The organism is Streptomyces sp. NPDC057307 (genome assembly GCF_042667665.1).
Lineage (GTDB): Bacteria > Actinomycetota > Actinomycetes > Streptomycetales > Streptomycetaceae > Streptomyces.
The window spans coordinates 1-97,472 of the sequence record NZ_JBHUZM010000014.1; the positions used below are offsets into that span (position 1 = coordinate 1).

General features: G+C 71.4%; 88 protein-coding genes and 1 pseudogene. 52 read left to right on the forward strand and 37 right to left on the reverse strand.

Going from position 1 to position 97,472, the window contains the following annotated elements; translation table 11 throughout:
• Positions 1-98: 98 nt before the first annotated feature.
• From ACFUN8_RS08385 to ACFUN8_RS08410, 6 genes are all read right to left on the reverse strand, one after another.
• Positions 99-1,115, reverse strand: coding sequence for a TIGR04222 domain-containing membrane protein (locus ACFUN8_RS08385; protein WP_383633402.1), 1,017 nt, complete (start codon positions 1,113-1,115; stop codon positions 99-101).
• 191 nt (positions 1,116-1,306) lie between these two features.
• Positions 1,307-2,260, reverse strand: a complete 954-nt coding sequence (locus ACFUN8_RS08390) for an SRPBCC family protein (RefSeq protein ID WP_383633405.1) — start codon at positions 2,258-2,260, stop codon at positions 1,307-1,309.
• On the reverse strand, positions 2,257-2,574 hold the full coding sequence (locus ACFUN8_RS08395; protein WP_363241460.1) for a metalloregulator ArsR/SmtB family transcription factor: 318 nt from the start codon (positions 2,572-2,574) through the stop codon (positions 2,257-2,259). The genes ACFUN8_RS08390 and ACFUN8_RS08395 overlap by 4 nt, the downstream gene beginning before the upstream one ends.
• A 125-nt stretch (positions 2,575-2,699) precedes the next feature.
• The gene (locus ACFUN8_RS08400) at positions 2,700-3,554 is read right to left on the reverse strand and encodes an alpha/beta fold hydrolase (RefSeq protein WP_383633410.1); all 855 of its coding nucleotides are present in this window, start codon (positions 3,552-3,554) and stop codon (positions 2,700-2,702) included.
• A gap of 33 nt (positions 3,555-3,587) precedes the next feature.
• Complete coding sequence (locus ACFUN8_RS08405; RefSeq protein ID WP_383633413.1) at positions 3,588-4,865, reverse strand: YeeE/YedE family protein; 1,278 nt, start codon at positions 4,863-4,865, stop codon at positions 3,588-3,590.
• A 337-nt stretch (positions 4,866-5,202) separates the two neighbouring features.
• Entirely contained in the window at positions 5,203-6,381 is a 1,179-nt protein-coding gene (locus ACFUN8_RS08410; RefSeq protein ID WP_383633416.1) for a hypothetical protein, read from the reverse strand.
• 176 nt (positions 6,382-6,557) lie between these two features.
• Between ACFUN8_RS08410 and ACFUN8_RS08415 the strand changes: the two genes are divergently transcribed.
• Positions 6,558-7,304, forward strand: a complete 747-nt coding sequence (locus ACFUN8_RS08415) for a phosphotransferase family protein (RefSeq protein WP_383633419.1) — start codon at positions 6,558-6,560, stop codon at positions 7,302-7,304.
• Between the two features lie 113 nt (positions 7,305-7,417).
• Here the strand turns inward: ACFUN8_RS08415 and ACFUN8_RS08420 are convergent, their stop codons facing one another.
• Together ACFUN8_RS08420 and ACFUN8_RS08425 are read right to left on the reverse strand one after the other, a co-directional pair.
• Positions 7,418-7,801 (reverse strand): VOC family protein, encoded by a 384-nt coding sequence (locus ACFUN8_RS08420; RefSeq protein WP_383633421.1) that lies wholly within the window; start codon positions 7,799-7,801, stop codon positions 7,418-7,420.
• Positions 7,802-7,865: 64 nt separating this feature from the next.
• On the reverse strand, positions 7,866-8,837 hold the full coding sequence (locus ACFUN8_RS08425) for a phosphotransferase (RefSeq protein WP_383633424.1): 972 nt from the start codon (positions 8,835-8,837) through the stop codon (positions 7,866-7,868).
• Positions 8,838-9,056: 219 nt separating this feature from the next.
• On the opposite strand from ACFUN8_RS08425, the gene ACFUN8_RS08430 reads away from it, so the two are divergent.
• Positions 9,057-9,584, forward strand: coding sequence for a hypothetical protein (locus ACFUN8_RS08430; RefSeq protein WP_383633427.1), 528 nt, complete (start codon positions 9,057-9,059; stop codon positions 9,582-9,584).
• Between the two features lie 67 nt (positions 9,585-9,651).
• Here ACFUN8_RS08430 and ACFUN8_RS08435 read toward each other — a convergent pair whose 3' ends face one another.
• Together ACFUN8_RS08435 and ACFUN8_RS08440 are read right to left on the reverse strand one after the other, a co-directional pair.
• Entirely contained in the window at positions 9,652-9,891 is a 240-nt protein-coding gene (locus ACFUN8_RS08435) for a DUF397 domain-containing protein (RefSeq protein WP_383633430.1), read from the reverse strand.
• Positions 9,891-10,742: a helix-turn-helix domain-containing protein gene (locus ACFUN8_RS08440; RefSeq protein WP_383633433.1), complete on the reverse strand. Its 852-nt coding sequence runs from the start codon at positions 10,740-10,742 to the stop codon at positions 9,891-9,893. Before ACFUN8_RS08440 ends, ACFUN8_RS08435 begins: the two co-directional genes overlap by 1 nt.
• A 167-nt stretch (positions 10,743-10,909) precedes the next feature.
• Here ACFUN8_RS08440 and ACFUN8_RS08445 point away from each other — a divergent pair, with 167 nt between their 5' ends.
• Complete coding sequence (locus ACFUN8_RS08445; RefSeq protein WP_383633436.1) at positions 10,910-11,359, forward strand: ATP-binding protein; 450 nt, start codon at positions 10,910-10,912, stop codon at positions 11,357-11,359.
• A 12-nt stretch (positions 11,360-11,371) separates the two neighbouring features.
• Here ACFUN8_RS08445 and ACFUN8_RS08450 read toward each other — a convergent pair whose 3' ends face one another.
• Positions 11,372-11,980 (reverse strand): TetR/AcrR family transcriptional regulator, encoded by a 609-nt coding sequence (locus ACFUN8_RS08450; RefSeq protein WP_383633439.1) that lies wholly within the window; start codon positions 11,978-11,980, stop codon positions 11,372-11,374.
• 185 nt (positions 11,981-12,165) lie between these two features.
• Between ACFUN8_RS08450 and ACFUN8_RS08455 the strand changes: the two genes are divergently transcribed.
• The 9 genes from ACFUN8_RS08455 (at position 12,166) to ACFUN8_RS08495 (ending at position 23,993) form a co-directional block, all read left to right on the forward strand.
• Positions 12,166-13,098 (forward strand): SDR family NAD(P)-dependent oxidoreductase, encoded by a 933-nt coding sequence (locus ACFUN8_RS08455; RefSeq protein ID WP_383633442.1) that lies wholly within the window; start codon positions 12,166-12,168, stop codon positions 13,096-13,098.
• A 140-nt stretch (positions 13,099-13,238) separates the two neighbouring features.
• A complete protein-coding gene (locus ACFUN8_RS08460; RefSeq protein WP_383633446.1) occupies positions 13,239-15,680 on the forward strand; it encodes an ATP-binding cassette domain-containing protein in 2,442 nt (813 codons plus the stop codon).
• Between the two features lie 114 nt (positions 15,681-15,794).
• Positions 15,795-16,199 (forward strand): cell division protein SepF, encoded by a 405-nt coding sequence (locus ACFUN8_RS08465; RefSeq protein WP_382563056.1) that lies wholly within the window; start codon positions 15,795-15,797, stop codon positions 16,197-16,199.
• Between the two features lie 63 nt (positions 16,200-16,262).
• Positions 16,263-16,658, forward strand: coding sequence for a nucleotide pyrophosphohydrolase (locus ACFUN8_RS08470; RefSeq protein ID WP_383633450.1), 396 nt, complete (start codon positions 16,263-16,265; stop codon positions 16,656-16,658).
• A 177-nt stretch (positions 16,659-16,835) separates the two neighbouring features.
• Positions 16,836-17,327, forward strand: coding sequence for a DUF6099 family protein (locus tag ACFUN8_RS08475; RefSeq protein WP_383633452.1), 492 nt, complete (start codon positions 16,836-16,838; stop codon positions 17,325-17,327).
• Positions 17,328-17,504: 177 nt separating this feature from the next.
• Entirely contained in the window at positions 17,505-18,455 is a 951-nt protein-coding gene (locus ACFUN8_RS08480; protein WP_383633455.1) for an LLM class F420-dependent oxidoreductase, read from the forward strand.
• Positions 18,456-18,492: 37 nt separating this feature from the next.
• Positions 18,493-19,434 (forward strand): homocysteine S-methyltransferase, encoded by a 942-nt coding sequence (mmuM, locus tag ACFUN8_RS08485; RefSeq protein ID WP_383633458.1) that lies wholly within the window; start codon positions 18,493-18,495, stop codon positions 19,432-19,434.
• A 387-nt stretch (positions 19,435-19,821) separates the two neighbouring features.
• On the forward strand, positions 19,822-21,342 hold the full coding sequence (locus tag ACFUN8_RS08490; protein WP_383633461.1) for a 3' terminal RNA ribose 2'-O-methyltransferase Hen1: 1,521 nt from the start codon (positions 19,822-19,824) through the stop codon (positions 21,340-21,342).
• The gene (locus ACFUN8_RS08495) at positions 21,339-23,993 is read left to right on the forward strand and encodes a polynucleotide kinase-phosphatase (RefSeq protein ID WP_383633464.1); all 2,655 of its coding nucleotides are present in this window, start codon (positions 21,339-21,341) and stop codon (positions 23,991-23,993) included. Before ACFUN8_RS08490 ends, ACFUN8_RS08495 begins: the two co-directional genes overlap by 4 nt.
• Before the next feature lie 146 nt (positions 23,994-24,139).
• Here the strand turns inward: ACFUN8_RS08495 and ACFUN8_RS08500 are convergent, their stop codons facing one another.
• The gene (locus ACFUN8_RS08500; RefSeq protein ID WP_383633467.1) at positions 24,140-25,282 is read right to left on the reverse strand and encodes a glycoside hydrolase family 88 protein; all 1,143 of its coding nucleotides are present in this window, start codon (positions 25,280-25,282) and stop codon (positions 24,140-24,142) included.
• A gap of 196 nt (positions 25,283-25,478) precedes the next feature.
• Between ACFUN8_RS08500 and ACFUN8_RS08505 the strand changes: the two genes are divergently transcribed.
• Together ACFUN8_RS08505 and argF are read left to right on the forward strand one after the other, a co-directional pair.
• Positions 25,479-26,711 carry an arginine deiminase gene (locus ACFUN8_RS08505; protein ID WP_383633470.1) on the forward strand — a complete coding sequence of 411 codons (1,233 nt, stop codon included), beginning with the start codon at positions 25,479-25,481 and terminating at the stop codon, positions 26,709-26,711.
• Positions 26,712-26,843: 132 nt separating this feature from the next.
• Positions 26,844-27,875, forward strand: coding sequence for an ornithine carbamoyltransferase (argF, locus tag ACFUN8_RS08510; RefSeq protein WP_383633473.1), 1,032 nt, complete (start codon positions 26,844-26,846; stop codon positions 27,873-27,875).
• Between the two features lie 59 nt (positions 27,876-27,934).
• Here the strand turns inward: argF and ACFUN8_RS08515 are convergent, their stop codons facing one another.
• Complete coding sequence (locus ACFUN8_RS08515; RefSeq protein WP_383633475.1) at positions 27,935-28,354, reverse strand: ATP-binding protein; 420 nt, start codon at positions 28,352-28,354, stop codon at positions 27,935-27,937.
• 378 nt (positions 28,355-28,732) lie between these two features.
• Between ACFUN8_RS08515 and ACFUN8_RS08520 the strand changes: the two genes are divergently transcribed.
• Positions 28,733-29,560 (forward strand): enoyl-CoA hydratase family protein, encoded by an 828-nt coding sequence (locus tag ACFUN8_RS08520; RefSeq protein WP_383633478.1) that lies wholly within the window; start codon positions 28,733-28,735, stop codon positions 29,558-29,560.
• A gap of 62 nt (positions 29,561-29,622) precedes the next feature.
• Positions 29,623-31,959: a bifunctional salicylyl-CoA 5-hydroxylase/oxidoreductase gene (locus ACFUN8_RS08525; protein ID WP_383633634.1), complete on the forward strand. Its 2,337-nt coding sequence runs from the start codon at positions 29,623-29,625 to the stop codon at positions 31,957-31,959.
• Between the two features lie 12 nt (positions 31,960-31,971).
• Here the strand turns inward: ACFUN8_RS08525 and ACFUN8_RS08530 are convergent, their stop codons facing one another.
• Genes ACFUN8_RS08530 through ACFUN8_RS08540 form a run of 3 tightly spaced genes read right to left on the reverse strand, consistent with a single transcriptional unit; the run spans position 31,972 to position 33,669 of the window.
• The gene (locus tag ACFUN8_RS08530; RefSeq protein WP_383633481.1) at positions 31,972-32,406 is read right to left on the reverse strand and encodes a hypothetical protein; all 435 of its coding nucleotides are present in this window, start codon (positions 32,404-32,406) and stop codon (positions 31,972-31,974) included.
• Positions 32,407-32,449: 43 nt separating this feature from the next.
• A complete protein-coding gene (locus ACFUN8_RS08535) occupies positions 32,450-33,268 on the reverse strand; it encodes a PaaX family transcriptional regulator C-terminal domain-containing protein (RefSeq protein WP_383633484.1) in 819 nt (272 codons plus the stop codon).
• A gap of 29 nt (positions 33,269-33,297) precedes the next feature.
• Entirely contained in the window at positions 33,298-33,669 is a 372-nt protein-coding gene (locus tag ACFUN8_RS08540; RefSeq protein ID WP_383633487.1) for an ArsR/SmtB family transcription factor, read from the reverse strand.
• Between the two features lie 102 nt (positions 33,670-33,771).
• Between ACFUN8_RS08540 and ACFUN8_RS08545 the strand changes: the two genes are divergently transcribed.
• Positions 33,772-34,635: an SDR family NAD(P)-dependent oxidoreductase gene (locus tag ACFUN8_RS08545; protein ID WP_383633490.1), complete on the forward strand. Its 864-nt coding sequence runs from the start codon at positions 33,772-33,774 to the stop codon at positions 34,633-34,635.
• Positions 34,636-34,677: 42 nt separating this feature from the next.
• Here ACFUN8_RS08545 and ACFUN8_RS08550 read toward each other — a convergent pair whose 3' ends face one another.
• A complete protein-coding gene (locus ACFUN8_RS08550) occupies positions 34,678-36,333 on the reverse strand; it encodes an AMP-binding protein (protein ID WP_383633493.1) in 1,656 nt (551 codons plus the stop codon).
• Between the two features lie 106 nt (positions 36,334-36,439).
• Here ACFUN8_RS08550 and ACFUN8_RS08555 point away from each other — a divergent pair, with 106 nt between their 5' ends.
• The 4 genes from ACFUN8_RS08555 (at position 36,440) to ACFUN8_RS08570 (ending at position 40,963) form a co-directional block, all read left to right on the forward strand.
• Positions 36,440-37,558: an acyl-CoA dehydrogenase family protein gene (locus ACFUN8_RS08555; protein WP_383633496.1), complete on the forward strand. Its 1,119-nt coding sequence runs from the start codon at positions 36,440-36,442 to the stop codon at positions 37,556-37,558.
• Positions 37,555-37,959 carry a RidA family protein gene (locus ACFUN8_RS08560; RefSeq protein WP_383633499.1) on the forward strand — a complete coding sequence of 135 codons (405 nt, stop codon included), beginning with the start codon at positions 37,555-37,557 and terminating at the stop codon, positions 37,957-37,959. Before ACFUN8_RS08555 ends, ACFUN8_RS08560 begins: the two co-directional genes overlap by 4 nt.
• Positions 37,960-38,029: 70 nt before the next feature.
• Complete coding sequence (locus tag ACFUN8_RS08565; protein ID WP_383633502.1) at positions 38,030-40,453, forward strand: glycoside hydrolase family 2 protein; 2,424 nt, start codon at positions 38,030-38,032, stop codon at positions 40,451-40,453.
• A 99-nt stretch (positions 40,454-40,552) separates the two neighbouring features.
• Positions 40,553-40,963: a YybH family protein gene (locus tag ACFUN8_RS08570; protein ID WP_383633505.1), complete on the forward strand. Its 411-nt coding sequence runs from the start codon at positions 40,553-40,555 to the stop codon at positions 40,961-40,963.
• A gap of 19 nt (positions 40,964-40,982) precedes the next feature.
• Here the strand turns inward: ACFUN8_RS08570 and ACFUN8_RS08575 are convergent, their stop codons facing one another.
• The gene (locus tag ACFUN8_RS08575) at positions 40,983-41,378 is read right to left on the reverse strand and encodes a nitroreductase/quinone reductase family protein (RefSeq protein WP_383633507.1); all 396 of its coding nucleotides are present in this window, start codon (positions 41,376-41,378) and stop codon (positions 40,983-40,985) included.
• A 91-nt stretch (positions 41,379-41,469) separates the two neighbouring features.
• Here ACFUN8_RS08575 and ACFUN8_RS08580 point away from each other — a divergent pair, with 91 nt between their 5' ends.
• The 4 genes from ACFUN8_RS08580 (at position 41,470) to ACFUN8_RS08595 (ending at position 47,093) form a co-directional block, all read left to right on the forward strand.
• Positions 41,470-42,930, forward strand: coding sequence for an ABC transporter permease (locus tag ACFUN8_RS08580; RefSeq protein ID WP_383633510.1), 1,461 nt, complete (start codon positions 41,470-41,472; stop codon positions 42,928-42,930).
• Between the two features lie 53 nt (positions 42,931-42,983).
• Positions 42,984-43,664: an ABC transporter ATP-binding protein gene (locus ACFUN8_RS08585; RefSeq protein WP_383633513.1), complete on the forward strand. Its 681-nt coding sequence runs from the start codon at positions 42,984-42,986 to the stop codon at positions 43,662-43,664.
• 373 nt (positions 43,665-44,037) lie between these two features.
• On the forward strand, positions 44,038-45,519 hold the full coding sequence (locus ACFUN8_RS08590) for an MFS transporter (protein ID WP_383633516.1): 1,482 nt from the start codon (positions 44,038-44,040) through the stop codon (positions 45,517-45,519).
• 104 nt (positions 45,520-45,623) lie between these two features.
• On the forward strand, positions 45,624-47,093 hold the full coding sequence (locus ACFUN8_RS08595) for a DUF2252 domain-containing protein (RefSeq protein WP_383633519.1): 1,470 nt from the start codon (positions 45,624-45,626) through the stop codon (positions 47,091-47,093).
• Positions 47,094-47,193: 100 nt separating this feature from the next.
• Here ACFUN8_RS08595 and ACFUN8_RS08600 read toward each other — a convergent pair whose 3' ends face one another.
• Together ACFUN8_RS08600 and ACFUN8_RS08605 are read right to left on the reverse strand one after the other, a co-directional pair.
• Complete coding sequence (locus ACFUN8_RS08600) at positions 47,194-47,373, reverse strand: hypothetical protein (protein ID WP_383633522.1); 180 nt, start codon at positions 47,371-47,373, stop codon at positions 47,194-47,196.
• Between the two features lie 413 nt (positions 47,374-47,786).
• The gene (locus ACFUN8_RS08605) at positions 47,787-48,671 is read right to left on the reverse strand and encodes a hypothetical protein (RefSeq protein ID WP_383633525.1); all 885 of its coding nucleotides are present in this window, start codon (positions 48,669-48,671) and stop codon (positions 47,787-47,789) included.
• Between the two features lie 597 nt (positions 48,672-49,268).
• Between ACFUN8_RS08605 and ACFUN8_RS08610 the strand changes: the two genes are divergently transcribed.
• Entirely contained in the window at positions 49,269-49,850 is a 582-nt protein-coding gene (locus ACFUN8_RS08610; protein WP_383633528.1) for a TMEM165/GDT1 family protein, read from the forward strand.
• Positions 49,851-49,911: 61 nt separating this feature from the next.
• Here the strand turns inward: ACFUN8_RS08610 and ACFUN8_RS08615 are convergent, their stop codons facing one another.
• Positions 49,912-50,823: an aminoglycoside phosphotransferase family protein gene (locus ACFUN8_RS08615; protein WP_383633531.1), complete on the reverse strand. Its 912-nt coding sequence runs from the start codon at positions 50,821-50,823 to the stop codon at positions 49,912-49,914.
• Positions 50,824-50,992: 169 nt separating this feature from the next.
• On the opposite strand from ACFUN8_RS08615, the gene ACFUN8_RS08620 reads away from it, so the two are divergent.
• A complete protein-coding gene (locus ACFUN8_RS08620; protein WP_383633534.1) occupies positions 50,993-51,535 on the forward strand; it encodes a DUF1707 domain-containing protein in 543 nt (180 codons plus the stop codon).
• Positions 51,536-51,562: 27 nt separating this feature from the next.
• On the opposite strand, the gene ACFUN8_RS08625 is transcribed toward ACFUN8_RS08620, so the two are convergent.
• Both ACFUN8_RS08625 and ACFUN8_RS08630 read right to left on the reverse strand, forming a co-directional pair.
• Positions 51,563-55,069 (reverse strand): NB-ARC domain-containing protein, encoded by a 3,507-nt coding sequence (locus tag ACFUN8_RS08625; protein ID WP_383633536.1) that lies wholly within the window; start codon positions 55,067-55,069, stop codon positions 51,563-51,565.
• A 138-nt stretch (positions 55,070-55,207) separates the two neighbouring features.
• Positions 55,208-55,603 carry a GNAT family N-acetyltransferase gene (locus ACFUN8_RS08630; protein ID WP_383633539.1) on the reverse strand — a complete coding sequence of 132 codons (396 nt, stop codon included), beginning with the start codon at positions 55,601-55,603 and terminating at the stop codon, positions 55,208-55,210.
• 119 nt (positions 55,604-55,722) lie between these two features.
• Here ACFUN8_RS08630 and ACFUN8_RS08635 point away from each other — a divergent pair, with 119 nt between their 5' ends.
• Together ACFUN8_RS08635 and ACFUN8_RS08640 are read left to right on the forward strand one after the other, a co-directional pair.
• Positions 55,723-56,355: an ATP-binding cassette domain-containing protein gene (locus tag ACFUN8_RS08635; protein WP_383633542.1), complete on the forward strand. Its 633-nt coding sequence runs from the start codon at positions 55,723-55,725 to the stop codon at positions 56,353-56,355.
• Positions 56,352-57,908, forward strand: coding sequence for a hypothetical protein (locus tag ACFUN8_RS08640; protein ID WP_383633545.1), 1,557 nt, complete (start codon positions 56,352-56,354; stop codon positions 57,906-57,908). The genes ACFUN8_RS08635 and ACFUN8_RS08640 overlap by 4 nt, the downstream gene beginning before the upstream one ends.
• A gap of 21 nt (positions 57,909-57,929) precedes the next feature.
• Here the strand turns inward: ACFUN8_RS08640 and ACFUN8_RS08645 are convergent.
• Positions 57,930-58,178 (reverse strand): annotated as a pseudogene (locus tag ACFUN8_RS08645) (substrate-binding domain-containing protein); the annotation flags it as partial.
• 132 nt (positions 58,179-58,310) lie between these two features.
• On the opposite strand from ACFUN8_RS08645, the gene ACFUN8_RS08650 reads away from it, so the two are divergent.
• Entirely contained in the window at positions 58,311-59,531 is a 1,221-nt protein-coding gene (locus ACFUN8_RS08650) for an esterase-like activity of phytase family protein (protein ID WP_383633548.1), read from the forward strand.
• A gap of 69 nt (positions 59,532-59,600) precedes the next feature.
• Here ACFUN8_RS08650 and ACFUN8_RS08655 read toward each other — a convergent pair whose 3' ends face one another.
• Both ACFUN8_RS08655 and ACFUN8_RS08660 read right to left on the reverse strand, forming a co-directional pair.
• Positions 59,601-60,134, reverse strand: coding sequence for a GNAT family N-acetyltransferase (locus ACFUN8_RS08655; protein WP_383633551.1), 534 nt, complete (start codon positions 60,132-60,134; stop codon positions 59,601-59,603).
• Between the two features lie 43 nt (positions 60,135-60,177).
• Positions 60,178-61,107, reverse strand: a complete 930-nt coding sequence (locus tag ACFUN8_RS08660; protein ID WP_383633554.1) for an alpha/beta hydrolase — start codon at positions 61,105-61,107, stop codon at positions 60,178-60,180.
• Between the two features lie 159 nt (positions 61,108-61,266).
• On the opposite strand from ACFUN8_RS08660, the gene ACFUN8_RS08665 reads away from it, so the two are divergent.
• From ACFUN8_RS08665 to ACFUN8_RS08680, 4 genes are all read left to right on the forward strand, one after another.
• Complete coding sequence (locus tag ACFUN8_RS08665) at positions 61,267-62,118, forward strand: helix-turn-helix domain-containing protein (RefSeq protein WP_383633557.1); 852 nt, start codon at positions 61,267-61,269, stop codon at positions 62,116-62,118.
• A gap of 170 nt (positions 62,119-62,288) precedes the next feature.
• Positions 62,289-62,630, forward strand: a complete 342-nt coding sequence (locus ACFUN8_RS08670; protein WP_383633560.1) for a chaplin family protein — start codon at positions 62,289-62,291, stop codon at positions 62,628-62,630.
• Between the two features lie 36 nt (positions 62,631-62,666).
• Positions 62,667-63,950, forward strand: a complete 1,284-nt coding sequence (locus ACFUN8_RS08675; protein ID WP_383633562.1) for a hypothetical protein — start codon at positions 62,667-62,669, stop codon at positions 63,948-63,950.
• Positions 63,951-64,022: 72 nt separating this feature from the next.
• A complete protein-coding gene (locus ACFUN8_RS08680) occupies positions 64,023-64,964 on the forward strand; it encodes a hypothetical protein (RefSeq protein ID WP_383633564.1) in 942 nt (313 codons plus the stop codon).
• A gap of 13 nt (positions 64,965-64,977) precedes the next feature.
• On the opposite strand, the gene ACFUN8_RS08685 is transcribed toward ACFUN8_RS08680, so the two are convergent.
• Positions 64,978-66,726 (reverse strand): serine/threonine-protein kinase, encoded by a 1,749-nt coding sequence (locus tag ACFUN8_RS08685; protein WP_383633566.1) that lies wholly within the window; start codon positions 66,724-66,726, stop codon positions 64,978-64,980.
• Positions 66,727-66,989: 263 nt separating this feature from the next.
• Between ACFUN8_RS08685 and ACFUN8_RS08690 the strand changes: the two genes are divergently transcribed.
• The 6 genes from ACFUN8_RS08690 to ACFUN8_RS08715 all read left to right on the forward strand — a co-directional run bounded on the left by ACFUN8_RS08690 (position 66,990) and on the right by ACFUN8_RS08715 (position 72,438).
• Positions 66,990-67,931: an endo-beta-N-acetylglucosaminidase H gene (locus ACFUN8_RS08690; protein ID WP_383633569.1), complete on the forward strand. Its 942-nt coding sequence runs from the start codon at positions 66,990-66,992 to the stop codon at positions 67,929-67,931.
• 265 nt (positions 67,932-68,196) lie between these two features.
• Positions 68,197-68,583, forward strand: coding sequence for a helix-turn-helix domain-containing protein (locus ACFUN8_RS08695; protein ID WP_383633572.1), 387 nt, complete (start codon positions 68,197-68,199; stop codon positions 68,581-68,583).
• Complete coding sequence (locus tag ACFUN8_RS08700) at positions 68,493-69,542, forward strand: hypothetical protein (protein WP_383633649.1); 1,050 nt, start codon at positions 68,493-68,495, stop codon at positions 69,540-69,542. The genes ACFUN8_RS08695 and ACFUN8_RS08700 overlap by 91 nt, the downstream gene beginning before the upstream one ends.
• Before the next feature lie 638 nt (positions 69,543-70,180).
• On the forward strand, positions 70,181-71,008 hold the full coding sequence (locus tag ACFUN8_RS08705; RefSeq protein ID WP_383633637.1) for a class I SAM-dependent methyltransferase: 828 nt from the start codon (positions 70,181-70,183) through the stop codon (positions 71,006-71,008).
• Positions 71,009-71,047: 39 nt separating this feature from the next.
• Complete coding sequence (locus ACFUN8_RS08710; RefSeq protein ID WP_383633640.1) at positions 71,048-71,212, forward strand: tRNA-dependent cyclodipeptide synthase; 165 nt, start codon at positions 71,048-71,050, stop codon at positions 71,210-71,212.
• Positions 71,209-72,438, forward strand: a complete 1,230-nt coding sequence (locus ACFUN8_RS08715) for a cytochrome P450 (protein ID WP_383633575.1) — start codon at positions 71,209-71,211, stop codon at positions 72,436-72,438. The genes ACFUN8_RS08710 and ACFUN8_RS08715 overlap by 4 nt, the downstream gene beginning before the upstream one ends.
• A 115-nt stretch (positions 72,439-72,553) precedes the next feature.
• Here ACFUN8_RS08715 and ACFUN8_RS08720 read toward each other — a convergent pair whose 3' ends face one another.
• The gene (locus tag ACFUN8_RS08720; RefSeq protein ID WP_383633579.1) at positions 72,554-73,234 is read right to left on the reverse strand and encodes a GntR family transcriptional regulator; all 681 of its coding nucleotides are present in this window, start codon (positions 73,232-73,234) and stop codon (positions 72,554-72,556) included.
• A gap of 169 nt (positions 73,235-73,403) precedes the next feature.
• On the opposite strand from ACFUN8_RS08720, the gene ACFUN8_RS08725 reads away from it, so the two are divergent.
• The 8 genes from ACFUN8_RS08725 (at position 73,404) to ACFUN8_RS08760 (ending at position 80,435) form a co-directional block, all read left to right on the forward strand.
• Entirely contained in the window at positions 73,404-74,423 is a 1,020-nt protein-coding gene (locus tag ACFUN8_RS08725) for a phosphoglycerate dehydrogenase (RefSeq protein ID WP_383633582.1), read from the forward strand.
• On the forward strand, positions 74,423-75,250 hold the full coding sequence (locus ACFUN8_RS08730) for a hydroxypyruvate isomerase family protein (protein ID WP_383633585.1): 828 nt from the start codon (positions 74,423-74,425) through the stop codon (positions 75,248-75,250). The genes ACFUN8_RS08725 and ACFUN8_RS08730 overlap by 1 nt, the downstream gene beginning before the upstream one ends.
• A complete protein-coding gene (locus ACFUN8_RS08735; RefSeq protein WP_383633588.1) occupies positions 75,247-75,939 on the forward strand; it encodes an aspartate/glutamate racemase family protein in 693 nt (230 codons plus the stop codon). The genes ACFUN8_RS08730 and ACFUN8_RS08735 overlap by 4 nt, the downstream gene beginning before the upstream one ends.
• Positions 75,936-77,312 carry a 3-oxo-tetronate kinase gene (otnK, locus tag ACFUN8_RS08740; protein WP_383633591.1) on the forward strand — a complete coding sequence of 459 codons (1,377 nt, stop codon included), beginning with the start codon at positions 75,936-75,938 and terminating at the stop codon, positions 77,310-77,312. Before ACFUN8_RS08735 ends, otnK begins: the two co-directional genes overlap by 4 nt.
• The gene (locus tag ACFUN8_RS08745; RefSeq protein WP_383633594.1) at positions 77,309-77,947 is read left to right on the forward strand and encodes a class II aldolase/adducin family protein; all 639 of its coding nucleotides are present in this window, start codon (positions 77,309-77,311) and stop codon (positions 77,945-77,947) included. The genes otnK and ACFUN8_RS08745 overlap by 4 nt, the downstream gene beginning before the upstream one ends.
• 116 nt (positions 77,948-78,063) lie before the next feature.
• Positions 78,064-78,777, forward strand: a complete 714-nt coding sequence (locus ACFUN8_RS08750) for a substrate-binding domain-containing protein (RefSeq protein ID WP_383633597.1) — start codon at positions 78,064-78,066, stop codon at positions 78,775-78,777.
• 57 nt (positions 78,778-78,834) lie between these two features.
• Entirely contained in the window at positions 78,835-80,184 is a 1,350-nt protein-coding gene (locus ACFUN8_RS08755; RefSeq protein WP_383633601.1) for a TRAP transporter large permease subunit, read from the forward strand.
• An 11-nt stretch (positions 80,185-80,195) separates the two neighbouring features.
• Positions 80,196-80,435, forward strand: coding sequence for a hypothetical protein (locus ACFUN8_RS08760; RefSeq protein ID WP_383633604.1), 240 nt, complete (start codon positions 80,196-80,198; stop codon positions 80,433-80,435).
• 60 nt (positions 80,436-80,495) lie between these two features.
• Here the strand turns inward: ACFUN8_RS08760 and ACFUN8_RS08765 are convergent, their stop codons facing one another.
• From ACFUN8_RS08765 to ACFUN8_RS08790, 6 genes are all read right to left on the reverse strand, one after another.
• Positions 80,496-83,252 (reverse strand): AAA family ATPase, encoded by a 2,757-nt coding sequence (locus ACFUN8_RS08765; RefSeq protein WP_383633607.1) that lies wholly within the window; start codon positions 83,250-83,252, stop codon positions 80,496-80,498.
• Positions 83,253-83,356: 104 nt separating this feature from the next.
• Complete coding sequence (locus ACFUN8_RS08770) at positions 83,357-84,073, reverse strand: SRPBCC family protein (RefSeq protein WP_383633610.1); 717 nt, start codon at positions 84,071-84,073, stop codon at positions 83,357-83,359.
• A 39-nt stretch (positions 84,074-84,112) separates the two neighbouring features.
• Complete coding sequence (locus ACFUN8_RS08775) at positions 84,113-85,615, reverse strand: multicopper oxidase family protein (protein WP_383633613.1); 1,503 nt, start codon at positions 85,613-85,615, stop codon at positions 84,113-84,115.
• Positions 85,616-85,869: 254 nt separating this feature from the next.
• On the reverse strand, positions 85,870-87,399 hold the full coding sequence (locus ACFUN8_RS08780) for a helix-turn-helix domain-containing protein (RefSeq protein ID WP_382570719.1): 1,530 nt from the start codon (positions 87,397-87,399) through the stop codon (positions 85,870-85,872).
• 187 nt (positions 87,400-87,586) lie between these two features.
• Positions 87,587-87,787, reverse strand: coding sequence for a DUF4236 domain-containing protein (locus tag ACFUN8_RS08785; protein ID WP_383633616.1), 201 nt, complete (start codon positions 87,785-87,787; stop codon positions 87,587-87,589).
• A 126-nt stretch (positions 87,788-87,913) separates the two neighbouring features.
• Positions 87,914-88,708 carry an SDR family oxidoreductase gene (locus tag ACFUN8_RS08790; RefSeq protein WP_383633643.1) on the reverse strand — a complete coding sequence of 265 codons (795 nt, stop codon included), beginning with the start codon at positions 88,706-88,708 and terminating at the stop codon, positions 87,914-87,916.
• 180 nt (positions 88,709-88,888) lie between these two features.
• Here ACFUN8_RS08790 and ACFUN8_RS08795 point away from each other — a divergent pair, with 180 nt between their 5' ends.
• Both ACFUN8_RS08795 and ACFUN8_RS08800 read left to right on the forward strand, forming a co-directional pair.
• Positions 88,889-89,722, forward strand: a complete 834-nt coding sequence (locus ACFUN8_RS08795) for a helix-turn-helix domain-containing protein (protein ID WP_383633618.1) — start codon at positions 88,889-88,891, stop codon at positions 89,720-89,722.
• Positions 89,723-89,837: 115 nt separating this feature from the next.
• A complete protein-coding gene (locus ACFUN8_RS08800) occupies positions 89,838-90,458 on the forward strand; it encodes a dihydrofolate reductase family protein (RefSeq protein ID WP_383633620.1) in 621 nt (206 codons plus the stop codon).
• On the opposite strand, the gene ACFUN8_RS08805 is transcribed toward ACFUN8_RS08800, so the two are convergent.
• The gene (locus tag ACFUN8_RS08805) at positions 90,451-91,359 is read right to left on the reverse strand and encodes a helix-turn-helix transcriptional regulator (RefSeq protein ID WP_383633622.1); all 909 of its coding nucleotides are present in this window, start codon (positions 91,357-91,359) and stop codon (positions 90,451-90,453) included. The two genes, ACFUN8_RS08800 and ACFUN8_RS08805, sit on opposite strands and share 8 nt — an antisense overlap.
• Before the next feature lie 102 nt (positions 91,360-91,461).
• On the opposite strand from ACFUN8_RS08805, the gene ACFUN8_RS08810 reads away from it, so the two are divergent.
• On the forward strand, positions 91,462-92,109 hold the full coding sequence (locus ACFUN8_RS08810) for a short chain dehydrogenase (RefSeq protein WP_383633625.1): 648 nt from the start codon (positions 91,462-91,464) through the stop codon (positions 92,107-92,109).
• Here the strand turns inward: ACFUN8_RS08810 and ACFUN8_RS08815 are convergent.
• Positions 92,064-92,624 carry a hypothetical protein gene (locus tag ACFUN8_RS08815; RefSeq protein WP_383633628.1) on the reverse strand — a complete coding sequence of 187 codons (561 nt, stop codon included), beginning with the start codon at positions 92,622-92,624 and terminating at the stop codon, positions 92,064-92,066. The two genes, ACFUN8_RS08810 and ACFUN8_RS08815, sit on opposite strands and share 46 nt — an antisense overlap.
• Positions 92,625-92,880: 256 nt before the next feature.
• Positions 92,881-94,329, reverse strand: coding sequence for a glycerophosphodiester phosphodiesterase family protein (locus ACFUN8_RS08820; protein ID WP_383633631.1), 1,449 nt, complete (start codon positions 94,327-94,329; stop codon positions 92,881-92,883).
• Positions 94,330-94,695: 366 nt separating this feature from the next.
• Between ACFUN8_RS08820 and acnA the strand changes: the two genes are divergently transcribed.
• Positions 94,696-97,410: an aconitate hydratase AcnA gene (gene acnA, locus ACFUN8_RS08825; protein ID WP_383633646.1), complete on the forward strand. Its 2,715-nt coding sequence runs from the start codon at positions 94,696-94,698 to the stop codon at positions 97,408-97,410.
• The last annotated feature ends 62 nt before the right edge of the window (positions 97,411-97,472 follow it).

Below are 97,472 nucleotides of genomic sequence, written 5' to 3' on the forward strand. Positions count from 1 at the left end.
CCGCACCCGCGGCCCGGCCGGCGATCGGCCGTTGCCTGTCCGGCTCCGCCTGCCCGTCGGCTCAGAGGCTCCCGGCACCGACCGCGCGGGCACGCGCCCTAACCCCCGCCCCCGCCCCCGCCGTCGGCCCCCGCCACCGCCCCGGCAGCGCTCAGCGCCTCCGCGTACGCGGACATGAACGTGGTGAGCTTCCGGAGGTCGTCCCCGGCGCCGCCGCGCGTCGCGGACGATCCCCGCGGTGACTCGAACCGCTCCAACGCGCCCAGCCCGTGCGAAGCGACGTACCGCAGCAGCGCGTCCCTAGATCCGCTCGGGGGACGAGCGGCCCGTGCGCCCGGTGTCCCGCGCGCCTCCCGCGCGAGCGAGGCGGTGCCACCGGGTGTCGCCGGCCTCAGTTGGCCGCCCGTCGCCTTCGAGAAGACCACCGTCACCAGGATCAGCTGCCCGAGCAGCCCCAGCACCGACAGGACCACGTCCCTGTCGAGCCCTCCCTCGGCGCCCTCCGGCCGGCCACCCATCGACGCGATCGTCAGACACACCACGCAGACGATGAGGCACAGGCTCACGACGATCGCGTAGTAGCCCACCGCGCGCTCGCGAATGCGGCAGATCCGGGCGTCCGCGTCGTCCAGCAGCCCGAGCGAGACCAGCCGTCGGTGCTCCGTGCCCATGCCGGCCCCGTGCGCGCCCTCCCACAGCACGTCCATGAGCCGAGAGCGCTGACGCCGGGCCCGGACAAGGGAGTTGAGCATGGTCCGCCGTACGTCGAGCGGCCCGGCGTCCGCGTCGCCCGCCTCCGGCGCGTCCCGTGTCTCCCGTACGGCGCCCGGCGAGGGCGAGACCCAGCCGCCGGTCTCCAGGACCACGTCCCGGGTCAAGTACATCCGCAGCAGCCCGACTTCGGCCATCCGCCGGGCGCCGCCGGACAGCAGGCCCAGCTCCTCCGGGGTGAGGTCGGGCGCCGATGTGCCGGGGGGACCGCCGGTCCCCGCGGCCCGGCGGCGTACGGCCGCCCGATGCCGGACACCCGTCACCACCATCGTCACGGCGTACGCGAACTCGACCGCCACCAAGGCGCCGAGCGCGGCCACGAGATACGGCGCGTCCCACTCCATGCACGTCCCCCTCAGAGCCTGGGGTGCGTGGTCCCACGGCAGCCACGACCCGACGCGGCCCCGGGCGTCACCCCGTTGACGTGTCGAATGATGGCCGACTTCCGGGGAGAAGGGGAGGGCTCGCGGGAGGGAGAGTGCGGGCGAGGAGGGGGAGGCGTGCGGGATGGCCGGATCGTCGCGCGGGTCGAAGCTCAGGCGTCGAGCAGCCCCGCCGCCAGCTCCTCCACCCGTACCCGCCGCGCCGCCAGCGCGCCGTCCGTGCCGAAGTCGCGCGGCCCGGTCTGGGTGAGCACCAGGCGGGGCCCGTGGCCGGTCCCGGCGCGCAGTTCCCAGCGGACCTCACCCTCGGGATGCCAGGTGTACGCGAGGAGTTCCGGCGCCCGTACGTCCGTCACCGGGCCCGCCGGAACCTTCTCCGCGGTGAAGCCGGCAGGTACCGGTGAGCCCGCCAACGGCTCCACTCCGCCCGTCAGTCGGGCCCAGACCGTCTCGGCGGGCCGTACGAGCTGACGATCGAGGCGGACGCGTCGCCCGCCGTCGGCCGTCTCCTCGACCCGGCCCCGCGTCAGCTCGTCGAACCGCGCCAGATACGCCTCGTGCAGCGTGCCGCCCGTGTCCCGCTCGACATCGACGGGGCCGCCGGCCAGCAGCCGCCCCAGCGCGGTGACGCAGATCTGCCAGCCGGACGCGAAGCTCGCCGCCCCGAACCGGTCGCCGAAGGTGTGTACGAGGGTGAGCCGCGAACCGCCCTCCCCGTCCGGTGTGATCTCCCAGCTCAGATGGTCCTCGCCCCAGGTGAAGGCGAAGAGGCGCGGCTCGTCGGCGTCCGTCACCTTCCCGGTCATGCCGGGGCCGGGGCCGGGGTCACCGGGAAAGTGGAAGCCGATCTCGCCGCCCGGCCGCAGGTCCACGCTCACCTCGGAGGGGAACCACCGCGCGAGATGCGCGGGCTGCGTGATCGCGTCCCAGACCCGCTGCGGCGGATGCGCGAGCCGGCGCTCCATGCGCAGCTTCGTCCGTCCGCCGCTCTCGGAGGAGAGGGACGAGGAGAAGCCGTCGAAGTCGGTGTCGGGGCCAGGTTCGGGGTCGGGGCCGGAGTCAGGGCCGGGAACGGAGTGCGGGTGCGGGTGCGGGTTCGGAGTCATGAGGAGTCGTCCTCCATCGCGTCGAGATGCCGTTCGAGCGCGTCGAGACTGCCGGTCCACAGATGCCGGTAGTGCGCGAGCCAGGCGTCGAGTTCGGCGAGCGGTTCCGGGTCAAGTTCGTACCAGCGGCGCTGGGCGTCCTGCCGGACCCGGACCAGTCCGGCGTCCCTCAGCACCCGCAGATGCTTGGAGGTGCCGGGCTGGCTCAGGCCGAGCCGGTCGGTCAGCTCTCCGACCAGATGCGGACGCTCCAGGAGCAGATCGAGGATTTTGCGCCTGCTCGGCTCCGCGAGCACGTCGAACGGTATGGGCATACCCCGACCATACTCGCTCGGTTATATAACCGCCAAGCTATGTAAGAGTCCCGCCCCGCGTCCCGCCCTACGTCCCGCCCCGCCTCTCACCCTTGCCTCTCACTCCTGGCTCTCACCCCTGGCGCTCACTCCTGCGTCTCGCCGCGCGTCTCGTCCCGAGCCATGAGCCAGTCCATCGCCGACGGACACACGTCGAGCACCGAGATGTGCCCGTCCTCGGGCCGTACCCACAGCTCCGCGCGGGGGAGCGCGGCGAGCGTCCAGCCGGCGTGCGCGGGTGGTACGACCCGGTCGAGACTGCCCTGCGCGAGCAGTACGGGCGCGGTCACCTCCGCCAGGTCGAAGCCCCACGCGGTGGCGAAGGCGACGTCGTCGTCGATCAGCCCGTCCGGCCCGGCCTGCCCCGCCTTCCCCGCGTCGGCCCCCAGCGACGACCACTCGCCGTCCAGCGCCGCGAAGTCGGCGGAGGTGAAGCACGAGGAGTCGAACTCGTCCGTGGCCGCGAACAGTTCGCGTGCCTCGCGCCCGTCGGCGGCGGCGCGCAGGCCCCCGGGTGAGGTCATCCCCTCGTACCAGTCGAAGTCCTCCGTGTACGGCGCGATGCCCGCCAGGCAGACCACACCCGTCACCCGCTCCGGCAGCAGCGCGGCGCACGCCAGCGCGTGCGGCCCGCCCCCGGACGCCCCCATCACCGCGAACGACCCGACGCCGAGAGCGTCGGCGACCTGGGCCACATCGTCCGCCGCCGACGCCACGTTCCGGCCCGGCAGCGGGCTCGAACCCCCGTAGCTGGGGCGGCCGTACGACACCAGCCGGATACCGCGCGCCGCCGCCGCGGTGAGCAGCGGCTCCAGCGGGGCACCGGTCTGCGGCGAGCCGTGATGCCAGACGACGGTCAGCCCGTCCCGGTCGCCGCCACCGCTGTCGTACGTCCGCAGCGTGCGCCCGTCGTTCAGCTTCACGTTCTGTTCGATGACCATCGCCTCAGCGTACGGCGCGCCGGCCCTCCCGGTTCAGCAGATCCCGTCCCCCGGCTTGGGGTTGCCCAGCGCGAACAGCGGGCGCAGCCGTATCCCCGCCCATGTCCCGAGCAGCGCGGTCGCGCCCCAGATCCAGCCGTGCAGACTGCCCGACGCGATGCCCGCGAGGTACGCGCCGATGTTGCAGCCGCCCGCCAGCCGCGCGCCGATCCCCATCAGTACGCCGCCGAGCACGGCGGCCACGGCGGTACGGCCGGGGATGCCCCGGTGCAGCGCCCAGGTCCCGCCGAGCGAGGCGGCGACCGCCGCGCCGATCATGATGCCGATGTCGGTCAGGCTGTTCTTGTCCTTCAGTACGGGCCCCGCGAACATCTCCGCGTTGCCCGGCTGCTGCCAGAACGACCAGTTCGCGGGGTTGCCGCCGAGCGCGTCGACGACCCGCGAGCCCCACAGGCTGAACGCGCTCGTGACACCCCACGGCCCGCCGGACACCAGCAGCACACCGGCGCCGAGCACGGCCAGCGCCAGCGCGCCGGCGACGAGCGGCCAGGAGCCGCGCAGCACACGGGCCGCGCCCCCGGCGCTGGGCGGGGTGCTGATGGGCGGCGGGTTACGGCGTGCCTGTACGCGGCGGCTCACCAGCACGATCAGTCCCAGTACGGCGATGGTCACCGCCCAGGAACCGAACCAGCCGACGTGGTCGGACAGCAGGACCGGGTCGAGCGCCGGCAGGTCCTTCCAGAGGTCGAACTGCCAGGCGGCGACGGTCGATCCGACGATGAAGCCGCCGAGCGTCAGCACGATGGACGACTGCCCGGACCCGACGGCGAACAGCGTGCCCGACGCACAGGCGCCACCGAGCTGCATGCCGACGGCGAAGACGAACGCCCCGACGAGCAGCCCGACTCCGAGCGGCCCCGCCGACGGCGCGGGCACGGAGCCGAACAGTCCCGTGCCGCTGCCGATGATCAGCGCGAAGAGCGTGGCGGTGGTGCCGAGGAGCAGGGCGTGGGCGCGTAGCCCCTGCCCGTTGCCGACCGCCACCAACTGCCGCCAGGCGGAGGTGAATCCGAACCGCGAGTGGAAGAGCGCGACACCGAGCCCGAGCCCGAGCAGCAGGAGCGAGCCGGGCTTGGCGCCGTGCGTCGACCACACGTACGCGGTCAGCGCGACGGCCAGCAGCCCGGATATCACGAGCGGCACCCGCCGCACCGGAGGCGCCGGTTCTGCCTGAGGGGCGGGCGAGGAGGTCGGGGAGGGGACGAGCAGCGCGGCGGGGATCGTCCGGCGCGGGGGAGCGGTGGTGGTCACGACTGTTCTCCGGAGTCGGTGGTCGGTCGGTGGTCGCTGATCTGCGGTCGGCGGTCGGTACTCGCCGGACTCGCCGGGAGGCGATCAGCGGTCGGTACTTGCCGGGCGGCGATCAACGGCGATCAGCGGCGGGGCGCGGGGTCTCGACTCACGGACAACAGAGGTTGTCGTCGACGCACCACACCGAGTTCGCGAAGCACGCGAGGCAGAGGAGGCGGGCAGGTGCGGACATGGCGGCGAGAATAGCGCCCACATTCGATTCCACACACACGTATCTCACGGACCGGACACCGAGTCCATATGTGACCGGGCGGCCGCCCGGGCGCCGCCCACGCGTTCAACTGGTCCGGTCGGGCTCCGCCAGATACGCCGCCAGCCGGATGCCGTACTCGCGATGGCCCGCTTCGGCGCGGCTCCGCAGCTCGTCGATCCGGCCGTACTCGACGAGCAGGTCGGCCTGGGCGCCGGCCAACCTGTCCATGACGAACCGGTGTTCGTGGTCCTGCATGGCGCGGTCGAAGACCCGGACGGCTTCGTCGACACGGCCCTGCGCGGCCAGCAGAGCGGCGAGTTGGTCGACGGCGGGCCCGCGGGCCCGCAGGATTCTGATCGCGTCTTCGGGGCGGCCGTGTTCGTCCAGGAGCCGCGCTACCTTGACAGAGGCCGTGGAGACCACGTCGTACGGGTTGTGCGACCTGGACTCCAGGGTGGTCAGTGCCTGATCGACGCGCCCGTGCTTCACCAGCAGATCGATCAGGAAGTCGTAGGCGTGCGGCTCGTCGGCGTCGAGGCATTCCCGCATCACGGCGATCGCCTCGTCGACGCGCCCCAGCCCGACCAGCGCGCGGGACACCTCGAACCCATGGGCGTCGAGTGCCCGCAGCTCCTCGATCCGGCCCTGCTCGACGAAGACGCCCGTCACCAGATCGCGGGCGTAGCGACGCGTGCTGTCGGCGGCCATCGTCCGTACGTCCTCGATACGGCCCTGGAGGAGAAGCAGATGGACCAGCAGGTGCCATCCGGTGTAGTCGGTCTCCTGCGGGCGCGCCTGGAGGAGGGCGATGGTTTCCCCGATCCGGTCCTGCGCGACGAGCAGTTCGATCAGCTCCTCGCGGGCGTCCTTCTCAAGCCTGTCCAGGCGCACCTTCAGCACGGCGGCGGCCGCTTCCAGGCCGTCCTTCCCGGCCGTGGTGCCGGCCGGTGCGCCGGCCAGTGTGTCGGTGAGCAGGAGTTCCAGCTTGGTGTTCCTGTTCTCGGTGCGGACAAGTGCCCGCACTGCCTCGATGTCGCCCCGCTCGGCGTAGAGCTCCATCAGCCGAATCCTGGCCAGGCCCGTACCGGTACGGGCCGCCGACCGCAGCTCCTCGATCCGGCCCTCGTCAAGCATCTCCTGGACCCACTGACGGGCCCACTCGTGATAGCCCGGCTTCTCGGGGAACCAGCGGTCCCAATCGATACTGGCCCGCCCACCCCGCGCCCGCCCGGCCGACCCGTGGCCCACCCCCAACGCCTTCATCCTCGAAGTCTCCGCCCGCCAACTCCTTTCCACCAGACCGTCATCAGGACAGAACGAACAGAACGGACAGGCGTCGGGCAATCCCCGGTGACTCCGACGCTGATCCCGGTCGCCGCGCCCTCGCACGCGATAAACCCGGCGACGCGGACGGCCGTCCCCCGGAATACTCGGCGCCCATGGATGAGGTCGAAGTTGTCGTCGCCCATTCCGAGCGCGCGACCCTGCGCGTCGGCGACGTGTTCCTGAAGGTGGACGCCGATCAGGCGCGTATCGACATCGAGGTCGAGGCGATGGCCCTGGCGCCGGTCCCGACCCCGGAGGTCCTGTGGCGCAAGCCGCCCGTGCTCGCGATCGCCGCCGTCCCGGGGACGGCACTCGGCCGCCTCGGCGCGCCGTCGACCGCGTCCCCGGCGGCGTGGGCCGCGGCGGGCGCCGCCATCCGGAAGTTGCACGACGCGCCGCTGCCGCCCTGGCCCGGCCGGCGCCGCCGGGATCCCGGCGAGTTGGCGGCGGAGGTCGACGGCGAGTGCGAGCTGCTCGTGGCGAACGGCGTTCTGCCCGCCGACCTGGTCACCCGCAACCGCCAGGTCGCCGAGGCCGCGCTCCGGCCGTGGACCCCGGTGTTCACACACGGCGACCTGCAGATCGATCACGTGTTCGTCGACGGTGACGAGATCACCGGCATCATCGACTGGTCCGAGGCTGGCCGGGGTGACGCGCTGTTCGACCTCGCCACCGTGACGCTCGGACACGAGGAGCGCCTCGGTGACCTGGTCGCCGGTTACGGCCCCGGCGTCGACCTCGACGTGGTCCGCGCGTGGTGGTCGGTGCGAAGCCTGCTGGGGGTTCGCTGGCTGGTCGAGCACGGCTTCGACCCGTTCGCGGCGGGCTGTGAGGTCGACGTGCTGAGGGCCCGGATGTGAGGCTGCACGGGCCCGGAGTTCGCCCGGCCGCCATCCAGAAGACCGTCTACGAGAGCGGGCCCGTCCCCGTTCCACAGGGGCGGGCCCGCCCGGAGTCTCCGCACGGCCGGCAGTCAGGAGGACATCGCGGCACGGTCCGACTCGCTGCGCAGCACACAGAACTCGTTGCCTTCCGGGTCGGCGAGAACGGCCCACCCCGCGCCGTCGGCCTCCCGGAGGTCGGCGACCAGAGTGGCGCCCAGGCCCAGCAGCCGATCGACCTCCTCCTCACGGGAGGTCTCCGGACGCAGACACAGATGAATCCTGTTCTTGACCGTCTTCGGCTCGGGCACCTGATTGAAGTACAGGATCGGACCGGCCGGCAGCATCACCGCGGTCTCCTCGGCGCCCGGCCCGTCCTCCGGATGGAGCGGGCTGCCGGTCACCCCGCTCCAGAAGCGCGCCAGCGCATAGGCATCCGCACAATCGATCGCCACGTTCTGCAACACCGAGACCATGCGGCCCACCCTGCCCGAGCGACCCCGCGCCCGCCAACCGATTCCCCCGGCCACGACCGCACAGTCACCGCTCCGGCCCACGGTGCGGCCGCAGCGACAGCCACCGCAGCGAGGCGAGGCCGAGCGCCTTCATCGCGCACTCCAGCCTCGGATCCGTACCGGGGTCCGAGACATCCATCGAGCACGCCGCAGCCAGCAGAAACCCCGCCTGCGCCGAGATGAGCACATCCACCATCACCGGATCGACACCCCGCAGGAGCGGATGCCGGGCGGCGTACGGCTCCGGGTCGATCCCGTCGAGCGCCACACTCCCCAGCAGCATCACCACATCCGCGTACGCGGGCCCCGTCCACGCGTGCGGCCAGTCCACGACCACGACGCGCTCCTCGGTGAGCAGGACGTTGAACGGATACAGATCCCCGTGCGCCAACGTCTCCCCGACGACGGCCTCCGGCAGCCGCTCCTCCAACGCGAGATGCCGGTCCAACCCAGCCGCGGCATCCGGCGCGACCACGGCCAGTCTGGCGAGCGACCGGGGACTGTCCACCAGCCGACCCCAGCCCCCCAACCGGGGCGACGTGACAGCCGAGTTGAGGCGCGGCGCCGGCGTCAGCCGCTCGGAGAGATCCGTCATCGCGTCGAGCACCCGCACCAACTCGCCCTCACGCCAAGGCTGTACGGGCAGAGCCCCGTCCACGTCCTCGAAGACGAGCGCCACCCAGCCGTTCGCGTCGTACGACCCCAGAAGCCTCGGTACGGGAGCCCCGAGCGGCAGCCCGCCGTTCACCACGACCTCACGCCGGTGGAACGCCGCCACGCCCGGCGCGGCCTCCGCGTCCACCGCCTTGGCGAACGCCCGTCGCCCATCGGCCAGTCGCAGCCGCGCCGCGAGCCCGTCGGAGAACCCGCCCCGCTGACTCGTGGCCGCCGCCACCGCCCCTCCGAGCACCTCCTCGATGCCCGTCCGTACGGACGACGGGAGTTCGTGCCACGGCCGTCGCCGGCTGTCGGTGAACGCGTCGTTGTCGGTCGTCATGTCTCTCCAGAGATCGAAAAAGGAGCCGAGGCAGGAATTCCGTTTACCTGCCCGAAATTAAACTCGTGAAGTCGTGCAACCCTCGGGGAAGATCCCGTGTCTGCCTATGTGTTCGGATGAAATTCCAGCAGACAGCATCGGGCCCAATAGCCGAGCGGTAGCCGCCTTTGGCGGGCCCGTGGGTTTACTGCGCCCTTGTGCTCGGAGAAAGGTGTTCCTATGCGCTACACCAAGCGTGCGGTCGTGGCCACGGCCTGCGCATTCGCTCTGATCCCGGCGAGCGCGGCGTTCGCGGGCGACGGCCCGGCACCGGCCCCCTCGAAGTCCTCGAAGGCGCCCAAGTCGACCGCACCGACCGAGGCGGGAAACCCGTCGAGCGCGAAAGCGCGAGTGGCGGGAGTCTGTGCCGACGCGTACCAGGTCGGAAAGACAGCGTACATCGACAGGGCCGGCGCGCACATCGCCTCGGTCAAGCAGTTCTACTCGAAGACGTGCGACGAGAATTACGGGTATCTCTGGGTCTGGGATTCATTCCGTAACACCAACAAGGATTACGACGTGAGCGTCGCCGTCTACAGCTACAGCCAGGACGACTTCTTCGGCGGGGTGGCGTGGACCGACCACAACGGCCAGGAGTTCTGGTCGGAGGGCGCGAACACGGTGAAGGACTGCACGTCGGCGGTCGGCGCACTGCGCAGGGCGGGCGACCCGCTCGGGGGCGAGGCGGCCAGCCAGAAGATGTGCTGACGCGGAACTGACGCGGGTGGGGTGGTCCGAGGGGGCTCGGGCCACCCCGTCAGCGCGTCAGCGTTTTTCAGCGCGCTGCGAGATGGGTGGTGAAGGCGGCCCAGGCGGCGGGGGTGAGGGTGAGCCGGCCGATGTGGGGGTCTTTGGAGTCCCGTACGAGCACGGCGTGGGGCTGGGCGGCGACCTCGACGCAGTTGTCGCCGTCACCCCCGCTGTAGGTGCTCTTCGACCAGGCGACTTCGATGCAGTTGTCGCCGCCGCCGCCGCTGTAACTGCTCTTGAACCAGGTCAGTTCAGTGGTGCTCATTACGCTCCTCGCATCTGCTCCAGCAGGTTCGCGGTGGCCTGACAGCTCAGGGCCTCCGATCGCATCTTGCCATAGCGCTGAAGCATGGAACTTGCCAGTTTTGGGTCGGTCAGCAGGATGCTGCTGTCGTGGCCTTCGAAGTATCCGATCCATTGGTTGTCGGGTGTCTCTGCCGCGTACATCGGCCCCTCGAATCCGGAGTGGTCCTCCTGGCGCAACGGGATGAGCTGGACTTCCACGTTGCGTTGGACGCCCGCCTCCAACAGTCGTTCGACGACTGCTTGGGTCACGACCGGCCCGCCCAACCCTCTTTCCAGGAGTGCCTGTTCGATGATGAAACTGAACGAGGTGTTGGGTCGCTCCGTCAGGAGCCGCTGACGTGCCAGGCGGGCAGCCACTTGCTGTTCGATTTGGTCTTCGGTCAGGGGAGGCAATCGGCGGTCGAAGATCGCCCGGATGTACGGCTCCGGCTGCAACAACCCCGGAATCGCCCGACACTCGTACGCGTACAAGGAGATCGCCACCTCCTCGATCGCTGCCCACTTCTTGAACCACGACGCCAGCCCCGCCCCCTTCGTGAGACTCCTCGCCCCCGCCGTCAGCACCCTCTCCGCGACCGGACCCAGCACCGCCCCCGCCCGCCCCGGCAGATCCTTCGGCGGGAACCGCTTCCCCTGCTCGATCTTGGCGATGTAGTGCACCGAGTACTGAACGCGTGGTGCGAACTCCTCCTGGGTGAGGCCCGCTTCCTCCCGCAGCGCCTTCAGGACCGCCCCGAAGGTCTTGAGACTGTCCGACGTCTCGGGTTCACTGCTCGTACTGCCGCCGCCACCACTGCCGTCCGCCGTCATACCCGTTCGCCTCTCCGTGGCCCTGCTCCGCTCGATGCGTAACCCGCACAACTGGTTAAGCATCACTGGTAGTTACTCACCCAGTCCAGAGGGTGAACCAGTACAGCGGCCAGGTGTACTGGCGTTGGCCCTGGTGACGCCCACAATCCGGCCCGGACGCTGGGCATATGCCATCCCCTCAGGCCCAAGCGGCCGTCACCGTACGTGTGTTCACTCAGCGGTTCTCCGCCACCCGGCGCGGCGCGCGGCTCGCGCGGATGCTCGCCACTCAGCAGCTCGACGCGTGGGGCATTCCGTACGGCTCCGAGCCGTCCGACGGGGCCGCCCTCGTGGTCGCCGAACTGGCCGCGAACGCCGTGCTCCACGGCCGGGTTCCCGGGCGGGACTTCGCGTTGCGGCTCGCGTACAACACCGGCAAGAACCTCGTACGGATCGAGGTGACCGACACCCACAACGCGCTGCCCGCGCGTGCGCCGCGCGGCGCTGCCGCTGATGGTGAGACGGGGCGCGGGCTGGTGCTGGTGGACGCTATCGCCGTGCGGTGGGGGGTCAGCGGGCGGTCGGGGCCGGGGAAGACCGTGTGGGCGTACGTGCCGACGTCGCGCGAAGGGGTCTGAGGCCCCTCGGGGTCAGTGCTGGTAGCGCAGGCCGTCCAGCAGGAGATCGAGTGCGCGGCCCGCCTGCTCGCGCATGTCCGTCTCGCCGGCCGCGAGGGCCACGCCGCTGACGGCGATCAGGACGTCGTCGGCGTCGGCATCCTTACGGAAGGCGCCGTCCGCGGCTCCGGCGTCGAGCAGCAGCTTGATCGCGGAGCCGAGCAGGTCGCGGCTCTGCGCGTAGGGGTTTCTTCCCGAGGCGATGACCGCGCGGAGTGCGTCGGCCATGCCGTACTTGGCGATCATGAAGTCTATGTAGCGGTCCATCCACGCCCGTGTCGCCTCGGCGGGGGCCAGTTCGGCGAGGAGTGCGGGCGCGGCGTCACAGACGGCGGCGAGTTCGTTGCGGTAGACGGCCTCGACCAGAGCCTCTCGCGTGGGGAAGTGGCGGTAGAGCGTGCCGATGCCGACCCCGGCGGCCTTGGCGATGGCGTCGAGGGTCGCGCTCCCGCCGCCGCTCCCGCCGCCCGTTCCGCCGCCGGTTCCGTCGCCCTCGGAGAGCAGCCGCATCGCGGCGGCGAGGACGAGGTCGCGGTTGCGCCGCGCGTCCGCACGCAGTGGCCGGTCGCCGTTCGCTGCCACGCGCTCCTCCGTTCGCTGGGGCTCGTCGTCTTCATACTCCCGGCCAGAACGTAGCCCACGGCGGGACGTGCTTGCTAAGCGGAGCCTCCTCCGATTAGCGTGGAGGCTGAACGGAGGATCCTCCGTTTAAGTGTACGGCGGGGCCCGGCCTCGCCTCCTACGGAGCCGTACGGAAGAGGAACGTCATGAGCAGTCACGACCGCATCACCACCCCGTTCACCGCCGAATCCACCGCCGCCGAGGTCATCGACGGCATCGACCTGACCGGCAGGCGCGCCGTCGTCACCGGCGGCGCCTCCGGCATCGGCGTCGAGACCGCCCGCGCGCTGGCGTCCGCGGGGGCCGAGGTCACGCTCGCCGTACGCGACATCGGGGCCGGGGAGCGTACGGCCGCCGACATCACCGCCACGACCGGCAACCCCCGTGTCTCGGTCGCCCCGATCGAACTGGCCGACCGCGCGTCGGTCGCGGCGTTCGCCACGGCGTGGCAGGGGCCGCTGCACATCCTGGTCAACAACGCCGGTGTCATGGCGGAGCCGCTGAACCGTACGCCGGAGGGCTGGGAGCACCAGTTCGCCACGAACCACGTCGGTCACTTCGGGCTGGCGCTCGGCCTGCACGACGCGCTGGCCGAGGCGGGCAACGCGCGCGTCGTGTCGGTGAGTTCGAGCGCGCACCTGCGCTCGCCCGTCGTCTTCGACGACATCCACTTCGAGAACCGGGAGTACGAGCCGTGGGCGGCGTACGGCCAGTCCAAGACGGCCAACGTCCTGTTCGCCGTCGAGGCGACCAAGCGGTGGGCAGCCGACGGGATCACCGCCAACGCGCTCATGCCGGGCGGTATCCGCACGAATCTGCAGCGCCACCAGAATGAGAACCCCGAGTTCCAGAAACTGGTCGAGGGCGCCGCCTGGAAGACCACCGAGCAGGGCGCGGCCACCTCGATCCTCGTCGCGGTCTCACCGCTGCTGGAGGGCATCGGCGGCCGGTACTTCGAGGACGCCACGGAAGCTGGACCGAACGTACCGCCGGCCGGCACCGGCGTCGCCGACTACGCGCTCGACCCCGAGGCGGCGGCCCGGCTGTGGGACGTGTCACTGGACATGCTCGCCCGGTGACACGGCGGCCGCCCCGCGGGCTGTCCAGGCCGATCAGGATCGGAGAAGCGTTGGCCACCCGGCCGCACTAGCGTGGCGGCCATGGACAGCAGCGCCGGTCGGTCCGGACCGGGCGACCCGGCCGCACAGATGGAGACACGATGAGCAAGCCCACGAGAACGGGTACGAGGGCGGGGGCGGGTACGGGGGCGGGCTCGCGGGAGGGCTCGCCGGCGCCGGACGGCGCCGGCATCCATGGGGTGATCCGGGTGCACGGCGCGCGCGTGAACAACCTCAAGGACGTCAGCGTCGAGATCCCCAAACGCCGGCTGACGGTCTTCACCGGCGTGTCCGGCTCGGGAAAAAGCTCACTCGTGTTCGGCACGGTCGCCGCCGAGTCGCAGCGCCTGATCAACGAGACGTACAGCACCTTCGTACAAGGCTTCATGCCGACGCTCGCGCGGCCCGAGGTCGACGTACTCGAAGGACTGACCACCGCGATCATCGTCGACCAGCAGCGGATGGGCGCCGACCCCCGCTCCACGGTCGGGACCGCCACCGACGCCAACGCGATGCTCCGCATCCTCTTCAGCCGACTCGGCAAGCCGCACATCGGCTCGCCCGGCGCCTTCGCCTTCAACGTCGCGTCGGTGCGGGCCAGCGGTGCGATCACCGTCGAACGCGGCAACCGCAAGGCCGTGAAGGCGACCTTCAGCCGTACCGGCGGCATGTGCACCCGCTGCGAGGGCCGGGGCACGGTCTCCGACATCGATCTCACGCAGCTGTACGACGACTCCAAGTCGCTCGCCGACGGTGCTTTCACCATCCCCGGCTGGAAGTCGGACAGCTTCTTCACCGTGCGCGTCTACGCCGAGTCGGGCCTCCTCGACCCGCACAAGCCGATCCGCAGGTTCACGAAGAAGGAGATGGAGGCATTCCTCCACAGCGAGCCGACGAAGGTGAAGGTCGAGGGGGTGAACCTCACCTTCGAGGGACTGATCCCCAAGATCCAGAAGTCGTTCCTCTCCAAGGACCGGGAGGCGATGCAGCCCCACATCCGGGAGTTCGTGGACCGGGCGGTCACCTTCACCACCTGCCCCGAGTGTGACGGCACGCGGCTCAGTGAGGAGGCCAGATCCTCGAAGATCGGGGGGATCAGCATCGCCGACGCCTGCGCGATGCAGATCAGCGACCTCGCCGACTGGGTACGCGCCCTGGACGAACCGTCGGTCGCGCCGCTGCTCGAAGCGCTCGGCGGGACCCTCGACTCGTTCGTGGAGATCGGACTCGGCTACCTCGGCCTCGACCGCGCGTCGGGCACGCTGTCCGGCGGCGAGGCGCAGCGCGTCAAGATGATCCGCCACCTCGGCTCCTCCCTCACCGACGTCACGTACGTCTTCGACGAGCCGACGATCGGCCTGCACCCCCACGACATCAGCCGCATGAACGACCTGCTGCTGCGGCTGCGCGACAAGGGCAACACGGTCCTCGTCGTGGAGCACAAGCCGGAGACGATCGCGATCGCCGACCATGTCGTGGATCTCGGCCCCGGCGCCGGTACGGCGGGCGGCACCGTCTGCTTCGAGGGCACCGTCGAGGGGCTGCGCACCGCCGGCACCGTCACCGGGCGGCACTTCGACGACAGGGCCGTTCTCAAGGAGACGGTGCGCGAACGCACCGGCACGCTGCAGATCCGCGGCGCGGCGACGCACAACCTGCGCGATGTCGACGTCGACATCCCGCTGGGCGTGCTCGCCGTTGTCACCGGGGTCGCGGGCTCCGGCAAGAGTTCGCTCGTACACGGGTCGCTGGGCAAGAGCGCGGGGGGCGCCGGAGCGGATGTGGTGGCGATCGGGCAGGGTGCGATCCGCGGTTCGCGACGCAGCAACCCGGCGACGTACACCGGACTCCTCGACCCGATCCGTAAGGCTTTCGCGAAGGCCAACGGCGTCAAGCCGGCGCTGTTCAGCTCCAACTCGGAGGGCGCCTGCCCCAACTGCAACGGCGCCGGCGTCATCTACACCGACCTGGCGATGATGGCCGGGGTCGCGACCGTCTGCGAGGAGTGCGAGGGGAAGCGGTTCCAGGCGTCGGTGCTGGACCACCACCTCGGCGGGCGCGACATCAGCGAGGTGCTCGCGATGTCGGTGGCCGAGGCCGAGGAGTTCTTCGGCGCCGGCGAGGCGCACACACCGGCCGCGCACCGCATCCTGGACCGGCTCGCCGATGTCGGGCTCGGCTACCTCACCATCGGCCAGCCCCTCACCACCCTGTCCGGCGGCGAGCGGCAACGGCTCAAGCTGGCGACCCACATGGGGGAGAAGGGCGGTGTCTACGTCCTCGACGAGCCGACCGCCGGTCTGCACCTCGCCGACGTCGAGCAACTGCTCGGCCTGCTCGACCGGCTCGTCGACTCCGGCAAGTCGGTCATCGTGGTCGAGCACCACCAGGCGGTGATGGCGCACGCCGACTGGATCATCGACCTCGGCCCCGGCGCGGGACATGACGGCGGCCGGATCGTCTTCGAGGGGACACCCGCCGATCTCGTCGCGGACCGGTCCACGCTCACCGGCGAGCACCTCGCGAGGTACGTGGGCGCCTGATGGGCGGCGCCCCGACGAGTTCGGTCCGGACTGGCCCGTGTCGCTGTTGGGCCGAACGGGTGAGGGGCGGGAGGATGGCCGCATGCAGACACAGTGCGCGGGCGGGGTGATCCGGTGAGCAGGTACGGCGGTTACGACAGATACGACGCCACCGACGAGCAGTGGGAGGGCCTGGCTCAGGTCGTCCCACTGCGGGGCCGCAACGAGTGGCCCTCGCGGGTCGACCACCGGGCGATCCCGGAGGACTACGCCGCCGAGCAGCGGCGATTCGTGGTCCTGCGGGTGCAGGTCTTCGCCGACGCGCGTGATGTCGCGGAGCATCTGATCGCGCAGATCCCGGTGCTCCTCGACCTGACCGGCGCCGACACGGACGTGGCCAAACGCATCCTGGACTTCAGCAGCGGCGTCGTCTTCGGGCTCGGCAGCGGCATGCACCGGGTCGACCGCAACGTCTTCCTCCTCGCGCCGGCCGGCACCGAGGTCGAGGGGATCGCGGCGGCGGCCGTCCAGCAGCCGTGACCTGGTGTCGCCGGTACAGCCGGCACGCGCGACACCTCCGACGCAACTGATACATCTGGGTCCGTGACTGAACTTGATGTACAGGGATTGCAGCGCAGACTGGTGGAGTTCGCGGCGGCGCGGGAGTGGGAGCCGTACCACACACCGAAGAACCTGGCCGCGGCGCTGAGCGTCGAGGCGTCCGAACTGCTGGAAATCTTCCAGTGGTTGACGCCCGAGCAGTCGGCGCGGGTGATGGAGACCCCCGGGTCGGCGCACCGTGTGCGGGACGAGGTCGCGGACGTGCTGGCGTATCTGCTGCAGTTCTGCGACGTGTTGGGGATCGACGCGCTGACCGCGCTGTCGGAGAAGATCGACCGGAACGAGCTGCGCTTCCCGCCGAGTGACGACCGCTCCCAATCCCGGTCCCAGTCCCAACCCCAGCAACCGCCGGCGCCGACGGCGTCCACATCCGACTGATTCGTCACTCTGCGGAGTGAGCGAGTTATTCACAACCGGCTTCCTGTCCACAGATTTCCGAATTCCTCTGGTCTTTCTGTTGCCAACCCCTCACTCTGGGTAATGAAGTAAGTGGGCAGGGTGTTCGACAGACGGGGACAGCCGGACAGATCGGACAGACGGAGACGGGGATGGCGAATGGACGCGGAAAGGCTCATCGGAGCCGGCCGGGTTGCCTTGGCCCGGAGCGGAGCACCGCTGGAAATAGTGGCGGAAGCCTGGCAGGCGCAGGCGCTCGCCCAGGCGATCGGGGACCAACTGGCCCTGCACGGACCGCAGGAGCTGAGGACGGAGGCAAGAGGTCTCGCTGAAACGGGCGCGCGGGGCGGCGCGTCACCTGATCACCCTTCGCTTCGCGCCGGAGGGATACGGGCGGCACGGCTCTCGACGGTGATGGACCCGCGCAGTGCGTTGACCGGGCTCGGTGTGCTCCTCGGCGAGGTGGGGATCGCGCTGGTCTCGGTGGCCTGCGGGACGGACGAGGAGGGGTTGTACTGGCAGTGCATCGAGGCGATCGACGCGGCCGACGAGTCGAACGACCGGGTGCTGGGCATGCTGCGCAAACTCACCGCGCAGGACGAGGTGCGGGAGCGGGACCGGGTGCGCGAGACGGAGAAGGAGAGGGGATGAGGAAGCGGGCATGGACGGACTGAGGACCGACCCGAGGAGCGGACCGAGGCTCGGGCCGAGGAGCGGCCCGGCATACGGTCCGACGAACGGGCGAGGGTGTGAAGGGCCGAGAGGGGAATGGGTGGGGCCCGGCGAGGAGGCGCGGCCGACGGGCGCTCGAAGGTGCAGGATGGATGCATGGATCTTCGAATCTTCACCGAGCCCCAGCAAGGGGCGAGCTACGAGACGCTGCTGATCGTCGCCAAGGCGACGGAAGACCTCGGCTTCGACGCCTTCTTCCGCTCCGACCACTATCTGCGGATGGGCTCCGCCGACGGCCTTCCCGGCCCCACCGACGCCTGGATCACACTGGCCGGTCTCGCGCGCGAGACCAAGCGGATCCGACTCGGCACCCTGATGACGGCAGGCACCTTCCGGCTGCCGGGCGTGCTCGCCATCCAGGTCGCGCAGGTCGACCAGATGTCGGGCGGCCGGGTCGAACTGGGCCTGGGCGCGGGCTGGTTCGAGGAGGAGCACAAGGCGTACGGAATCCCGTTCCCCAAGGAGAAGTTCGCCCGCCTTGAGGAACAACTGGCCATCGTCACAGGGCTGTGGAGCACGCCGCCCGGCGAGACGTTCTCGTACGACGGGACGCACTACCAACTGGCCGACTCACCCGCGCTGCCCAAGCCGGCCCAGTCCAAGGTCCCCGTACTGATCGGCGGACACGGCGCGACGCGCACCCCGCGCCTCGCCGCGCAGTACGCGGACGAGTTCAACATCCCGTTCGCCTCCGTCGAGGACAGCGAGAAGCAGTTCGGCCGCGTGCGGGACGCGGCGGTCAAGGCCGGACGGAAGGCCGACGACCTGGTGTATTCGACCGCGCTGGTCGCCTGCGTGGGCAGGACCGACGCGGAAGTGGCCCGCCGGGCCGCATCCATCGGACGGGAGGTCGAGGAACTGAAGGCGAACGGACTCGCGGGCTCGCCCGCCGAGGTCGTCGACAAGATCGGTCGGTACGGAGCCATCGGCGCGTCCCGTATCTACTGCCAGATGCTGGACCTGGACGACCTCGACCACCTGGAACTGCTGTCCTCCCAGGTCCAGTCCCAGCTCGGCGCCGACCTGGTCGAGCAGTCCCCGCACTGAGCCGAGCTGTCCGCCGATCGAGGACAGGGAGGTGTCCGTGAAGCCCGTCCGCACACTCGCCGCCGCGCTCGCCGAGGGCAGCCTTGTCCTCGACGGCGGTCTCTCCGACCAACTGCGGGCGCAGGGCTGTGATCTGTCCGACGACCTGTGGTCGGCGCGGCTCCTGGACGACGGCCCGGAGCAGATCGAGGCGGCCCACGCCGCCTACGTACGGGCCGGCGCCCAGGTGCTGATCACCGCCAGCTACCAGGCGACGTACGCGGGCTTCGCCCGCCGGGGCGTCGGGCGGGACCGGGCGTCCGAACTGCTGGCCGACAGCGTGGCGCTGGCCCGGCGGGCCGGGGCCGGGGTGGGGCGGGAGATCTGGGTCGCCGCGTCGGTCGGGCCGTACGGGGCGATGCTCGCGGACGGCGCCGAGTACCGGGGACGGTACGGGCTGTCGGTGCGGGAGTTGGAACGGTTCCATCGGCCGAGGATCGAGACGCTGGCCGCTGCCGGGCCGGACGTCCTGGCGCTGGAGACGGTGCCGGACACCGACGAGGCCGAGGCGCTGCTCAGGGCGGCCGAGGGATGCGGAGTGCCGCTCTGGCTCTCGTACACGATCGCGGGCGACCGTACGCGCGCCGGCCAGCCGCTGGCCGAGGCGTTCGCCCTGGCGGCGGACGTGGACGACGTGATCGCGGTGGGTATCAACTGCTGCGACCCGTCCGACGCGGACCGAGCCGTGCCACTGGCGGCCTCGACCACGCGCAAACCGGTCGTGGTCTACCCGAACAGCGGCGAGACGTGGAACGCGACAACGAGGGGGTGGGTGGGGGAGGGGAGGGGGGAGGGGCCCCTCCCCTCGCTGTTCTCGGCCGACCGCCTCCGCGCCTGGCGGCGCGCCGGCGCCCGGCTCCTCGGCGGCTGCTGCCGCGTCGGCCCCACCCGGATCGCCGAGGTGGCGACCCTGCTGGACGCGGGGAGCGCAGGTCACTGACCGCCGGTGCTCGGGGGGCTTCCCCGTTCCCTCGGCGCCGGCTGTGGGATGGCGGCCCGAACCTCGCGGTCGTCCCGGTCCTGTCCGATCCGCCGGACAGGACCTGGGTGTGCCCGCTGAGTACGCAGGATGCGTAGCCACACTCCACAAGAACGGCCGTCGGCCGGGACCGCCCCGAGCACGGCGTGACTGGCGTGACATATGGGAGTCGCGAGTGCGGGTGTGACCTGCGATCCCGACCCCACGCCCGCCCACCCCACCCACGCCCGCCCTTCCCCCACACCCGGACTAGGTGCACCCCAGCGGACGCCGAGCGGTCCGCTGTGACATCGCGTGTCGTCGTAATCCGCTACCGGTACGGGTCGTCCGGCACACATACTCGGTCAGGTGTTCCTTACGATCAGTACGACCGGCACCCCTGAACGCCCCGCGACCGACCTCGGGTTTCTGCTGCACAAGCATCCCGACAAGGCGCAGACGTTCTCCACCTCCCACGGCACCGCGCACGTCCTCTACCCCGAGGCGTCCGTCGAGCGCTGTACGGCGGCGCTCCTGCTGGAGGTCGATCCGGTGGCCCTCGTCAGGCGCGGCAAGAAGAAGGGGCGGGGTGGCGCGCCCGACGCGGCGCTCGCGCAGTACGTCAACGACCGTCCGTACGCCGCGTCCTCGCTGCTCGCCGTCGCCCTGAGCACCGTCTTCAAGAGCGCCCTGCGCGGCGTGTGCAACGCGCTGCCCGAGCGCGCGGCCGCGCCCCTGCCCCTGCGGATCGAGGTGCCCGCCGTGCCCGCGCGCGGTGGCGCCGAGCTGGTCCGCGGTCTCTTCGGGCCGCTGGGCTGGACAACGGTCGACGTGCGGCCGGTCGCGCTGGACGAGACGTTCCCCGTGTGGGGCGAGTCCCGCTACGTACAGCTCGTACTGGAGGGGGAGCTGCGACTCGCGGACGCGCTGCGGCAGTTGTACGTGCTCCTGCCGGTGCTCGACGACACCAAGCACTACTGGGTCGCGCCCGACGAGGTGGAGAAACTGCTGCGGGCCGGTGAGGGCTGGCTGGCCGACCACCCGGAGCGGCAGCTCATCACCAGCCGTTATCTGAACCGCCGTTGGGGCCTGACCAGGGAGGCCACCGAGCGGCTCGAACTGGTCCGGCTCGCCGAGGCCGACGACATCGGCGTCGAGGCGATCGACAACGCCGTCGAGGACCCGGCGCCGGAGGCCGACGACACTCCGACGGAGAATGCCCACGACACCCCGACGGAGAACGTCGAGAAGGCCGTCTCCCTCGCCGAGCAGCGCCGCGAGGCGATCCTCACCGCCCTGCGCGACGCGGGCGCCGGCAGTGTGCTCGACCTCGGCTGCGGCCAGGGTCAGCTCGTACAGGCCCTGTTGAAGGATGTGCGCTTCACGAAGGTGGTGGGTGTCGACGTGTCGGTACGCGCGCTCACCGTGGCAGCGCGCCGGCTCAAGGTGGAGCGGATGAGCGAGCGCCAGGCCGAGCGCGTCGCGCTGATGCAGAGCTCGCTCACGTACACGGACAAGCGGCTCAAGGGGTACGACGCCGCCGTGCTCAGCGAGGTGATCGAGCACCTTGACCTGCCGAGGCTGCCCGCCCTGGAGTACGCGGTGTTCGGTACGGCGCGGCCCGCGACCGTCGTCGTGACCACGCCGAACGTCGAGTACAACGTCCGCTGGGAGACGCTGCCCGCCGGACATGTGCGCCACCGGGACCACCGCTTCGAGTGGACCCGCGCGCAGTTCCGCGCCTGGGCGGACCAGGTGGCGCTGCGGCACGGGTACGCCGTGCGGTACGTACCGGTGGGACCGGACGACCCCGAGGTGGGGCCGCCCACGCAGATGGCCGTGTTCACCGTCGCCGCGACGGAGACGAAGAAGGAGGAGAAGGCCGCATGAGCAGCAACGAGACGGCGGACGAAGCAGCGGACAAGACGGCGGACCAGGCGGCGGACAAGACCGCGGACCAGGCAGTGCGCGAGACAGTGCACGAGACCACTCCCGCCCGTGTCCTCCCCGTCACCGACCTCTCCCTCGTCGTCCTGATCGGCGCCACCGGCTCCGGCAAGTCGACCTTCGCGCACTCCCACTTCAAGCCCACCGAGGTCATCTCCTCGGACTTCTGCCGCGGCCTCGTCGCCGACGACGAGAACGACCAGAGCGCCAGCGGCGACGCCTTCGACGTGCTCCACTACATCGCGGGCAAGCGCCTCGCCGCCGGTCGGCGCACGGTCGTCGACGCCACCAACGTCCAGCCGGAGAGCCGCAAGCAGCTCGTGCGGCTCGCCAGGGAGCACGACGTGCTGCCCATCGCGATCGTCCTCGACCTGCCCGAGGCGGTCTGCGCCGAACGCAACGCCGTCCGCCCCGACCGGGCCGGCCTGCCCCGCCATGTCATCAAGCGCCACCAGCGGGAACTGCGCCGTTCGCTGCGCGGCCTCGAACGCGAGGGCTTCCGCAAGGTCCACGTCCTGCGAAGCGTCGAGGAGGTCGAGCGCGCGCAGGTCGTCACCGAGCGCCGCTACAACGACCTCACCCACCTCACCGGCCCCTTCGACATCATCGGCGATGTCCACGGCTGTCGCTCCGAGCTGGACACACTGCTGGCCGATCTGGGTTACGCGGACGGCGACGGCGCCCACCCCGAGGGCCGCACGGCGGTCTTCGTCGGCGACCTCGTCGACCGCGGCCCCGACAGCCCCGGTGTGCTGCGCCGCGTGATGCGGATGGTCGGCGCGGGCAACGCGCTGTGCGTCCCGGGCAACCACGAGAACAAGCTCGGCCGCTGGCTCAAGGGCAGAAACGTTCAGGTCACGCACGGACTCGCCGAGACCGTCGAGCAGTTGGCGAAGGAGGACGACGCCTTCCGCGCGGAGGTGGGGGCCTTCATCGACGGCCTCGTCAGCCACTACGTCCTGGACGGCGGCAAGCTGGTCGTCTGCCACGCCGGGCTGCCGGAGAAGTACCACGGCCGTACGTCGGGCCGGGTCCGTGCGCACGCGCTGTACGGCGACACGACGGGTGAGACCGACGAGTTCGGTCTGCCCGTCCGCTATCCGTGGGCCGAGGACTACCGGGGCCGGGCGGCCGTCGTGTACGGCCACACCCCCGTACCGAACACCTCCTGGATCAACAACACCATCTGCCTCGACACCGGTGCCGTCTTCGGAGGCAGGATGACGGCGCTGCGCTGGCCCGAGCGCGAGCTGGTCGACGTACCGGCGGAGCGCGTCTGGTACGAGCCGGCCAAGCCGCTCGACACGCAGGCGCCCGGCAGCCGCGAGGGCCGGCCGCTCGACCTCGCCGACGTGCACGGTCGGCGTGTCGTGGAGACCCGTCACATGGGCCGGCTCGCGGTGCGCGAGGAGAACGCGGCGGCGGCCCTGGAGGTCATGAGCCGCTTCGCGGTCGACCCGCGGCTCCTCGCCTATCTGCCGCCGACCATGGCACCGACCGCGACCTCCCGCGAGGAGGGCTATCTGGAGCACCCGGCCGAGGCGTTCGCGCAGTACCGCGACGACGGCGTGGCGCGGGTCGTGTGCGAGGAGAAGCACATGGGCTCGCGCGCGGTGGCGCTGGTGTGCCGCGACGCGTCCGTGGCGCGCGAGCGCTTCGGCATCGGCGACCCCGACGACGACGGCGCACCGACCGGCGCGCTGCACACCCGCACGGGCCGCCCCTTCTTCGACGACCCGGCGGTCACCGAGGAGATCCTGAGCCGCCTCCGTACGGCGATCGGCGCCGCCGGTCTCTGGGACGAACTCGACACGGACTGGCTGCTGCTCGACGCCGAGCTGATGCCCTGGTCGCTGAAGGCCACCGGCCTCCTGCGCACCCAGTACGCGGCGGTCGGCGCGGCGGCGGGCGCCGTCTTCCCGGCCGTGACGGGCGCGCTCGAAGCGGCCGTCGGCAGGGGTGTCGACGTGGGCGCGCTGCTGGCCGTCCAGCGTGAACGGGCCACCGACGCGGCCGCGTTCACGGAGGCGTACCGCCGCTACTGCTGGGAGACGGACGGCCTGACGGGCGTACGGCTCGCGCCGTTCCAGCTCCTCGCCGCGCGGGGCCGCAGCCTGGCCGCCGAACCGCACGACCGGCAGCTGGCCTGGATCGACCGGCTGACCGAGCACGACCCGACCGGTCTGCTCCAGGTCACCCGCCGTCTCGTCGTGGAGACGGGCGACGAGGAGTCGGTACGGGCCGGGGTCGACTGGTGGCTGGAGATGACGGGGCGCGGCGGCGAGGGCATGGTCGTCAAGCCGCTCCAGGCGCTCGTACGGGACGGCAGGAAGCGGCTGGTCCAGCCGGGCATCAAGGTGCGCGGGCGTGAGTACCTGCGGATCATCTACGGCCCCGAGTACACGCGCCCGGAGAATCTGGATCGGCTGCGTGGCCGGTTCCTCGGTCACAAGCGGTCGTTGGCGCTGCGGGAGTACGCGCTGGGGCTCGAAGCGCTGGACCGGCTGGCGGACGACGAGCCGCTGTGGCGCGTCCACGAGGCGGTGTTCGCGGTGCTGGCGTTGGAGTCGGAGCCGGTGGATCCCCGGCTGTAGCCGCATGGATGCCGTCAGCTTCATGGGTGTTGTCTCGGATCCGTGTCCGGTGCCTCGACGGGCGGTCGGTGGCCGCGCGCCGAGGCACCGAACGGGGCACCGGAGGATCCGCCGGACAGGGCCCGGCCCGATCGGCAGGACACTCCCTAGCGGGCCAGGCCGGCCAGCTCCGTTCCCGCCAGGAGGAACGCCCCCACCCCGAAGTCCGCTGTCGAGTTGTAGGTGATCGGCTGGCTCGACTCGGGCCGGTCGCCGACGTTCTGGACGTATCCGAGGAAACCGTCGGCGTGCACGGCCGTCGCCACCATCCCGTTCCAGGCGCGGGCGGCGACGGGCAGGTATGTCGCGGACGGCACGAGCTGTGCGCCGATGGCGTACGCGGCGCCGTAGGCGAAGAAGGACGTACCGCTGGTCTCCGGGCCGGGCAGATGCGCCGGGTCGCCGAGGTTGACGTTCCAGAAGCCGTCGGTGCGTTGGAGAGGCCCGAGTGTGGTGACGAGCCGGGTGAGGGTGTCGCGGTACTCGGGAACGTTGGGCGCCCCCGCGGGCAGTGCCTTGAGGACCTTGACATGGCCGGCCGCCACCCAGCCGTTGCCGCGCGACCACAGGACGGGCTTGCCGCTGGGGGAGAGGATCCTGCCGGGCAGGAAGCGGTCGTCGCGGTACCAGAGGCCACCCAGATCGGGGGCCCACAGTCCGGGCCCACCTTGCACGCGCTTGGTGTGGTTGTAGAGGCGCTGGAGCTTGGTGGAAAAGGCGCTGTCGTTGCGCAACTGGCCGAAACGGGCGAACGGCGGCATCGCCATGTGCAGCGCGTCGTCCCACCACCAGTCGTCGTTCTTGTTGGGCTGGTTGGTGATCATGCGGCGCAGCGTGTCCTCGGCCGCGGTGAGCTTGCGCGCCTCGGGCTCGATCTCGTGGAGGTCGAGATAGGTCTGGATGGCGTTGTGGTTGTCCGCGTGCCGGGTGGTGACGCCGCCGAGGATGCCGTAGTTGTGCTTCTCGGCCCAGGCGCGGGCGTAGTTGAGGTAGCGGGCGTCGCGGGTGAGCCGGTGGACGGCCATGAGCCCGCTGAAGAAGGTGGCGCGGGCCCAGCCGTTGTTCCCCGAGTCGCCGTGCGTGCTGATCCAGTGGTCGGTCACGCGGCGCAGCACGGCGATGATCTCGGCGCGGGAAGGCAACTGGGCGGAGGGCGGGGCGGCGTGCGCCGCGGGGGCGAGCAGGAGGGGCAGGGCGGGGGCGGTCAGTGCCAGGGCGGCCCCCCGAACGATCAGTTGTCGTCTATCCATGTGAACAACCTCTCTCGTCTTGGACTGAATATCGTGCAGGTCTAGACCTTGGCATGTCCATGGTGCGTAGTTGACTTTCCGAACGCGGACCCGCATTCATATCCATACGAATCGTTCATCGACATGACTCGCCGCCGACGGAGAGGGACTTCCTCATTCCCCGCGTGAACGGCACCCGATCCGCCAGGATGGGGTCATGGGATTCCATGTCGACTCCGAGACCGGGCGGCTGCGCCGCGTCATACTGCACCGCCCCGACCTGGAGCTGAAGCGGCTCACCCCCGGCAACAAGGACGCGTTGCTCTTCGACGACGTGCTGTGGGTGCGCCGCGCGCGTGAGGAGCACGACGGCTTCGCCGACGTCCTGCGCGACCGGGGCGTCAAGGTCCATCTCTTCGGCGACCTGCTGCGGGAGTCCCTGGACATCCCGACGGCCCGCGCGCTCGTCCTGGACCGTGTCTTCGACGAGAAGGAGTACGGCCCGCTCGCCACCGATCACCTCAGATCGGTCTTCGACCAGCTTCCGACCGGCGAACTGGTGGAGGCGCTGGTCGGCGGTATGACCAAGCGGGAGTTCCTGGACAGCCACGCCGAACCGACCTCCGTCCGCTTCCATGTCATGGACCTGGACGACTTCCTGCTCGACCCGCTGCCCAACCACCTCTTCACCCGCGACACCTCCGCCTGGATCTACGACGGCGTGTCCATCAACGCGATGCGCTGGCCGGCCCGGCAGCGCGAGACCGTCCACTTCGAGGCGATCTACAAGCACCACCCGCTCTTCACCGGCCCGGACGCGGGGCCCTTCCACCACTGGTCCGAGGGGCAGGACGACTACCCCTCCACCATCGAGGGCGGGGACGTCCTGGTCATCGGTGAGGGTGCCGTGCTGATCGGGATGAGCGAGCGCACCACACCGCAGGCCGTCGAGATGCTGGCGCGCGGGATGTTCGAGGCGGGCTCCGCCCGGACGATCGTGGCGCTCGACATGCCCAAGCGGCGTGCCTTCATGCACCTCGACACCGTCATGACCATGGTCGACCGCGACATCTTCACGCAGTACGCGGGCCTCGGCATGCTCCGCTCGTACACCATCGAGCCGGGCGCGGGCGGGAACGAACTCAAGGTGACCGACCATCCGCCGGAGCACATGCACCGCGCGATCGCCGCCGCCCTGGGGCTCGACGAGATCCGTGTCCTGACGGCGACCCAGGACGTGCACGCGGCCGCGCGTGAGCAGTGGGACGACGGCTGCAACGTGCTGGCCGTCGAGCCGGGGGTGGTCGTGGCGTACGAGCGCAACGTCACCACCAACACGTATCTGCGCAAGCAGGGGATCGAGGTGATCGAGATCCGGGGCAGTGAGCTGGGCCGGGGGCGGGGCGGCCCCCGCTGTATGAGCTGTCCGATCGAACGGGACGCGGTCTGACGGGGCGCGGGGTTCTCCTGGGCCGGGCCATCCACGCCCCCTGTATATCAATACGGAAGGTCGTATATAGTTCCAAGGTCTCTGTATCGGTCCCCGTACAGGTCTCCGTATTCGCGACGCAGGAGCAGCCACATGGCGATACAACTCGCAGGCCGCCACTTCCTCAAGGAGCTCGACTTCACCGCCGAGGAGTTCCGGGGGCTGGTCGAGCTGGCCGCCGGGCTCAAGGCCGCGAAGAGGTCGGGCAACGAGGTGCAGCTCCTGCGCGGCAAGAACATCGCCCTCATCTTCGAGAAGGCGTCGACGCGTACGCGCTGCGCGTTCGAGGTGGCCGCCGCCGACCAGGGCGCCTCGACCACGTACATCGACCCGACCGGCTCGCACATCGGCAAGAAGGAGTCCGCCAAGGACACCGCGCGCGTGCTCGGCCGGATGTTCGACGGCATCGAGTTCCGCGGCGACGCGCAGGCGACCGTCGAGGAGCTGGCCGCCTACGCCGGGGTGCCCGTTTTCAACGGGCTCACCGCCGACTGGCACCCCACGCAGATGCTCGCGGACGTGCTCACGATGACCGAGCACACCGACAAGCAGTTGGAGCGGATCGCCTTCGCCTATCTCGGCGACGCCCGCTACAACATGGGCAACTCCTACCTCGTCACCGGCGCGCTGCTGGGCATGGACGTAAGGATCGTCGCGCCCCGCGCCTACTGGCCCGCCGACGACGTCGTCGCCCTCGCCCGTAAGTCCGCCGAGGTCAGCGGCGCCCGGATCACGCTCACCGAGTCGATCGCGGAGGGTGTCGGCGGCGCCGACTTCGTGGCCACCGACGTGTGGGTGTCGATGGGGGAGCCGCAGGAGATCTGGGACGAGCGCATCGCGGCCCTCGGGCCGTACAGCGTGACGATGGACGTGCTGAGCGCCACCGGGAATCCGGACGTGAAGTTCATGCACTGCCTCCCGGCCTTCCACGACCTGGGGACGGTCGTCGGGTGGGAGATCCACGAGCGCCACGGGCTCACGGAACTCGAAGTGACCGACGAGGTGTTCGAGTCCGCGCACTCCGTGGTCTTCGACGAGGCGGAGAACCGGCTGCACACGATCAAGGCCGTGCTCGTCGCGACGCTGGCACCGGACCCGGTCACGCCGCGGGGTGCGGCGCGCTGACCTTCACGGTGTCGGGCGCGCTCGCGTCCACGGTGTCGGGCGCGCCTACGGCCACGGTGTCAGCGCGCCGACAGGGTGAACCAGACCGCCTTGCCCTGATCCGTCGGACGGTGACCGCAGTCGGCGCTCAGCGTACGGATCAGCAGCAGGCCCCTGCCGTGCTCCTGCCAGGGGTCGGGTACGCGGCCGGGCACCGGCGTCGACAGGTCGCCCGGCGGGCCCGGGTCGCCGTCGTGGACCTCGATCTGGCAGCCCGAGGGCAGTAGCTCGACCACCAGCTCGATGGGGATGTCCGGACTGGTGTGCTCGACGGCGTTGGCGACCAGCTCCGCCGTCAGCAGCTCCGCCGTGTCACTGTCCGCCGTCGGTCCGATGTCGGCCAGCGCCGTACGGATCAGGGCACGCGCCATCGGCACCGCTGCCGCGCTGTGCGGCAGGGTGATGCGCCAGGAGGCGGTGTCCGATGCTTCGTCGAGCAAGGCGGGGAATCCGTTCGGGACTGTGCGGGGGGCCGTGAGGTCGTGAGGCGTAACACGGGGAGTCTCCCGACACACGTGGGCTTGAGCCCAACCTTACGGAGCGTGAGCGGCATAACAAGAGGCAGCGGACCGCCGGATATGGGACCTCCGCCACTTATGGCCCGGGACCTTCGGCGGCGCCGGGCGGGATCCGGAGGGTGTGGCGCGGCCCGCTCACGGCCTGGCGCACGGTATCGCCCACGGCGTGGCGTGCGGCTTCGCGCACCACGGGCGTGCGGCTTCGCGCACCGTATCGCGCACTCGTGACGGCGGTCACAGACGAGTGATACCTTTCTTGCGAAGGTCCGCCCAGCATCGAGCTGAAGGAGGCCGCACCCCATGAGCCCGTTCTCCGGTTCCACCCCCCGCACCGAGGAGTGGCGCCATCTGCGGCTGACGCGCGAGGACGGTGTCGCGACCGTCACCCTCGCCCGTCCCGACAAGCTCAACGCCCTCACCTTCGGCGCCTACGCCGACCTGCGCGATCTGCTCGCCGAGCTGTCCAGGGAGCGGTCCGTACGCGCCCTCGTCCTGGCGGGCGAGGGGCGTGGTTTCTGCTCGGGCGGCGACGTGGACGAGATCATCGGTGCCACGCTCTCCATGGACACCGCCCAGCTCCTGGACTTCAACCGGATGACCGGGCAGGTCGTCAGGGCCGTACGTGAATGCCCGTTCCCGGTGATCGCCGCCGTGCACGGGGTCGCCGCCGGTGCCGGCGCCGTCCTCGCGCTGGCCGCCGACTTCCGTATCGCCGACCCCACCGCGCGCTTCGCGTTCCTCTTCACCCGCGTCGGTCTCTCCGGCGGCGACATGGGCGCGGCGTATCTGCTGCCGCGCGTCGTCGGCCTCGGACACGCCACCCGGCTGCTGATGCTCGGCGAACCGGTGCGCGCGCCCGAGGCGACACGCATCGGTCTCATCAGCGAGTTGACCGACGAGGGCGCCGCCGACACCCGCGCCGCCGAACTCGCCCGCCGCCTCGCCGACGGCCCGGCCCTCGCGTACGCGCAGACGAAGGCGCTGCTCACCGCCGAGCTGGACATGCCGCTCGCCGCGTCCGTCGAACTGGACGCCGCCACACAGGCGTTGCTCATGAACGGCGAGGACTACGCCGAGTTCCACGCCGCCTTCACCGAGAAGCGGCCCCCCAAGTGGCAGGGCCGCTAGCCGTGTCGGGCGCGGGGACAGCCGCCGAGGCCCTGCCCGCCGAGCCCCCGGCCGCTCAGCCCCTGAAGGTCGCCGAGCCTCTGCCCGCCGAGCCTCTGAAGGTCGCCGTCATCGGCGGCGGACCGGGCGGGCTGTACGCCGCCGTGCTGCTCAAGCGGCTCGACCCCCGACGCGAGATAACCGTCTGGGAACGCAACGCCCCCGACGACACCTTCGGCTTCGGGGTCGTACTCTCCGACGAGACCCTGGGCGGCATCGAGCACGCCGACCCCACCGTCCACGGCGCCCTGCGGGGCGAGTTCGTGCGCTGGGACGACATCGACATCGTCCACCGGGGCCGCACCCTGACCTCCGGCGGCCACGGCTTCGCCGCCCTCGGCCGCCGCCGGCTCCTGGAGATCCTGCACGAGCGCTGCGCGTCCCTGGGCGTACGGCTCCGCTTCCGCACCCAGGCACCGCCCGCCGCCGAACTCGCCGCCACCCACGACCTGGTGATCGCCGCCGACGGGGTGAACAGCCGCACCCGCGAGAGCCACGCCGATGTCTTCCGGCCCACCGTCACCACCGAGCGCTGCCGCTACATCTGGCTCGCCGCCGACTTCGCCTTCGACGCGTTCCGCTTCGAGATCGCCGAGACCGAACACGGTGTGATGCAGCTCCACGGCTACCCGTTCTCGGCCGACGCGAGCACCGTCATCGTCGAGATGCGCGAAGAGGTCTGGCGCGCGGCGGGGTTCGACGCGCTCGACGAGCGGCAGTCCACCGAGCGGTGCGCCAAGATCTTCGCCGACACGCTCGGCGGGCGGGCGCTGCGGGCCAACAAGTCGTCCTGGACGGCGTTCCGCACGGTCGTCAACGAACACTGGAGCCACGGCAACACGGTCCTCATCGGCGACGCCGCCCACACCGCGCACTTCTCCATCGGCTCCGGCACGAAGCTCGCCGTCGAGGACGCCCTGGCGCTCGCGGCGTGTATCGAGGAGCGGCCCGATCTGCCGGCCGCGCTCGCGGCGTACGAGACCGAGCGGCGCCCCGTCGTGGAGTCGACGCAGCGCGCGGCGGCGGCGAGTCTGCGCTGGTTCGAGGAGCTGGCCACCTATGTCGACCAGCCCGCCCGGCAGTTCGCGTTCGGCCTGCTCACCCGCAGCCGCCGCGTCACCCACGACAATCTGCGGCTGCGCGACGCCCGTTTCACGGGGGCGGTGGAGGCGGACTTCGGCTGCGCGCCCGGTACGCCCCCGATGTTCACCCCCTTCCGGCTGCGCGGACTGACCCTGCGCAACCGGGTCGTGGTCTCGGCCATGGACATGTACGTCGCCGAGGACGGCGTTCCCGGCGACTTCCACCTCGTGCATCTCGGGGCGCGCGCGCTCGGCGGGGCGGGGCTCGTGATGACGGAGATGGTGTGCGTCAGCCCGGAGGGCCGGATCACACCGGGCTGCAGCGGGCTCTGGACGGACGAACAGGGCGCGGCCTGGCGGCGGGTGACGGACTTCGTGCACAACGGCGCCCCCACGGAGGCCGGTTCGGCGGAGGCCGGGGCCGGGGCCGGCGCCGCCATCGGCATCCAGCTCGGCCACTCGGGACGCAAGGGCTCCACCCGCCTCATGTGGGAGGGCATGGACCGGCCGCTGCCGGACGCCAACTGGCCGCTGTCCGCCGCCTCGGCGCTGCCGTACCTACCGGGCATCAGCCAGGTCCCGCAGGCGCTCGACCGGGCCGGACTCACCTCGATACGCGAGCAGTTCGCCGCCGCGGCCCGCCGGGCCGCCGACGCGGGGTTCGACCTGCTCGAACTCCACTGCGCCCACGGCTACCTGCTCTCCGGTTTCCTCTCCCCCCTGACCAACACCCGGACCGACGCCTACGGCGGCGACCTCACGGGAAGGCTCCGCTACCCGCTCGAAGTCTTCGACGCCGTACGGGAGTTGTGGCCCGCCGACCGGCCGATGACCGTCCGGATCTCCGCCACCGACTGGACCCCGGGCGGCAACACCGCCGAGGATGCGGTCGAGATGGCGCGCGCGTTCGTCGCGCACGGGGCCGACGCGATCGACGTGTCGACCGGGCAGGTGGTCCCCGAGGAACGCCCCGAGTTCGGCCGCTCCTACCAGACACCGTTCGCCGACCGCATCCGCAACACCCTCGGGGTCCCGGTGATGGCCGTCGGCGCCATCTCGTCCTGGGACGACGTCAACTCGCTCCTGCTGGCGGGCCGCACGGACCTCTGCGCCCTGGCCCGCCCCCACCTCTACGACCCGCACTGGACCCTTCACGCGGCGGCCGACCAGGGCTACAGCGGCCCGGCCGCACCCTGGCCCCTGCCGTACCGCGCGGGCAGCCGCACACCTCCGACGGGCCGCACGGACGGCCCGAAGCCGAGGTTGACCCTCTCCTGACATGAGTGGGTGTCAGGCCGACGTCAGGCACTCGTGGCAGAGGCAGCCGCCCGGGTGCGGGATGCCCGCGAAGGTCTCCTGGCGGTAGAGCGCCGCGAGGCGTTCGAGGCCCGTCGCCCGCTCCCGCGCCAGCTCCTCCGTGTGGCCCTCGATCCCGAGCTTGCCGGCCCGGCGCAGCACCGCCGGGGTGTGCACGAGCTTGGCCCGGAAGGTGTGCAGATGGCGGGTCGACGTGTCGATGGTGATCCAGTGGCCGGTGTTGCGGGCCTGGCCGACCGTGGTCAGTTCCATGTTGCCCATGCCGGCGTAGGTGGAGACGACGAACACACGCGCGCCGCCCCGGTACGCCTTCGTGCCGGGGCGCAGCTCCTGTCCGCCGTCGCCGTACCGCCGCCACCGCACGATGTTGGCGACGACCATCCACTGCGGTTCGGGTGCTTCGTCCATGCTCCGCATGATGACGGCGGACGGCCGGTCGAGTCATCCGATTTCAGGCCGGGTGGACGAACTCCGCCCCGGCGTCGCGCAGTTGGGTGTGCAGCGCCGTGAAGACCTCCGCCGAGCGTCCGCCCGGCCAGTCCGCCGGCAGCAGTTCCCTCGGCAACCCGGGGTCGGCATACGGCAGTTGGCGCCAGGAGTCGAGCGCCGGCAGATAGTCCCGGTAGGCGGACTCGGCCGGATCGGCGGCCGGGCCGTGAGTCTCCCACCGTCGCAGCACCGGCTCGTGGACCGCCAGGAACTCCTCGTGCAGGGTGGCGATCTCCCCGAGGTCCCACCACCGGCCCACCGCCTCCGCCGTCGCCGCGAAGCCCAGGTGTTCGCCGCGGAACAGGTCGACGTACGGGTCGAGTCGCAGCCGCTCCAGCGCGTGCCGCGTCTCCTCGTACAGATGGCCGGGTGCGATCCACACGCCCGGCGCGGCGGTCCCGAAGCCCAGCCGGGCGAGCCGTGACCGCAGCAGATGGCGCTTGTGCCGCTCGGCCTCGGGGACGGAGAACACCGCGAGCACCCAGCCGTCCGACAGCCGGGGCGCGGGGCGGTCGTAGATGCGCCGGTCGCCGTCGTCGAGGAGTTGCCGGGCGTCGGCCGAGAGCGCGTATCCCGCCGCGCCCTCGGGCGTGCGTTCGGCGATCAGCAGCCCCCGGCGTTTGAGCCGCGACACCGACGACCGCACCGACGGCGCGTCGACCCCGAGCGCGCCGAGCAGCCGGACCAGCTCGGCCACGGCGAGCGGCGCGCCGTCCGGTGTCCGGCCGTACGCGCCGTAGAGGGTGACGATCAGGGATCGCGGGGTGTGCTGCTCGGCCACGTGATCACTCTAGGGCCTGTTTTCGAAGGCTAGGGCCTGTCCGCCAAGGGGCGCCGTCCGCCTGCGGGCGGGGTGCCTTCCGCGAGAACGAGTGCCAGCAGGCCGGGGAACCGCGCCTCGAATTCGGGCTGCCGCAGCCGGTTGAGCCTGCGCGCGCCCTTGTCCACCTGCTCCAGAAGTCCGGCGGCGCGCAGGACCGCGAAGTGGTGGCTGGCGGTCGCCTTCGAGACGGGCAGGTCGAACGTCCCGCATGCCCGGCTGAAATCCGGTTCACCCGCGCATTCGCGCAGGATCGAGCGCCGTACCGGATCGGAGAGGGCGTTGAGCGCGTCCTGCAGGGTCACGTCCTTCGGGTCGGCGTGGACCAGATTTCTGGCACGGGGCGCGACCGGCTCGGCCATCGCGGAGCCCTCCCTCCTCGGCTTGACATGTTAGATCGCCATCGTACAGTGGCAAGTGTTCGATCGGAATCTAACTAAGAATCCAACCAAGTGGAGCGTGCCATGTCGGCGTCGAGCAGCAACGGGCCGCGAGTGGCCGTGGTCACCGGAGCCAGCCGGGGAGCGGGCAAGGGCATCGCCCTCGCGCTCGGGCAGTCGGGCGCGACCGTCTACGTCACGGGTCGCAGCCGGCAGTCGTCCGACTCGCCCTACGGCGGGACGGTCGCGGAGACCGCGGCGCTCGTCGACGAGGCCGGCGGCCGAGGCGTCCCGGTCTCCGTCGACCACGCGGACGACGGCGCCGTGGCGGAGTTGTTCGCCCGGATAGGACGCGAGCACGGCCGGCTCGACATCCTGGTCAACAACGCCGCCGCGGTGGTCAACACCATGTCCCCCGGCGGGTTCTGGGAACAGCCGCTGGAGGCCGCCGATGTCATGGGGGTCGGCCTGCGGTCGCACTACGTCGCGAGCTTCCACGCCGCACCCCTGCTGATCGCCGGCGGCCGGGGCCTGATCGTGAACACCGGCCACTACGGCGCCGTGTCCTACCACCTCGGACCCGCCTACGGTGCCCAGAAGGCCGGCGCCGACAAGATGGCCGCCGACATGGCCAAGGACCTGCGCCCCCACCACGTCGCCGCCGTCTCGATCTGGATGGGCGGGCTGGACACCGAGCGCGCCCGCGCGCACTTCGCGACACTGCCCCCTGAGGCCAGGCCGACGGCCAGGCGCGAGTCCCCGCAGTTCACCGGCCGGGTGATCGCGGCCCTCCACGCGTCGGACGACCTCATGCGGCTCTCCGGCAGGGCGCTGATCGGGGCCGAACTGGGCGCGCACCTCGGTGTCACCGACATCGACGGCAGCGCCCCGCTGTCCCTGCGGTACACCCTCGGCGGACCACCCGAACCCCACCCCAGCCTGTACTGAGCCCCCGGCCCGCACTGCCCCCGGCCCGCACCGAGATCCCGCTCAGGCGTCCGGCCGCAGCCGGAAGCGCTGGAGTTTGCCCGTCGGAGTACGGGGGAGCGCGGCCAGGAACTCGAAGACGCGCGGGCATTTGTACGGCACCAGCCGGGACGTGACGAACGCCCGCAGCGCCTCGCGCGTCTCCTCGCCCGGCCGTACGCCCTCGCGCAGGACGACGTACGCCGCCACGATCTGGCCCCGCAGCTCGTCGGGGTGGCCCACGACCGCCGCCTCCGTCACATCGGGGTGCGCCAGCAGCGCCTCCTCGACCTGGGGGCCCGCGATGTTGTATCCCGCCGAGATGATCATGTCGTCGGCGCGCGCGACATAGCGGAAGTAGCCGTCCGGCTCCCGGACGTAGGTGTCGCCGGTGAGGTTCCAGCCGTCGCGTACGTAGACCGACTGGCGCGCATCGGAGAGATAGCGGCAGCCCACCGGGCCGCGTACGGCCAGCAGCCCCGCCTCCCCGTCGGGCAGCGGGTCGCCGGACTCGTCCACGACCCGCGCCTCCCAGCCGGGCACCGGCACGCCCGTCGTGCCGGGCCGGACCGCCTCGTCGGCGGCCGAGATGAAGATGTGCAGCAGCTCCGTCGCGCCGATGCCGTTGATGACGCGGATCCCGGTCCGGTCGTACCAGTCCTGCCAGGTGGCGGCGGGCAGATTCTCCCCGGCGGACACGCAGCGGCGCAGACCGGAGATGTCGTAGGTCCCCGCGGTCCCCGCGCTCCCCGCGGCGCCGAGTTCGTTCAGCATCACGCGGTACGCCGTCGGCGCCGTGAACAGCACCGACACCCCGCGCTCGGTGACGGCCGCCAACAGCTGCCTGGGGCCCGCCTGTTCGAGCAGCAGTGCCGACGCGCCCGCGCGCATCGGGAAGACGACCAGGCCGCCGAGCCCGAAGGTGAAACCGAGCGGCGGACTGCCGGCGAACACGTCGTCCGGCTCCGGGCGCAGCACATGGCGCGAGAACGTGTCCGCGATGGAGAGCACATCGCGGTGGAAGTGCATACAGCCCTTGGGTCGTCCCGTGGTCCCCGAGGTGAACGCGATGAGCGCGACGTCGTCGGCCGCCGTCTCCACCGCCTCGTACCGCTCAGGCTTCCCCGCCGCCAGCCGCAGCAGATCGTCCGGCGCGTCCCCTCCGTACGTCGCGACGCGCAGCCCCGGCACGTCCGCCTCGACCAGGTCGTCCACCGACCGGATGTCGCAGAGCGCGTGCCCGACCCGGGCGATCTCGCACATCGTGGCCAGCTCCCGCGCCCGCTGCTGGGCGAGCACGGTCACCGCCACCCCGCCCGCCTTGAGCACGGCCAGCCAGCACGCGGCCAGCCAGGGTGTCGTCGGGCCGCGCAGCAGGACCCGGTTGCCCGGCACCACGCCCAGGTCGGAGGTCAGGACGTGCGCGATCCGGTCGACCTGGGCGCGCAGTTGGCCGTACGACCAGCTGCCGCCGGACGGGAGATGGAAGACGGGGCGGTCGGCGCCGAAGCGCTCCACCGTGCGGTCGAGCAGTTCGACGGCGCAGTTGAGCCGGTCGGGCCCGCGCAGTCCGGGCGGGTCGAAGACCAGCTCCGGCCACTGTTCGGGCGGCGGCAGATGGTCGCGCGGAAAAGTGTCGCGGTGCGCCGAGGGTGTGAGAACCGCCGGTGTCAGCTCCATCGTTCGCCCCCTCGTGGGGTGGCTTGGTGGCCTTGTGCATCGAGCGTATCGTGTAGGTGACGACAGTCAACAGTCCGCGATAGACGCGATTCAAGTGAGGGCCCGGATGCCCGTATTCTCGCTCGATCCGGCACAAAAGTCCTGGTGCGACGAGCTGCGCGCCGTCGCCGCCGACCGGCTGCGCCCACTCGCCGAGAAGGGCGAGCCCGGCCGGATCAACCGCCCGCTGGTCGCCGCCCTCGGTGAGCTGGGGCTCCTCGGCCGCATGCTGACCGCCGGAGCGCTCGATCTCTGCCTGCTGCGCGAGTCCCTGGCCCACGGCAGTACGGAGGCCGAGACGGCGCTCGCCCTGCAGGGCCTCGGCAGCTACCCCCTCGTCCAGGCCGGCACCGACGAACAACGGGCGCGCTGGCTGCCCGAGGTGGCGGCGGGCCGCGCCGTGGCCGCGTTCGCGCTGAGCGAGCCGGGCGCCGGATCCGACGCGGCGGCGCTCGCGCTCAGCGCCGTACCGGAGAAGGGCGCGGCCGGCGGCTGGCTGCTCAGCGGCGAGAAGCGCTGGATCTCCAATGCGCCCGAGGCCGACTTCTACACCGTCTTCGCCCGGACCACCCCGGGCGCCGGCGCGCGCGGCGTCACCGCGTTCCTCGTCCCCGCCGACCGGCCGGGACTGACGGGCTCGCCGATCGAGATGCTCTCACCGCATCCCATCGGCGCCCTGGCCTTCGACTCCGTACGCGTGAGCGCCGCCGACGTGCTCGGCGAGGTGGACGCGGGCTTCCGCGTCGCCATGAACACCCTCAACCTCTTCCGCCCGAGCGTCGGCGCCTTCGCCGTCGGCATGGCCGGTGCCGCCCTGGAGGCGACGCTCCTGCACACCGCCGACCGCACCGCCTTCGGCGGCCCGCTCAAGGACCTCCAGTCCGTGGCCCACCAGGTGGCGGAGATGGCCACGCGTACGGAGGCGGCCCGGCTGCTGGTGTACGCGGCGGCCGAGGCGTACGACTCCGGGGCGCCGGACGTGCCGCGCCGCTCCGCGATGGCGAAGCTGTTCGCGACGGAGACCGCGCAGTACGTGGTCGACGCCGCCGTCCAACTGCACGGCGCCCGCGCCCTCCAACGCGGCCACCTGCTGGAACACCTCTACCGCGAGGTCCGCGCGCCCCGGATCTACGAGGGCGCGACCGAGGTCCAACGCACCATCATCGCCAAGGAGTTGTACGGATGAGCCTGCAGCGGACCAACCCCGCGGAACTCGCCCCGCCCACCGGTTTCTCGCACGCCGTGAGCGTGACGGCGACGGAAGGACGGCTGGTGTTCCTGGCCGGGCAGACCGCGCTCGACCCGGCCGGCGAGGTCGTGGGGGAGACCCTGGTCGAGCAGTTCGAGACGGCGCTCGGCAATCTCCTCGCCGCGCTGGCCGCGACGGGCGGCGCCCCCGCCCATCTCGCGCGCGTCACCGTCTACGCCACCGACGTCGCGGACTACCGGGCGCACGCCGCCGAACTGGGCCGGGTGTGGCGGCGGCTCGCCGGCCGCGACTACCCGGCGATGGCGCTGATCGGCGTGGTCAGACTCTGGGACGAGAGCGCGCTGGTGGAGCTGGACGGCATCGCGATGGTGCCCTGAACCCACCTCAACTCCCCCCTCCGCACCGCGAAGTACCGTGGACCGGTCTACGGAGATCGGAGCATGCCGCATGAAGGACGTCACCCCCCTGGCCGAGGGCTGGACGCTGCGCCACGAGCGGACCGACGTACCGGCCGCCGTCCCCGGCTGCGTCCACACCGACCTGCTCGCCGCCGGGATCGTCGAGGACCCCTTCCTCGCCCGGAACGAGACGGCGGTCGCCTGGATCGGCCGTGCGGACTGGCGTTACGACACCGTCCTCGGCGCCCGCGACACCGCGCACGAGCGCACCGACCTCGTCTTCGAGGGACTCGACACCGTCGCCGCGATCAGCGTGGGCGGTGAACGCGTCGGCAACACCCGCAACATGCACCGGAGTTACCGCTTCGACGTGACGGACCGGCTGGACCCCGCCGGTCCCACGCCGCTCTGCGTGGAGTTCACCTCCGCCTACACCGAGGCCGAGGCCGTACGCGCGCTGGTGGGAGAGCGGCCCAACGCCTATCCCGAACCGTTCCAGTACATCCGCAAGATGGCCTGCTCCTTCGGCTGGGACTGGGGGCCCACCCTGGTCACGGCCGGTATGTGGAAGCCCGTCCGCCTGGAGCACTGGTCCACCGCCCGGCTCGCCACCGTCCGCCCGCTGGTGACGGTCGACGGCTCGACCGGCCGCGCCGAACTGCGCGTCGACGTCGAGCGGACCCCCACGGCGGGGGGCCTCACCGTCCGCGCCCGCGTCGGCGACCACACCGCGTCCGTCGACTTCGACGGCGCGCACACCACCGTCACCGTCGAGGTCCCCGACGCCGCCCTCTGGTGGCCCCGCGGCTACGGCGAACAAGCTCTGTACGCGGCGGAGTTGGAGCTGCTGGACGCCGACGGCGCCGTCCTCGACCGCTGGGAGCGGCGGCTCGGATTCCGTACCGTCACCCTCGACACCGGCGCCGACGCGCACGGCACCGCCTTCACCCTGGCCGTCAACGGCGAGCCGGTCTTCGCGCGCGGCGTCAACTGGATCCCCGACGACGTCTTCCCCTCCCGTATCACCCCCGACCGCTACCGCACCCGTCTCACCCAGGCCGCCGACGCGGGCGTCAATCTCGTACGGGTCTGGGGCGGCGGCATCTACGAGAGCGACGACTTCTACGACGTCTGCGACGAACTGGGCCTGCTGGTCTGGCAGGACTTCCCCTTCGCGTGCGCCGCCTACCCCGAGGAGCAGCCGCTGCGCTCCGAGATCGAGGCCGAGGCCCGCGAGAACGTCACCCGCCTCATGCCGCACGCCTCCCTCGTCCTGTGGAACGGCAACAACGAGAACCTGTGGGGCTTCCGCGACTGGGACTGGGAGCCCGCGCTCGCCGGCGACTCCTGGGGCGAGGGCTATTACCTGGGCCTGCTGCCCCGCGTCGTCGCCGAGACCGACCCCACCCGGCCCTACTGGGCGGGCAGCCCCTGGTCCGGCACCTGGGACCACCACCCCAACGACCCCGCGCACGGCACCGCGCACTCCTGGGACGTCTGGAACCGCACCGACTACACCGACTACCTCGACACCGTCCCCCGCTTCGTGGCCGAGTTCGGCTGGCAGGCACCACCCGCCCACGCCACACTGCGCCGCGCCCTGCCGGGAGAGGAACTGTCCGCCACCTCACCGGGCATGCTCCACCACCAGAAGGCGTACGACGGCAACGGCAAACTGGAGCGCGGCCTCGCCCACCACTTCGCCCTGCCCGACACCGGGCCGGCCGGCTTCGACCGCTGGCACTACCTCACCCAGCTCAACCAGGCCCGCGCCATCGCCACCGGCATCGAACACTGGCGGTCCCACTGGCCGGTGTGCGCGGGCACCGTCCTGTGGCAGCTCAACGACTGCTGGCCGGTGACCTCCTGGGCGGCCATCGACGGCGACGCACGCCTCAAACCGCTGTACTTCACGCTGCGGCGGCTGTACGCGGACCGGCTGCTCACCGTGCAGAACCGCGACGGCCGGCCGGCCGTCGTCGCCGACAACCAGTCCCCGACGCCCTGGGACGCCGACGTGCGGCTGCGCCGCATGGCCGCCGACGGGCGGACCCTCGCCGAGACCACGGTGACGGCGCGCGCCGGGGCCCGCTCGGTCGCGTTCGCGCCGGTGCCGGAGGACCTGCTGCCGGACGCCGGTTCGGCGAAGGAGTTCCTGGTCGCCGACGCGGGGGAGCTGCGGGCGGTGCACTTCCCCGTACGCGACCGGGAGTTCGCCTACCCGGCCCCGCGTTACGACGTGGAGACCGTGGACCGCGAGGGCGTCGTGGACGTCGTCGTCACCGCCCGTACGCTGCTGCGCGACCTGCTGCTCCAGGCCGACCGGCTCGCGCCGTCGGCCGTCGCCGACCAGGGGCCGCTGACGCTGCTGCCCGGCGAGAGCGTCACCATCCAGGTACGCGGCTGGGACGGCGACGGGGCCGGCTCGGCCACCGCCGTCCGGGCCGCGCTGTTCATGGTGGAGCCGGCGTGAGCACGGCCGGGCCGGCGCCGCGCGTCCCGGACCGGGGCGAGGTGATCCTCCCTCAAGGTCGCCGCACCGCACCGCACTCAAGGAAAGCGAGGCACACCGATGTCCGACGACGAGCAGCAGATCCGGACCCTGATCGAGCGCTGGGCGGCGGCCGTGCGCACCGGTGACATGGACGGGGTGCTGGCCGACCACGCCGCGGACATCGTGATGTTCGACGTGCCACCGCCCCAGGAGGGCGTACGCGGCCTCGACGCCTACCGCGAGACCTGGCCCGGCTTCTTCGAGTGGCAGGCGAACGGTGCCACGTTCGACCTCCTGGAGCTGGACATCACCGCGGGCGCCGACGTCGCCTACGCGTACGCCCTCCTGCGCTGCGGTTCACCGCGCGAGGTGGCCGAGCGCTCGGCCACCCGGCTGCGGCTGACCGTCGGGCTGCGCAAGGAGCGGGGTCGGTGGGTGGTCGCGCACGAGCACCACTCGTTCCCCGACACGTCGGGCGGCGACGCCTGAGACGGCCGCACCCGGCCCGTCAGCCGTCCAGGTCGACACGCACCGTCAGCAGGTTCGTGCCCATCAGCCGCACCATCGCGCTGTTGCCCGTCGGCAGGGTCCTGAGCCGCGCGCGGGGATCGTCCTCCGGCATCGGACGGGCGGTCCCGTCGTGCCAGACACCCTTGATCCGCACCCGGACCCTCGGGTCGGCCCGGATGTTCCGTACGTACTGCGACGTGTCGCCGTACTCCGACACCAGCCAGAACTCCCGCCCGACCAGGCTTCCGCCGACCGGTGTCCGCCGGGGCAGTCCGGACGTGCGCCCCGTGGTCTCCAGCAGGATCTGCCCCGGCATCCGGGTCGACAGCGGATTGGCGACCCGCCGCTGGAACGTGGTGACGACCCGGTGCTTGATCTCGTCGTAGCGCGACATCCATGACTCCCGTTCGCTGTGCCGACGGCTTCTCATCCTTCTCTTACCTCGCTCATACGCTGCCATCACGCACCGTGCATATTTTCACGCCATGTTCTTCACCTACCTACGGCGCGAACTGCGCCGCCGCCGAAAGGCCGCGCTCGTCGTCGCCTCGGGGCTCGCACTCGGTATCGCGCTGGTCATTGTCGTCAACTCCGTCTCCTCCGGCATGCAGAAGGCCCAGGGGAAGGTCCTGGAGTCGCTGTACGGACTCGGCACCGACATGACCGTCACCAAGGCCGCCCCGCCCGCCTCCGAAGGCGGCACCGCACGGCCCCGCTTCAACTTCGACGCCCAGGACGGCGACGAGCAGCAGAGCAGCGACGTGGTCATGCCGCAAGGCTTCCAGACCCTCGCGTCCAGCACCGTGGACAAGGTCGGCGGCCAGTCCGGCGTGGCCACCGCCGTGGGCGGCCTCAGCCTCACGGTCCTGAAGGTCGACGGGGAGTTCAAGCCCGGCGAGTTCCAGCCGAAGGAGGGCGGCACGACCGGCGGCGGAGGCGGTGGCGGCGGCGGTCCACAGGGTGAAGTACGGGGCGGCGGAGCCAACTTCGGCGTCAACTCCTACACGGTCTACGGTACCGACACCGCCCACCAGGACCTCGGCCCGCTGACCTCCTCCAAGATCACCGACGGCCGCGCGTTCAAAACGACCGAGACCGACGCCAAGGTGGCCGTGGTCGACGCCGCCTACGCGAAGGAGAAGAAGTACAAGGTCGGCACCGAAGTCACCATCAAGGGAACGAAGTTCGAGATCGTCGGCGTATCCACCGCCGACAGCGGTGACGCCGCGGCCAATCTGTACATCCCGCTGAAGCAGGCGCAGACCCTGTCCGACTCCAAGGACAAGGTCACCACGGTCTACGTCCAGGCCGACGACTCGCAGCAGATCGGCGCCGTCAAGTCGGCCATCCAGAAGAACATCTCGGGCACCACCGTCACCACCTCCGCCGACCTCGCCGACACGGTCTCCGGCTCCCTCTCCACCGCGTCCGACCTCGCCACCAGCGTCGGCAAGTGGCTGTCCATCGCCGTCCTCATCGCCGCGTTCGTCGTCGCGGGCCTGCTCACCATGTCGGCCGTGAGCCGCCGCGTACAGGAATTCGGCACGCTCAAGGCCCTCGGCTGGAAGAGCGGGCGCGTCACCCGGCAGGTCGTCGGCGAGGCGATGGTCAACGGGCTGGTCGGCGGCGCGCTCGGCATAGCCGTCGGCGTGGCCGGCGCTTACGCGCTGACCGCGGTCAGCCCGTCCCTCACCGCCCAACTCGGCGCCGCGGCCGGTGGTGCCGGTGCCGGCGGCGGTCCGGGCGGCGGCATGGCCCGTGCGGGCGGCCCCGCCGGTCAGGCCGCCGACAAGGCCGTCGAGATCGCCCTCACCGCACCCGTCTCCGCCGCCACGATCGCCCTGGCGGTCGGCCTCGCGGTGACCGGCGGCCTGATCGCCGGCGCCTTCGGCGGCTGGCGCGCCTCGCGCCTCCGGCCCGCCGACGCGCTGCGCCGCGTCGAGTGACCCCTGGGCCGTACGACCACCCTCCACCCATCGCACAGCCCAGGAGTCGCACCATGTACGAACTCAGCGGCGTCACCAAGCAGTACCGCAGGGGCAAGGACACCGTCCACGCGCTCGCCGGCGTCGACCTGACCATCGGGGAGGGCGACCGGCTGGTCATCAAGGGCCCCACCGGCGGCGGCAAGTCCACCCTCCTCCAGATGCTCGGCGGCCTCGACCGGCCCACCGCGGGCAGCGTCCTGCTCGACGGCACCGACCTCGCCCGGCTCGGCGAGGCCAAACTCACCGACGTACGCGGCCGGTCCATCGGCTTCGTCTTCCAGAGCTTCAACCTCATCCCCACCCTCTCCGCGCAGGAGAACGTCGAGACGGCGCTCGTCCCCCTCGGCGTCAAGGCCGGCGAACGCCGCGACCGCGCCGCCGAGGCCCTGCGCTCCGTCGGCCTGGGGGAGCGCCTCAAGCACGTGCCCTCCGAGATGTCCGGTGGTCAGCAGCAGCGCGTCGCCATCGCGCGGGCGCTGGTCAAACAGCCCAAGGTGCTGCTCGCCGACGAACCCACCGGCAACCTCGACGAGTCCATGCGCGACGAGATCATGGATCTGCTCGAAGGGCTCTGGAAGGAGCACGGGCTGACCTTCGTGATGGTCACCCACGACAGCGCCATCGCACGCCGCGCGACCCGCCTCGCCACCATCAGACGCGGCAGGATCACCATCACCGAGCGCCCGGAGTAGACGGCACGGCGCGCGGCGGCGGGGCGGCCGGAACACGGGCCCCGGGAGGCCCCGGACGGCGACTCGGCGCAGGCCCGGATCGCCGCCCGGGGCCTCCGCGATCCCGGCGGCGTGTGCTCCAGTTCGGCGTACCCCGGTGGAGTGCACCCTCGGGTACGCCGAACGAGCCGTCCGGGCCCGGCGCGGGCCGTACGACGACCGGCGGGGGGTATGCGGCGGCCGGTCGTGCGGACGGAGGTCTCCTCCGCGGGGCGGGCGTGTCAGGCCGGAGTGCGCGGCGTACGACCGTACGCTGAGCCGGTTCGCGGACCCTCCCCACCGCGGGCCCCTCGTTTTCCCCCCGCGTCCCCCCACGCCGGCCCCGGAGGCGTTCTTGCCGTCCAGCTCACCTTCGCCGAATCTGTTCACCCGGCTTCCGCTGGCCGGGAACTACCCGGCGGCTGTCACCCTGGCGCTCCTCGCGCTGAGCCCGTATCTGATCCTCACCACCGCCACCGCCCTGATGGAGCCGCAGATCATGCGGAGCATCGGCGCCACGGCGTACGAACTCCAGCTCACCGCAGGTATGTCGAACGCCGCGTACGCCTTCGGTGCCGTCGCCTGCGCCGACCTCGTGCAGCGGGTGGCCCGGCGCCGGGTCTATCTCGTCTGCGAGAGCGGATTCGTACTGAGTTCGGCGCTCGCGCTCAGCGCGCAGAACATCGGCATGTTCGCCGCCGGAGTGGTCCTCCAGGGGCTGTTCACCGGCATGCTGCTGGTCGCCGCGCTGCCGCCGCTGATCACCGGACACCCCATCAACAAGCTTCAGACCACCGCCGCCGTCGTCAGCCTCGGACTGTTCGGCATGGTGGCCTTCGGGCCACTGGTGGGCGGGCTCGTCGGCTCGTTCGGCGGCTGGCGTCCGCTGTTCGCGGGCATCGGCACCCTGGCGCTGATCGGACTGTTCGTCGGCTCCCTGACCTTCGAGGGCAACGAGCCACCGGACCGGCGTGCCAAATTCGACTGGTCCGCGATCCCGCTCGCGTTCGGCACCACCGCGCTGCCGTTCTTCGGCGTCTCCTGGCTGACCCGCGGCCACTTCAGCGACCCCGAGTTCTACGTACCGGTCTTCGTCGGGCTGGTCTGCGGCGTCGCCCTGGTGGGCGGCCAGTACCGCAAGGAGCGGCCGCTGATGCCGGTGCGGCCCATCAGCAACACCCTGCCGGTCGTCGGCACGCTCAACGCGATGCTCGTCGGGGCCTGCTTCACCACCCTGCTGGAGCTGATCGAGGTCTACTACACCAGGGAGGCGGCGTTCTCCGCCGTACGGATCGGGGCGCTCGTCACACCCCAGATCCTCGGCGTCCTCATCGCCGCCCTGCTGTTCCGCCGGCTCATGTCGACCCGCTGGACGCCGTATCTGGCCCTGTGCGGCACCGTCAGTGTGGCCATCGGTGCCGCCGTCCTGCTCGCCGCCTCCACGTCGAACGCGTCCACGACCGTCCCCGTCGCCTCCTTCTTCCTCGGCTTCGGCGCGGGCGCGGGCGTGACACCGGGACTCTTCCTGGCCGGCTTCTCCGTCCCCGCCCTGCAGATCGGTCCGACCTTCGCCCTGGTCGAGCTGCTGCGCTCGGAGGCGGCGTTCCTGATCGGCCCGGTCCTGCTGCACTTCGCGCTGGTCCAGGGGCTCGCCGACGGATTCCACCAGGCGGTGGGGATCACGCTGGGGATCACCGTGATCGGCGCGGTGAGCCTGGTGACCCTCTACGTCCTCGGCGGCGCCCGGCCGGAGGCCCCGGACCTGGTGTCCTGGCACGCGGGTACGTCCACGGCCTACCACTCGCCCGCCCTGCTGGCCGCCGTCCGCAAGTCCTGACCGTACGGACACGCGCGCCGTGCCCGGCCCCGTCGACATGCGCGGGGCCGGTGGGGGCCGGATAGTGGACGGGTGGGGGCGGCTCTCGGGGTGGAGGCGCATCGATGACCAGGCGCGGCAGAAACTCCGGCGGTAGTCCGAGCGGTCACTCCCGCAGGCGCTCCGGCGCGGATGCCCGGCGGCGGGCGGTCCACCTGACCCCGGCCGAGCGTGCCGAGCGGGGCAAGACGGCGCGCAAGATCGCGCCGAGGTCCGGTCACGCGGAGTTCGAGGCGGGCCGCGACCGGCCCGACCCGGTGTCGGTCGTCGACGCCCAGTCGCAGACGCGGGTCGCGGAGCTGGTGCCCATCCGGTACGGCCGTATGACGGAGTCGCCGTTCCGCTTCTACCGGGGCGCCGCCGCGATCATGGCCGGTGATCTCGCGGCCACCCCGGTCTCCGGCATCAGGGCCCAGCTCTGCGGCGACGCGCATCTGCTGAACTTCCGGCTCCTCGGCTCGCCCGAACGCCGGCTGGTCTTCGACATCAACGACTTCGACGAGACGCTGCCGGGCCCGTGGGAGTGGGACGTCAAGCGGCTCGCCGCGAGCCTGGTGATCGCCGGCCGGGAGAACGGCTACTCCGCCAAGGAGCGGTCCATGATCGTACGGGCGGCCGTACGGTCCTACCGCGAGCGCATGCGCGCCTTCGCCGGGATGGGCAATCTCGACGTCTGGTACACCGTCGCCGACATGGCGGAACTCGCGCCGCTGGCCGACCGGCGGCTCGGCGCCAAGGGCCGGGAGCGGCTGTCGAAGTCGATGACGAAGGCGCGCACCCGCGACAGCCTCAAGGCGTTCGAGAAGCTGACCCGGCCGCGCGACGGCGAGCGCCGCTTCGCGGCCGATCCGCCGCTGGTCGTGCCGATCGACGACCTGCTGCGGGGCGGGCAGCACGAGACGTTCGTGACCGAACTCCACAAGCTGGTCGACCGGTACGGCAGAAGCCTGTCCACCGAGCGGAGGCAACTGCTCCGGCAGTACCGCGTGGTCGACATCGCCCGCAAGGTCGTCGGCGTGGGCAGCGTGGGCACGCGCTGCTGGATCCTGCTCCTGCTGGGCAAGGACGACACGGATCCGCTGATCCTCCAGGCGAAGGAGGCGGACCACTCGGTGCTGGCCGAGCACGTGGGCGCGAGTGAGTACAACAATCAGGGGCAGCGCGTCGTCGCCGGGCAGCGGCTCATGCAGGCGGTGGGCGACGTCTTTCTGGGGTGGGACCGGGTGCGCGGACTGGACGGCCGTCAACGGGACTTCTACGTAAGGCAGTTGCACGACTGGAAAGGCATCCTGGAACCGCAGGAGATGATCCCCAACGGGATGCGGGTGTTCGGTGAGATGTGCGGCGCGACACTCGCCCGCGCCCACGCCCGCTCGGGCGACCGGATCGCCGTCGCCGCGTATCTGGGCGCCGGCCCCACGTTCGACAACGCGCTGGCCGACTTCGCGGAGAGCTACGCCGACCAGAACGAGCGCGACCACGCGGCCCTGGTGGCCGCCGTGAAGTCGGGGCGGGTGCCGGCCGAGGCGGGGTGACCCGCCGGCAGCCCCACGCGATCCCACAGAGGCACGCGGAACGCGCCGTCCCCAACGCCCGTCCCCAACACCCTTTCCTTTCACACCGCCTGACGGTGGGTCACCGGGCCCTGAGTGACCAGTTCGTGCGGCACGGATTGCCCTTGAACGCCCTTGGCAGATCGGTGAGTTGGTCCGCGCCGCACGGCCCGTACCAGGTGATCACCGCGGCGCCCGCAGGCTCGGCGCTGTCGGAGGCGGTGGCGCATGCGATCTGGCCGCTGATCGCCGCGTGCGACACCTCCCGCCCCCTGCACGCGGGGGTCGGCCCCCGCGCCGACGGCCCGCAGGATCTCAACGGTTCGCTGTCGCAGGCCCGTTACGCCCTGGCCTCCGGCCGCAACACCGCCCCCGGCACGTCGTCCGTCACCGACGCCGCGAGTTTCACCGGCCTCGATGCGCTGCTGACCGGCATACCCGAGGAGGTTCGCGCCGCGTACAGCCACACCGTCCTGGCCGCACTCCTCGACGCCGACAACGCCTCGTCGGCGGCCCTGCTCCAGACCCTGGAGACGTTCCTCGCCCGCCACGGATCATGGGCGCGCGCGGCGGATCGAGCACATCACCGGCCGCGACCTGTCCCGCCTGGACGACCGCCTCGACCTGCGGGCGGCGCTGCTGTGCCGCGGCCGGTGACGCCGTCTCGGCCGGTTGCTAGCCGGCCTGGTTCCCGCTGCCCTGCTCCGCCAGCTTGGCCGTCACATCGACCGTGTCCTTGGCGGCCGGCGCGGTGACGTTCACGTCCGTACCGAAGTCGCTGAGCTTCAGCGTGGTGAGGACGGCGACCTGGGCGGGGCCCTCGGTCTCGCCCGCCGGGCGCTTGACCGTCAGCTCCATCTTCTGCTGCCGCAGCCGCCCGTCCCCGTCCAGCCAGATGTCCAGCGGGAGCGTGGCGCCGAGCTGTTCCTTCAGCTTCCGGGTCTGCTCGGTGTTGTCCTTCGCGAGCGCGTCGACATCCACCGTCACCCGGTAGTGCGTGGTCTTCGCACCGTCGACGGTCGCGGTGCCGACCTTCTTCACATTCTTGTCCGAGATGCCCTTAGTGTACGAGAACGAGGCGGCCGGATCGCTGACCTGCCCGGCACCCGCGCCGGCGCCCTGCTGCTCGGCCAGCTTCGCCAGGTCGATCTTCATCCAGGATTTGCCGTCGGGCAGGCCGCTCCCCGACCCGGCCGGCGGCTGCTGGTAGATCATCCCGTCCAGGGTGCGCTGCTGCAGCTCCTGCCCCTGGGAGGTGAGCGTGACGTCGCTGCTGCCGTCGGCCAGGTCGACCACTCCGGCACCGGTGGCGGCCGCCTGCTCGCCGGCTCCCTTGACCTCGGTGGCGAGCGTCAGCTTGGCGGTCTTGGCGCCGGCGGTCTTGTGATGCGTGGCCTGCACGGCCCGCGTCGACTGCTTGACGCCGTCCGGGCCGCCGCCGCCCGCGGACTTCTTGCCGCCGTCGGAGCCGCCACTGCCGCAGCCCGCCAGGGTCACTGCCACCAGACCACCGGCCACCGCTGTCGCCACGACGCGCTTACGATTGTTCGGCCTTTCCATCAGGATCTCCTCCATTGCGCAGTCTCGGTCAACCGTCGACCTTCATCCGACTTCATCTGATGAACCGTCTGCCCGTGGACGTTAGGCACACGCGTCAGACAACTGGAGGGACCAACTCCGTTGCACCGTAAGGCGCCGCTTCCGCCGGTACGGAACCCGCGACGCACGCGGACCCGCTGCTGTACGTGCCGATGTACAGCCGGCCAGCCGGCCAGGCGGCCTCGGCCTCGGCCGAGGCGCCGACGGGCGTTCCCGTAGCCGCCGCCTGCGCGGGGGCGTTGATCCCGGCCGGCGCCAGGACGGCGATTCCGGCAGTCACGAGTGCTGCGAGGTGGGCCGCTCCGAACCCGGCTGTTAGGCTGTCTGGCAGCGAAGGGGAGTAGTCCCGAGAACCGCTGGTCGACACACTGGACGCCTGAGGGCGCCCCGGCCACCGGGCCACCGCATAATCTGCGGGGCGGACGAGACCTTCGGCCAAGGCATGATCCGGCCCGCACTTCTGTGGGGGCCGTCCGTCGTGCCGGGTCGAGTGGTTCTTCCCGTCGCCCTCTGGGTGCCGTACGAGCTGACGGCCCGGCCCCAGCAGAGAGCAAGAGAATGACCTTCGACCCCCTGGCGATTCTCACCGCCTTCGGGCTGATCTTCCTCGCGGAGCTCCCCGACAAGACCATGTTCGCCTCACTGGCCATGGGCACCCGGATGAGGCCGCTGTACGTGTGGTTCGGCACCTCCACGGCCTTCATCGTGCACGTCGCCATCGCCGTCGGCGCCGGCAGTCTGCTGGGGATGCTCCCGGAGATGGCCGTCAAGCTGGTCTCCGCCGCCCTGTTCGCGTTCGGCGCCGTCGTCCTGCTGCGCAGCGGGGACGATGACGACGAAGACGGCGCGGGCAAGACCGTCACCGGCTTCTGGCCCGTCTACACCACCGCGTTCATGGCCGTCTTCATCAGCGAGTGGGGCGACCTCACCCAGATCACCACGGCCAACCTGGCCGCGAGCAACGGCTGGCTGCCCACCGCGATCGGCTCGGCCCTCGCGCTGATGTCGGTCTCCGCCCTCGCCCTGCTCGCGGGCCGCTTCATCGCCCAGCGCGTCCCCCTCAAGACGGTGCAGCGCATCGGCGCGGCCTGCATGGCCGGACTCGCGATCTGGACGCTCGTCGAAGCCTTCACCGTCTGAGGCGCCAGGGGCGATCGGAGGCTCGACGACCGGCACGGCCGTACCCGACCACCTGGACGGCTCAGCCGAACCGGTCGTGGTCCGCCAGGACTTCATCGACGACCCGGCGGTGGACGGCCGCCCCCGCCGGGTCGGTGTCGCCGAGATCGACCAGGGTGATCAGGGCCTTCCACAGCGCCCAGCCGCGGGCTCTCGCCCAAGTGCCTTCGTCCTGCCCGACGGTGCGGCGGAACGCGGCACGGCTGTCGCCGGAGAACATCGTCCACGCGATCACCAAGTCGCACGCGGGATCGCCGACACCCGACGTACCGAAGTCGATGACGGCGGCCAACTTCCCGTCCCGCGCGAGGAGGTTGCCGCTGCCGATGTCGCCGTGGAACCACACCGGGGGCTCCTGTCGACTGGTGGTGAGGGCCGCCTCCCAGACGGCCGTCGCACGGGCGGTGTCGCCGCGACCGCCGAGCGCGGCCAGGGACCGGCGCGTCTCGTCGTCGTAGTGGGCCGGGGGAGCGCCCCGGTAGAAGCTGTGCGCGCCCGCCGGGGGGCCGTCGGCGGCGTCGACGCGTTGCAGGGCGAGGAGGAACTCGCCCACCGACGTCGCGAAGAGCGGCAGGTCGTCGATGCGGTCGGGAGTCGCGGTCGTGCCGTCCAGCCAGCCGCGGACCGACCAGTTGAACGGATATCCCTCCCCGGGTTCCCCCACGGCCAGGACCGGGGGGACGGGCACGGGCAGCGACGGCGCGAGCTTCGGCAGCCACCGGTTCTCCTTGTCGACCGCGGGGGCGTAGCCCTCGGCGGTCGGCAGGCGCACGGTCATCGTGTCGCCGAGCCGGTAGGTCCGGTTGTCCCAGCCGTCCACCTCGACCGGCGTGACGGACAGGCCGCTCCACTGCGGGAATTGGGCCGCGATCAGACGTCCCACCAGTGCCGCGTCGATCCCCGCGCGGCCGTCGGTGTACGGGCTCTCAACCATCCAGGGATCATGACTTCCGCCCGGCGGCCGTGCAAGGCGGTTTCCGCGCCGCAGCGAACACGCGCCGGGCCGTAGCGAACACGCGCCGGACCGGAGTGAACAGGAGGCGGCCGAGCCCGTGTTCAAGGTCCCGGCCTGTGCCGACCCCGTCGCCCACTAGAGTGAAGCGGTGACCCCCCTGCCGGAGAACCCGCAGCGACCGATCAGCGAAGACGACCGCGACACGGCCGTGCGGCGGCTCCAGGAGGCGTACGCCGAAGGGCACATCTCCCACGAGGAGATGGACGGACACCTCCACACCGCGCTCACCGCCAGGACCCACAGCGAGCTGGCGCCGGCACTGGCCGCGCTCCCGGCGGAGAAGCCGGCCACCACGTCCACGATCGCCGCCGCCGGCGGACGGATCCGGCGGGGCGGCGCATGGCGGGTACCTCGGAACCTCAAGGTCGAGTCCGCCTTCGGGAGGGTGCATCTGGACCTGTCGCGGGCGGTCGTCGAACACTCGGTGGTCGACATCGAGTTGCAGCTCGGCACCGGCAGGGCCAAGATCACGGTGCCTCGTGACGCGATCGTCGACATCGACAATCTGCACACCGGTTGGAAGGACACGCACTACAAGCCCCCGCGGCGCTCCCGCCCCGGCGGTCCGACGATCCGGATCTCCGGGACGATGGGCTTCGGCCGGCTGAAGATCCGCCACGCGGGCCGCTGAGGCGGCACCCGTCCCCGTGCGTCCTGGTCACCGGCGCAGCGCGAACAGATACAGTCCCCGCTCCCCGGCCGCCGCGACGACGCGGCTGTCGGGCGCCCACAGACAGGAGTGCAGGGGGCCGTCGACCCGCATCAGGGTGGCCACCCGCTCCGTGGCCCGGTCCCAGATCCGTAGCGTTCCCTGCGCGTCGGTGGTGGCGAGCCAGGCACCGTCGGGTGCGACGGAGACCGACGTCGCTCCGTCGGTGTGGGCGGTGAGGACCGACGTACACGCCCCGCCGGTCCGGTCCCAGACGCGCACCGTCATGTCCTGACCGGTGGTGGCGAGCCAGCTTCCGTCGGACGCGACGGTCACCGATTCCGCGCCGTACGCGGGCACGGTGCGCGTGCACGTGCCGCTCGCCCGGTCCCAGATCCGTAGCATCCCCTGCCCGTCGGTCGTGGCGAGCCAGGTCCCGTCCGGCGAGACGGTCACCGACCGCACCGAACCGGCGTGCCCGGCGAAAGTGCCGGTGCTCGTCCCGGTCGCCCGGTCCCGGATCCGTAGCGTCCCCTGCCCGTCGGCGGTGGCGAGCCAGGTGCCGTCCGGTGCGATCGCGACCGGCTCCTCCCCGTCGGTCCCGCCCGCCGGGACCGACGTGCTCGTGCCGCTTGCGCGGTCCCGGATCCGCAGGTCGCTCTCCGCGCTTCTGGTGGCGATCCAGCCGCCGTCGGCCGGGATCGCCACCAGCTCCAGGTGCCGGACGGGGTCGTTCGCGGCGACCGGGGGCCCCGCGCCGGTACGGTTCCAGATCCGTACGGTCCTGTCGTCGCTGGTGGTGGCCAGCCAGCTGCCGTCCGCGGCGAACGTCACCGACTCCACCCGTCCGGCGTGGCCGGTGAGTACGGCGTCGCAGGAGCCGGTGCTCCGGTTCCAGACGCGTACGGTCTGGTCGTCACCGGCGGTGGCGACCCAGGCCCCGCTCCGCGAGATCGCCACCGACCGCACCGGGCCGGTGTGGCCGGTGAGCACGGCGGTGCCGGTACCGCTGACGGGGTTCCAGATCCGGGCTGTTCCGTCGTCGCCGGCGGTGGCGATCCAGGTGCTGTTCTCCGAGACGGTGACCGACCGGATCGTGCCGGTGTGCCCGGTGAGGGTGGCGGTGAAGTTCTTCGTGCGACGGTTCCAGAGGCGTACGGTGCCGTTGTCGCTCGCGATGGCGAGCCAGGCCCCGTTCGGTGCGACCGTCACCAACTCCACCAGGCTTGCGGGATCGTCGAGAACCACGGTGCACACGGCTTCGTCCTGGCACGCGATGCGCACCTTTCTGCCGTAGCCGAGGAAGGCGATCCACGTCCCGTCGTTCGCCCTCATGACCTGCCACACACCGCGGGTGCTGCCGGTCGTGAAAGAGCTGACGGCGGATCCGCCCGCGGGGTTCCAGACGCCCGTCTCCCTGTCACTGATGAGGGCGACCTCGGTTCCGTCCGGTGAGATCGCCACCGACCTCACCGACTGCGGGATGTCGTCGACGTTGGGTGTGACGATCTTGCGGGTGGGGGTTCCGTCGACGGGGTTCCAGATCCGCACCTTGTCCGTGCCGTTGGCGGTGGCGATCCAGGTGCTGTCAGGGGCGATCGCCATCGACTCCACCGCGTTCCTCCTGCCCCTCGGTCTGGTGAGAGTGCAGGTGCAGGTGCCGGTGGCGGGGTCCCAGACGCGTACCTCGGCGGTCCCCTCGGTGGTGGCGAGCCAGGTGCCGTTCGGTGCGATCGCCAACCGGTCCACCGGGCCGGTGAATCCGGTGAGCGTACGCAGGAGTGCGGGAACCGGGAGGTCCGGCGGGGGCCACGCGTTGACCAACACCGGCCCCGGGGGCGGCGGTCGCAGCCGCGCGGCCACCTGGTCGGCCCAGAGCGGGAGACCTTCGAGGCGGCTGTGCAGAACCGACGTCAACGCCTGGGCGGGGTCCGTGGGCGTGAGGAGATGGGCGGCCTGCGCGATGGTGTGGGCGCGCGCGGCGGCGGTGGGGCCCCCGATCCGGGTGAGATCACTCCAGGGGGCGGTGGGACCGCGCTGCGCCAGCCGGGTCTCCACCCAGCGCAGGTCGCTCGCCACGGCCTCGGCGAACTCGGGCGGACCGGCGGCCAGCAGATGCTCGATCAGATGGTCGAGCAGATAGCCCTCGCGCAGTTCCCACCACGCCCTGCCCGGGTCGGGTGCGGAGGCGGCCAGAGGTCCGGCGGCGGGGAGGTCGTCGGCCACGGCGTCGACCAGCCGGGCATGGACGGTGGCCAGCGCCGCCTCGCCCAGCTCACCGGCCAGGTAGTCGCGGATCACGTCGTGCAAGGTGATCCGGCCCTCGCTCTCGGCGGACAGCGACAGCAACGACAGCCGTTCCAGGTCCGCGCACAGGGCACGGGACCGCGACTCGGTCAGACCACCGGTCACGCCCCACAACCGCGCGACGAGGGACAACGGCACCGCCTCGTCCTCCGCGAAGACCGCCAGCTCCGCGAAGCGGTCGGCGCCTCCCGGGGGAAGCAGCGTGGTGGCCGCTTCGACCGTGGCCCGCACCGCCCGGTTCCTGCGTTCGGGATCGTCCAGATCCAGGACGCCCGACGTAGGGTCCACGACCGCCGGTCCGTGCGCGGACAGCTCCCGCAGCATGTCGGTGGCGGTGGTGGTGACGTCGGCGCCGGTGGCGACCTGCTCCGCGATGAGCCGGTTCGCCAGGCGCAGCAGCAGGGCCCACCGGCCGGTGGCCCGCAGCAGCGCCTCCGTGATGTCGTCCGGCAGGGGCGGCAGTTGCCAGGTGAGGACGGCCCGCGCCTGGTCGGGCGACATCTCGTCGACCGGGATCGACCGTGCGCCGGGCGGCAGCAGCGAGGGGATACGGGTCGTGACCAGACGTACGCAGCGCTTCCCACCGCGCAGGAACGGGGCGAGCTGCTCGCTCTCCCACACGTCGTCCAGGACCAGCAGCGTGCGTGGGCGCTGGTTCAGCAGCCGGCCCAGATGGGCGCCGGCGAGAGCGGGGTCGTCGAACTCCTCGGTGTTCCCGGTGATGAAGCGGGTGGCCTCGGCCACCTTCGCCGCGATCGCGGCCCGGCCGCGTACGTCCCGGCCGATGGTGACGGTGTACACCCGGCCCCGAAACCGCCGCCGGACCTGGGCGTTGGCACACACCACCCCGGCCAGCGTCGTCTTGCCGAAGCCGCCCGCGCCGGACAACGAGGTGGTGATCCCGACGGCCCCACCGCTGCCGCACACGGCCGCGACGACGTCGTCCCCCTGGCCGCGGTCGACCACCCAGTCGGCGACCGGTGGGGGCTCGGGCGGCGGTGGATCACCGGCGGCGGCGGGCTGCTCCTGCCGTACGGCCACGGCGACGGCGACCAGGACCGCCAGCAGGGCCGTACCCGCGACGGACTCCCAGGAGTTCCGCCGTAACAGATCCAGGACGCCGGGCCAACGCGCGTCCGACGTGGCGGCGTTGGCGGCCAGCGCCCCCAACACGGCCAGAGCGACACCGGCACCGGCCAGCAGCACCATGCATGTGACGCGTCCTCGCACCCGTACTCCTGTGTACCCGTGGTCCGGTCGGCCCGACACTATCGGCGACGACTCGCCTTCGACGGCCGGTTGAGGCACACCGGCCCCGGACGGGGGCGGTGATCGCTGTGCGCGCGCTCAGAGCGCTATGAGACCCGCGTTCGTCGGCCTGAAGCCGCAGGCGTCGAAGTAGAACGCCCGCAGGTCGTCGTCGAAGTCGACGTGCAGCCATGCGCACTTCGCCGCGCGGGCCTCTTCGGCGGCCGTGGCGACGAGTCCGGCTCCGATCCCGGAGCGACGGAGTGCAGCGCCGACCATGGTGTCCAGGATGAACGCGTGGACGCCGCCGTCCCAGGCGACGTTGACGAAGCCGACGAGTTCTCCCTCGCGCCGTGCGCAGACCCAGCCGAGGCTGTGGCGGTGGACCCGCGCCAGCCAGTCGAGGTCCAGGGGCGGGTGGTCGAAGCCCTCCGCGTGCAACACGTTGACGTCCGTGTTCTCGAAGTCGCCCCGCCATTCGTACGTGATCGTCATGCCGCGAGCCTAGACGGCCTTCAGCCACCCCCGTGGCGGTCCCGGGCGTCAACGGGGCGTGCGTGGGCGAGAATTGCGGCGCACGCTCATGAGAGACGTCTGTGCCTCTGGAGGGGAACGTGACCGGAGTCCCGGTGATCGCGGCGGCCGGCGCGACGGTCGCACTGGGCGGTACGACGCTGCTCGCACCCACGACGTTCGCGGTGATGCCGGGCGAGTTCTGGTGTGTCACGGGCGGCAACGGTTCAGGGAAGACGACTCTGATGCGCGCGTTCCTGGGCAGTCGGAGTCTGACGGCCGGTTCGTGTTCGGTGCGGGGCGAACCCGCCGACATGGCGCGGCCGTCGCACCGGCGTCTCGTGGCTTCGCTCGTCGACCCGATCCCCTTCGCCCGCGACATGACGCTGCGCGAGCAGGTGACATTGGTCGCCGCCTCCTGGTACGGCAACGCCCCGGACACCGCCGAACGCGCCGAAGGGATCATCGAGCGGCTGGGACTGTCCCCGCTGGGTGAACGGTTCCCCCATCAGGTCTCGTCCGGACAGCTCCAACTCTTCAGCCTCGCGCTGACGTTGGTACGCCCTGCCGACGTCGTCCTGCTCGACGAGCCCGAGCGGCACCTCGACAGCGACCGCGTCGAGCTGGTGGCCGCGCTGCTCACCGAGCGGGCGAAGCAGGGCACGGCGTTCCTGGTCGCCACCCACGAGGCCGCGCTGGTGGAAGCGCGCGACAGCCGCGTGGAGCTGGGATGACGACGCGGGCCGTCGCGGCCCCCGAATCCGGGGCCAGGGGTCGCGTCCACGCCGTACGGCAGCGGTACGCCCGCCGAGGCGACCGGGCCACGGTGCGTGGCCGCGCGTACACCGTCTATCTCGTCGCTCTCTTCGGCGTCTTCTACCTGGTGCCGATGGTCCACGCCCGGAGCACGTCGCCGGCGCTCGTCTCCGTGGGGTCCCTCACCGAGGCGACACCCCTGGCGTGCGCGCTCGCGGTGGCGGGGTGCTGGGGTGCCCAACTCGCCGGCCGGTTCTGGGGACCGCTGGTGATCCAGCCCTTCCTGCTGCACGTGTTCATGTCCACGGACCTCTCCCCGACGCGCTACCTCGGCACCATCGCCCGGCGCCGACTGGTGTACGCGAGCACGGCCACGCTGCTGTCGGCGTGCGCGGCGGCGTACCTCGCGACCGACCTGTTCGCCCGCCTCGGCACCGCGCTGCCGGGTCTCGCGGTCGCGGTGGGGATCAGCGCCGTCGCCGCGACGGCCTGGCTCTGGGGCCAGGTACGGGCGGTGCCCGACAATCTCCTGCCGGCTTCCGCCGTGGGCGTCGGGGCGCTCGTCGTGACCGTGGCGACCCGGTCGGCTCCGGACGGCGCGGGCGGCCTGTGGCTCGTCGCCGGCCTGCTCGCGGTCACGGCCGCGGCTCTCGGACGCGCGGCCTTCCGATCGATCCGTACGGTCGATCTCGCCCGGCTCGCACGCGAGTCGGCACGCGCCTCCCAGGCCCAGGCGTACGCGTGGACGGGCACGCTCCACCACGCGCTCGATCTGTACCGGCCGGAGCCGCGCGGGTTCACCTCGGCCCTGATCCGCTCGGACGGACGCCTTCGCGGGTATCTCGCCCAGGGCGCGATTCGGGCACTCCGAACGCCCGGTCGCGCGAGTGCGGCCGTAACCCTCCTGCTGATCGGCGGCGCCGCGCTGACGCACGGCGCGGCGTCCGGACCCGGCGGTCCGGAAGGCGGCCTGGCGTTGTTGGCGTGGGTGGCCGGATCGGTCTGTGTGTACCTGGGATCCGGCTGGGTGAGCGAGACCTGGCGCGGTCTGCGCGACGAGCTGACCCTGGCCCCGCTGTTCGGTGAGTGGTGGGGCGGGGCGCTCGCCCGCACGCTGGCCTGGCCCGTCGTCGCCGTAACGGCCGGTGCGTGCCTGGGAGGCGGCCTGGCGGTCATGACCCGGTGGTCACTTCACAGCGGACGCCCGGGAAACACGGTCCTGCTCGTCGCTGGGTCGTTGGTGCTGGTGCTCGGCGCCAGATTCCTGCGGGAGATGAAGCTGCACCTGCCGCTCGAACTGCTCCTCCCGATCATCACGCCACTCGGCGACCTCTCCGGACTACGCATCGTGGCCTGGCAGTTCGACGGCATCGTCGCCGTGGTGATCGGAGTCGCCGTGATGGCCGCCGTCCCGTCCGCGCCCGGTGCCGCCGCACTCGCGATCGGCATGGCCGCCTGCTGCGTCTGGGCGGGACTGCGCCGGACGGGTTGGGCACACCGGGGGCTGCTGTCCCGCCTGGGCCGGGTGTAGTACGGGCAGCGAGTCGCGAAGGGTGACCAGTTCGGGATCGAGGAGCAGCTCGCCCGTCGGTACGTCGCGATTGCTCACCAGGGCCGGCACCCCCCGGCCGATTTCCAGGGCGAGCCCGGACGTGGGCCGGCGGACCGTGGTCAGCGGTGGGCCGGTGAACTCCGTGATCATCGAGCCGTCGTGGCCCACCACCGAGACATCGGCCGGCACCAACTCGACCGGCCGGTCGGCCCATTCGTGGGAGGCGCGCTTCCCCGGCACGTACGCCACAGTTCAAGGTGAACGGCCGGCCGCGGAAGGCGCGGACGCACCGCCCCTCGCGGCCGCGTCACTCCGCTGCGTGGCCTCATCACGCTTACGGGTGACTGCGCTCGGTGCGTGTACGGGGCCAAGATCGCTTACATGAAATCCTCCTTGATCCGCCGCGCGTGTGCCGCCGCCCTGGTGCTGGCCACGACGATGGCCCCCGCGGTGGCGGCCCAGTCGGACGGCACCTCCGCGAGGCCCGGCACCGCCGTGAAGTCCGCCGCCGGTGCGAAGTCCGCCGCCGGCGCGAAAGCCGCCATCGGGGCGAAGGCCCGGCTACTGGGCGAGAAGATCGTGCCGCGCGCACTCGCCTTCCAGGGCACGACCGTTGGCGGGCTGTCCGGCATCGACCGGAATCCGTGCACGGGCGAGTACGTCATGATCAGCGACGACCGCTCGGTGCTGCAGCCCGCCCGCTTCTACACCGCGCGGATCGCGGTGGACGGCGCCGGGGTGCACGCTGTCGACTTCACCGCCACCCACCCGTTCCGCCAGCCGGACGGCTCGGTCTACCCGCCGGCGAGCGCCGGCGACGGCAAGGCCGTGGACCCGGAAGAGGTACGGGTGGACCCCCGGAGCTGCCGGTACTGGTGGGCGCAGGAGGGCGACCGGCCGAGGTCGGCGAGCGACCCGCTGATCCAGCCGTCGATCCAGTTCGCCGGCCGCACCGGCGCCTACCGCGGCCAACTGACGCTGCCGCCCAACTACGAGGTCACCAGGGGCGATCGGGGCCCCCGGCGGAACAAGGCGGTCGAGGCGATCACCTTCGGGGACAAGGACCGCGTGCTGACCAGCGCCGTCGAAGGTCCGCTGCTCCAGGACGGCCCGGAGCCCACCCTGGAGCGCGGCGCCCTGGTCCGCGTCACCCAGCAGAGCCGCGACGGCGCCGTGCTGGCGCAGTTCGCCTACCCGCTGGAGAAGATCTTCGCCGAGTCCGACCCGTCCAGCCCGTGGCCCCCGGACACCGGCGTGCCCTCGATCCTCGCGTTCCCCGAGGACCCCAGCCGCTATCTCGTACTCGAACGTTCGTGGGTGGCGGGCTCGGGTTACAAGATCCGCGTCTACGACGCCACGACCCGTGGTGCGACCGAGGTGCGGAACATCGACTCCCTGGCCGGACAGCGGGTCGTACCGATGCGCAAGAAACTGGTCGCGGACTTCGACGACTTGGGTCTGTCCACGGTCGACAACACCGAGGGCATGACGTGGGGTCCGGCCCTGCCGGGCGGCGAGCGGACGCTGGTCCTGGTCAGCGACGACAACTTCGCCGACGACGCGGTCACCCAGGTCGTCGCGCTCGGCGTCCGCGACCGCTGAGCATCCGTCAACTGCAGTCGGTACCGCCAAGTGCACTGAACGGGCCCGGGACTTCGTGTCTCGGCCCGTTCAGTACGTTCCGTCCTCGCGCGCTTCTATTTCCCGAGTGCGCCGGCGCGCGCGGAGGTTCGGGCAGAGGTAGAAGAGTTCGGGGTCTCCTTCGTCGAGGCCGTGGAGAATACCGGCCCTGCGCCAGCCCGCGTGGTTCAGCAACCGCCGCATGGGGTGGTTGGAGACGTTGGTGGAGGTGAACAGCTTCGGGGTGGTGCACACGGCCTCGACGGCGGTGAGGAGTTGGGCTCCCACGCCTCGCCGGCGGGCATCGGGGGAGACCATCAGCAGGGTGAGGAAACCCTGCTCGAAGAAGGTGTACTCCAGCACGGCGTAGCCCAGCGGCCCCGGCGGTATCAACGGCACGGACGGTCCGTACGCCGCCGACGAGTCCTCGGCCAGCAGGACCAGCCCGCGTTCGCACCACCGCCGGATGCTGTCCCGCCGTACGTCGTCGCCCGCCGCGGCCACGGAATCGATCTCGGCCAGCGCGGCCCAGTCGGACGCGTCCGCGCGTCTGACCCGGAGCCCGCCGGGGTTGTCGGCATCCATGAGACGCATCGTGGCAGGGGGCGGGGCGGCCGCGCACGCGCATTCAGCCGAGGTGTGTCCGGAAGAAGTCGGTCAGCTTCGTGATCGCAGGCCCGACGTACTGCTCCCTGTCGTAGAGGTCCACATGGCTCGCGCCCTCGATCCAGTGCAGTTCCTTCGGGCCGCGGGCGCTCTGGAACGCCTCGACGCTCATCCAGGAGGTCACCGCCTCGCGTCCGGCGATCATGAGCAGCGGGCGCGGCGCGATCAGGTCGACGTAGCGGAAGGCGTCGAAGAAGACCATGCGGTCGATGCTGGACCAGGTGAAGGTCTGCGCCGAGCGCGGGTGCCGGGCGCGGTCGGTGCGGTAGTACTCGAAGCCCTCGGCGCCGTGCCGGCCGCCCTGGGCGCGGGCCTCCTCGATGGTGTCGGGAAAGAGCGTGAGGCCCTGGACATCCTCGCCCTGGACGTCCTCGCCCCGGGCCTCGGCGGTCCGCGCCGCCGCAGCCGCGTCGAGCAGCTGCTGGATCACGGCGGGATCCTGGGCGCCGTCGGCGCCGAGGCGGAACTGGCGGGCGATGTCGGCGGCGCTGACGGTGCCGACGGCCCTGACGCGGTGGTCGGTCGCGGCGGCGGGCAGTACGTATCCGCCCGAGGCGCAGATCCCCAGCGCGCCGATACGGTCGGCGTCGACCTCGTCACGGGTGGTGAGGTACGAGACCGCGGCCTTGAGGTCCTCGACCCGCTGCCCCGGGTCCTCCAGGCCGCGCGGGGTGCCCTCGCTCTCGCCCTGGTAGGCGGCGTCGAACGCGAGGGTGACGAAGCCCCGCCCGGCCAGGCGCCGCGCGTACAGGCCGGCGGTCTGCTCCTTCACGCCGCCGCCGGGGTGGCCGACGACGATCGCGGGGCGCGGGGCGGCGGCTTCGCCGGCAGGGATGTAGAGGTGGCCGGCGAGCTTCGGGCCGGCGCCGGGAATGGCGACATCTGTCCTCATGACGTCCTCTCCGGTGGTTACGAGGGGTGGCCGACCGGTTCCGTTTCCGTCGGCCACGTCTCCCACCGTCGCGCCGGCCGACGGCAGGTGCCAGGGACGGTCCTGCCTATGCGGACCAGTACCAGGCACATGGCCGCGCGAAGGCGGAGACTGGAAGTCATGGGACACAGTGGCGCCGCTTACGACGGCAACGAACTGGGCGACTTCCTGCGCGCCCGGCGCGCGAGCCTCACCCCGCACCTGGTGGGCCTGCCGGACGACGGGACGCTGCGCCGCGTCCCCGGCCTGCGCCGCGAGGAGCTGGCCCGGCTCGCGCACGTGAGCGTCGACTATGTCGTACGGCTGGAACAGGGCCGTACGCGCCGAGTCTCCCGCCCCGTCCTCGACGCCCTCGCCGACGCGCTGAATCTCGCCCCGGACGAGCGCGCGTACCTGTTCACCGTCGCCGATGTCACGCAACCCGCCCCCGCCCGGACACCGGCCAGACAGCCGGTCGACCCCCGGCTGCGGCAGCTGCTCGAAGGCATGCGCGACATCCCCGCCATGGTCCTCGACCGCCGCATGGACGTACTGGCCTGGAATCCGGCGGCGGCCGCCCTGCTGACCGACTTCGGGGAAGTGCCCCCGGCCGAGCGCAACCTGATCCGGCTGACGTTCCTGGACGACGACTTCCGCGCCCTGTACGCCGACTGGCCACGCGCCGCACGCGAATGCGTCGCGGTCCTGCGGATGGAGGCCGGACGCGATCCCACCGACCGGGCCCTGGCCGCGCTGATCGGCGAACTCGGCGTCCGCGACGGGGACTTCCGTACGTGGTGGGCCAGCCACCAGGTCCGGGGACCGAGGCAGCTCACCAAGACGTACCACCACCCGGTCGCCGGCACGCTCACCCTCGATGTGCAGCAGTTCTCCGTCGACACCCGGCCCGACCAGCAACTGGTGGCCTACACCGCCCCACCGGGCTCGCCCTCCCACGAGGCACTGCGGTTCCTCCTGCAGATCGCCGGCTGAACCCGCTCGCCGAACGGAGTGCGCGGGCGTACGCCGCGAGGATCGCGCCCCCGCGTGTCGGAGCCGCCGGGATGTCGTTGATCAAGTGCGGCCGGACGAATATGCGTGCGGCACGCTCTGTGACAGGCACCGGGACCGCGTCCCTGGGAGCCTCCGGCGAAGGAGCAGCGATGAGCGTGGAGTTGCGGACCATGAGCGGCGGCGTGAGCAAGGCGGGCGTGGGCAAGGGGGTGGGCAAGGCCGGCGTGCGGGCCGCGGTGGTCGGTGCGGTGGCCGGGGCGGCGCTCCTCCCGGCGGGCGCCGCGCAGGCGAACGTCGTCGGGATCGGGAACGCGGTCTTCGGCAACAGTTGCGCCAACCAGGACCCGACGGGCGCCCGGTCCGAGGGCGCCACCGTGGCCGGCAGCGGGCTGGGGGCCGGTAACCAGGCCGGTCTGCCGCTCAGTCTGCCGCGTAACCACTGCGGCAGCAGCGGCATCGTCTGCACCGCCCTGTTCGGGTCCAGCGTCTGATCCGAAGGTGAGGGGAAGCGGCGGAAGACCAGCCGGATGGTGCTGAACGGACCGGCCCCGGAAGCCGGGGCCGAGGCGGAGGCCGAGGTCGCGACGCGTGCGGTGACGGAGCTGCTGGCCCTGAGCGGGCGGGCGTTGCCGCTGCTGAACGCGTGGGCGGCCGGGGAACCGGACAGCGGTGTGGCAAGGGCGCTGCTGATGCTGGCGACCGCGGACGGGCTCGGCGACGCCGAGTTGAAGGAGCAACTGGTCGTCGCGCACCGGGACGCGCTGGCGGCGGGGGAGCGGCAGGCGAGCCTCGTCCACGGCGTCTTCCTCCACACCCACCGGCACTACCGGCTGAGCGCCGATCACCTGGTGACGCACTTCGCCCGATGGCCCGCCGACGAGGTGGCCGGGCTCATGCTGGGCGCCTTCCACGCCTGCGGGGACCCCGCCTACCGCGCCTACGGCGATGCCCTCGTCGAGGAGCAGGCGGCAGCGGCAGGCCCGGCCAACTGGCCCTGGACGAGCCGGCTCGCCGCCACCCGGGCGGAGCAGGGCCGGGCGCGGGAGGCCCACCTGCTGGCCGAGCGGGCGCTGACCCTGTACCCGCGCTCGGGCGTGGCCGCACACGCCCTCGCCCACGCGGAGCACGAACTGGGCACCGGCCCCGCGTGCGTCGCGTTCCTGGACGACTGGCTCGCGGCGGACCCGGGGGCCGTGCAGTCGCGGCATCTCAACTGGCACGCCGCACTCCAGTCGATCGCCACCGGCGACTTCCCCGAAGCGCGGCGACGCGCGGACACGGCCCTGACGCGCGGCGACGTGGGGATGCGGGCCGCGACGAACTGGCGGCTGCTGCTGGCCGGACAGACCCCGGCGGGCCGCAGCGACCTGGAGCACGTACGGCGACTGCTGGCCGAACCGGGCGGGACGGCGGAGGTCTTCCACACCTTCAACCTGGCACTCGCCCTGGCCGTGGAGGCCGCCACCGAGGATCTGTACGCCCTGGCCCACCGGGCCGCCGCCGATCGACGCCCCGCCTTCCGTGACGTCCTGGCCCCCGTGGTCCAGGCGCTCGCGGAGGTCACCGCGGGCCGCCCCCGGGCGGCGGCGGACCTGCTGAGCGGTCTCGGCGACAAGGCGGCACAGATCGGCGGAGTACGGGTGGAGCGCGAGATCATCCAGGACACGCTCGCCCGCGCGCTGGCCGACGCGGGCGAGGGGGCCCGCGCGGCCCGGCTGCTCCACGACCGCGCCACCACCCGCCGTCATCACACCTACGAGGACCTGCTCCTCGCCCGCACCACGTCCGTCACGGCGGCCGGACCCCGCTGAACCCGCCCCACCGCGGGGCCAGTCGCCGCAGCCGGGGCCGGACGGGCCCCGCCTTCTTCCGGGAGATGTTCCATGGCCGTGCCCCAGATGATCGCCGTCTCCCAGCCGGGCAGCGGCACCCCGCTGCTGGCGGACGTCACCGGCGCCCTCGGCTACACCTCGTACGGCACGATGAGCGGCGACCCCGCCGCCGGGGCCGGGCATCCCGGCCCCGGCGAGGTGTACTCCCTGCTCACGGCCGCCTACGGCCCGGACCGGACAGCCCTGCTGCTGAATCCGCGGCAGGACCGTGAATCCCTCGAATCCGCCTTCCACCAGGCGGTCGGCGCCCTGTGGCGGGTGTGGTGGACCCGGCTGGGCCAGCCCACCACCCGCCACTCACCAGTCGACCCGGACACCGAGTCCCGCCTCGCCCGACTGCCGGACACCACGCTGCTCACCCTGCTGCCGGGCCGGGGCTGCTGGTACGTCAACGGCCTGGACCTCCACAGCGCCGACGCGGACTTCCTCCGCACCTGGCACACCCGGTCCCAGCCGCCGATCGTCTACCACCACCGTGACATCCGGGACCGGATCATCAGCCAGATCCGCGCCCTCTCGCAGCCCGCGGACCGCGTCGGCTCCCTCCCCGAACACCTCGTCTACCGCGACATCCTCGCCACCCGGCCCACCCTGGACGCCAAGATCACGCTCGCCCTGACCGATCCCGGCTTCCCCGGCATGCGAGAAGCCCACGGCGGCCGATGGCTGCTCCACCACCCGGCGATCTGTGTGATCACCCACGAAGAACTCGCCGGCCCCGCCCTCGGCGGTTCCACCGACGCCCGCGAACGGGCCCTCACCCGGCTCCTGCTCGCCACGGGCCATCCCGTCCCACCCGAGGCGGCCGACTTTCCGCCACCACCGGCCGCCGCCGCCGACGAACTCGCGGTGGGCATCGGGCGCGAACTCTTCACCCCCGCCCACGAAGATCTGCTCCGCCACCACCACGGCGCCCTGCTGCCGGTCGCGTGAGTCCGGCGTCGTCCTACGCGCGGAAGCCGTTGCACACGATGGACGTGAACTTCGTGGGTCCGCCCTCGACGTGGTAGATCACCACGGTCCAGTCACCCCGGTCCGCGCTCACCGGGATCGCGTCGACGGTCCGGCCGTCGAAGTGGGCCTGGAAGTCCTTGGGGTACCGGAGCTTGATGGTGCCGCCCGAGGACCACTTCGAGTAGAGGTCGACGGGCTTGCTGGTGAAGCCGATGCCCTTACCCACCGACTTGAGAGGGCGCCCGGTGGTGCGGTCGGTCTCGTGCGGAGGGCGTATCCCGACGGCCACGTAGTACGGCGCGGGGCGCTTCCCGTTCCCGGCGTCCTTGGGCCGGAACGACATCGAGGCGGTGTCCGAGCCGGTGGTGTGCGAGACGGAGGACTGCATGTCCATCGGCGGGTCGGAGTCGGCGATGCTGGCCAGGTCGCAGGAGCCCATGCGATGGGAAGCCTCCTCCGGATCGTCGGACAGGGTCCAACGGTCCTGCGAGTCCCGGTCGCTCACGATGTGGTCCGGTGGGCCCTTCGCCGGATCGTCCTTGGTGCTCGGCGCGGACGTGGTGCTCCCGGTGGCGGTGTTCCCGCTCGTGGGCGCCGCCTCGGAGTCCTGGTCCTTGTCGCCCTGTCCGGGGAGCAGCCAGAGCGCCAACGGTACGACGACCGCGACGGCGCCCACCGCGAGCCAGCCCTTGCGGCGCCGGGGCCGGGCGGCGGGAGGCGGTTGCGGGTCCGGCGCGGCGTACGGGGTGGTCTCGTCGTACCCCCAGCGTCCGGGCCCGGGGGACCCCGTGGCGGACACGCGCTCCGACTCCGGCTCCGGCTCGGGCTTGGCGGCGGCTGCGGCCGCGGCCGCGTGCTCCGCTACGGCCTCCGGTACGGCATCAGGCACGGCTTCCGCGTCGCGGGCCACCGACCGGTAGTGAGCGTCCGAGGCCAGCGCCGAGTCCACCGCGCACCCGGCGATCACGGCGGCCAACTCGGGCCGGTCCGCGGGGTCCTTGGCGACGCACCGCCTGATCAGCGCGGCCAGATCGTCCCGTACGCCCGTCAGATCGATGTCCTCGTGAACGGTCCGGTAGCTCACCGCCGAGGCGTCGCCGCCTCCGTACGGAGGCAGGCCCGTCGCGGTGTAGGCGATCGTCGCCCCCAGCGCGAAGATGTCCGCGGCCGGGCCGACCTCATTACGGAGGAGAACCTCGGGCGCGGCGTACCCGGGTGTTCCCGGTGCCATTCCGACCTGGGTGAGGACCGTCCGCTCAAGTCCTCGGGCGATACCGAAGTCGATCAGCTGCGGTCCCTGCGGCGCGAGGATGACGTTCTGCGGTTTCAGATCCCGGTGCGTGACCCCGTGGACATGGACCGTGGCCAGCCCCTCCGCGAGCGCGGCGAACAGCCGCAGCGCGCTCTCGGCCGGGAACGGGCCGCCCGTGAGTACGGCGTCGCGCAGTGTGGGTCCCGGCACGTACTCGGTGGCCAGCCAGTACGGGGACGCGTCGAGCGACGCCTCGATCAACTGGGCGGAGTAGGGGCTCCGTACGGTCTCCATGGTCGCGGCTTCCCGGCGGAACCGGGCCAGCGACTCCGGATGGTCACTGATCTCGTCGCGGATCACCTTCACCGCCACCAGCCGGCCGCCCGGCGAACGCCCGAGATACACCTGTCCCATGCCGCCCGTGCCGAGCCGGGCGAGAATCCGCCACACGCCTATTCGCGCGGGATCTTGGGGTCGCAGTTCATCCACCAGCACGACTTTGCCACACCCGGGCATCCGCGTAACACAAGTCGCCGAAGAGATCGGCCCGGTCCCTGACCTGGCCGCGTTCCGGTTGCCGCGGGGTGAACTCCCTTGCCGGGGTGCCGGGTTGCGGTGGGACATGCGTGGGAGTCGTGAGAGTTCACCCAAGTTTCCCGGGATTCGGTCATGGGAGCGGAAAGCTCGGAAGGCTCACTCGGCGCTTTCGAACAGGTCGGGCGCCGACCCATGCGATGGGAGACCGATCCACGATGTTCAGTCTGGTACGGAACAGAGTACGGACGGCCGCGCTCGCACTCTCGGCCGTCGCGGCCCTCGCCTTCGGCACGACCGCCACGACCGGCGCGGCAGCGGCCCCCGCTCCTGCCCCAACTCCCGCTCCCGCCCCCGCGAAACAGGGACCGACCTCGGTGGCGTACGTCGAGGTGAACAACAACAGCATGCTCAACGTCGGCAAGTACACCCTCGCCGGTGGCGGGGACAACGTCTTCGACGTCGCCGTGATCTTCGCGGCGAACATCAACTACGACACGGGCACGAAGGCGGCGTATCTGCACTTCAACGAGAACGTGCGGCGCGTCCTCGACAACGCGGCCACGCAGATACGGCCGTTGCAGCAGAAGGGCATCAAGGTCGTCCTCTCGGTGCTCGGCAACCACCAGGGCGCCGGCTTCGCCAACTTCCCCAGCCAGCAGGCGGCTTCGGCGTTCGCGAAGCAACTGTCGGACACCGTGGCCACGTACGGGCTCGACGGCATCGACTTCGACGACGAGTACGCCAAGTACGGCACCAACGGGACCGGCCAGCCGAACGACAGCTCGTTCGTGCACCTGGTGTCGGCACTGCGCGCGAACATGCCGGACAAGATCATCAGCCTCTACAACATCGGCCCGGCCGCGACGCGGCTCTCCTACGGCGGCGTCGACATCTCGTCCACGTTCGACTACGCCTGGAACCCGTACTACGGCAGCTGGCAGGTGCCCGGCATCGCACTGCCCAAGTCGAAACTGTCGCCGGCGGCCGTCGAGATCGGCGGGACCGCGCAGAGCACGGCCGCCGACCTCGCCCGCCGCACCGTCAGCGAGGGATACGGCGTCTTTCTGACGTACAACCTCGACGGGGCGAATCGCAGCGCCGACGTCTCCGCGTTCACCAGGCAGCTGTACGGCGCCGACGCCGTCTACACACCGTAAGGCGCCCCACACACCTCGGCGGGCGGGTGAGTCTCGGGGCTCGCCGTACTTCCTCTTGACGGTCGAGCTGACGGTCGAGCGCCGGACAGACATGGTCGAGGCCGTTCGCCGCGTGCCGGGTTGAGCGAGCGACCCGGGCGGGTAACTCCCCCTCAACGGCCCCGGTGGTGGGGAGCACATCGTCCGGCCACCGGTCCGACCGGCACTTCGAAGGCACGCCCCAGGGCGTGCCTTCAAAGGCTCTAGGGGCGGGAACGGGGAAGCGGTGTCCTCTCGGCAACCCAACACACGGCTCGGGCGGCTTCGTGAGGAGGCGGGATGGAGCGCGGCCCAACTGGCCTACGCCGTCTCGGTGGTGGCCGCCGAGCACGGTCACGACCTCACCGTGAACCGCTCGACAGTGACCCGCTGGCTGGCGGGCGCCCGTCCGCGTCCCCCCCCCCGCCCGCCTACCTTCTTGAGGCACTCGCCCGGCGTCTGGGCAGACCGCCGGCCGCCGTCGACGCCGGGCTCACCCAAGCCCCCGCCCGAATACCGGACTGGACCTGGGAGGCACATCCCGTGCACCGACTGGCCAAGCTCACCAACAGCCAACTGGATCCCAACCGGGGAAAGCTCCTGGGCGTGGACGTCTACAGTCTCGCCGCCCTGACGGTCCCGGACTGGGAGGACCTTCGGGCGCGGGCCACGGCCCGCCGCGCGGGAGCCGTGGTCGGCCGGCGTGTGGGGCGCGCCGAGGTGGAGGCGCTCCAGGGCATGACGGTCTTCTTCGCCTCGCTGGCCGGGGCATTCGGCGGCGGCCACGCCCGTACCGCACTCACCACCTATCTCGCCGACGACGTCACCCCCTGGCTCCTCGCCGAGGCCGGCGAGGAAGCGCACCGGCAGCTCCTCACACACGCGGCCCAACTCACCGTTCTTCTGGGCAACATGTGCGCCGACGACGGCGCCGACGCACTGGCCCAGCACTATCACCGCACGGCCGCCCACCTGGCCGCCGAAGCCGAGGACCCCAGCACGTACACCATCGCTCTCAGGGCTCTCGCCTCCCACGCGCTGGAACTGGGGCACGGGCAACCCGCGCTCGTCCTGACCGAACAGGCCGCCACCACCGCCGGCCGCCACACCTCGCCGCTGACCCAGTCCTTCACCCAGTCCCATCTGGCCCTGGCCCACGCGAAGGCCGAGGACCGGCCCCGGGCGCTGCGGGCCCTGCGCGCCGCGGAAGTTCTCCACGACGGCGCGGACCAGGACCCGTCCGACCCCTTCGGCAGCTACCCGGCCGCGGCCCTGTACTTCCAGCGGGCCCGGACCCTGACGGCGCTCCGGGACCATCCGGCGGCCGACCGCGCGTTCAACGCCTCCCTGCGCACCCGTGCCCCACAGGCCCGCCGGGCCAGGGCGCTGACGACAGCGCTCCTGGCCGAATCACAGCTTCTCCAGGGGAATCTCGAACAATCCGTCACCACCTGGAAGCGGTTCCTCATCGACTACCCGGGTCTCCGCTCGGCCCGTGTCACCGCCTCCCTCACCACCATGCGTCAGTCGCTGCGCCCCTACAGCGCCCACCCCGATGTCGCCCTCCTTACGGAAGAGGCCGCGACGCTTTGAACCGAGGGCCGGGCGGGCTCGTTCGGTGAGCCCCGGCCACCAGAGAGCCCAACCGGCCGGCCACCAGCGACGGACGGTATTTCCGGGGGGCTTCTGGCCTGTCTGCTGTTCTTCGCGGGAAGCCCCTGATTCCTCGGGGCGGTTCAGGGGACTGAGAGCGAACGGATCATCCATGACTGGGTTTTAGTCCGAACCGGGCCGCTGTCTGGCGCACGGACGACGCGAGCGGTATGTGTTCACCCGAAGAATCGTTTTCCGACGCACCCTTGTGGATGACGCCACGGACGACGCCGGCTCGCAAACGCGTGCCGGCTGACGGTGTGGTGACTCACAAGCGCGCAAGCTCGCAACGCACGCAACGGCTCCGTCCCTCCACCCCCCTTCCGGGCCCGCCTCGTGACTCCGAGGGTGGAGACAGGTGAGAGAAACCCGCGGGTGCGCCGGCACCGTCGCGAAGGCCATCACGCCTTGCGTGGCAGCACGATGGGCATTCCCCATGACCTCACCGCACGTACCCCATCGGTACGTCAGCGCGGCCGTCCGGGCCGGAAGGGCTCCGCCCGACACCGTCCCTTCCCCTTGGCGCCCGCCCGCGCCGCCCGCGCCGCCCGCGCCGCCCGCGAATCGGATACGCGGAAATCAAGGAGGCAGATGTGGAGTCCCAGTTCGATACGGCAGTGGCCGCGTACGAACACAGCGTCGAGGAGATGCCGTTCCGCGAACACATCGAGGCGTACAGCGTCTTTCGCGCGGTCGGCGGCGTCACCGGACGCGACGTGCTGGATCTGGGGTGCGGCAGCGGAGCGTATGTCCGCCGGCTGCGCCACGAGGGCGCGGCACGGGTGGTAGGGGTGGACGAGTCGACGGCGATGGTGGAGTACGCGCGCCGTCGTGAGGAGCACGAGAAGCTGGGCGTGGAGTATCTCGCCGCGGATGTCTCCGACATCTCGGACGCCTCCGGGTCGACATCCCTCGCCTCGACGGCATTCGCCGGACAGTTCGACGTGGTCACAGCGGTCTATGTGCTTCCCTACGCCCCGACCCAGGCGGCGCTGGCGGCCTTCTGCACGACGGCCCGGCGGGCCCTGTGCGAGCGGGGCGGCCGGTTCGTGGCCGCGATTCTCAACCCGGCCTTCGCACCCGATCCCCAGTACTACCGGCCCTACGGCATGCGGCTGAGTGCGCCCCGGCCCCGGCGCGAGGGCGCCCCGGGGCACATGACGGCGTGGATCGGAGAAGAGGTCCTGGACGTGGACTTCTTCTGCTGGTCGGCCGCGGCACACGAACAGGCCCTGCGGGCAGCGGGCTTCGACCACATCTCCTGGATTCGGCCCGAGGTCTCCGAGAAGGGCCGCGAGGAGTACGGCGAGGACCACTGGGCCGCCTATCTGTCCTGCCCGCACGCGTTGATCATCCAGGCGGACGCCGGCCCGAGGGCCGAACCGTCCACCCCCCGAACCGACTGAAGGAGTCACGGTCATGACGTCAGACTTCGTCGTCCAACCCTGCTCGCCGCAGAGCCCACCGAGGCACAGGTCGACCGGGCGGTCAGCTACCCGATCGCCGAACTCCCGCTGGTCGTCGACGCGCCCGCGGTATTCGGGACCGAGAGTTCGGTGTTCGTCTACCACCGCCGGATGGACGACGCGCAGCGAGGAGCACACTCATGAGTACGGTGTCCGACCCGGCTCTGCCGCTGCGATACCCGTTTCCGCCGGGGGAGTTGGGCACCCCGCCGCCTGTTCTGGAGTGGGCGCGCAAGCACCGGCCCGTCTGTCCGGTACGACTGCCGTCGGGCACCCGGGTGTGGATGGCGACCCGCAAGGACGACATCACGCGGATCCTCACCGATGCCCGGTTCTCCCGTGACCTGGTCCATGAAGGGGCACCACGGTTCGTGGGGGAGGACTTCACCTCCATGGCCGGCGGGATCTTCAACCTCGACCCGCCCGACCACAACCGGGTACGGCACGTGATCAGCCGCTTCTACACCCGGGGCGGCGTGGAGACGTACCGGCCCATGGTGCGGCGGCACGCGGACCGGCTCCTCGACGCCATGGCCGAGGGCCTGAACCCGGCGGATCTGGTCCCCGCCTACGCGGCTCCGCTGCCCCTGGCGGTGAGTTCGGAGATCCTGCGCGTGCCGGTGGAGCAGCGGGAGAAGTACCACTCCTTCTTCCGGACGCAGACCAACCTGGCGGTCAGCCCCCAGGAAGTCGCCGCGGCCACCGAGGCCGTCATCGAGTTCACCGGCGAGGTCGTCGAGGCCAAACGGCGTACGAACACGGCAGGCCGGGCGGAAGGGCCGATCGAGGCGCTCATCGAGGCGGTGGCGGAGGACGAGATCAGCGAGACGGAACTACAGGGCACCGTGGCGTACCTGTTCGTCACCGGCTCCGAACCTCTGGTCTCGCCACTGGGTACCGGAGTCGTCACCCTGCTGACCCATCCGCCGGCACTCAGGGACTGTCTCGACGACCCCGCTCTGTGGCCGAAGGCCGTCGAGGAGATCCTGCGCTACCACCACAACGGTGTACTGGGCATGCCGAGGGTCGCGACCGAGGACGTACGTCTCCACGACGTGACCATCGCCAAGGGCGACCGCGTGTGCACCCCGATGCTGGGCGCGACCTGGGATCCGGCGCACTACCGCAACCCCGCCAAGTTCAACATCCACCGCCGCACGGACGGCACCGCGACCTTCGGCGCCGGCCCGCACTTCTGCCTGGGCGCCTCGCTGTCCCGGATGTTCCTCCACACCGCCTACCAGGCACTCTTCACCCGCTTTCCCACCCTGCTGCTCGCCGTCTCCGAGCACGACATCCCCTGGGAACTCGACCTGTTCTTCACCAAACCGGCCGTGCTCCCCGTGGCCTGGGATCCCGATTCCCCTTGACCGGATCAACCGCCGCGCACCCGCGCACCCGCGCCGTCAGGCCGCAGGGTCGTCCCGCCGCCGAGTCGTCCCGCCGCCGAGTCGGCGGGTCGCCGGGTCGTCGGCCGCCGGCGCGTCAGTCGACCGTCACGGCCTGGCGGTCCCTCAGGGCACGCGTCTTCGCGTTCTCGATGTGCTGCCGCATGCGATCGGCGGCGCCCTGCGCGTCCCCGGCGGCCAGCGCGTCATAGACGGCGGCGTGGTCGTGCGCGGGTGACTCCGCGTCGGAGGAGCCGAGTTCGGTGAAGAGGCGGAAGCGCTGCACATGGCCGCCCAGCGAGCGGTAGGCCGACTCCAGGAAGGGATTGCCCGACTGCCGGGCGATCAGGAAGTGGAAGCGTTCGTCGGCCGACAGGTAGGCCCGTACCGACTGTGAGCCGTCCCCCTCCGCGCAGCGGCGCAGCTCCTCGATGCTCGCGGCGACGTCCTGGAGGAATTCGGGGGTGGTACGGCGGCCCGCCTCGTACGTGAGGGTCGGTTCCAGTACGAGCCGCGCGTCCATCAGCTTGATCAACTCGGTCTCGCTGAACAGGGGAGCGACCCGGTAGCCCTTGAGCGCCTCGCGGCGTACCAGACCGGTGTGTTCGAGCCGGGCGAGAGCCTCACGCAGCGGGGTCTGGCTGACGTTCAACTCGCGGGTCAGGGCGCCGATGTTGAGCGACTGGCCCGGTGACCACAGTCCGTCCATGAACTGCCCTAGCAACACGTCGTACATCTGATCGGCCAGCGGCTGCCGATCGGACGGGCGCCTAGTCATGCGAGTCTCCTTCGTCGCCCGATGGTAGCGCGGCCCCTCTCCCTGTGATCACACACATGGACACGCGGCTATAGTATTTGAAGCAATCCTATATTATAGTCCCGAGGTGTTGAGATGAACGCCGACGCGACACCGCCGACGCGAGAGCGCAGACCACAGAGGACTTGTCATGACGCAACAGCCCCCGAAGAAACGTGCGCCCCGCGTGCTCGTGACCACGCCGTATCTCGAACCCGGGGGAGCGGTCGACACGATGCTCCGGGACGCCGGCCTCGAGACGGTCTTCGCCCGGCGCGCCGACCGGGAGGCGGCCGGGCGCAGCCTGACGGAGTACGTCACGGACGTGGCGGGCATCGTCGCCGGCACCGACGCCTTCCCCGCCGAGGTCATCGAGGCGGCGCCGGGACTGCGGGTCTTCGGCCGCTGCGGCGCCGGTTACGACAACATCGACGTGGCCACGGCGACCCGGCGGGGCGTCGCGGTCACGTTCACGCCGGGCGCCAACCGGGTCTCCGTCGCCGAACACGTCCTGGCGCTGATGCTGAACTGCGCCCGGCGCATCCCCCAGAACCTCGCCGCCGTACGCGCCGGCGGCTGGACACAGGACAGCGGGCGGGAGTTGTACGGCACGACGCTCGGCGTCGTCGGCCTCGGCTCCATCGGCAAGACCGTCGCCCGGGCCGCACTCGCGCTCGGCATGCGGGTCGTCGCCCACGACCCCCGGCTGGACGAGGACTTCCTGGCGGAGACCGGCGCCCGGGCGCTGCCCCTGGACGACGTACTGGCCGAGGCGGACTTCCTCACCCTGCACATCTCCCTGAACGAGACCACCCGGCATCTGATCGACGCCGCCGCGCTGCGCCTGATGAAGCCCGGCGCGTATCTGATCAACACCGCGCGGGGCGGGGTCGTGGACGAGGACGCGCTCGCCGACGCGATCGAGGGCGGCCGGCTGGCCGGCGCCGCGCTGGACGTGGTCGAGAGCGAGCCGCTGCCCGCCGGTAGCAGGCTACGGGCGCTCGACAGCGTCCTGGTGACCGCGCACATCGGCGCCGCCACCGTCGAGGCCCGCGCCAGGTCCGGAGCCATGGCCGCCGGTCAGGTGATCGACCTGCTCGCCGGTCGCGATCCGGCGCATCTGGTCAACCCCGGCTACGCGGTCGCCGGGGCCGGCGCCGGAGCACGCTGATGCGGGCGCCGAACGGGCTGCGCTTCGACGCGAATCTGAAGTGGCTGTTCACCGAAGTCCCCTTCGAGGAGCGGTTCGACGCCGCGGCAGCCGCGGGCTTCACCGGTGTCGAGTACGCCGACCCCTACCCGTACCCGGCCGCCCTGCTGCGCCGGCGCCTCACCGACGCGGGGCTGCACCAGGTACTGATCAACACCCCTGTGGGTGAGCCGGGTTCACCCCGGCGGGCGGGCTCGGCGTGTCTGCCCGGTGACACGGACCGCTTCCGCGCCGACCTGGAGCGCGGCCTCGACCACGCGGTCGGGCTGGGCAGCGACTTCCTGCATGTACTGGGCGGTGTACGGCCCCCAGGCGTCAGCCACGACCTGGCGTTCGCCACGCTCGTCACCAACCTCGCCTGGGCGGTGGAGCGGGCGCGCGGTACGGGGGTGTGCCTGGTCATCGAGGCACAGAACGGCCGCGACGCGCCCGGCTTCCTGCTGGACACCCAGGCGCGGGCCGCCGCCGTCGTGGAAGCGCTCGGCGGCGACGGAATCGGGCTGCTCCTCGACGTCTACCACGTCCAGGTCCAGGAAGGTGACCTCGTCCGGACGCTGCGCGAACAACTGCCCCGCGTCCGCCACATCCAGATCGCCGACCCACCGGACCGGACCGAGCCGGGCAGCGGCGAAGTCTCCTGGCCGCGCGTCTTCGGCACGCTGCTGGACGCCGCGTACGAGGGCTGGATCGGCTGCGAGTACCGCCCGGCCGACGGCACGGTGAACGGGCTGTCCTGGCTCACCGAGCTGACCGCCGTACCGGGCACCGCGCCGGAGGCGTCCCGATGAGCGGCGGGGAGCCCGCCCGGGGCCGGGCGCCGAGGATCGCGCTGATCAGTGCCACCCCCACCGCCGTCGCCCCGGCGGTCGCGGGACTGGCCGAGGAGTTCCCGGCGGCCGAGCCGTGGAACCTGCTGGACGACCGGCTGCTGACCGACGCGCCGGCCGAAGGACCCCTGCCGCCCGCCCTCGTGGACCGGATGCGCGGGCTGATCGTCTACGCGCTGGCCGGCGGGGCCGACGGGGTGCTGCTGACGTGTTCGCTGTACGGCCCCGTCACCGACGAGATCGAGACGACGGTCCCGCTGCTGGCACCCGACACGGCCGCGTTCACGCGAGCGTGGTCCTCGGGCTTCGGCCGCGTGCTGGTGATCGCCTCGTTCGAGGCCGCGGCCTACGACTCGATGGCCCGATTCGCCGCGGCCGCCGCAGCGGCCGGCTCGGCGACGGGGGCGGTCGGAGTGGTGGCGCCCGACGCCTTCGATGCGGCCCGCCACGACGACACCCCCGCGTTGGCCGAGGCGCTGCGGAAAGCGTGTCTGCCGTACGCCGCCGGGGCCGACGCGGTGCTGCTCGCCCAGTACTCGCTGGCACCCGCCGCCGAGCCGCTGTCCGCCGCGCTGGGGCTGCCCGTCATCTCCGGTCCACAGGCCGCGGCAGTGGCCCTGCGCTCCGCACTCGAAGGGAGGCCCGTATGAACGAGCGTCAGGAAGGGCGGGAGACGGAGCCGACGGGCGGCGGTGCGCCGCTCGGGGTCATCGCCGACGACTTCACCGGCGCGACCGACGTCGCGGTGGCGCTGCGCCGCGCCGGGCTGAGGACGCTGCTGTTCTTCGGCGTGCCGGACGGTGCGAGCGAGGGGCCCCCGACCCAACTGCCCCAGCACGACGCCTTGGTGGTCGCGCTGAAGTCCCGGATGGTGCCTGCCGCCGACGCCGTCGCGTCGTCCATGGCCGCTCTGGAGTGGCTGCGCGAACAGGGCGCGGGGCAGATCTACTTCAAGTTCTGCTCGACGTTCGACTCGACGCCGCGCGGCAACATCGGCCCGGTCCTGGACGCCCTGGCCGAGGCGACCGGCGCCGGTCCCGTACCGCTGACCCCGAGTTCGCCGGAACACCGGCGAACCCAGTACCAGGGCTGTCTGTTCGTGGACGACGTCCTGCTCGGCGAGTCGCATATGCGTGATCATCCGGTGACCCCGATGACGGACTCGTATCTGCCCCGGCTGCTGCGCGCGCAGACGCGCGAGCAGGTGGACCTGATCGGGCTCGGCACCGTACGGCGGGGACCGGCGGCGGTACGTGCCGCGCTGACGGACGCCGCGGCGCGCGGCGCGCGCTACGTACTGACCGACGGGATCGAGGAGAGCGACCTGCGCACACTGGGCCGGGCCGCGCTGGACGCACCACTGGTCGCGGGCGCCGCGGGGCTGGCGGCGGGACTGGCGTACGCCTACGCCACCGGCGAGAAGGAGCCTGGGGACACCGGCAACGCCGACCACACCGACGACAGCAGCGGGGACCCGCCGGGCGGACCGGCGGTCGTACTGAGCGGGAGCTGTTCCCGCCGCACCCTGGAGCAACTCGCGGCACTGGCCGACGCGGGCAGACCCATGTACTACCTCGACGCGGTCGCCGCACCCGATCCGGTGGCGCTCGCCGACGCCGCGCTCGCCTGGTACGACGCACTGCCCGCGGGCGGCGGCGCGCCTGTCCTGTACTCCTCCGTCGCCCCGCGACAACTGCGCGAGGTACAACGTGCGCTGGGCACGGAGCGGTCGGCCGCCGTGCTGGAGGAGGCGACCGGACTGATCGCGTCCGGGCTGGCCGGGCGCGGCGTGCTCCGGCTGATCGCGGCCGGGGGCGAGACGTCCGGCGCGGTGGTCGCCGCACTCGGGGTCACCGGCGCGCGTGTCGGTACGGAGGCCGCGCGCGGGGTGCCGTGGATCCATCCGCTGGCCGGCCGGCCCCTCGCGCTGCTGCTCAAGTCCGGCAACTTCGGCGGCCCCGGCCTGCTCACCGACGTCTCGGCCGCCCCGGCAGCTCCGGCAGATCCGGGAGGCGCACGGTGAGCGGCCGGGGTGACAACGACGAGCGGGACCGTCTCATCGCCGTCGCGCGGGCCGTCGCCGCCCGTTCGCTGACCCACGGCAGCACGGGCAACGTCTCGGTACGCGCGGGCGAACACATCCTGGTGACACCCACCGGGTCGAGCCTGGCCACCGTACGCGCCGAGGAACTGGCCGTCATCGACGCCGACGGAAACCCCGTGTCCGGCGCGAAGCCGTCCAAGGAGGCGTTCCTGCACGCGGCGATGTTGCGTGCCAGACCCCGCGACGGGGCCGTGGTGCACACCCACTCCCCGTACGCGGCGGCCGTCTCGTGCCTGGCGGACGTCGACCACGACGACGTCCTGCCGCCACTGACCGCGTACTACGCGATGCGCGTCGGGCGGCTGCCGATGGTGCCGTACTTCCCACCCGGCGACAGCCGGCTGGCCGCCGCCACCGAGGCACTGGCCGGTGAGCACGCGGCGCTGCTCCTGAGCAACCACGGGCCGGTCGTGGCCGCGGCGGATCCGGAGCGCGCGCTGGAGGTGGCCGAGGAGATCGAGGAGACAGCGAAGATCTTCCTCCTGCTGCGCGGCTCCGCCACCCGTCCGCTGACGCCGCCCCAGCGCCGGGCACTGCGCCCGGCGTCCCGCTGACCACCCGAGAACCCCCTCGTAGAAAGCCCCCGCTGGACCGGGAATCGCCCCGGTTCGCCGCCCCATGCCCGGATCAGCTCCCCGGGCCCCTCCGTCATCCCTCTGAAAGGACGAAGATGTCCCCGGATACACCGCACACGGTGTCCCTCTTCAGCGCGCTCGCGGTGAAGAAAGCCCTCGACGACGTGCTTCTCGCGGCGTTCACCGAGCAGACCCGGATCGCCGTGGAAGGCGTGTACGACCCGACGAACGTGCTGCTGCGGAGAGTCGGGGCGGGCGCCCGGCCCGATGTCATGGTCGGGGTGAGCGGCTCGTTCCCGGCCCTGGTCGAGTCGGGCGTGATCGACGGGTCCTCACTGCGGCACGTGGCGCGGTCCGGTATCGGACTGGCCATGCCCCCCGGCGCCGAACCGCCCGCGATCGACACGGTCGACGCGCTGGTCACCGCGTTGCGCTCGGCCCGCTCCGTCGCCTATTCGCGTACCGGGGCCAGTGGGGTTTACTTCGCGGGACTGCTGGAGCGGCTCGGTATCGCCGAAGAGGTGAACGCGCGGGCCACGGTCGTGGAGAAGGGCTTCACCGCGCTCGCCGTGGTCGACGGCCGGGCCGATCTGGCCGTACAGCAGCTGAGTGAGCTGCTGTTCGTTCCCGAGGCCGAGGTCGTGGGACCGCTGCCGGAGGGGGCCCAGCACATCACCGAGTTCTCCGTCGCGCTGGGCACGGTCGGCGCCGGACGGAGCTGGGCCCGTGAGCTGCACACGTTCCTCACCGGAGAGGAGGCCAGAGATGCGTACCGTCAAGCGGGACTTGACGTCCCACCGCTGGACTGAGCCGTACGCGGCCCCTGGCCCGCTCCGCCTTCCCCGCCGCGCCCACGGGTGTCGCCCATGAACGCGATATTCGCCCTGGTCGCCTTCATCGGGGCCATCCTGGTGTGGAACGTGGGGTTCAAGAGGAACATCGGCGAGGCGATGGTCATCGGCTTCCTCGCCTGCGCCGCTTTCGCCGGCACGGACGCGCCGCGCGTCGCGTGGGACAGCCTCGTGGAGGGGCTGAAGTCGGACATCACCTTCGCCGCACTGGCCTTCGTCGTCGTCAGCGAACTGCTGACGAGAACGGGCCTCGTCCAGCGGATGATCGACATCCTCAGTTCGCTGCTGGGCCGCCGCACGGGCGGCTCCGCCTACGCGGCGACGGTCTCCGCCGGTCTCTTCGGTGCCGTCGCGCACAACGGCGCGGCGATCGTGGCGACCATCGGATCCATCACCATCCCCTGGATGAAGCGCTCCAAGGCGAGCGGCGAGACCGCGGCGCTGATCCTGGCCGGAAACGCGGGTGTCGGCGCCACCTTCCCGTTCAGCGGCGCCTTCTTCATCCTGCTCGCGGCGCCGACCGTCCTGCCGGTCCTCGCCGCGCGGGACGTCGTCGGCACGATTTTCGTCACGGGCGTCTGGATGGTCGCGATGCGACTGGTCATCGCCTACGTCATCGTCAAACGGCGCGGCGTGGGCGCGATGGCCCCCGAGGACATCCATCCACTGCGCCGGACCTTCGCGGCAGGCTGGACCTCACTGATCGTCATCGCCGCCATCGCGGTACCGATCGTGCTGACGGCGTCGCCGACGAGCGACATCATCGGGGACCGGCTGGGCGGGCTGGACGTCGCCGACGCCGTGCCGCTGCTGCTCTGGCTGCCGGTGGTGATGCTGATCGCCGGACTGATCGTCGAACGCCGCGCGCTCCCGCGCGGCGGCGGAGAGTGGTGGAAACTGCTGTCGGAGATCAGCCCCAAACTGGGCCTGATCGGCGTCACGATGGTCGCCGCCTTCGCGGCCTCCAACGTGCTGGAGACGCTGGGGATCGGCGAACAGCTCACGCCCTATCTCAACCGCCTGGAGGGAGTGCCGCAGATCGTGGCCGCCCTCGTGGTGGGACTGATCGTCGTGATCGTCGCGGGCCCGCTCAACACGACCTCCACCCTGGCGGCCGTCGGACCCGTCGCCTTCGCCGCCCTGACGGCGGCCGACGTTCCGCCGTACATCGCCTTCGCCGCCGTCATCGTGTGGGCCTCGTCCGAAGGCTGCTCACCGCCGGGGGCCGCACCGTTGTACGTGGCCGCCGGGATCGCCTCCATCAACCCGGTGCGGATCTTCGTACCCGTGACGCTCTACTACCTTGTGCCCTCCTATCTGATGGGCGTCCTGATCGTGGTGGGAGCGATATGGATTCCCGGATAAGGAGTACGAAGATGTACACGTTCTGTCTGAACGCCACCCGCGTTCTGGTCGTTCTCTTCCTGATCTGCGGATTCGCCGTGGTCGCCGGCCAGACGGCGGCCATCGCCATCGGCTCCGCCGCCCTGATGACGACCTTCGGCTCCGACGTCGCCGAGGTCGCGTGTGCCCTGGCCGGACTGTCCGGTGTCTTCGCTTTCCTGCTGCTGTACACGCGGGAGGGGAAGGAGAAGGCGGGCGATCTGGAGGAGTGAGTACGCCGGTGCCGATGGCCGGCCTCGCCTCAGTTTCGCCGTGCCGCAGTCGGCCTCGCCTCAGCTTCGCCGTGCCGCATCCGGCAAGGCCGAACCTGGTGCGACCGGGCCGTGTCCGGGCGACAGGACCTGGTCGGCGGGCCGCAGGTCGGGCCGGTCCCGGAGTTGTCTGCGGGAGTTGATGCCCAGCTTGCGGTAGATGTTGCGCAGGTGGGCGTCCACGGTCCGGGGGCTGAGGAACAGCCGGGCGGCCACTTCTTTCGACGTCGCGCCGGTGGCGACCAGCCGCGCTATGTGCAGCTCCTGCATGGTGAGCTGGTCGCGGGCGTGATCGGTGCGGCTGCGTGCGGTCTCGCCCGTGGCGCGCAGCTCGTCGGCCGCGCGTCGGCCGAACGCCTCCAGTCCGGCGCCGGTGAACAGCTCGTGCGCGGTGCGCAGATGGGGCCGGCAGTCCTGTCTGCGGCCCTGCCGGCGCAGCCATTCCCCGTACAGGAGGTGGGCCCTGGCCCGGTACGGGAGCATCGGTGTGTCGGCGAGGTGGGCGATCGCTTCCCGGTAGTCGTTCTCCGCTCCCGTCACCAGCGCTCGCGCGTAGGCGGCGATCCCCAGGCCCGAGGGGGTTCCGCACGCCTCGGTGCGTTCGGTCAGCGACGTCAGCGCGGCGACGGCGGCCGCGTGCTCGCCGCAGCGTACGGCGGCCTCCACCAGCTCCGGCAAGGTGAAACCCGCGGTGAAGAACTCCCCGTCGGCGGTGGCACGTCGTGCGGCGTCCAGTGCCGCCGGGTAATCCGCCAGGCCGTTGTTGAGCACGGCGCGCGCCCAGTGGACGTTGGAGACCACCTGTCCTGTGGCGGTCGCCGTTGCCATGACGGCTTCGAACAGCGCGGACGCCTCCTCGCGGCGTCCGCGCATCGCGGCCAACTGCAGCCGGTGGTAGATGATCTGAGGCGCACCGGTCGCGTCCGCGATGGCCTCCTCCTCGGCGATCGCGGTCATCGCTCTGTCGAGATCGCCGGTGAGCGCGGCGGCGGATGCGGCCTGCGCGAGACCGAGCCTCAGGACGAGCGGCGATCCCGACTCACGGCCGGACTTCAGCAGCCACTCGATGATCCGCATATGGGTGTCCGGGTCCCACAACTCGGCCGCGAGAATGATCGCGAGTGCGGGGTGCCGGGTCCACAAAGGACCCTTCGCCCCGTCGAGGGCCTCCTTGATCAGGGGTACGGCCGCCCGGTGCCCGTTCGCGGTCAGCGTGTCCAGTGCGTCGAGGATGTCCGGCGGGTGCGCCGGCGCGGACTTCGCTTCGGCGAGGACCGTGTCCATCACGCCGCTCGAGCGTCCGACGAGCAGACTCATCTCAAGTGCTTCCAGACAGCTCTCCCGGGAGCGCTCGATGTCGACGGACGCGAGCCGCCGCGCGGCGCGCAGCATCCACGCCGGGCCCTCGCCGTCGTCGACCCGGACCAGGGCTATCCGGCCCCGCAGCTGGTCGGTCTCCGCCTGCTGGAACGTGTCCAGCCTTGAGTTCTCGGCCGTCCTGAGCAGCGTGGCCGCCTTGTCGGTGGCGCCCGCGTCGAGGTGGGCGCGCGTGGCCGCGAGGGTCCGTTCGGTCCGCCGTACGGCGTCGAGCGACAGCTCCGCCGCGCGTTCGAGGAAGGCGGCGGTGGCCACCGCACCGCCACGTGCCCGGGCCCGGGACGCCGAGCGCTCCAGGTCGGCGGCGACATCCTCGTCGGGTACGGCGGCGGCCTGGGCACGATGCCATGCGCGCCGGTCGGGGTCGGCGACCGGGTCGGTGACTTCGGCGAGCACGCGATGGGCCAGCCGCCGCTCGCCCGCCGGGGCGGCGTCGTATGCCGCGGCCCGCGCCAGGGGGTGGTAGAAGTGCACGCGGGTGCCGAACTCGACCAGCCCGGTGGCGGTGGCGGCCGCGCCGGCGGTCGGCAGGTCGATGTCCAGGCGGCGCGCGGCGGGCCAGAGCAGCCCGGGGTCGCCGGTCGGGTCGGCGCCGGCGATCGTGAGCAGGAGCCGCGCGTGTGCGGGCAGACCGGAGAGCATGGTCCGGAACTCGTGTGCGACCCGGGTCGGCACCGAGGTGGGTCGTGGTGGGGCGAACCCACCGGCCCTGGGCAGGGCGACCAGAGCCAGGGGGTTGCCCCGCGCCTCGGCCACGAGCCGGTCACGCACCTGTTCGTCGAGTGTCTCGTGGCTCTGTGCGGCGAGCAGCGCCCGTGCGCCGGCGTCGCTCAGCCCCTCGACGCCCAGGGTCGGCAGGGCGTCCAACTCGCTTGCCTCGTAAGGCAGTCGGACGGCGAGGAGCATGGCGACCGACTCGGCGGAGACGCGACGGGCGAGGAACGCCAGCGCCGCCGACGAGGCCGCGTCGAGCCAGTGCGCGTCGTCGACCACACAGAGCACCGGGCGCTCCTGGGCGGCCGCCGTGAGCAGCCCCAGGGTGGCCAGGCCGACCCGGAACACGTCCGGTTTCCCGGACGCCAGGCCGAAGGCGACGCGGAGCGCCTGGCGCTGCTCGGCGGGCAGTTCGGTCAGCTGCCCCAGCACCGGAAGGCACAGCTGGTGCAGCCCGGCGAACGGCAGCTCCGCCTCAAGCCGGGAGCCACCCGCGCGGAGCACGCGGAACCCGGACGCGGTCCCTTCCGCGTACTCCAGCAGCGTGCTCTTGCCGATCCCCGCCTCACCACGCAGGACCAGGGTGCCGCCCCGGCCCGCCCGCGCCGCCTCGATCAGTTCGCTCAGGCGCTGTGTCTCGTACTGCCTGCCGAGCAGCGGACCACGAGTTGGAGCCAACGTTTGCACAGCGCGTAGGCTACCGCGCGTAGTTCACCGCGCCGAGCCGAGCCGGGGCGTCGACGACTCCGCCGTACGCGGCGGCTCGTGTACGGGCGGCGCGTGTGCGGTCGTCAGCTCGCCGGGGCCTCGGCCTCGGCCTTCAGAGCCTTGAGCCAGACGTCCAGCCCACCACCGAGCATGTCGGCGACGGCCTCACGGTCAGCCCCTTGCAATGAGTCCAGCAGCGGGGCGTCCCAGGACTCCTGGGTGTGTACGCGGGTGCCCTTGTCGGTCTTCGTGAAGACCCAGAGGTGCGTTCCCTTGTCGATGGTGATCGCCTTGCCCTTCGCGGGCCCGTCCCAGATCACGCAGGCGCCGGGCTCCATGTGCTTGACGCTGGAGGTGATCGCCAGAGTGTCCGCCGGAGCGAAGTCCGACTTGGGCACGGGAGTCGTCCACCGGAACGTGGATGTGCGGGAGAAGTCGCCGGCGTCGAGGCGCTCGATGGTCAGGACCGCGTCCTGCCACTCCTTCCACTTCACGACGTCGGTGTGTACATCCCAGACCCGTTCGACGGGCGCGTCGATGTCGATGTCGGAGGAGCGGGTGACGGCCGCCTTGGGGTCGGTGCTCTTCCCGCCGCACTGGCTGTCGTCAGACTGTCCGGCCTGTCCGGTGGCGGACGCGGTGGCCGACGCGGTGGGGGTCTTGGTCTTGCCGTCCTCGGCCTTGTCGTCGGAGTCGTTGCCGGAGCCACAACCGCTGAGGGCGATGGCCAGGCTGACGGCCGCGGCGATCGCGGCGGCGGCCTTCCTGGCGGGGCGGCGAGGGGAAGCGGAGACGTGCATGGAGTTCCCTGTTCCTTGTTCCTTGTGGGGGTGGAGATTTCAGGAGTGGTTGTGCTGCCGCGGCACGACGCCGACCTTCTCGCCTTCGCCCAGGACGACGAACTGGCCCATCATTCCGCTGTCCTCGTGCTGCAGCAGGTGGCAGTGGTACATGTACGGCGTGTTCGGGTCGGTGTGGCCGCGGAAGCGCATCGCCAGCCGGTAGTGCTCTCCCGGGGCCAGCAGGACGGTGTCCTTCCAGCCGCGCAGGTGGGGTTGCGGCTTCCCGCCGCCCACCGTGAGCACCTGGAACTGCACGTCGTGGACATGGAAGTTGTGCAGGAAGCCGTTGTCGTTGACCACGTCCCACACCTCGACGGTGCCCTCGCGGACACCGAAGTCGATACGGTCCATCGCCATCGACCGGCTGTTGATCCGGTCCGACGCGAGCACGAAGGAGCGTTCCCGTGCGGCCTTCTCGCCGGCGAGATCCGGCGTGACGCCGAGCACGGCAGGGATTTCGGCACCCTCGGACAGGGTTGCCGCGGCCCGGAACTGGCAGATGTCGAGACGGTCGTCGAAGCCGTCGATCCGTCCCAGGGTGCCGCCGTACTCGGACGGATGGGAACGCAGCTCGACCCGCTCTCCCGGCTTGAACGCGACCACGATCTCGGCGCGTTCACCCGGCGAGAGGTACAGGCGCTCGGTGTTCCACGGTCTGGCGAGCAGTCCGCCGTCAGTGGCGACGAGCGAGAACGTCCGGTCGTCGGAGAACCCGAAGTTGTACAGGCGGGCGTTGGAGCCGTTGAGCAGCCGCAGCCTTACGAGTTCGGTCGTCACGTCGACGTACGGACCGAGCGTGCCGTTGACGAGCACCTCGTCACCTATGACGCCCAGCGAGCCGCCCAGCGGTACTCGCTCCTCGAACTGGTTGTCCCCGTCGAACGCACGGTCCTGCACGATCATCGGGATGTCGTCGACGCCGTACTCGGACGGCAGCTTCGACCCCTCGGTGGTCTCGTCATCGACGATGAACAGCCCGCCGAGGCCCCGGTACAGGTGGTCGGCGGTCGCACCGTGTACGTGCGGGTGGTACCAGAGTGTCGCGGCGGGCTGGTCGATCGTCCACCGCGGTCGCCAGGTCTCCCCGGGCGGGACGACCTGGTGCGGTCCGCCGTCCATGGCCGCGGGCAGGTGCATCCCGTGCCAGTGGAGCGAGGTGTCCCGGTCCAGTCCGTTGTCCACCTCGAACTCGACCCGCTCGCCACGCCGCGCGCGGATCGTCGGACCGAGGTAGGAACCGTTCACGCCCCAGGTGCGGGTGGCCGACCCGGCCTTGAACCGGGTCCTGCCGGACCGGATGCCGAGCGAGAAGACCCGGGCACCCGAAGCGTTGATCTTCGACTCCGCCGGCGGCGGGATCGACAGGGCCTTGTCGAAGGCGACCTCGCCGACCGTGTCCTGCTTCGCTGCGGCGTAGTAGACACCGAAACCACCGCCGACGAGGACGACCGAGCCCCCGATCCCCATTCCGAGGGCCTTCAGCGCTGTGCGTCGTTTCATGGGGACACCGTCGCGCGCCGGAGGGCCCCTTCGCGTCGGCGTAAATTACGTAGACCGGGTGGTCCGCCGACGACTCCGCGAGGCAGTCGTCAGGAGAGAGAACCGCGGCCCGACCTCGGATACCGGGAAGCGGCCACCCTGGACGGCGCTGCCGTACCCGACCTCATGACGCGGTTCCCGCGCGTTCCGACCCTTCCGCACCCCTCCATGGCCCCTGGATCGCAGGTCAGGCGGGGTGCGGCGGCCTTCGCTCGTCAGATGTCGCGGAAGATCTCGATCTGCGCGCCCACCGAGTTCAGCCGCTCCGCCAGATCCTCGTAACCGCGGTTGATCACATAGACGTTGCGCAGCACCGACGTGCCGTCCGCCGCCATCATCGCCAGCAGCACCACCACCGCGGGCCGCAGCGCCGGCGGGCACATCATCTCCGCCGCGCGCCAGCGCGTCGGGCCCTCGACCAGGACCCGGTGCGGGTCGAGGAGTTGGAGCCGGCCGCCGAGGCGGTTGAGGTCCGTCAGGTAGATGGCGCGGTTGTCGTAGACCCAGTCGTGGATCAGGGTGGTGCCCTGCGCGACGGCGGCGATCGCCGCGAAGAACGGCACGTTGTCGATGTTCAGACCCGGGAAGGGCATTGGGTGGATCTTGTCGATCGGCGACTCCAGCTTCGAGGGCCGTACGGTCAGATCCACCAGCCGGGTACGGCCGTTGTCCGCCGGGTACTCGGGCGTACGGTCGTGGTCCAGGCCCATCTCCTCCAGCACCGCGAGTTCGATCTCCAGGAACTCGATCGGCACCCGACGGATCGTCAGCTCGGACTCGGTGACCACGGCGGCGGCGATCAGGCTCATCGCCTCGACCGGGTCCTCGGAGGGGGAGTAGTCCACATCGGTGTCGATGCTCGGCACGCCGTGCACGGTGAGCGTGGTGGTGCCGACGCCGTCGACCCGTACCCCGAGCGCGTCCAGGAAGAAGCACAGGTCCTGGACCATGTAGTTCGACGACGCGTTACGGATGACGGTGACGCCGTCGTGCCGGGCGGCGGCCAGCAGCGCGTTCTCCGTCACCGTGTCGCCGCGCTCGGTCAGCACGATGGGCCGGTCCGGCGACGTCGAGCGGTCGACCACCGCGTGGTACAGCCCCTCGGTCGCCGTGATGTCCAGGCCGAAGCGGCGCAGCGCGATCATGTGCGGCTCGATCGTGCGCGTACCGAGGTCGCAGCCGCCCGCGTAAGGCAGCCGGAAGTTGTCCATACGGTGCAGCAGCGGGCCGAGGAACATGATGATCGAGCGGGTGCGGCGCGCGGCGTCCGCGTCCATGGCGGCCATGTCCAGCTCCGCCGGCGGCACGATCTCCAGATCCATGCCGTCGTTGATCCAACGGGTGCGTACACCGATGGAGTTGAGCACTTCGAGGAGCCGGTACACCTCCTCGATACGCGCCACCCGCCGCAGGACCGTACGCCCCTTGTTGAGCAGCGAACCGCAGAGCAGCGCCACACAGGCGTTCTTGCTCGTCTTGACGTCGATCGAGCCGGAGAGCCGGCGTCCGCCGACCACGCGAAGGTGCATCGGCCCGGCGTAGCCGAGCGACACGATCTCACTGTCGAGCGCCTCACCGATGCGCGCGATCATCTCAAGGCTGATGTTCTGGTTGCCGCGCTCGATGCGATTCACGGCGCTCTGACTGGTGGCCAGCGCATCCGCAAGCTGGGTCTGAGTCCAGCCCCGGTGCTGCCGGGCGTCACGAATGAGCTTGCCGATACGTACGAGGTAGTCGTCTGCCATGGCGAAAGGCTATCTCATATGTGAGATGAGAGAGCAGTTGAGGTCCGCCATTCGTGGAGCCCCGGCCGAGGCTCACACGCGCACCTCGTTCCCCATCCTGGCCCGCCGTGCCCGCCCCGGCGAGCGAGGTACGGCCGGACGGGGTACGGGTGATGGGACGGCCGGTGTACGGGCACGGGCGGCCGGGTCAGTGGCCGCGGCGCTTCCGCGTGGTCTTGCGCCAGCCGAAGGGACCGGGCAGATCCATCGAGGTGGTCCGTCGGCCGGTGCTGCTCGTGGTGTGCTTCGGGCCGTTCTTGCTGCCGCTGGTGATGGACCACGAGCGCTTGTTGATGTTGAGTCGCACACCCGGCAGGATCCGGAAACTCTTACGGAATGTGATCGCCACGGCGTTCTCCTCAAGTCGGCCTCGGTGGAGCCCTGTCGGGAGTACGGGTTACCCGTCGACCCTCATACATGTGTGCCGACACCGACATTGACGGAGAGTCACCTCGGCTGCGCCGTCGAAGGGCCGTCAGCCCTGGGCCGTCGGCCTGATCACGAGTTCGTTGACGTCGACCTCCGGCGGCTGCCCGATCGCGTAGTCGATCGCCTCGCCGATTGCCGCCGCCGGGATGGCGACCCCCATGCTGCCGCGTACCGCCTCGCGTACAGCGGGATCGCTGATGCCGTCGGTCAGTTCGCTGTGCGTCAGGCCGGGGCTGACCACGGTGACGCGCACCTCGCGGCTCTCCTGTCGCAGCCCCTCCGAGATCGCGCGGACCGCGAACTTCGTCGCGCTGTAGACGGCCGCTGTCGGGTCGACGCGGAGCCCGGAGACGGAGGCGATGTTCACGATGTGCCCGGCGCCCTGGTCGCGCATGACGGGCAGTACGGCGGCGATGCCGTGCAGCACGCCCCGGATGTTGACGTCGATCATGCGGTTCCACTCGTCGATCTTCAGCGCGTCCATCGTCGACAGCGGCATGATGCCCGCGTTGTTGACGAGGACGTCCACCCGCCCGTGCCGCTCGCGCGCGCCCGCGACGAACGACCGCATGCTCTCCAGGCTGGTCACGTCCAGCTCGTGGTGGTCGGCGGTGCCGCCGGAGGTCCGGATGGACTCGGCGACCGTGGCGATCAGGCCGGTACGGCGGGCGCCGAGGACGACCCGGTGGCCGGAGGCGGCCAGCCGTCGGGCGGTGGCCTCGCCGATGCCGCTGCTCGCGCCGGTGATGAGGACGACCTTGCTGGTGGGGGTGGTCACGGGGGAATCCTTCGCAAGAGGTGCGGGGGGTGGGGGACACGGCTGGTCCGGTACGGCGAGCATGCGCCGGATCCCGCCCGCGAGGCAGGGCGGGACTTCCTGGGTGCGCCACACCCCGGATCACCTTGGAACATCCGCGAGCGGCCCGGAGCGGCCCAGAACAAGCCGGGAACACCCCAGGCGCACCTGGCCACGGCTCCATGAGCCGGGCCCGGCGGCGCGTCGCGACGTACGATTTGCACCATGAGCGGTTACGGACTGGGCGAATTCCTACGGGCCCGGCGAGCCCGGCTGAGGCCCGCCGACGTGGGAATGCCCAGCTCCGGAGCCCGCCGGGTCGCCGGGCTGCGGCGCGAGGAGGTCGCCGTGCTCGCGGGGGTCAGTGCCGACTACTACGCCCGGCTGGAGCAGGGCCGGGAGCGCAGCCCCTCCGGGCCGGTGATCGACGCCCTCGCCCACGCCCTGCGACTCGACGCGGACGCCGCCGGCCACGCGTACCGCCTGGCCGGCCTCGCGCCGAAGACCCACGACGAAACCGCGGCCCGTCCCGACCATGTGGACCCCGAGCTGGCGCGGCTGATGAGCGCCTTCCCGGCGGCCGTCGCGTACATCGTCAACCGCCGTCTCGACGTCCTCGCGTCGAACGCCCTCGCCGACGCCCTGATGTCCCCCCTCGCCGACCACCGCCACATGGTCCGCTCCCTCTTCCACGACCCCGCCGCCCGCGATCTCTTCGCCGAGTGGGCGACCGTCGCACGCGACAGCGTCGAGGCGCTGCGGCTGGCCGTCGGCCATGACCCGCACGATCCGGCGCTCACCGGCCTCGTCGCCGAACTGCGGGCGAGCAGCGAGGAGTTCGCGGTGCTCTGGGGGGACCACAGCGTCAGCGGACTCGGCCGCAAGACCAAGATCTTCAACCACCCCGAGGTGGGCCGGATCGTGCTGACGTACCAGACCTTCGACGTCCAGGGGACGCCCGGCCGGCACCTGCTCGTCGGCACCGCCGAGCCCGGCGGTCCGGATGCCGACGCGCTCGCGCTGCTCGGCTCGCTGCATGCCGCACGCCGCGTGGAGTGACGCGCGTCATAGGAGCAGGCGGGCCCCGCATGTCGAGATCGGCGCCCGCCGACCGACTACCGGCAGCACCGACTGCAGCACCGACTGCAGCATCGAACGTCGAAGGAGCACTCTCATGACGGTCACCGTCACCGCCGACATGGTCATGTCGCTGGACGGCTACATCGCCGGCACCGACCACAGCGTCGCCGATCCGGCGGGCCACGGCGCCGACCGGATCGGCGGCTGGATCCACGCCCAGTCCAGCTGGCGCGAGCGCACGGGTCTGAACGGCGGTGCGGCGGACCAGGACTCCGACATCATGCGCGAGTGGTTCGAGTCGACGGGCGCCGTGGTCATGGGACGGCTCATGTACGACTCAGGGGTCGACTTCTGGGGCGACAACCCGCCGTTCCGTACCCCGGTGTTCGTGCTCACCAACCGCCCCGCGCCCACCCTCGTCAAGGAGGGCGGCACCAGCTTCACCTTCGTCACCGACGGCATCCACAGCGCGCTCGACCAGGCGAAGGCCGTCTCCGCCGGCCGTCACGTGGACATCGCCGGCGGCGCCCACACCGTCCAGCAGTATCTGCGGGCCCGCCTCGTCGACGAACTCCAACTGCATGTGATCCCCGTGCTGTTCGGCGCCGGTCTCCGGCTCTTCGACAACCTCGGGCTGGGCTCGCACGACCTCGAACCGATCCGCGTGGTGGACACCCCCGGCGCCACCCACCTCAAGTACCGGATCCTCAGGTGACCGAGGACGGGGCGGCGGCCGTCGCGGCGAGGAGCCGGAGCGCGGCCTCGGACGCGGACCCCGGCTCGGCGCCGTACACGGCCACGCGCTGCCCCTCGTCGTTCGGCAGGGTCATGAACTCGACCATGAGCGTCATCGCGCCCACCGTCGGGTGCCGGTAGGTACGGGTGTCGGTGCCGCAGTCGCCCACCGAGTGCGCCGCCCACAGCTCGGCGAACTCCGCGCTGGCGACGGTCAGTTCGCCGACGAGACCGGTCAGACCGGGATCGTCGGGGTAGCGCCCCGCGATCAGCCGGAGATCGGCGACGGTGGCGCGTGCCTTCCGCGTCCAGCCGCTGCCGCTGCTGCCGTTGCCGCCGTTGCCCTCACCCCCGCCGTACAGCTCGCGCATGTGCGGGTCGAGGAACAGCAGCCGGGCGATGTTGGGACGGTCGCCGGGCCGGTCCGGCGAGCCGATGTCGAGATGGCCGACGAGCAGCGCGTGCGCCGCCGGATTCCAGTCGAGGATGTCGCCGAAGCGCCCGAGCACCAGGGCGGGTACGTCTCCGAACGACCGGATCATGATCCGTACGCCGGGACGCACCCGCTCCGGCTCCGCCTCCCGACGAGGGGCCTTCGGCCGGGGACGGGCCAGCGAGTAGAGATGCGCGCGCTCGTCGTCGTCCAGGCGCAGCACGCGCGCGACGGCGTCGAGCACGGAGTCCGACGCGTTCGGGCTCTGCCCCTGCTCCAGGCGCGTGTAGTAACCGGCGCTCACCCCGGCGAGCTGCGCCAACTCCTCGCGACGCAGGCCCGGCACCCGGCGGCGGCTGCCTCCGTACGTAGGCAGCCCGGCGTCCTCGGGCCGTAGCAGAGCGCGCCGTGACCGCAGGAATTCGCCCAGGTCCGCGTGTGTCTCCATACGCTCCAGTATCGGGGCGCGATGCCCTTCCCGCCTGTACCTGTCAGGGGTGGTCTCGGCGGGGGGATGGGTACGGCAGCCGGACCGTCGCAGCATGGCGACATGAGAATTCTGGTGATCGGTGCCACGGGCACCGTCGGAGGCGCGGTCGCCGACGCGCTGGCCGCGCGGGACGAGACGTACGAGGTGCTGCGGGCGGCACGCCGTGGTGGCCCGCCGCGCGTCGACCTGACCGACACGGCCTCGGTCGACGCCCTGCTCGACACGACCGGCCCGGTGGACGCGATCGTGTGCTGCGCGGCGAGCGGTGCGATGGCCCCGCTGACGGCGCCGTCGGACGCCGAGTTCTGGACCGGCCTCGACGGGAAGCTGATCGGCCAGGTCGACCTCGTACGACGGGCGCTCACCCACGTACGCGACGGCGGATCCCTCACCCTCACGAGCGGCCGCTTCGCCGAGCCCGTACCGGGCAGCTCGCTCGGCCATCTGGTCAACGCCGGGCTTGAGGCCTTCGTCCACGCGGCGGCGGTCGAGATGCCGCGCGGTGTACGGCTGAACGCGGTCAGCCCGGGTTGGGTACGGGAGACGCTGACCGCCCTGGGCATGGACCCCACACCCGGCGTCCCGGCGGCCGACCTCGCGCGCGTCTACGTGAACGTGGTGGAGGGCACGACGAACGGCAGCACATTGACGGTGCCCCCGCGTCAGGAGGCGACTCCAGGGCTGCGCGGGGAGCGGTGGCGGCGGTAGTAGGAGACGGTCACGGCGGCGAGCAGCGGCCCCCAGAGGACCAGGGGCTGGTAGAGGATGCCGACCACGATGTTCCCCGTGTCCGTCATGTCGGCGTGCGGATACGTCCACCACCAGGGCACGCCCGCCCACATCAGGGTCAGCGCCACCGCGCCGACGGCGGCCGGGACGACGGCGGCCGTCGGGCGCACGGCACGCCCTCCGATCAGCGGTATCCAGCGGGGCACGACCTCGCCCCACGGCCGTACCAGACCGATCGTCAGGAAGGCGAGCAGCTCGCAGACCACGCTCAGCGTCAGCATCCAGATCTTGGCGCCGGGCGTCTGGAAGTCCACGAAACTCTCGTCCAGGTAGCCGGCCGGAAAACCGAGCACCAGGGCGATCCGCCACAGCCCGCTCGGCAGCACCACCAGCGTGGTCAGATGCGCGGCCCGGACCGCCCAACGGGGCGGCGGCGCGACGGAGCCGGCGGTCGTGGCGGTTGTGGTGGTGGTGACGGCTTCCACAGTGGTCATACGGCTCATCCTGCCGCCGGGCCCACCACGTTCCATCAGCCTCGGAGCCCGGTCCGGGTCGTCCGCCGGGATGGCGCGCGGCGGTGTGAGCGGGCCGTGCGGCGGAGCGGCCGTCAGACCTGAGGGGCATGCCCGGCACAACCGCGCGCCCTCGCGGACCGGCCGTCCCGAGAAGAAGCGCTCAGCCTGAGCAGAAGCACTCAGCCCGAGGAGAGACACTCGGAACGGCCGGTCCGTGTCACCGTGCGGACCGGACTCAGCGGCCGACGCGCTCCAGTTGGAACCAGTCCAGGTTCCAGTTCTGGTAGGCGTCCGCGTCCAGGCTGACGCGGACCTTGTGCGTGCCGCGCGTCAGATACCGCTCCACGCCGCTGTCCTGCGCGACGAACGCGCTGTGGCTCGTGGTGTTCCGGACCGCGACCGGGCCGCTGTCGGCGCCGCCGTCGAACGACAGCCGGTAGGTGCCGGCCGGGGAGTAGGGCGAGGACACCCGGGAGACCACCCGATACGTGCCCGACCTGGGGATATTCACCTCGTACGTCAGCCACTCGGTGGCCCGCAGCCAGCACACGTCCACCGCGCCGTCCTGGTCGCAGACGTCGACGTCCTCGTTGACACGGGCCACGCCACCGCGGTTGCCGGCGTCGGTGTCGTGGTACGCGACGCCCTCGCCGCCCCGGGCGAAGTCCTCGCCCTGCACTCGCACGGCGCCCCGCGGCACGGGGTTCGCCCTGCCGGTGTCCAACCAGGCTTTCAGGGCCACCACGTTGTCCGTCTGGAGCACACTGGCGCCGAAGACGTCGATGAGCGCGCCCCAGCCGCGGGCCGGGTCGACGAGGGAGTACTCGTCGGTGTAGTGGTCGGCCAGGCCGTTCCACATGGAGTTGATCCACACCCGGCCGGTGGCGGCCATGCGCCTCAGGACGGGGGTGCGCGCGACCGCGTCGTGGTCGCTGTCGAAGATGACCTCGTACGCCGCCGGCTGATGGGCGCCGAACTCGTCGATGTCGTCGATGTTGGCGTCCGAGACGATGTGCAGGTAGATCGCGTCCCGGTGGGCCGCGCGGAACTTCTCGACCTCCGCCACGGGGGCGTCGCTCTTGAACAGCCCGTTGCGGACCGTACCGGTCTCCCGGAGGACCGTGAAGATCTCCTCGCGGGCGGGCCAGCCCTTGTCCAGGTTGACCAGGCCCCGGTTCTTCGCGATCCCCATCGCCTCGGCGAGCGTGGGCACCCGCTCACCGGTGAGCGCGGCCTGGGCGCCGCCGAGCCCTTCGCGCAGGCGCAGTTCCCGCAACTCGGCCAGGGTGAGGTCGGAGACGGCGCCGGTGCCGTTCGTGGTGCGGTTCACCGTGGTGTCGTGCATCAGGACCGGCACGCCGTCCGCCGTGAGCTGTACGTCGATCTCGACGATCTCGGCGCCGTCCTCGTACGCGGCCCGTACGGCGGGCAGGCTGTTCTCCGGCGCGGCCCGCCACTGGCCGCGGTGCGCGGCGGTGAGGACCGCGGCGTCCTCGCCGTGGTCGAGGAAGTCCCGGTGGGCGCGCTCGGCGGCGTTCCCGGGGCGACCACCCGAGCCGGCGTCGACGCGGGCTTCGGCCTGCCCGGCACCGATGTCGAGTATTCCGGCCGTGGCGATCAGCACGACGGCCGCCAGATGACCGATGTAGCCGCTCCAGCGTTTCCTGATCATTGTCGCTCTCATGAGACGCACACTGATCACGGTGGATGGCTGCGACACGAGCGTTCCCTGCACCCGTCCCCAACACCGCGTGACTTCTTCGGCGAGCGGCCCTCGGTGCCGCCGGTCGGCCTTCGATCGGGACAGCGCGACAGCCGCCGGGCCGAATACATCGGCCGCCCGGGCATGACCTCGCAGCGGTCATGTACTAGAGTTATCTCGACATCGAGATATCTGCCGAAGGCGTACCGCAGCCGCCAGGCAGTAAGGCGAACCTAACTTAGCCTTACCTTAGCGGATCGGCGAGCAGCCCGTTGGCGGCACCGCGCGGCGTCAGCCGCACATGCGTCGCGGCGCGGTAGTACGCGCACATTCATGAAGGAGACTGTCGTGTCGGCGAACAGCTTCGACGCCCGCAGCACGCTGCGCGTGGGCGACGAGTCGTACGAGATCTTCAGGCTGGACAAGGTCGAGGGCTCAGCGCGCCTCCCTTACAGCCTGAAGGTGCTGCTGGAGAACCTGCTCCGCACCGAGGACGGCGCGAACATCACCGCCGACCACATCCGCTCGATCGGTGGGTGGGACTCCCAGGCGCAGCCCAGCCAGGAGATCCAGTTCACCCCGGCCCGCGTGATCATGCAGGACTTCACCGGCGTGCCCTGCGTCGTCGACCTCGCCACCATGCGTGAGGCCGTCAAGGAGCTGGGCGGCGACCCGGCGAAGATCAACCCGCTGGCCCCGGCCGAGCTGGTCATCGACCACTCCGTCATCGCGGACAAGTTCGGCACGCCCGAGTCCTTCGCGCAGAACGTGGAGCTGGAGTACGGCCGCAACAAGGAGCGCTACCAGTTCCTGCGCTGGGGCCAGACCGCGTTCGACGAGTTCAAGGTCGTCCCGCCCGGCACCGGCATCGTCCACCAGGTCAACATCGAGCACCTGGCCCGCACCGTCATGGTCCGCGGCGGCCAGGCGTACCCCGACACCCTCGTCGGCACCGACTCGCACACCACCATGGTCAACGGCCTCGGCGTGCTCGGCTGGGGCGTCGGCGGCATCGAGGCCGAGGCCGCGATGCTCGGCCAGCCCGTCTCGATGCTCATCCCGCGCGTCGTCGGCTTCAAGCTGACCGGCGAGCTGACCCCGGGCACCACCGCCACGGACCTCGTCCTCACGATCACCGAGATGCTGCGCAAGCACGGCGTCGTCGGCAAGTTCGTCGAGTTCTACGGTGAGGGCGTCGGCGCCACGTCGCTCGCCAACCGCGCCACCATCGGCAACATGTCGCCCGAGTTCGGCTCGACCGCCGCGATCTTCCCGATCGACGACGAGACACTGAAGTACCTGCGCCTGACCGGCCGTGACGCGCAGCAGGTGGCGCTCGTCGAGGCGTACGCCAAGGAGCAGGGCCTCTGGCTCGACCCGGCCGCCGAGCCCGACTTCTCCGAGAAGCTGGAGCTCGACCTCGCCACGGTCGTCCCGTCCATCGCCGGCCCGAAGCGCCCGCAGGACCGCATCGTCCTGGCCAACGCCAAGGAGCAGTTCGCGCGCGACGTGCGCAACTACGTGACGGACGACGAGGAGGCGGGCAAGGAGTCCTTCCCGGCCTCCGACTCGCCGGCCTCCTCCAACGGTGTGCCGACCCGCCCGACCCCGGTCACCACGCCGGACGGCTCGACGTACGAGATCGACCACGGCGCCGTCACCGTCGCCGCGATCACCTCGTGCACCAACACCTCGAACCCGTACGTGATGGTCGCCGCCGCGCTCGTCGCCAAGAAGGCCGTCGAGAAGGGCCTCACCCGCAAGCCGTGGGTCAAGACGACCCTGGCGCCGGGCTCGAAGGTCGTCACGGACTACTTCGACAAGGCCAACCTCACGCCGTACCTCGACAAGCTCGGCTTCAACCTCGTCGGTTACGGCTGCACGACCTGCATCGGCAACTCGGGTCCGCTGGACGAGGAGATCTCCAAGGCGATCAACGAGAACGACCTCGCCGTCGCCGCGGTGCTCTCCGGCAACCGCAACTTCGAGGGCCGGATCAACCCCGACGTCAAGATGAACTACCTGGCGTCCCCGCCGCTGGTCGTGGCCTACGCGATCGCCGGCTCCATGAAGGTCGACATCACGCGCGACGCGATCGGCGTCGACCAGGACGGCAAGGCCGTCCACCTCCAGGACATCTGGCCGACCGAGGCCGAGGTCAACGAGGTCGTCGCCTCCGCGATCGGCGAGGACATGTTCAACAAGTCCTACCAGGACGTCTTCGCCGGCGACGCCCAGTGGCAGGCGCTGTCGATCCCGACGGGCAACACCTTCGAGTGGGACCCGCAGTCGACCTACGTACGGAAGCCCCCGTACTTCGAGGGCATGACGATGGAGACGACCCCGGTCGCCGACATCGCCGGCGCGCGCGTGCTCGCCATGCTGGGCGACTCGGTCACCACCGACCACATCTCCCCGGCCGGCGCGATCAAGGCGGACACCCCGGCGGGCAAGTACCTCAACGAGCACGGCGTCGAGCGCCGTGACTTCAACTCGTACGGCTCGCGCCGCGGCAACCACGAAGTGATGATCCGCGGCACGTTCGCCAACATCCGCCTGCGCAACCAGATCGCGCCGGGCACGGAGGGCGGCTACACCCGCGACTTCACGGTGGCGGACAGCCCGGTCTCCTTCATCTACGACGCCTCGCAGAACTACCAGGCGGCCGGCACGCCGCTGGTCGTCCTCGCGGGCAAGGAGTACGGCTCGGGCTCGTCCCGCGACTGGGCGGCGAAGGGCACGGCGCTGCTGGGCGTCAAGGCGGTCATCGCCGAGTCGTACGAGCGCATCCACCGCTCGAACCTGATCGGCATGGGCGTGCTGCCGCTCCAGTACCCGGAGGGCGCGTCGGCGCTGTCGTACGGCCTGACGGGCGAGGAGGCGTTCACCTTCACGGGCGTCACCGCGCTGAACGACGGTTCGACGCCGACGACGGTCAAGGTCACCACGGACACGGGCGTGGAGTTCGACGCGGTGGTCCGTATCGACACCCCGGGCGAGGCGGACTACTACCGCAACGGCGGGATCATGCAGTACGTGCTCCGCAGCCTCATCCGCAAGTAGGTCTTGCGGACGGCAGTTGACGAGGGGCCGCACCCCACGCGCGAAGACGCGCGGGGTGCGGC

Bases quoted from the DNA above. Each gene is read 5' to 3' on its own strand.
- ACFUN8_RS08575 (WP_383633507.1), bottom strand. From the start codon at position 41,378: ATGTCGCGCTACGACGAGATCAAGCACCGGGTCGTCACCACGTTCCAG.
- ACFUN8_RS08560 (WP_383633499.1), top strand. From the start codon at position 37,555: ATGAGCCTGCAGCGGACCAACCCCGCGGAACTCGCCCCGCCCACCGGT.
- ACFUN8_RS08410 (WP_383633416.1), bottom strand. From the start codon at position 6,381: ATGAAGGCGTTGGGGGTGGGCCACGGGTCGGCCGGGCGGGCGCGGGGT.
- ACFUN8_RS08540 (WP_383633487.1), bottom strand. From the start codon at position 33,669: ATGGCCGAGCCGGTCGCGCCCCGTGCCAGAAATCTGGTCCACGCCGAC.
- ACFUN8_RS08665 (WP_383633557.1), top strand. From the start codon at position 61,267: ATGGGACACAGTGGCGCCGCTTACGACGGCAACGAACTGGGCGACTTC.
- ACFUN8_RS08805 (WP_383633622.1), bottom strand. From the start codon at position 91,359: ATGGAGACACACGCGGACCTGGGCGAATTCCTGCGGTCACGGCGCGCT.
- ACFUN8_RS08795 (WP_383633618.1), top strand. From the start codon at position 88,889: ATGAGCGGTTACGGACTGGGCGAATTCCTACGGGCCCGGCGAGCCCGG.
- ACFUN8_RS08385 (WP_383633402.1), bottom strand. From the start codon at position 1,115: ATGGAGTGGGACGCGCCGTATCTCGTGGCCGCGCTCGGCGCCTTGGTG.
- ACFUN8_RS08610 (WP_383633528.1), top strand. From the start codon at position 49,269: ATGACCTTCGACCCCCTGGCGATTCTCACCGCCTTCGGGCTGATCTTC.
- ACFUN8_RS08425 (WP_383633424.1), bottom strand. From the start codon at position 8,837: ATGACGACCGACAACGACGCGTTCACCGACAGCCGGCGACGGCCGTGG.
- ACFUN8_RS08480 (WP_383633455.1), top strand. From the start codon at position 17,505: ATGGATCTTCGAATCTTCACCGAGCCCCAGCAAGGGGCGAGCTACGAG.
- ACFUN8_RS08495 (WP_383633464.1), top strand. From the start codon at position 21,339: ATGAGCAGCAACGAGACGGCGGACGAAGCAGCGGACAAGACGGCGGAC.
- ACFUN8_RS08625 (WP_383633536.1), bottom strand. From the start codon at position 55,069: ATGGTGCTGCTGGCCGGTGCCGGTGTCGCTCTGGCCGTGTTGGGGGCG.
- ACFUN8_RS08595 (WP_383633519.1), top strand. From the start codon at position 45,624: ATGACCAGGCGCGGCAGAAACTCCGGCGGTAGTCCGAGCGGTCACTCC.
- ACFUN8_RS08655 (WP_383633551.1), bottom strand. From the start codon at position 60,134: ATGGATGCCGACAACCCCGGCGGGCTCCGGGTCAGACGCGCGGACGCG.
- ACFUN8_RS08605 (WP_383633525.1), bottom strand. From the start codon at position 48,671: ATGGAAAGGCCGAACAATCGTAAGCGCGTCGTGGCGACAGCGGTGGCC.
- ACFUN8_RS08545 (WP_383633490.1), top strand. From the start codon at position 33,772: ATGTCGGCGTCGAGCAGCAACGGGCCGCGAGTGGCCGTGGTCACCGGA.
- ACFUN8_RS08670 (WP_383633560.1), top strand. From the start codon at position 62,289: ATGAGCGTGGAGTTGCGGACCATGAGCGGCGGCGTGAGCAAGGCGGGC.
- ACFUN8_RS08500 (WP_383633467.1), bottom strand. From the start codon at position 25,282: ATGGATAGACGACAACTGATCGTTCGGGGGGCCGCCCTGGCACTGACC.
- ACFUN8_RS08775 (WP_383633613.1), bottom strand. From the start codon at position 85,615: ATGAAACGACGCACAGCGCTGAAGGCCCTCGGAATGGGGATCGGGGGC.
- ACFUN8_RS08390 (WP_383633405.1), bottom strand. From the start codon at position 2,260: ATGACTCCGAACCCGCACCCGCACCCGCACTCCGTTCCCGGCCCTGAC.
- ACFUN8_RS08455 (WP_383633442.1), top strand. From the start codon at position 12,166: ATGAGCAGTCACGACCGCATCACCACCCCGTTCACCGCCGAATCCACC.
- ACFUN8_RS08720 (WP_383633579.1), bottom strand. From the start codon at position 73,234: ATGACTAGGCGCCCGTCCGATCGGCAGCCGCTGGCCGATCAGATGTAC.
- ACFUN8_RS08445 (WP_383633436.1), top strand. From the start codon at position 10,910: ATGCCATCCCCTCAGGCCCAAGCGGCCGTCACCGTACGTGTGTTCACT.
- ACFUN8_RS08400 (WP_383633410.1), bottom strand. From the start codon at position 3,554: ATGGTCATCGAACAGAACGTGAAGCTGAACGACGGGCGCACGCTGCGG.
- ACFUN8_RS08555 (WP_383633496.1), top strand. From the start codon at position 36,440: ATGCCCGTATTCTCGCTCGATCCGGCACAAAAGTCCTGGTGCGACGAG.
- ACFUN8_RS08565 (WP_383633502.1), top strand. From the start codon at position 38,030: ATGAAGGACGTCACCCCCCTGGCCGAGGGCTGGACGCTGCGCCACGAG.
- ACFUN8_RS08550 (WP_383633493.1), bottom strand. From the start codon at position 36,333: ATGGAGCTGACACCGGCGGTTCTCACACCCTCGGCGCACCGCGACACT.
- ACFUN8_RS08430 (WP_383633427.1), top strand. From the start codon at position 9,057: ATGCGCTACACCAAGCGTGCGGTCGTGGCCACGGCCTGCGCATTCGCT.
- ACFUN8_RS08585 (WP_383633513.1), top strand. From the start codon at position 42,984: ATGTACGAACTCAGCGGCGTCACCAAGCAGTACCGCAGGGGCAAGGAC.
- ACFUN8_RS08770 (WP_383633610.1), bottom strand. From the start codon at position 84,073: ATGCACGTCTCCGCTTCCCCTCGCCGCCCCGCCAGGAAGGCCGCCGCC.
- ACFUN8_RS08820 (WP_383633631.1), bottom strand. From the start codon at position 94,329: ATGAGAGCGACAATGATCAGGAAACGCTGGAGCGGCTACATCGGTCAT.
- ACFUN8_RS08750 (WP_383633597.1), top strand. From the start codon at position 78,064: ATGTCCCCGGATACACCGCACACGGTGTCCCTCTTCAGCGCGCTCGCG.
- ACFUN8_RS08790 (WP_383633643.1), bottom strand. From the start codon at position 88,708: ATGCTCGCCGTACCGGACCAGCCGTGTCCCCCACCCCCCGCACCTCTT.
- ACFUN8_RS08755 (WP_383633601.1), top strand. From the start codon at position 78,835: ATGAACGCGATATTCGCCCTGGTCGCCTTCATCGGGGCCATCCTGGTG.
- ACFUN8_RS08660 (WP_383633554.1), bottom strand. From the start codon at position 61,107: ATGAGGACAGATGTCGCCATTCCCGGCGCCGGCCCGAAGCTCGCCGGC.
- ACFUN8_RS08675 (WP_383633562.1), top strand. From the start codon at position 62,667: ATGGTGCTGAACGGACCGGCCCCGGAAGCCGGGGCCGAGGCGGAGGCC.
- ACFUN8_RS08615 (WP_383633531.1), bottom strand. From the start codon at position 50,823: ATGGTTGAGAGCCCGTACACCGACGGCCGCGCGGGGATCGACGCGGCA.
- ACFUN8_RS08420 (WP_383633421.1), bottom strand. From the start codon at position 7,801: ATGGTCTCGGTGTTGCAGAACGTGGCGATCGATTGTGCGGATGCCTAT.
- ACFUN8_RS08440 (WP_383633433.1), bottom strand. From the start codon at position 10,742: ATGACGGCGGACGGCAGTGGTGGCGGCGGCAGTACGAGCAGTGAACCC.
- ACFUN8_RS08715 (WP_383633575.1), top strand. From the start codon at position 71,209: ATGAGTACGGTGTCCGACCCGGCTCTGCCGCTGCGATACCCGTTTCCG.
- ACFUN8_RS08395 (WP_363241460.1), bottom strand. From the start codon at position 2,574: ATGCCCATACCGTTCGACGTGCTCGCGGAGCCGAGCAGGCGCAAAATC.
- ACFUN8_RS08460 (WP_383633446.1), top strand. From the start codon at position 13,239: ATGAGCAAGCCCACGAGAACGGGTACGAGGGCGGGGGCGGGTACGGGG.
- ACFUN8_RS08650 (WP_383633548.1), top strand. From the start codon at position 58,311: ATGAAATCCTCCTTGATCCGCCGCGCGTGTGCCGCCGCCCTGGTGCTG.
- otnK (WP_383633591.1), top strand. From the start codon at position 75,936: ATGAACGAGCGTCAGGAAGGGCGGGAGACGGAGCCGACGGGCGGCGGT.
- ACFUN8_RS08810 (WP_383633625.1), top strand. From the start codon at position 91,462: ATGAGAATTCTGGTGATCGGTGCCACGGGCACCGTCGGAGGCGCGGTC.
- argF (WP_383633473.1), top strand. From the start codon at position 26,844: ATGGCGATACAACTCGCAGGCCGCCACTTCCTCAAGGAGCTCGACTTC.
- ACFUN8_RS08580 (WP_383633510.1), top strand. From the start codon at position 41,470: ATGTTCTTCACCTACCTACGGCGCGAACTGCGCCGCCGCCGAAAGGCC.
- ACFUN8_RS08680 (WP_383633564.1), top strand. From the start codon at position 64,023: ATGGCCGTGCCCCAGATGATCGCCGTCTCCCAGCCGGGCAGCGGCACC.
- ACFUN8_RS08570 (WP_383633505.1), top strand. From the start codon at position 40,553: ATGTCCGACGACGAGCAGCAGATCCGGACCCTGATCGAGCGCTGGGCG.
- ACFUN8_RS08415 (WP_383633419.1), top strand. From the start codon at position 6,558: ATGGATGAGGTCGAAGTTGTCGTCGCCCATTCCGAGCGCGCGACCCTG.
- ACFUN8_RS08730 (WP_383633585.1), top strand. From the start codon at position 74,423: ATGCGGGCGCCGAACGGGCTGCGCTTCGACGCGAATCTGAAGTGGCTG.
- ACFUN8_RS08725 (WP_383633582.1), top strand. From the start codon at position 73,404: ATGACGCAACAGCCCCCGAAGAAACGTGCGCCCCGCGTGCTCGTGACC.
- ACFUN8_RS08735 (WP_383633588.1), top strand. From the start codon at position 75,247: ATGAGCGGCGGGGAGCCCGCCCGGGGCCGGGCGCCGAGGATCGCGCTG.
- ACFUN8_RS08475 (WP_383633452.1), top strand. From the start codon at position 16,836: ATGGACGCGGAAAGGCTCATCGGAGCCGGCCGGGTTGCCTTGGCCCGG.
- ACFUN8_RS08690 (WP_383633569.1), top strand. From the start codon at position 66,990: ATGTTCAGTCTGGTACGGAACAGAGTACGGACGGCCGCGCTCGCACTC.
- ACFUN8_RS08630 (WP_383633539.1), bottom strand. From the start codon at position 55,603: ATGACGATCACGTACGAATGGCGGGGCGACTTCGAGAACACGGACGTC.
- ACFUN8_RS08800 (WP_383633620.1), top strand. From the start codon at position 89,838: ATGACGGTCACCGTCACCGCCGACATGGTCATGTCGCTGGACGGCTAC.
- ACFUN8_RS08520 (WP_383633478.1), top strand. From the start codon at position 28,733: ATGAGCCCGTTCTCCGGTTCCACCCCCCGCACCGAGGAGTGGCGCCAT.
- ACFUN8_RS08780 (WP_382570719.1), bottom strand. From the start codon at position 87,399: ATGGCAGACGACTACCTCGTACGTATCGGCAAGCTCATTCGTGACGCC.
- ACFUN8_RS08505 (WP_383633470.1), top strand. From the start codon at position 25,479: ATGGGATTCCATGTCGACTCCGAGACCGGGCGGCTGCGCCGCGTCATA.
- ACFUN8_RS08435 (WP_383633430.1), bottom strand. From the start codon at position 9,891: ATGAGCACCACTGAACTGACCTGGTTCAAGAGCAGTTACAGCGGCGGC.
- ACFUN8_RS08815 (WP_383633628.1), bottom strand. From the start codon at position 92,624: ATGACCACTGTGGAAGCCGTCACCACCACCACAACCGCCACGACCGCC.
- ACFUN8_RS08760 (WP_383633604.1), top strand. From the start codon at position 80,196: ATGTACACGTTCTGTCTGAACGCCACCCGCGTTCTGGTCGTTCTCTTC.
- ACFUN8_RS08530 (WP_383633481.1), bottom strand. From the start codon at position 32,406: ATGGACGAAGCACCCGAACCGCAGTGGATGGTCGTCGCCAACATCGTG.
- ACFUN8_RS08640 (WP_383633545.1), top strand. From the start codon at position 56,352: ATGACGACGCGGGCCGTCGCGGCCCCCGAATCCGGGGCCAGGGGTCGC.